Source organism: Caballeronia glebae (assembly GCF_001545035.1).
In the GTDB taxonomy this organism is placed as follows: Bacteria; Pseudomonadota; Gammaproteobacteria; order Burkholderiales; family Burkholderiaceae; genus Caballeronia; species Caballeronia glebae.
In genome coordinates, this window is the sequence record NZ_FCOJ02000015.1 from 1 (window position 1) to 113,392 (window position 113,392).

Annotated in this window: 108 protein-coding genes and 2 pseudogenes (1 of these 110 cut by a window edge); 40 read left to right on the forward strand and 70 right to left on the reverse strand. The window is 62.6% G+C overall.

Annotation, left to right across the window (positions count from 1 at the left end; genetic code table 11):
• Nucleotides 1-569: LysR family transcriptional regulator (locus AWB82_RS12580; protein ID WP_143756709.1), on the reverse strand; the 569-nt coding region annotated here is incomplete at its 3' end.
• Nucleotides 570-651: 82 nt separating this feature from the next.
• Here AWB82_RS12580 and AWB82_RS12585 point away from each other — a divergent pair.
• Complete coding sequence (locus AWB82_RS12585; RefSeq protein ID WP_086967472.1) at nt 652-1,419, forward strand: sulfite exporter TauE/SafE family protein; 768 nt, start codon at nt 652-654, stop codon at nt 1,417-1,419.
• A 228-nt stretch (nt 1,420-1,647) separates the two neighbouring features.
• Here AWB82_RS12585 and AWB82_RS12590 read toward each other — a convergent pair whose 3' ends face one another.
• Together AWB82_RS12590 and AWB82_RS12595 are read right to left on the reverse strand one after the other, a co-directional pair.
• Complete coding sequence (locus tag AWB82_RS12590) at nt 1,648-1,998, reverse strand: hypothetical protein (protein WP_235023269.1); 351 nt, start codon at nt 1,996-1,998, stop codon at nt 1,648-1,650.
• 365 nt (nt 1,999-2,363) lie between these two features.
• Nucleotides 2,364-2,567: a cold-shock protein gene (locus tag AWB82_RS12595; RefSeq protein WP_008347993.1), complete on the reverse strand. Its 204-nt coding sequence runs from the start codon at nt 2,565-2,567 to the stop codon at nt 2,364-2,366.
• Between the two features lie 245 nt (nt 2,568-2,812).
• Here AWB82_RS12595 and AWB82_RS12600 point away from each other — a divergent pair, with 245 nt between their 5' ends.
• Nucleotides 2,813-3,601 carry an aldolase gene (locus tag AWB82_RS12600; protein WP_086967473.1) on the forward strand — a complete coding sequence of 263 codons (789 nt, stop codon included), beginning with the start codon at nt 2,813-2,815 and terminating at the stop codon, nt 3,599-3,601.
• On the opposite strand, the gene AWB82_RS12605 is transcribed toward AWB82_RS12600, so the two are convergent.
• The 5 genes from AWB82_RS12605 to AWB82_RS12625 form a co-directional block, all read right to left on the reverse strand.
• Entirely contained in the window at nt 3,602-4,903 is a 1,302-nt protein-coding gene (locus AWB82_RS12605; RefSeq protein ID WP_086967474.1) for an ABC transporter permease, read from the reverse strand.
• A 23-nt stretch (nt 4,904-4,926) separates the two neighbouring features.
• Entirely contained in the window at nt 4,927-6,444 is a 1,518-nt protein-coding gene (locus AWB82_RS12610; protein ID WP_086967475.1) for a sugar ABC transporter ATP-binding protein, read from the reverse strand.
• Between the two features lie 3 nt (nt 6,445-6,447).
• The gene (locus tag AWB82_RS12615; RefSeq protein ID WP_086967476.1) at nt 6,448-7,422 is read right to left on the reverse strand and encodes a substrate-binding domain-containing protein; all 975 of its coding nucleotides are present in this window, start codon (nt 7,420-7,422) and stop codon (nt 6,448-6,450) included.
• 105 nt (nt 7,423-7,527) lie between these two features.
• A complete protein-coding gene (locus tag AWB82_RS12620; RefSeq protein ID WP_086967477.1) occupies nt 7,528-8,613 on the reverse strand; it encodes a LacI family DNA-binding transcriptional regulator in 1,086 nt (361 codons plus the stop codon).
• A 96-nt stretch (nt 8,614-8,709) separates the two neighbouring features.
• Nucleotides 8,710-9,294, reverse strand: coding sequence for a DUF1349 domain-containing protein (locus AWB82_RS12625; RefSeq protein ID WP_086967478.1), 585 nt, complete (start codon nt 9,292-9,294; stop codon nt 8,710-8,712).
• 170 nt (nt 9,295-9,464) lie between these two features.
• Between AWB82_RS12625 and AWB82_RS12630 the strand changes: the two genes are divergently transcribed.
• Complete coding sequence (locus AWB82_RS12630) at nt 9,465-10,877, forward strand: HdeD family acid-resistance protein (RefSeq protein ID WP_086967479.1); 1,413 nt, start codon at nt 9,465-9,467, stop codon at nt 10,875-10,877.
• 12 nt (nt 10,878-10,889) lie between these two features.
• Here AWB82_RS12630 and AWB82_RS12635 read toward each other — a convergent pair whose 3' ends face one another.
• From AWB82_RS12635 to AWB82_RS38965, 3 genes are read right to left on the reverse strand one after another with little or no spacing between them, the layout of a single operon-like run.
• The gene (locus tag AWB82_RS12635) at nt 10,890-11,147 is read right to left on the reverse strand and encodes a hypothetical protein (protein ID WP_086967481.1); all 258 of its coding nucleotides are present in this window, start codon (nt 11,145-11,147) and stop codon (nt 10,890-10,892) included.
• Nucleotides 11,148-11,186: 39 nt separating this feature from the next.
• On the reverse strand, nt 11,187-11,528 hold the full coding sequence (locus tag AWB82_RS38960) for a Rossmann-fold NAD(P)-binding domain-containing protein (RefSeq protein ID WP_327344660.1): 342 nt from the start codon (nt 11,526-11,528) through the stop codon (nt 11,187-11,189).
• A complete protein-coding gene (locus AWB82_RS38965; RefSeq protein ID WP_327344662.1) occupies nt 11,494-11,958 on the reverse strand; it encodes an SDR family oxidoreductase in 465 nt (154 codons plus the stop codon). The genes AWB82_RS38960 and AWB82_RS38965 overlap by 35 nt, the downstream gene beginning before the upstream one ends.
• A 112-nt stretch (nt 11,959-12,070) precedes the next feature.
• Between AWB82_RS38965 and AWB82_RS12645 the strand changes: the two genes are divergently transcribed.
• On the forward strand, nt 12,071-12,706 hold the full coding sequence (locus AWB82_RS12645) for a TetR family transcriptional regulator (protein WP_086967483.1): 636 nt from the start codon (nt 12,071-12,073) through the stop codon (nt 12,704-12,706).
• Between the two features lie 13 nt (nt 12,707-12,719).
• Here the strand turns inward: AWB82_RS12645 and AWB82_RS12650 are convergent, their stop codons facing one another.
• The 3 genes from AWB82_RS12650 to AWB82_RS12660 form a co-directional block, all read right to left on the reverse strand.
• Nucleotides 12,720-13,802 (reverse strand): glycosyltransferase family 2 protein, encoded by a 1,083-nt coding sequence (locus AWB82_RS12650; RefSeq protein ID WP_086967485.1) that lies wholly within the window; start codon nt 13,800-13,802, stop codon nt 12,720-12,722.
• Between the two features lie 749 nt (nt 13,803-14,551).
• Entirely contained in the window at nt 14,552-14,788 is a 237-nt protein-coding gene (locus AWB82_RS12655) for a hypothetical protein (protein WP_086967487.1), read from the reverse strand.
• Between the two features lie 81 nt (nt 14,789-14,869).
• Nucleotides 14,870-15,922, reverse strand: a complete 1,053-nt coding sequence (locus AWB82_RS12660; protein WP_086967489.1) for a LacI family DNA-binding transcriptional regulator — start codon at nt 15,920-15,922, stop codon at nt 14,870-14,872.
• 146 nt (nt 15,923-16,068) lie between these two features.
• On the opposite strand from AWB82_RS12660, the gene AWB82_RS12665 reads away from it, so the two are divergent.
• From AWB82_RS12665 to AWB82_RS12680, 4 genes are read left to right on the forward strand one after another with little or no spacing between them, the layout of a single operon-like run.
• Nucleotides 16,069-17,148 (forward strand): fatty acid desaturase family protein, encoded by a 1,080-nt coding sequence (locus AWB82_RS12665; protein WP_086967491.1) that lies wholly within the window; start codon nt 16,069-16,071, stop codon nt 17,146-17,148.
• A gap of 18 nt (nt 17,149-17,166) precedes the next feature.
• The gene (locus AWB82_RS12670; RefSeq protein ID WP_086967493.1) at nt 17,167-17,475 is read left to right on the forward strand and encodes a non-heme iron oxygenase ferredoxin subunit; all 309 of its coding nucleotides are present in this window, start codon (nt 17,167-17,169) and stop codon (nt 17,473-17,475) included.
• Between the two features lie 4 nt (nt 17,476-17,479).
• Nucleotides 17,480-18,721, forward strand: coding sequence for an NAD(P)/FAD-dependent oxidoreductase (locus AWB82_RS12675; protein WP_086967495.1), 1,242 nt, complete (start codon nt 17,480-17,482; stop codon nt 18,719-18,721).
• 30 nt (nt 18,722-18,751) lie between these two features.
• Nucleotides 18,752-19,561 (forward strand): SDR family oxidoreductase, encoded by an 810-nt coding sequence (locus AWB82_RS12680; protein ID WP_086967497.1) that lies wholly within the window; start codon nt 18,752-18,754, stop codon nt 19,559-19,561.
• 12 nt (nt 19,562-19,573) lie between these two features.
• On the opposite strand, the gene AWB82_RS12685 is transcribed toward AWB82_RS12680, so the two are convergent.
• Both AWB82_RS12685 and AWB82_RS12690 read right to left on the reverse strand, forming a co-directional pair.
• Nucleotides 19,574-21,529 (reverse strand): methyl-accepting chemotaxis protein, encoded by a 1,956-nt coding sequence (locus AWB82_RS12685; protein ID WP_086967499.1) that lies wholly within the window; start codon nt 21,527-21,529, stop codon nt 19,574-19,576.
• Between the two features lie 83 nt (nt 21,530-21,612).
• Nucleotides 21,613-22,485 (reverse strand): DMT family transporter, encoded by an 873-nt coding sequence (locus AWB82_RS12690; RefSeq protein WP_086967501.1) that lies wholly within the window; start codon nt 22,483-22,485, stop codon nt 21,613-21,615.
• Between the two features lie 439 nt (nt 22,486-22,924).
• Between AWB82_RS12690 and AWB82_RS12695 the strand changes: the two genes are divergently transcribed.
• Entirely contained in the window at nt 22,925-24,214 is a 1,290-nt protein-coding gene (locus AWB82_RS12695) for an MFS transporter (protein WP_086967503.1), read from the forward strand.
• An 87-nt stretch (nt 24,215-24,301) separates the two neighbouring features.
• Here AWB82_RS12695 and AWB82_RS12700 read toward each other — a convergent pair whose 3' ends face one another.
• Nucleotides 24,302-25,291: a LacI family DNA-binding transcriptional regulator gene (locus AWB82_RS12700; RefSeq protein ID WP_086967504.1), complete on the reverse strand. Its 990-nt coding sequence runs from the start codon at nt 25,289-25,291 to the stop codon at nt 24,302-24,304.
• Between the two features lie 200 nt (nt 25,292-25,491).
• Here AWB82_RS12700 and AWB82_RS12705 point away from each other — a divergent pair, with 200 nt between their 5' ends.
• From AWB82_RS12705 to AWB82_RS12715, 3 genes are all read left to right on the forward strand, one after another.
• Complete coding sequence (locus AWB82_RS12705) at nt 25,492-26,322, forward strand: NAD-dependent epimerase/dehydratase family protein (RefSeq protein ID WP_086967506.1); 831 nt, start codon at nt 25,492-25,494, stop codon at nt 26,320-26,322.
• Nucleotides 26,319-27,227, forward strand: coding sequence for an SMP-30/gluconolactonase/LRE family protein (locus AWB82_RS12710; protein ID WP_086967508.1), 909 nt, complete (start codon nt 26,319-26,321; stop codon nt 27,225-27,227). Before AWB82_RS12705 ends, AWB82_RS12710 begins: the two co-directional genes overlap by 4 nt.
• A gap of 231 nt (nt 27,228-27,458) precedes the next feature.
• Nucleotides 27,459-28,805, forward strand: a complete 1,347-nt coding sequence (locus AWB82_RS12715) for an MFS transporter (protein ID WP_086967510.1) — start codon at nt 27,459-27,461, stop codon at nt 28,803-28,805.
• A gap of 58 nt (nt 28,806-28,863) precedes the next feature.
• On the opposite strand, the gene AWB82_RS12720 is transcribed toward AWB82_RS12715, so the two are convergent.
• Nucleotides 28,864-29,640: a FadR/GntR family transcriptional regulator gene (locus AWB82_RS12720; protein ID WP_086967512.1), complete on the reverse strand. Its 777-nt coding sequence runs from the start codon at nt 29,638-29,640 to the stop codon at nt 28,864-28,866.
• Between the two features lie 145 nt (nt 29,641-29,785).
• On the opposite strand from AWB82_RS12720, the gene AWB82_RS12725 reads away from it, so the two are divergent.
• The 7 genes from AWB82_RS12725 (at nt 29,786) to AWB82_RS12755 (ending at nt 36,622) form a co-directional block, all read left to right on the forward strand.
• Nucleotides 29,786-30,628: an NAD-dependent epimerase/dehydratase family protein gene (locus tag AWB82_RS12725; RefSeq protein ID WP_086967514.1), complete on the forward strand. Its 843-nt coding sequence runs from the start codon at nt 29,786-29,788 to the stop codon at nt 30,626-30,628.
• 103 nt (nt 30,629-30,731) lie between these two features.
• Nucleotides 30,732-31,478 carry an amino acid ABC transporter permease gene (locus tag AWB82_RS12730; protein WP_086967516.1) on the forward strand — a complete coding sequence of 249 codons (747 nt, stop codon included), beginning with the start codon at nt 30,732-30,734 and terminating at the stop codon, nt 31,476-31,478.
• Nucleotides 31,475-32,128, forward strand: coding sequence for an amino acid ABC transporter permease (locus tag AWB82_RS12735; RefSeq protein ID WP_086967518.1), 654 nt, complete (start codon nt 31,475-31,477; stop codon nt 32,126-32,128). The genes AWB82_RS12730 and AWB82_RS12735 overlap by 4 nt, the downstream gene beginning before the upstream one ends.
• Nucleotides 32,112-32,840, forward strand: coding sequence for an amino acid ABC transporter ATP-binding protein (locus AWB82_RS12740; RefSeq protein ID WP_086967520.1), 729 nt, complete (start codon nt 32,112-32,114; stop codon nt 32,838-32,840). Before AWB82_RS12735 ends, AWB82_RS12740 begins: the two co-directional genes overlap by 17 nt.
• Before the next feature lie 47 nt (nt 32,841-32,887).
• Nucleotides 32,888-33,685 carry a transporter substrate-binding domain-containing protein gene (locus AWB82_RS12745; RefSeq protein WP_086967522.1) on the forward strand — a complete coding sequence of 266 codons (798 nt, stop codon included), beginning with the start codon at nt 32,888-32,890 and terminating at the stop codon, nt 33,683-33,685.
• A 331-nt stretch (nt 33,686-34,016) separates the two neighbouring features.
• Complete coding sequence (poxB, locus tag AWB82_RS12750) at nt 34,017-35,738, forward strand: ubiquinone-dependent pyruvate dehydrogenase (RefSeq protein ID WP_086967524.1); 1,722 nt, start codon at nt 34,017-34,019, stop codon at nt 35,736-35,738.
• Between the two features lie 32 nt (nt 35,739-35,770).
• Entirely contained in the window at nt 35,771-36,622 is an 852-nt protein-coding gene (locus tag AWB82_RS12755; RefSeq protein WP_086967526.1) for an alpha/beta fold hydrolase, read from the forward strand.
• Nucleotides 36,623-36,665: 43 nt separating this feature from the next.
• On the opposite strand, the gene AWB82_RS12760 is transcribed toward AWB82_RS12755, so the two are convergent.
• Together AWB82_RS12760 and AWB82_RS12765 are read right to left on the reverse strand one after the other, a co-directional pair.
• On the reverse strand, nt 36,666-37,457 hold the full coding sequence (locus AWB82_RS12760; RefSeq protein WP_086967528.1) for a DUF899 domain-containing protein: 792 nt from the start codon (nt 37,455-37,457) through the stop codon (nt 36,666-36,668).
• 143 nt (nt 37,458-37,600) lie between these two features.
• On the reverse strand, nt 37,601-38,110 hold the full coding sequence (locus AWB82_RS12765; RefSeq protein WP_086967674.1) for a DUF6622 family protein: 510 nt from the start codon (nt 38,108-38,110) through the stop codon (nt 37,601-37,603).
• Between the two features lie 364 nt (nt 38,111-38,474).
• Between AWB82_RS12765 and panS the strand changes: the two genes are divergently transcribed.
• On the forward strand, nt 38,475-39,434 hold the full coding sequence (panS, locus tag AWB82_RS12770) for a ketopantoate/pantoate/pantothenate transporter PanS (RefSeq protein WP_086967530.1): 960 nt from the start codon (nt 38,475-38,477) through the stop codon (nt 39,432-39,434).
• Between the two features lie 52 nt (nt 39,435-39,486).
• On the opposite strand, the gene AWB82_RS12775 is transcribed toward panS, so the two are convergent.
• The 8 genes and pseudogenes from AWB82_RS12775 to AWB82_RS12815 form a co-directional block, all read right to left on the reverse strand.
• Entirely contained in the window at nt 39,487-40,743 is a 1,257-nt protein-coding gene (locus AWB82_RS12775; protein ID WP_086967532.1) for an MFS transporter, read from the reverse strand.
• A gap of 83 nt (nt 40,744-40,826) precedes the next feature.
• On the reverse strand, nt 40,827-41,729 hold the full coding sequence (locus AWB82_RS12780) for a LysR substrate-binding domain-containing protein (RefSeq protein WP_086967534.1): 903 nt from the start codon (nt 41,727-41,729) through the stop codon (nt 40,827-40,829).
• 61 nt (nt 41,730-41,790) lie between these two features.
• Nucleotides 41,791-43,086 carry a sugar efflux transporter gene (locus tag AWB82_RS12785; RefSeq protein ID WP_086967536.1) on the reverse strand — a complete coding sequence of 432 codons (1,296 nt, stop codon included), beginning with the start codon at nt 43,084-43,086 and terminating at the stop codon, nt 41,791-41,793.
• Between the two features lie 531 nt (nt 43,087-43,617).
• Nucleotides 43,618-43,887, reverse strand: a complete 270-nt coding sequence (locus AWB82_RS12795) for a hypothetical protein (protein ID WP_086967676.1) — start codon at nt 43,885-43,887, stop codon at nt 43,618-43,620.
• On the reverse strand, nt 43,887-44,807 hold the full coding sequence (locus AWB82_RS12800; RefSeq protein WP_086967538.1) for a hypothetical protein: 921 nt from the start codon (nt 44,805-44,807) through the stop codon (nt 43,887-43,889). Before AWB82_RS12800 ends, AWB82_RS12795 begins: the two co-directional genes overlap by 1 nt.
• A 217-nt stretch (nt 44,808-45,024) precedes the next feature.
• Entirely contained in the window at nt 45,025-46,050 is a 1,026-nt protein-coding gene (locus AWB82_RS12805; RefSeq protein WP_086967540.1) for a histone deacetylase family protein, read from the reverse strand.
• Between the two features lie 10 nt (nt 46,051-46,060).
• Nucleotides 46,061-47,318, reverse strand: a pseudogene (locus AWB82_RS12810) (Zn-dependent hydrolase).
• 23 nt (nt 47,319-47,341) lie between these two features.
• Nucleotides 47,342-48,652 (reverse strand): MFS transporter, encoded by a 1,311-nt coding sequence (locus tag AWB82_RS12815; protein ID WP_086967541.1) that lies wholly within the window; start codon nt 48,650-48,652, stop codon nt 47,342-47,344.
• Nucleotides 48,653-48,778: 126 nt separating this feature from the next.
• Between AWB82_RS12815 and AWB82_RS12820 the strand changes: the two genes are divergently transcribed.
• Nucleotides 48,779-49,735: a LysR family transcriptional regulator gene (locus AWB82_RS12820; RefSeq protein WP_086967543.1), complete on the forward strand. Its 957-nt coding sequence runs from the start codon at nt 48,779-48,781 to the stop codon at nt 49,733-49,735.
• A gap of 9 nt (nt 49,736-49,744) precedes the next feature.
• Here AWB82_RS12820 and AWB82_RS12825 read toward each other — a convergent pair whose 3' ends face one another.
• Nucleotides 49,745-49,969, reverse strand: coding sequence for a DUF6900 domain-containing protein (locus tag AWB82_RS12825; RefSeq protein WP_086967545.1), 225 nt, complete (start codon nt 49,967-49,969; stop codon nt 49,745-49,747).
• A 314-nt stretch (nt 49,970-50,283) separates the two neighbouring features.
• On the opposite strand from AWB82_RS12825, the gene ptsP reads away from it, so the two are divergent.
• A complete protein-coding gene (ptsP, locus tag AWB82_RS12830) occupies nt 50,284-52,815 on the forward strand; it encodes a phosphoenolpyruvate--protein phosphotransferase (RefSeq protein ID WP_086967547.1) in 2,532 nt (843 codons plus the stop codon).
• Between the two features lie 22 nt (nt 52,816-52,837).
• Nucleotides 52,838-54,619 (forward strand): PTS glucose transporter subunit IIBC, encoded by a 1,782-nt coding sequence (gene ptsG / locus AWB82_RS12835; RefSeq protein WP_086967549.1) that lies wholly within the window; start codon nt 52,838-52,840, stop codon nt 54,617-54,619.
• Nucleotides 54,620-54,695: 76 nt separating this feature from the next.
• Here the strand turns inward: ptsG and AWB82_RS12840 are convergent, their stop codons facing one another.
• The gene (locus AWB82_RS12840) at nt 54,696-56,018 is read right to left on the reverse strand and encodes an MFS transporter (RefSeq protein WP_235023270.1); all 1,323 of its coding nucleotides are present in this window, start codon (nt 56,016-56,018) and stop codon (nt 54,696-54,698) included.
• 304 nt (nt 56,019-56,322) lie between these two features.
• Here AWB82_RS12840 and AWB82_RS12845 point away from each other — a divergent pair, with 304 nt between their 5' ends.
• Nucleotides 56,323-56,829 carry a MarR family winged helix-turn-helix transcriptional regulator gene (locus AWB82_RS12845; protein WP_200818096.1) on the forward strand — a complete coding sequence of 169 codons (507 nt, stop codon included), beginning with the start codon at nt 56,323-56,325 and terminating at the stop codon, nt 56,827-56,829.
• Nucleotides 56,830-56,878: 49 nt separating this feature from the next.
• On the opposite strand, the gene AWB82_RS12850 is transcribed toward AWB82_RS12845, so the two are convergent.
• The 12 genes from AWB82_RS12850 to AWB82_RS12905 all read right to left on the reverse strand — a co-directional run bounded on the left by AWB82_RS12850 (nt 56,879) and on the right by AWB82_RS12905 (nt 69,040).
• Entirely contained in the window at nt 56,879-57,502 is a 624-nt protein-coding gene (locus AWB82_RS12850; protein ID WP_086967553.1) for an N-carbamoylsarcosine amidohydrolase, read from the reverse strand.
• Between the two features lie 19 nt (nt 57,503-57,521).
• On the reverse strand, nt 57,522-58,556 hold the full coding sequence (locus AWB82_RS12855; RefSeq protein WP_086967555.1) for a M29 family metallopeptidase: 1,035 nt from the start codon (nt 58,554-58,556) through the stop codon (nt 57,522-57,524).
• The gene (locus tag AWB82_RS12860; protein ID WP_086967557.1) at nt 58,543-59,391 is read right to left on the reverse strand and encodes an alpha/beta fold hydrolase; all 849 of its coding nucleotides are present in this window, start codon (nt 59,389-59,391) and stop codon (nt 58,543-58,545) included. Before AWB82_RS12860 ends, AWB82_RS12855 begins: the two co-directional genes overlap by 14 nt.
• Nucleotides 59,392-59,402: 11 nt before the next feature.
• Nucleotides 59,403-60,155, reverse strand: coding sequence for a maleate cis-trans isomerase family protein (locus AWB82_RS12865; RefSeq protein ID WP_086967559.1), 753 nt, complete (start codon nt 60,153-60,155; stop codon nt 59,403-59,405).
• Nucleotides 60,156-60,189: 34 nt separating this feature from the next.
• Nucleotides 60,190-61,155, reverse strand: a complete 966-nt coding sequence (locus AWB82_RS12870) for an amidohydrolase family protein (protein WP_086967561.1) — start codon at nt 61,153-61,155, stop codon at nt 60,190-60,192.
• A gap of 71 nt (nt 61,156-61,226) precedes the next feature.
• The gene (locus AWB82_RS12875; protein WP_086967562.1) at nt 61,227-62,417 is read right to left on the reverse strand and encodes a xanthine dehydrogenase family Fe-S subunit; all 1,191 of its coding nucleotides are present in this window, start codon (nt 62,415-62,417) and stop codon (nt 61,227-61,229) included.
• A 10-nt stretch (nt 62,418-62,427) separates the two neighbouring features.
• On the reverse strand, nt 62,428-63,264 hold the full coding sequence (locus tag AWB82_RS12880; protein WP_086967564.1) for an FAD binding domain-containing protein: 837 nt from the start codon (nt 63,262-63,264) through the stop codon (nt 62,428-62,430).
• On the reverse strand, nt 63,261-65,666 hold the full coding sequence (locus AWB82_RS12885) for a xanthine dehydrogenase family protein molybdopterin-binding subunit (RefSeq protein ID WP_086967567.1): 2,406 nt from the start codon (nt 65,664-65,666) through the stop codon (nt 63,261-63,263). The genes AWB82_RS12880 and AWB82_RS12885 overlap by 4 nt, the downstream gene beginning before the upstream one ends.
• A gap of 20 nt (nt 65,667-65,686) precedes the next feature.
• Complete coding sequence (locus AWB82_RS12890; RefSeq protein ID WP_086967569.1) at nt 65,687-66,196, reverse strand: aromatic-ring-hydroxylating dioxygenase subunit beta; 510 nt, start codon at nt 66,194-66,196, stop codon at nt 65,687-65,689.
• Nucleotides 66,197-67,489, reverse strand: a complete 1,293-nt coding sequence (locus AWB82_RS12895) for an aromatic ring-hydroxylating dioxygenase subunit alpha (RefSeq protein ID WP_086967571.1) — start codon at nt 67,487-67,489, stop codon at nt 66,197-66,199. It lies immediately after the preceding gene.
• A complete protein-coding gene (locus tag AWB82_RS12900) occupies nt 67,476-68,720 on the reverse strand; it encodes an NAD(P)/FAD-dependent oxidoreductase (RefSeq protein ID WP_086967573.1) in 1,245 nt (414 codons plus the stop codon). Before AWB82_RS12900 ends, AWB82_RS12895 begins: the two co-directional genes overlap by 14 nt.
• A gap of 14 nt (nt 68,721-68,734) precedes the next feature.
• A complete protein-coding gene (locus tag AWB82_RS12905; protein ID WP_086967575.1) occupies nt 68,735-69,040 on the reverse strand; it encodes a non-heme iron oxygenase ferredoxin subunit in 306 nt (101 codons plus the stop codon).
• A 189-nt stretch (nt 69,041-69,229) separates the two neighbouring features.
• On the opposite strand from AWB82_RS12905, the gene AWB82_RS12910 reads away from it, so the two are divergent.
• On the forward strand, nt 69,230-70,132 hold the full coding sequence (locus tag AWB82_RS12910; protein WP_086967679.1) for a DMT family transporter: 903 nt from the start codon (nt 69,230-69,232) through the stop codon (nt 70,130-70,132).
• A 21-nt stretch (nt 70,133-70,153) separates the two neighbouring features.
• Nucleotides 70,154-71,278, forward strand: a complete 1,125-nt coding sequence (locus AWB82_RS12915; protein ID WP_086967577.1) for a DSD1 family PLP-dependent enzyme — start codon at nt 70,154-70,156, stop codon at nt 71,276-71,278.
• 16 nt (nt 71,279-71,294) lie between these two features.
• On the opposite strand, the gene AWB82_RS12920 is transcribed toward AWB82_RS12915, so the two are convergent.
• The 4 genes from AWB82_RS12920 to AWB82_RS12935 form a co-directional block, all read right to left on the reverse strand.
• A complete protein-coding gene (locus AWB82_RS12920) occupies nt 71,295-72,473 on the reverse strand; it encodes an L-dopachrome tautomerase-related protein (protein ID WP_086967579.1) in 1,179 nt (392 codons plus the stop codon).
• Between the two features lie 79 nt (nt 72,474-72,552).
• Nucleotides 72,553-72,834 carry a DUF3325 domain-containing protein gene (locus tag AWB82_RS12925; protein ID WP_086967581.1) on the reverse strand — a complete coding sequence of 94 codons (282 nt, stop codon included), beginning with the start codon at nt 72,832-72,834 and terminating at the stop codon, nt 72,553-72,555.
• Nucleotides 72,835-72,973: 139 nt separating this feature from the next.
• Nucleotides 72,974-73,225, reverse strand: coding sequence for a hypothetical protein (locus AWB82_RS12930; RefSeq protein ID WP_086967583.1), 252 nt, complete (start codon nt 73,223-73,225; stop codon nt 72,974-72,976).
• Between the two features lie 153 nt (nt 73,226-73,378).
• Nucleotides 73,379-74,593 carry a YeeE/YedE family protein gene (locus AWB82_RS12935; protein ID WP_086967585.1) on the reverse strand — a complete coding sequence of 405 codons (1,215 nt, stop codon included), beginning with the start codon at nt 74,591-74,593 and terminating at the stop codon, nt 73,379-73,381.
• A gap of 125 nt (nt 74,594-74,718) precedes the next feature.
• On the opposite strand from AWB82_RS12935, the gene AWB82_RS12940 reads away from it, so the two are divergent.
• Together AWB82_RS12940 and AWB82_RS12945 are read left to right on the forward strand one after the other, a co-directional pair.
• The gene (locus AWB82_RS12940) at nt 74,719-75,399 is read left to right on the forward strand and encodes a dihydrofolate reductase family protein (protein ID WP_086967587.1); all 681 of its coding nucleotides are present in this window, start codon (nt 74,719-74,721) and stop codon (nt 75,397-75,399) included.
• 113 nt (nt 75,400-75,512) lie between these two features.
• A complete protein-coding gene (locus AWB82_RS12945; RefSeq protein ID WP_086967588.1) occupies nt 75,513-76,235 on the forward strand; it encodes a DeoR/GlpR family DNA-binding transcription regulator in 723 nt (240 codons plus the stop codon).
• A gap of 74 nt (nt 76,236-76,309) precedes the next feature.
• On the opposite strand, the gene AWB82_RS12950 is transcribed toward AWB82_RS12945, so the two are convergent.
• The 8 genes from AWB82_RS12950 to deoC form a co-directional block, all read right to left on the reverse strand.
• Nucleotides 76,310-77,365, reverse strand: coding sequence for an ABC transporter permease (locus AWB82_RS12950; RefSeq protein ID WP_407642994.1), 1,056 nt, complete (start codon nt 77,363-77,365; stop codon nt 76,310-76,312).
• Between the two features lie 2 nt (nt 77,366-77,367).
• Nucleotides 77,368-78,897 (reverse strand): sugar ABC transporter ATP-binding protein, encoded by a 1,530-nt coding sequence (locus tag AWB82_RS12955; RefSeq protein ID WP_407642995.1) that lies wholly within the window; start codon nt 78,895-78,897, stop codon nt 77,368-77,370.
• A 54-nt stretch (nt 78,898-78,951) separates the two neighbouring features.
• Nucleotides 78,952-79,956 (reverse strand): substrate-binding domain-containing protein, encoded by a 1,005-nt coding sequence (locus tag AWB82_RS12960; RefSeq protein WP_086967594.1) that lies wholly within the window; start codon nt 79,954-79,956, stop codon nt 78,952-78,954.
• Nucleotides 79,957-80,017: 61 nt separating this feature from the next.
• Entirely contained in the window at nt 80,018-81,061 is a 1,044-nt protein-coding gene (locus AWB82_RS12965) for an ABC transporter permease (RefSeq protein ID WP_086967596.1), read from the reverse strand.
• Entirely contained in the window at nt 81,058-81,990 is a 933-nt protein-coding gene (rbsK, locus tag AWB82_RS12970; RefSeq protein ID WP_086967598.1) for a ribokinase, read from the reverse strand. Before rbsK ends, AWB82_RS12965 begins: the two co-directional genes overlap by 4 nt.
• Complete coding sequence (locus AWB82_RS12975; protein ID WP_086967600.1) at nt 81,987-82,469, reverse strand: RbsD/FucU family protein; 483 nt, start codon at nt 82,467-82,469, stop codon at nt 81,987-81,989. Before AWB82_RS12975 ends, rbsK begins: the two co-directional genes overlap by 4 nt.
• A 61-nt stretch (nt 82,470-82,530) precedes the next feature.
• Nucleotides 82,531-84,921 carry an aldehyde dehydrogenase family protein gene (locus AWB82_RS12980; RefSeq protein WP_086967602.1) on the reverse strand — a complete coding sequence of 797 codons (2,391 nt, stop codon included), beginning with the start codon at nt 84,919-84,921 and terminating at the stop codon, nt 82,531-82,533.
• A 26-nt stretch (nt 84,922-84,947) separates the two neighbouring features.
• Nucleotides 84,948-85,955, reverse strand: coding sequence for a deoxyribose-phosphate aldolase (gene deoC / locus AWB82_RS12985; RefSeq protein ID WP_086967604.1), 1,008 nt, complete (start codon nt 85,953-85,955; stop codon nt 84,948-84,950).
• Between the two features lie 304 nt (nt 85,956-86,259).
• Here deoC and AWB82_RS12990 point away from each other — a divergent pair, with 304 nt between their 5' ends.
• A complete protein-coding gene (locus AWB82_RS12990) occupies nt 86,260-87,093 on the forward strand; it encodes an alpha/beta hydrolase (RefSeq protein WP_235023271.1) in 834 nt (277 codons plus the stop codon).
• Nucleotides 87,094-87,116: 23 nt separating this feature from the next.
• On the opposite strand, the gene AWB82_RS37045 is transcribed toward AWB82_RS12990, so the two are convergent.
• From AWB82_RS37045 to AWB82_RS13005, 3 genes are all read right to left on the reverse strand, one after another.
• Complete coding sequence (locus AWB82_RS37045) at nt 87,117-87,878, reverse strand: hypothetical protein (RefSeq protein ID WP_143756710.1); 762 nt, start codon at nt 87,876-87,878, stop codon at nt 87,117-87,119.
• Between the two features lie 131 nt (nt 87,879-88,009).
• The gene (locus AWB82_RS13000; RefSeq protein WP_159462581.1) at nt 88,010-88,822 is read right to left on the reverse strand and encodes an alpha/beta hydrolase family protein; all 813 of its coding nucleotides are present in this window, start codon (nt 88,820-88,822) and stop codon (nt 88,010-88,012) included.
• Between the two features lie 319 nt (nt 88,823-89,141).
• Complete coding sequence (locus AWB82_RS13005) at nt 89,142-90,116, reverse strand: ferritin-like domain-containing protein (protein WP_086967610.1); 975 nt, start codon at nt 90,114-90,116, stop codon at nt 89,142-89,144.
• 558 nt (nt 90,117-90,674) lie between these two features.
• On the opposite strand from AWB82_RS13005, the gene AWB82_RS13010 reads away from it, so the two are divergent.
• The 6 genes from AWB82_RS13010 to AWB82_RS13035 all read left to right on the forward strand — a co-directional run bounded on the left by AWB82_RS13010 (nt 90,675) and on the right by AWB82_RS13035 (nt 97,457).
• Nucleotides 90,675-91,643 (forward strand): AraC family transcriptional regulator, encoded by a 969-nt coding sequence (locus tag AWB82_RS13010; RefSeq protein ID WP_086967612.1) that lies wholly within the window; start codon nt 90,675-90,677, stop codon nt 91,641-91,643.
• A 135-nt stretch (nt 91,644-91,778) separates the two neighbouring features.
• Nucleotides 91,779-92,837 (forward strand): ABC transporter substrate-binding protein, encoded by a 1,059-nt coding sequence (locus AWB82_RS13015; protein WP_096031430.1) that lies wholly within the window; start codon nt 91,779-91,781, stop codon nt 92,835-92,837.
• A gap of 61 nt (nt 92,838-92,898) precedes the next feature.
• On the forward strand, nt 92,899-93,702 hold the full coding sequence (locus AWB82_RS13020; RefSeq protein WP_086967614.1) for an ATP-binding cassette domain-containing protein: 804 nt from the start codon (nt 92,899-92,901) through the stop codon (nt 93,700-93,702).
• Between the two features lie 26 nt (nt 93,703-93,728).
• Nucleotides 93,729-95,012 carry a sugar ABC transporter permease gene (locus AWB82_RS13025; RefSeq protein WP_086967686.1) on the forward strand — a complete coding sequence of 428 codons (1,284 nt, stop codon included), beginning with the start codon at nt 93,729-93,731 and terminating at the stop codon, nt 95,010-95,012.
• A 24-nt stretch (nt 95,013-95,036) separates the two neighbouring features.
• Nucleotides 95,037-95,765: an SDR family oxidoreductase gene (locus AWB82_RS13030; RefSeq protein ID WP_086967616.1), complete on the forward strand. Its 729-nt coding sequence runs from the start codon at nt 95,037-95,039 to the stop codon at nt 95,763-95,765.
• 63 nt (nt 95,766-95,828) lie between these two features.
• Entirely contained in the window at nt 95,829-97,457 is a 1,629-nt protein-coding gene (locus tag AWB82_RS13035) for an FGGY-family carbohydrate kinase (protein WP_086967618.1), read from the forward strand.
• A 63-nt stretch (nt 97,458-97,520) separates the two neighbouring features.
• On the opposite strand, the gene AWB82_RS13040 is transcribed toward AWB82_RS13035, so the two are convergent.
• Complete coding sequence (locus tag AWB82_RS13040; RefSeq protein ID WP_086967620.1) at nt 97,521-97,799, reverse strand: hypothetical protein; 279 nt, start codon at nt 97,797-97,799, stop codon at nt 97,521-97,523.
• A gap of 205 nt (nt 97,800-98,004) precedes the next feature.
• Here AWB82_RS13040 and AWB82_RS13045 point away from each other — a divergent pair, with 205 nt between their 5' ends.
• The 3 genes from AWB82_RS13045 to AWB82_RS13055 all read left to right on the forward strand — a co-directional run bounded on the left by AWB82_RS13045 (nt 98,005) and on the right by AWB82_RS13055 (nt 101,194).
• On the forward strand, nt 98,005-100,227 hold the full coding sequence (locus AWB82_RS13045) for a hybrid sensor histidine kinase/response regulator (protein WP_086967622.1): 2,223 nt from the start codon (nt 98,005-98,007) through the stop codon (nt 100,225-100,227).
• A gap of 216 nt (nt 100,228-100,443) precedes the next feature.
• On the forward strand, nt 100,444-100,986 hold the full coding sequence (locus AWB82_RS13050) for a hemerythrin domain-containing protein (RefSeq protein ID WP_086967624.1): 543 nt from the start codon (nt 100,444-100,446) through the stop codon (nt 100,984-100,986).
• Between the two features lie 28 nt (nt 100,987-101,014).
• Nucleotides 101,015-101,194 carry a hypothetical protein gene (locus AWB82_RS13055; protein ID WP_086967626.1) on the forward strand — a complete coding sequence of 60 codons (180 nt, stop codon included), beginning with the start codon at nt 101,015-101,017 and terminating at the stop codon, nt 101,192-101,194.
• A 22-nt stretch (nt 101,195-101,216) separates the two neighbouring features.
• Here the strand turns inward: AWB82_RS13055 and AWB82_RS13060 are convergent, their stop codons facing one another.
• The 5 genes from AWB82_RS13060 to AWB82_RS37620 form a co-directional block, all read right to left on the reverse strand.
• On the reverse strand, nt 101,217-101,519 hold the full coding sequence (locus tag AWB82_RS13060) for a hypothetical protein (RefSeq protein ID WP_086967628.1): 303 nt from the start codon (nt 101,517-101,519) through the stop codon (nt 101,217-101,219).
• Nucleotides 101,516-101,890 (reverse strand): phage holin family protein, encoded by a 375-nt coding sequence (locus AWB82_RS13065; RefSeq protein WP_086967630.1) that lies wholly within the window; start codon nt 101,888-101,890, stop codon nt 101,516-101,518. Before AWB82_RS13065 ends, AWB82_RS13060 begins: the two co-directional genes overlap by 4 nt.
• A gap of 128 nt (nt 101,891-102,018) precedes the next feature.
• Nucleotides 102,019-102,564 (reverse strand): low affinity iron permease family protein, encoded by a 546-nt coding sequence (locus AWB82_RS13070; protein WP_086967632.1) that lies wholly within the window; start codon nt 102,562-102,564, stop codon nt 102,019-102,021.
• Between the two features lie 168 nt (nt 102,565-102,732).
• Complete coding sequence (locus tag AWB82_RS13075; RefSeq protein ID WP_086967633.1) at nt 102,733-103,155, reverse strand: DUF3597 domain-containing protein; 423 nt, start codon at nt 103,153-103,155, stop codon at nt 102,733-102,735.
• A 54-nt stretch (nt 103,156-103,209) separates the two neighbouring features.
• Entirely contained in the window at nt 103,210-103,353 is a 144-nt protein-coding gene (locus tag AWB82_RS37620) for a hypothetical protein (RefSeq protein ID WP_159462582.1), read from the reverse strand.
• A 154-nt stretch (nt 103,354-103,507) separates the two neighbouring features.
• Between AWB82_RS37620 and AWB82_RS13080 the strand changes: the two genes are divergently transcribed.
• Complete coding sequence (locus AWB82_RS13080) at nt 103,508-104,092, forward strand: hemerythrin domain-containing protein (RefSeq protein WP_086967635.1); 585 nt, start codon at nt 103,508-103,510, stop codon at nt 104,090-104,092.
• Between the two features lies 1 nt (nt 104,093).
• Here AWB82_RS13080 and AWB82_RS13085 read toward each other — a convergent pair whose 3' ends face one another.
• The 5 genes and pseudogenes from AWB82_RS13085 to AWB82_RS13105 all read right to left on the reverse strand — a co-directional run bounded on the left by AWB82_RS13085 (nt 104,094) and on the right by AWB82_RS13105 (nt 110,937).
• On the reverse strand, nt 104,094-106,412 hold the full coding sequence (locus AWB82_RS13085; protein WP_086967636.1) for an FdhF/YdeP family oxidoreductase: 2,319 nt from the start codon (nt 106,410-106,412) through the stop codon (nt 104,094-104,096).
• Nucleotides 106,413-106,514: 102 nt separating this feature from the next.
• A pseudogene (locus tag AWB82_RS13090) lies at nt 106,515-106,999 on the reverse strand (CinA family protein).
• A 19-nt stretch (nt 107,000-107,018) separates the two neighbouring features.
• The gene (locus tag AWB82_RS13095) at nt 107,019-108,251 is read right to left on the reverse strand and encodes a phosphatidylserine decarboxylase family protein (RefSeq protein WP_086967638.1); all 1,233 of its coding nucleotides are present in this window, start codon (nt 108,249-108,251) and stop codon (nt 107,019-107,021) included.
• 54 nt (nt 108,252-108,305) lie between these two features.
• Nucleotides 108,306-109,622, reverse strand: coding sequence for an MFS transporter (locus AWB82_RS13100; protein WP_086967640.1), 1,317 nt, complete (start codon nt 109,620-109,622; stop codon nt 108,306-108,308).
• 40 nt (nt 109,623-109,662) lie between these two features.
• Nucleotides 109,663-110,937 carry a glucarate dehydratase family protein gene (locus AWB82_RS13105; RefSeq protein WP_086967642.1) on the reverse strand — a complete coding sequence of 425 codons (1,275 nt, stop codon included), beginning with the start codon at nt 110,935-110,937 and terminating at the stop codon, nt 109,663-109,665.
• Between the two features lie 156 nt (nt 110,938-111,093).
• On the opposite strand from AWB82_RS13105, the gene AWB82_RS13110 reads away from it, so the two are divergent.
• Entirely contained in the window at nt 111,094-111,798 is a 705-nt protein-coding gene (locus tag AWB82_RS13110) for a GntR family transcriptional regulator (RefSeq protein ID WP_086967688.1), read from the forward strand.
• 17 nt (nt 111,799-111,815) lie between these two features.
• Here the strand turns inward: AWB82_RS13110 and AWB82_RS13115 are convergent, their stop codons facing one another.
• Together AWB82_RS13115 and AWB82_RS13120 are read right to left on the reverse strand one after the other, a co-directional pair.
• Nucleotides 111,816-113,072, reverse strand: coding sequence for an aromatic ring-hydroxylating oxygenase subunit alpha (locus AWB82_RS13115; RefSeq protein WP_086967644.1), 1,257 nt, complete (start codon nt 113,070-113,072; stop codon nt 111,816-111,818).
• A 118-nt stretch (nt 113,073-113,190) separates the two neighbouring features.
• Nucleotides 113,191-113,392, reverse strand: the 3' portion of a protein-coding gene (locus AWB82_RS13120; RefSeq protein ID WP_086967646.1) for a LysR substrate-binding domain-containing protein. 725 nt of this gene lie beyond the right edge of the window; the window shows 202 of its 927 coding nt (coding positions 726-927); the start codon falls outside the window, past its right edge — the gene reads right to left on this strand; its stop codon occupies nt 113,191-113,193.

Genomic DNA, 113,392 nt, shown 5'->3' on the forward strand with positions numbered 1-113,392 from the left:
CCCACGATCTCCGCGAACGCCACCGCGCTTTCTCCCGCAATTCGATGCGCGCGGTGCGCCACGACCACCAGTTGATCCTGCGCGAGCAGATGCGTCTCCAGCCGTCCAAGGTCGGCCGCGTCCGAAACGACGCCGAGATCCGCGCGGCTTTCCGCGAGCGCCTGCACGATCTCGACGCTCGGGCGTTCGTCGAGATCGATCGAAAGGTCCGGATACGCGGCGAGAAAACGTGAAAGCCTCGGCGGGAGAAAGGCGGCCAGCGCCGCCGTGTTGGACATCATCCGGATGCGGCCTTTCAAGCCGGTTGCGAACGAGCGCAGTTCGCCGCGCATTTGCTCGACCTGGCCGAGAATCGCGCGCGCGTGGCGCACGAAGGCATCGCCCGCGGCGGTCGCCTGCACGCCGCGCCGGTTGCGCTCCAGCAACGGCGCGCCGAGTGCGGCCTCCATTCCCGCGATGCGCTCGCTCGCCGAAGCCAGCGCGAGATGCATCGCCTGCGCGCCCGCCGTGATGCTGCCGCGCTCGGTCACGGTCAGGAAAAGCCGCATGTCGGTCAGATCGAAACGCATCGCGCATCCTTCGGTTTTGCCGAAGCCTCGCATTGGAAATGCCAGATTGTAAGCGGCGTGCGGCGTCGTTAGCATCTGTCGAATGGAACCCTTTATTCTCGTTATCGGCGCCGGTTTTCTTGCGGGCGCGATGAATGCGCTGGCCGGCGGCGGCTCGTTCGTGAGCCTTCCCGCGATGATCGCAGCCGGCTTGCCACCGGTTCAGGCGAACGCTTCGAGCACCGTCGCGCTCTTTCCGGGCGGCGTGGTGAGCGCGTGGGCCTATCGCGACGGGCTGGGTCCGGTCGGCTCGGTGTCGATCCGCAAGATGCTCGTGACGACGCTCATCGGCGGTTTCGTCGGCGCGGCGTTGTTGCTGTCCACTTCGTCCAGAACGTTTTCCTTCGTGCTGCCGTGGCTGCTTTTGTGCGCTAGCTTCACGCTTGCGTTCGGCCGCAAGCTCGGCGAGATGTTGCGGCGGCGCTGGCATATCGGCGTGGCTGCGGTCCTGTCGATCCAGTTCGCGCTCGGCGTGTATGGCGGCTATTTCGGCGGCGCGGTCGGCATCATGATGATGGCCGTCTGGGGATTGCTCGATTCGCGCGACCTGAAAAGCCTGAACGCGCCGCGCACGCTGCTCGTGAGCGCGGCCAACTCGGTCGCGGTGCTGACCTTCGCGGCGGCGCAAGCCGTGCGCTGGCCGGAGACGATTGCGATGCTGCTTGCGGCGATCGCAGGCGGATACGGCGGCGCGCAGATCGGCCGCCGCGCGCCGCCGCAGTGGATTCGCATGGGCACCTTGTTCGTCAGCGCCGGCATCACGATTGCATTCTTCGTGAAGACTTACGGGCCGATGCTCTCGCACCGATGATGGACGTAAGCGCGCCGACCTCCAGGGAGACCATCATGATTCCCGCCTTGCTAGAGACCATTGGCGCGCTTTCGCTGCTCGCGAGTGTCGCGGCGAAGATCGCGTTGCTGTACGCAATGCGCGATGAAGACGTGCCCGGGCCGCCGAAACCCGCATCGATAAAACGCGTCCGAACCGCGTGTTTTCGGTTCAACGGGCGCGGCGAAACACATCGCGCGCGCCTGCCGCTCAGTGCGCGCTGCGTTCGATTGGCGGCAGGCCGAGCGGCTTTCTCGCGGACTCGTAGGCCCGGATGAAGCGCGGATCGTCGTCGAGTTCGCGCGCCATCCACTTCGACAGATCGGCGCCACAGGCGGGATCGGCGATGTCGCGGAAGCACGGCGAATTCGCAGGCATCATGCTCGCGGCCCAGTAAAAGCCGAAGAGCGCCTGCTTTTCCGCTGGCTCCATGACGATGGCCTCTGGGTCGGCGCCCGAAAACCAGCGGTCGAGCCTCGCGGAAAGGGAGGCTTCGGTTTCGCGTCTATCGTAGGAGAAGACATAACCGCCGCCCGCCTGGGCCGTGCGAAAGTCGTTCATCACGATCTCCGCGACAAAACGCGCCGCTTTTTGACTGGCCGCGAACGATTGCGCGTGCGCACCGCAAGTGAGGAACGAGAGGGAGACGAGCAACGATATTGTTTTGCGCCGAACTAAATGGCGGCATTTTTTCCGATTGCTTGCCGAGTTCACATGAATCAGAGGAAAGAATTTCGCGTTGCCGAGAATAAGCACGGCCGTGTAAATGCAGCACGTATTCTACTGATTTATTCGAATATAAAGCGTGCTCGGCCAGTGACGATTGCGCACTGCGTCAATCCGACCATTCGGTAGATGAATTGCCGGAACACCAATGCAAAACGGCCCGTACGGGCCGTTTCGTGCCTGAGGCGATAGCGCAGAACTTACAGCGGCTGGATCGTCGAAGCTTGCTTGCCCTTCGGGCCTTGCTTGACTTCGAAGCTCACCTTTTGATTCTCCTGGAGCGACTTGAAACCCTTGGACTGGATTTCGGAGAAATGCGCAAACAGGTCTTCACCGCCGTCGTCCGGCGTGATGAAACCAAAACCCTTTGCATCGTTGAACCACTTCACGGTACCTGTTGCCATTTTTCCAAACCCTATTCAGACGGATTACGTTAAAGATGCGCTTCGAATGTCGAGCGGCATAGAGTTTTACCATGCCAGAACTCGGAGTTCAAATAAGCGTTTCTGCTAAGAGACACGACATAAACGCGTCATACTTCGCGCCGGAAGCGCCAGTCCCGCTGCATTTCTTTTGTTCGTACATTATTCGTCCAGCCGTTCGATTATCCTCGACTTTCCGGTCGGGCAAACGATAAAGGCACGCTCATATGGCACATACGCTTTCCGGCGGCGCGCAACGCGTCGCGTCCGTTTCAGTCAAGCTCGACGCGCCCGAGATTGCCGAAGCGCGGCGACAGCTTGCCGCCTGTTTTCGGCTCGCGGCGTTGCATGGATTCGAAGAAGGCGTATGCAATCATTTTTCGGCGATCGTTCCGGGGCACGACGATCTGTTCTTCGTGAATCCGTATGGCTATGCGTTCAGCGAGATCACGGCGTCGCGTCTGTTGATCTGCGATTTCAACGGCAACGTGATCGGCGGCGAAGGCGCGCCCGAAGCGACCGCGTTCTACATCCACGCGCGCGTGCACAAACTGATGCCGCGCGTGAAGGCGGCCTTCCATACGCATATGCCGAACGCGACCGCGTTATGCCTGCTCGATGGGCCGCCGCTCTTGTGGCTCGGACAAATGTCGCTTAAGTTCTATGGCCGCACGGCGGTCGACGAGCACTACAACGGCCTGGCACTCGACGATACCGAAGGCGATCGCATCGCTCGCACGATGGGCGATGCCGATATCCTGTTCCTCAAGAATCACGGCGTGATGGTTGCAGGCGCAACTATCGCCGAGGCATGGGACGATCTCTACTATCTGGAGCGCGCGGCCGAAGTGCAATTGCGCGCGATGAGCGCGAACCGGCCGCTCAAGCCGGTGCCGCACGAGATTGCGCAGCGCACGTATGAGCAGATGCGCGCGGGCGACGCCGAGAGCGCACGGGCGCATCTCGCGAGCGGCATGCGGCAGTTGCGCGCGCGCGGTATCGATTTGGAAACTTGATTACTTCTTCGCGCCGAAGCGCCTGAACCATCCGTGCTTGCCCACGTCGGTCTGTTGCAGGAACACGGCGATCACGATAATCAAGCCCTTCAACACGAGTTGCGTATTGCTGTCGATATCGTTGAGCAACAGGATGTTGCTCAGAAAGCCGAAGATCAGCACACCGGCGACCGTGCCCGACACACGTCCGACGCCACCCGAAAGGCTCGTGCCGCCGATCACCACGGCGGCGATCGCGTCGAGTTCCCAGCCCATGCCGGCATCCGCCTTGCCTTGCCGGTACTGCGCCGCGTAAAGCACGCCGACGAGCGCCGACAGCAGCCCCGAAATCGCATAAGCGGCCATCTTGTGACGCGCGACATCGAGTCCCGACACGACCGCGCATTTCTCGTTGCCGCCTATTGCGTACAGATACTTGCCGAACACGGTACGGTTCATCACGAAGCCGACGATCACGGCGATCACGAGAAAGAAGAGCGCGGGCACCGGCACGACGCTGAAGAGCAGCGCGCGCAATGCTTCGATATCGGTCGTCGCGTTGGTGCCGCTATAGATCGAGTAGACCGCCGTGTCCTGGCCCGCGATCAGGCGTGCCGCGCCGAGCACGCCGACCATCGCGGCGAGCGTCACGATGAAGGGCTGCATGCGTCCGCGCGTGATGATCCAGCCGTTCAATGCGCCGAGCGTGAAGCCCGCGAGCGGCACGATCCACATCACGGCGAGCAAGGGCATGCGATGCCCGCCGTGCAGCGCGATATACGCGCACGCCAGCGCCGCGACGATCGCCGCGATGAACACTTGCATGCCGACGGGTGCACGGTCCGCGACGCGCACGGTCTGCGTAGACTGCGTAGTCTGCGTAGTGTGCGTATTGCGGGCGCGCATGATGCCGCGCGCGACGCCGAGCGCGGCGAACACGATCGCGAATACGGCGAGCGCATCCAGCACGAGCGATGCATATGTCGCGCGATTCCAGCCATCTGTCGTGAGCAGCATCGCGGTGAGCACGCTGCCGAGGCCCATGATCGCGCCGACCGACAGATCGATGCCCGCCGTGATGATGACGAGCGTCATGCCGATGGAAATCACGCCGACGTTCGCGACCTGGCGAAACACGTCGGAGATATTCACGCTCGACAGAAAGATGTTCGCGCCATCGGCCGAATGCGGCGACGTGAGCGCGCCCACCACGAGCAGCACGATGAGCCCCAGGTAATACTTCAGATACGTGAGGAACGTGCTCAGGTGTCGCTGGCGGGCATTGGCTCCGTGCTCGGCGAGTTGGTCCTGCGCTTGAAGCATGATGCGAGTCTCCGGTTCTTGCTTCAGGGCGACGCCATCTTGATGAGCACATCACCCGAAAATTGCCCGCGCGTCAGCACGCCGCGCGCGCGTCCTTCGCACATCACGAGAATGCGGTCGGACAACAGCATCAGCTCGTCGATCTCCGAACTCGCCACGATCACCGTCACGCCATCGCGCGCGGCCGCGAGTATTTGCCGATAGATCTCGGCCTTCGCAGCGACATCGACGCCGCGCGTGGGTTCGTCGAGAAGCAGAATGCGCGGCTTCGTCATCAGCCATTTGCCGATGATGAGCTTCTGCTGATTGCCGCCCGACAACGTGCTCGCGTCCGGCGCGAGGTTGCGATGCTTCACGTTCGATGCGCGCGCCTGAGCGCTCGCCCACGCATGCATGCGTGCGCGCCGATAGAACGGAAACCCCGGCGCGCGGGATAGCGACGGCAAGACCAGATTCGCTTCGAGCGATTGATCGAGCACGAGCCCGTCCTTCTTGCGATCCTCGGTCACGAATGCGAGTCCGGCGGCGGCAGCGCGATCGGGCGAATCGATGGTGCGCGCATGGCCCGCCACGCGTATTTCGCCATCGCGCCGATACCGCGACACACCGAAGATCGCCTCCAGTATTTCCGTCTTGCCCGCGCCGAGCAGTCCCGAGATGCCGAACACTTCGCCTTGCTGCACCGCGAACGACACATCGGATACGAGCGCGCGCGCCGCTCCGGACAACGTGAGGCCGCGCACGTCCACCGCGAGCGGGCGCTCTTGCGGCGCTTCGGCCTCGGTGCGCTCGGGCGGCGCGAAGTCCTTTCCGATCATCATCGAAACGAGCGCTTGCGACGATTCCACTTGCCGCATCTGCAAGGTCGCGATGCGTCTTCCATCGCGCAATACAGTCACGCGATCGGCGACCGCGAACACTTCGCCCAGACGATGACTGATGAGCACGATGCCGATGCCGCGCGCGCGCAAGTCCTTCGTGAGCGCGAGCAGGGCATGCGTTTCGGTATCGGACAGCGCGGACGTCGGCTCGTCCATGATGAGCACGCGCGCATCCGCGAGCAACGCCTTCGCGATCTCGACGAGCTGCTTCTCGCCGACACGCAGCGTGCCGACGAGCGTCTCCGGCGGCAAGCGAAAGCCCAGTTGCGCGAGCACGCTGGCGGCCGCGGCACGCATCGCGCGACGGTCGGGAAAGCCCATGCGCGTGCGTATTTCCTTGCCGAGAAAGATGTTGTCGACGGCGGACAGCGTATCGACGAGATTCAGTTCCTGATGAATGATCGCGACGCCCGCGCGCGTCGCGTCGTTCACGCTCGTCATGCGGATCGGCTCGCCGCGCACGCGAATGCTGCCCGCGTCGGGCGAATAGAGGCCGCCCAGAATCTTCATCAGGCTCGACTTGCCCGCGCCGTTCTCGCCGACGAGCGCGTGCACCTCGCCCGCGGCGACATCGAAATCGACGGCCGATAGCGCGGCGCTGCCGTTGAACGAGATCGACAGGCCCGCGGCTTCGATGAGCGGCGCGGTCGCGGATGCCATCGTTCAGTGGCTCGCGATGTATTGCTTCGCGTTGTCCACGAAGATGCCTTGCGTCGGCAGCGTGACCTTCTTCGGCACCTTGTCGCCGTGAAGCACCTTAAGCGACTGGCGAATGCCTTCCGCGCCCGGCGTCGGATACATGAACGTGCCCGCGAGCAGGCCCTGCTCGACCCACGTCGCGCCTTCCTGCGGCAGACCGTCAATGCCCACGAACTTGATGCTCTTCTCGCGGCCCGCGTCCTTCGCGGCGAGATACGCGCCATAGGCCATCGGATCGTTGTGCGCGTAGACCACGTCGATCTTGGGCTGCACGCGCAGCACGGTCTTCATGTAGTCGTAGGCCTTGTCCTGCTTCCAGTCGCAATCGACGCGCTCGCCCACGCGCTTGATGCCCTTTTCCTTGCCGATGGCCTTGTCCGCGCCGTCGTGCCGGTCGTGCGCGGGCTGCGCGCCGAAGCCGCCCCAGATCTCGACGAGATTGCCTTGCGCCTTGCCCGGTCCGCCCGTCAGCTTGACGATGAAGTTGCCCGCTTCCTGTCCGATCTGCACATTGTCCCCGCCGATGAACTGCGTGAACTGATCGCCGTTCACTTCACGATCGAGCACGAACACGGGAATGCCTGCTTTAAAGGCCTTTTCGACGACGCCAGTGAGTCCCGCCGACTCCTTGGGCGAGATGAAGATTGCGTCCATCTTCTGCGCGATGAAGTTCTCCATGTCGGCGTTCTGCTTGTCGGTGCGATCGCCTGCATCGGCAATGATCAGCTCGACCTCGGTATGCTTCGCGGCCTCGGCCTTCATGTCCTTGTTGAACTGCACGCGCCACGGCTCGACGGTCGTGACCTGCGAGAACCCGAAGCGGTATTTCTTCTGCTGCGCGAACGCCGGTTGTGCGATGAGCGCCGATAACGTGCCGAGCGCGCCGGCCAGCGGTGCGGCGATGAGACTCGCGGTGATGATGCGTCGTTTGCTGTCCATTGTCGTCTCTCCTGTTTTGGTTGCCAGCTTCGGGTCTGGTTTTGAGCGGTGCCGTTGCTCTTGCTGGTTCTCACCTTCGAAAAAATAAAACGTTATAGCGCGCCCTCAGCGATCCGCGAGAGCGGCCCGCTTGCGCGTGCGTCCGGCGTTTTGCTGCGCCGCGCCCGTCGCCTTGTGCGGCGGCGCGGTGCTTTCGCGCACGCGCAAATCCGCTTTCATGCGCAGATGCACCGGCTCCGACGATTCGCCTTGCAACTGTTTATGCAGCAGTTGCCAGATCGCGCGTCCCACGGCTTCCACCGGCTGATGAATCGAGCTGATGCGCGGATGCAGCACCGACATCCACGGTGCGCCGTCGAAAGAAAGCAGGGAAACGTCATCGGGCAGGCGCAATTCGGCGTCGCGTATCGCGCGCAGCGCGCCGAGCGTCGCGACGTTCGCGCCCGTGAAAAGCGCGGTAGGGCGCTCGCGTTCCGACAACAGCCCGAGCGTGGCCGCGTGGCTCTCCGTATCCGTCATGCCGCACACCACGACGCGCGCATGACGCGCGAGACCCGCGCGCTTCATCGCGTCGAGATAGCCGTCCGCGCGTTCGCGACTGTTCACGAGATCGAGCGCGTTGACGATGAACGTAATGCGCTCGTGGCCGAGCGCGATCAGATGATCGGTGCCGTCGCTCGCGGCGCGTCGGCTATCGGTGGTGACGGTGTTGGCGGGAAAGCTGTTGTCGACGCGATCGGCCATGACGAGCGGAACATCGCATTCGCGCAATTCTTCTATCGCGTGATCGTAGCCGTGGCAGGGAATGATGATCATGCCCGCCACTTGCCGCGAGAGCACGAAGCGGATGCGTTCGGCCTCGCGCTCGGGATCTTCCTGCGCGTGCGCGAGCAGCAGCCGATAACCGCTCGCGAGCGCTTGATCCTCGACCACGCACAGCAACTCGATGAAGAACGAGTTGGTCAGATCGGGCACGACGAAACCGATGGATGTGGAGCGGCTGCTGCGCAACTCCGCCGCGAGGCTGTTGCGCCGATAGCCGAGCTGGCGCGCCGCGTCCCACACCTGCTGACGCCGCGCGGGGCTCACGCCTTGCGCGCCCGCCATGACCTTCGACGCGGTGCCGAGCGAGACGCCCGCCGCGTTGGCAACGTCCTTCAACGTGCTGGCCGGTTTTTTTCTTGAGTCCAAGGCGCGATGTCGTCGATATTCTGAAACGTTTCAAAATATTAGGAAGCGCGGCCGATGGGAGCAAATGAGTGTTTTTACCGAGTCCGGTACGCGGAGCTACATCGAGATGTCGTGCAGGTCCTTGACGATGGGCGGTCCGATCCTGAAGTCCGAGAAAGAGACCGTAAGACCGCCGCGCTCGGGCGTGCAGCACATCGGGCCGACGAGCCATCGCGCGTTCGCATCGCTCGACGGAAAAGGCGCGAGACGCATGAGGGTCCAGCTGCGTTCATCGGCGCTGCATTGCACTTTCAGGACGCCTTGCGCAATCGTCATGCGAAGCCGGAAGCGGTTGGTGCTGGCACGCGAGCCTGGCGACCAGTCGGAGAGCTCGTTCGTGAGTACGGTGCTGAACGTGAGCGCGCCGTCGTTGTATTCGGCGCCGGCCTTGATCCAGCGTTGCGCGCTTTCGCGCACCATCAGGCCCGCCTGATCGTACAGCGCGGAGAAATCTCCATCGACCGCGACTTCCGCGGTGAAATCGCCATTCACGCTCGCCGCGAAAACGTGGCCGTTGTCGCGCACGAAGCCGTAGTGTGTCTTGCGCCAGAAATCGGTGTTCGTGTCGGTGGTGACGATGAGCGTGTCGTTTTCGACGCGCCATTGCGCGGGCTCGTTGATCCATCGGCATTGCTCGAACATGGCGCTCTCCGTGGCGTGGGATGGCAGCGGCAAGTATGTCACGGCGCGCTCGTCGTTACGCTGGCGTGCGTGATGGGGCGTTACGCGTCGAACGGTCGTGCGAAACGGTTTTCTGCGTCAACTGCACTAACATACGAGCACTTACCGTCACGTATCGAAACGAGAGAACGATGGTCAAGCTCATGATGATCCTGCTGGGCGTGGACTATTTGCGCAATCGCTGGCGCAGCCTGACGGTGACGGGCTGGTTGCTGCTCATCGTAGGCACCGGCGTGTTCATCGACGCGCTCGACGGCGCGCTAGGCTTTCCGATCGCGTTCGTCGGCTGGCTGCTGCTGATCGAGGGCGCGCTCACGCTGTCGGTTGCGTGGGCGGGTGTCGGCGGGCAGCGCCGACTGCGCTATGCGAAGGGCATCGCGTTCGTTCTAACGGCCGCGTTGATCTTCGAAGGCAATCATCATGGCCACTTCGTTCTATCGATACTGATCGGTCTCGCGTTTTTGTTCGACGGCCTGTTGCAGGCGACGTCGGCACTCGTCGTGCGTTACCGGCGTTATCGTGTCGCGCTCGGCTTCGCACTCTTCGAGATCGCGCTCGGCATCTTCATGATTCAGCCGTATCCGACGCACTACAAAGGCACGGTGCCGTATTGCATCGGCGCCTTCTTCATGTTCGCCGGATGGAACCTGATCATGATCGGAACCCGCGTGCGCAAGCTGACCAGCAACCCGGCCGTATGGGGCGATGCAAGCGCGGAAGCGGCGAGCGTTGCGGGCAATGAACACGATAACGCACGGACGGCATCGCAAGTCAGCGAATGGGACGGCCCGCCCGCCGACGACGAACCGGCGCTTACCGTGCACGTGTGGACGCCGGTGGGCTCGTCGAAGACCGAGACGCAATGGCATCCGATCGTCGATCGGTATATCGCCGCGGTGGATCGCAACGGCGTGATCTCGACGGGCCACGCGGCGCTCGAATCGCCGGAAGGCATCTATGTGAGTCTCTATCCCGCAGCGGAGATCGACCGTTCGCCCGACGACTTCGCGCGCCTTTTGCGCGCCACGCGAGAGAACGATGTGCCGGGCGTGTTCCAACCGAGTTATGCGATCGAATCGAAGGCATGGTGTCCGTCGACGGTGCGTGTGCGCATCCGCAATTACGATCCGGCGCGCCTCGATAGTTTCTGGTGCAACTATCGCGAGGATACGACGTATAACCTCACGCATCGCAACTGTTCGAGCAGCGTATCGCGCGCGCTCGACGCGGCGCTCGAAGGCGCGGCGGGGCGCTTATACGGTTCGCGCGCAGGTTGGGGCGCGCTTTGCAGGATGATCGTGACGCCGGAGTTATGGGTCGCGGCGCAGGTGCGCAAGCGCGCGGTGACGATGGCCTGGACGCCCGGCCTCACGCTCGACTATGCACGCGCGCTCAGCATGGTTGCCGATCCGCGTCCTTATGGCTGGCTCAAGGTCGCGCGCATGGCGCTTACGAAGATGCGCGAATCGCGGCGCGCATGGCGCGAGCAAGGCTCGCTTGCGCAAGACGGCGGATCGAATGTCGATCCGCCCGCGCGCGTTTGATGCGCCGTTTTGCTATAGATCGAGGTCTTCGGCTTCCTTGCGTGCGCGGCGCTCTTCGTTCGCACGCCGTGCGCGCAAGCGTTGACGCGATAACTGCGCGATAACTTCTCCGGTCGACGCGCCCGGCGGAATTTCGTTGCGAATGATCTTCGGCACCATCGGCAATCCCATGCGCTGTCTGCGCAGCGCGCGGGAGATCGCGGTGCGGCATTCTTGTCCGTGACAGTCCCATTCGTCACGGATTCGCTCACAGTAGGGACATTTTTCCATGCCTCAAGTCTACCGCGAAATAATGACGGCTTTCGTGCGTCATATATCCCATGCGCCGCTCGCCGCGGCTTGCATTGCATAGTCTTCGAAGGAACGGGCTTCGCGATGCAAGGCGGCGGACACCCCATCGGCGGGCTTTTCATTACGGCCATCGAGCACGGTCGTGAAGAGATAGAGGATCAAGTCGATCTCAGGCTTCGACACGCCCGCTTCGAGCAGGCCAGCGCGAAATACATCGGGCGACACGGGCGCGAGGCGCACTTCACGTCCCGACGCCTTCGCGATGCTTTCGAGCGCTTCGGCAAAAGTTATCGCGCGAGCGCCGGTGAGCTCGTAGAGCCGGTTTTCATGTCCGGGCTGCGTGAGCGCCGCGACGGCCATCGCGGATCGAATCCAGCAAAAAGCTCTCGCTGAAGTTCTGCATGAACCAGCTGCAACGCAGGATGGTCCAGCGCGCGCCCGAGCGTTGAAGCGCCGCTTCCGCAGCTTGCGCTTCCTCCTCGCCACGTCCCGATAGCAATACGATACGTTCGACGCCGCTTGTCAGCGCCGTGTCGAAGAATGCGTTGACGGTATCTAGCGCGCCGGGCATCGCGAGGTCCGGCTGATACGTGACGTAGGCGCGCTTTACGCCTTCGAGCGCCGCGCTCCATGTCATGCGATCGTTCCAGTCGAAACGAGGCTGCGTGGAACGCGCACACGCCCGAACGTCGAGTCCTTGCTTGCGCAGCCGATCCGCCACGCGTCGTCCCGTCTTGCCGTTAGCGCCCAGAACGAGAATGGGCGCCGCGTCGAAGTGCGAATGAGCCATGACGGCCTCCTGAGTTTAAACGTGAGAGTTGCTCACGTTTAAAACATGATAGATACTCACATTCGACTGTCAAGAATTTTCAAGCACGCAATCACGCGGCAAAGGAAACACCATGCAGGAAAAACCGTCGCGGACCAAAGTGAACGAAAGCGTCGCGCGTCGACAGCCTGCGCAGCAGCGCAGTCGCGAGCGCCTCGATCGCATTCTAAAAGTCGCACAGCGATCGATCGCGGAGAAGGGCAGCGAGCACGTGAAGATGAGCGAAATCGCCGAACTGGCGGAGATATCGATCGGCTCGCTGTATCAGTACTTTCCCGGCAAGCGCGCAATCGTGCGCACGCTTGCCGAAGGCTATGCCGCCGAGAGCCGCCGATGCGTGCGCGAAGCGTTCGAGGCCGTGCAAACCCGCGCGCAATTGCTGAGCGCGTTCGCCTCGCTCGTCGATCAGTATTATCAAATGGTGCTGGAAAAGCCCGTGATGCGCGACATTTCGTCGGCGCTGCGATCGGACAAGGAATTGATGAGCATCGAGATTGCGGAGAGCCGCGCGTGCGGCGCATTGCTCGCGGCGGCGATCCGGCGCGTGATGCCGCGCGCGGACCGCAAGCGCGTCAACGCGCTCGCGTTTCTGATCTGGCAGCTAGGCGAAGAAACCATGCGCCTCGCCGTCGCGCATAAGCGGGGCGAGGGCGCATTGCTCGTCGATGCCTATAAGCGAATGAGCTTGCGAGCCATCGAAGAGGCGTGAAAGATAGGCGTCGTTATCCGCTCAACTGATTCGACGTGCTCGGCCGCCGCTCTCGCTGATGATGATCGAGACTGCGACGCAAGACCTTTTTAACTAGCCCTTTGAGGAAATGGATCGAGCGATCCGCGCGCACGTTCAGATCGAAAGGCGCCAGTTCGACGACCTCGCGCCCGCTGCGCTCCGTGAGCTTTTCGCGCATCTTCCGATGATCGACGGCCATGGCAGTGAGCGTCTCGGAGGCCTGCTTGAACGAGGCGCGATCGACGCGCGCGCAAACATGACAGGCGCGGTGAAAGAGCTTGTCGAAGACGGCGAGCCAGAAATCGTCCATCTCGCCGCCGTCGCAACGCGCGAGCGCTTCTTGCCCCGTGACGCGCAGATTCTGCATGTCACGCAGCTTGGCCGTTTGCGTGATGCTGCCAAAGCGCCGGCGATAACCGATCAGCGGCGTGGGGATTCGATAGATGCTGCTCGCGCGAAGATAGGTGGAAGGCACGAGCGCCATGTCTTCGTAGTTTCGTCCTACCGGAAACGGCGCTGCGTCGAAAAGATCGGTGCGATACACACGCGCCCACGCGAAGGTGTGGAACGTGTCGGCGAAATGCTGCAGGGCCGCGCGATCCATGGGATGACCGCCACTCGTCGCATTGTTGACGAGTTCGATTTCATCGAGCTCACGCCCGTCGTCATCGATGATCTTGACGTTGTACTCCACGACATCCCACTTGCGCTCGGCGAGCACGGGAATCATCGCTTCGGTAAAGCCCTTCAGATAGATATCGTCGCCGTCCAGGAAACCGACGTAAGGCGTGCGCACCGCCGCGAGGCCGGTATTGCGCGCGGCGCTCAGGCCGCCATTTTCCTGGTGCAGCAATTCGATGTGCACGCCGCGATCGCGCTCGACGATCGTGCGTGCCGCCGCATAGGTCTCGTCGCGAGAACCGTCATCGACCACGATGATCTTCATCGCATCGATATGAGGTTGGGACAGCAGGGATTCGAGCGCTTCCTCGATGTATCCCTCGATGTTATAAGCCGCCACGACGATGCTGAGCAGCGGACTGGTGTCTCGCAAGGAGTCACTCTCAAACGGCATGGATGACGCTCTCCGTCGATTGATTGGGCTCTGTCTCTCCGCACGCATGATGCGAAGAGCCGTAGTCGATGTCCCGCTGTGCCGCCGCGCGCAATGGCGCAGATCCGCTGAACGGTCGCGGCACGACAGGACATGCAGTTGGTCTGATGGATGCGGCTGCCCCGATCACCGTACGAGACGGGAAAGAACCGTTCGGAATGCCGGCGCGACGCAAGCGTTCAGAGGCGGCCGCTTCGGGCTACGCACGTGAAAGCGCTGTCGACGCATTATTGTTGGAGCATGTCACGTCATATGGCGGGCCCCGGACGTCCCGGCCTGATGTGCATGTCGATAGAACAATCGTTAGTAGATCGGTTTCCGCTGGGCGGGTTCCCCAAGTGTTTGCATGCTAGTCCGTCAAAGCAACGAAGGGATGACACTCACCTCCTCGTAGCAGGCAGGCAAATGAAGTTCTCCGGGACATACTAGTAGAAAAATGGCCACGTGAAGCCGGGTTTCGTCGGATTCGCTTCGTATCGGCGTCGCGCGATGACTCGCAAACGTTATCGTCCTGAGTCGATGCGCGCGGCTCGGTGCGCTTCACCACACGCGGGGACATCTTCAGTGCGGAGGTGTGACGAACGGTTTCATGATGCAAGCAACTGTATCAATGGACTGCACATTTTTCTTATGTCTTCGGTGCAACGATTGCTAAAGAAGAAAAAAATACGCTTTACGGAGTTTCCGCGGCGATTGCGTCTTCCTTGCTGTCAACGATGCTTATAAACGAATTGCCCGAGCGCCTGCGCCGAGGGTTGCGTGGCCCAGCCGCTTTGCGCGGCGCCGTCCATGCTGGCTCCGTAGTCGGCATGGTGATCATTCGACTGTTGCACATTTCGGCTTTGGCCCTCTGCGTTGGCACGCGCGGATGGCGCGGGCGATTGCGCATAGCAAAGCATCGGCATCGTGACCGAAGCGGCGAGCAGGGCGGCTGCGAGTTTCTTCATGATCGTTCTCCTTGAGTGAATCGAACACAGTAAGGAGGCTAGGTCCGAAGAATTAGCCGGCTATGAGGGCTTCGATCGTGCTCAGACGTTCTCCGGCGTATACAGCTGCGCCGGCAGCGGATACTGACTCGCCTGCGCGGCTTCACCCGGCAACGCTTGCAACGCTCGCAGCATGGCCTGAATGGCCGTCTCCGCGATGCGCTGAAGCGGCGTGTCGATCACGAGATCGATGACACCTTCGACTAGCGCCTCATACCGGTCCGGCATCAGGTCGCTGCACACGGTCACGATGCGTCGCCCGGCTGCTTCCTCGCGCAGCGCGCGAATCACGCCGCCCACGCCGCCCCCGGGAATATAGAGCCCGGCGAGATCGGCATGACGCGCGAGCATCGCAAGCGTCGCTTCATAGGCGAGTTGTTTGTCTTCGAGATTGATCTGCGTATCGAGTACACGTAGCCCGGGCGCGTGCTCGCGCAAGTACGAGCGAAAGCTGATCTCGCAGCTTTCCTGCCCGAGATAGCGCGGCGTGCCGACGAATACGCCAACTGTGCCTTCGTCGCGACGCGTGAGGCGGCTCACGGCCCACGCCGCCGTGCGTCCGCTCTTGCGCGGATCGACGCCGATATAGCCCGCGCGCAGGGGCGCACTCAGATCCGATAGCAGCGTGACCGTCGGCTTGCCCTGTCCGTGAAGCGTATCGATTGCGGCCGTCACATGCGGATGGTCCACCGCGACCACGCCGAGCGCATCCGCTTGTTCGCCGAGCGATAGCAGCGTGCGTGCAATGGAAGCCGGATCCAGTTCGTCCATGTATTCGATGACGGCATCGCAACGCTCGGGTTCGTGGCGCGCGGCTGCGTCTGTCAGGATGCGCGCAAAGGTCTGATAGAACGGGTCCGCGCGTTTCTGCAGACAGAACCCGAATGTGTAGCGCTCGTGACGCTCGCCGCGTTGCGCGCGCAGGCGATCGCGCATCAATCCCGCGCCGTGATAGCCGATGCGCTCGGCCGCTTCGATCACGCGCAACGCCGTTCCCTCGCGCACGCTGATGCGCCCGTTGAACACCCGATCGACGGTTGCGGGACTCACGCCCGCGGCCTCGGCCACTGACTGAAGTGTGGGACGCTTGCTCATCTTTGATGTAATTGATGGGTTATCAGCTCGCGCGATGATGTCTAAAGATAGCAAATGCAAGCAAGCATTGCACAAGCTACGCATCCACTTTTATCATCGATTCAACGACTACAAATGATGTGATTCCAATCATAGCTTGAGGTGACATGATGGATTCAGAGCAATCGCAAGGCGCGGCCGAGCGGGAAGGCTATCGCGATTACCAGTTGATCGGCGGCGCGGGGGAGCGCGCGAAAGCGGCCGGTCTCGTCAGTGCGGACTGGTATAAGTGCGCGGTGCCGCGTCCGGTCATGAAGAGCCTGATGCAGCGCGGCGACGCACGCGCGATTCGTGACACGTTGCTCTGGTACGCGTCGATCGTCGCGAGCGGCGTGCTTGCATGGTTCGCGTGGCGCGCGCATTCGCTCTGGGCAATTCCCGCGTTTCTTCTTTACGGCGCGCTCTATTGCGGCCCCGCGGATTCGCGCTGGCACGAGAGTGGTCACGGCACCGCATTCAAGACGTCGTGGATGAACAAGGTTCTCTATCAGGTCGCGTCGTTTCAGGTGTTTCGCCGTCCGACGATCTGGCGCTGGAGTCACGCGCGTCATCACACGGATACGCTGGTCGTCGGGCGGGATCGCGAGATCGCTGTGCCGCTGCCGACGGACTGGATGAGCCTCGCGTTGAACGTGTTCGCGCTAAAGCACGCCGCAGGCGAAGTGCCGAAGATCATTTCGTCGGCGTTCGGCAATATCGGCGAAGAGGAAAAGACCTACGTGCCCGCGTCGGAATGGCCGAAGGTGATTCTGGAAGCGCGTGTGACGCTCGCGATATATGCCGTGGTGATCGGTGCTTGTTTCGTGTTCCATTCGATCTTGCCGCTGCTTTATATCGGCTTGCCGAGTCTCTACGGCGCGTGGCTCTATCTCTTCTTCGGCCTCACGCAGCACGCGGGCATGCCTGAGAATGTGCTCGATCATCGCAAGAACTGCCGCACCGTGATGATGAATCCCGTGTTTCGCTTTCTCTATCTGAACATGAACTATCACGTCGAACATCATATGTTTCCGATGGTGCCCTATCACGCGTTGCCGCGCCTGCACGAAGCAGTGAAACACGATATGCCGCCGCCTTACACAAGCACGGTCGCGGCCTATGCGGAGATCATTCCGGCGCTCGTGCGGCAGGCGCGCGATCCGTCGTATCACGTCGAGCGGCCGATGCCCGCCGCGACGCAGGCATAACCGAAGGAGACCGGTTTCATGACGCAATGGATCGATGCAGCCGCGACGGACGATATCGAAGATGAAGACGTGATGCGTTTCGATCACGATGGGCATACCTTCGCGATCTACCGCGTGAACGATGCCGTGTACGCCAGCGATGGCCTCTGCACGCACGAGCAAGTCCATCTGAGCGACGGGTTCGTGATGGACCATGTCATCGAATGCCCGAAGCACAACGGACGCTTCGACATCCGCGACGGCCGGCCACTGTGCGCGCCGGTCTGCGAAAAGTTGCGGACGTATCCCGCGAAAGTCGAGCGCGGCCGCATCTTCATCGAGGTCTGACGCCATGGTTCACGAAGCGCTCGAACGCGCGATGGTGATCGTCGGCGCGGGTCATGTCGGCGGACGCGCGGCGCTGGCGCTGCGCGAATTCGGCTGGCAAGGGCGCATCGTGATGATCGGCGCGGAAGCGCATCTGCCCTACGAGCGCCCGCCATTGTCCAAGCAATTGCTGACGGGCGAGCGCGAGGCGTTGCACTGTCAGTTGTGCTCGCGCGATGCATGGCAGATGCATCGCATCGAGCATGTGATCGGCCGTGTCGAAGCGATCGCCCCCGACAGGCGCGAAGTGCGCCTGGAGCATGACAGCCGCGTCGCGTATCAAGCGCTGCTTTTGGCCACGGGTGGTCATGCGCGCCGCCTCGCTATTGCTGGCGCGGATGCGGAAGGCGTGTGCACATTGCGCACGCTCGACGACGCAGCGCACGTCGCTTCGCGGCTCGTACCCGGCGCGCGCGTGCTGATCGTGGGTGGCGGCTTCATCGGACTGGAGGCCGCCGCATCCGCGCGCAAACGGGGTTGCCTTGTGTGCGTGATCGAAGGCGCCTCGCGATTGCTCGGGCGGGCGGTGCCGGCGGCTATCGCACACGAGGTGCAACGCCTGCATGAACGTCATGGTGTCGATGTGCGTGTCGGCGTCGCGCCGGTTGCGATCGAACGCATGGCGAACGATGCGATTCGCGTCTCGCTGTCCGATGGCAATTCGATCATCGCTGATTGCATCATCGTGGGTATCGGGATCGAACCGGCGGACGAGCTCGCGCGTGAAGCAGGTCTTGCGGTGAATCGCGGCGTGATCGTCAATGGCGAACTCGAAACGGCCGCGCAGGGTGTTTTCGCGGCGGGCGACATCGCCATTCATCCGAGTCGCTTCACGGGCGCGCCGATCCGGCAGGAAACGTGGCACAACGCCGAGACCCAGGCTCGCGTCGCAGCACGCAACATGCTCGGCGCAAAGGCCGTCTATGAAGATGTGCCCTGGTTCTGGTCGGATCAATACGACCATCAACTGCAAGTGGCCGGCGAGCCGTCGCTCGGTGCGCGCACGGTCAAGCGTCTGCTCGGAGACGCCGGTTCGATCGACTTTCATTTCGATGCAAACGGGCGGCTCGTCGGCGCGAGCGGCTTCGGCGCCACGAGCGCGATCGCGAAGGATATGAAGCTCGCGCGCATGCTGGTCGAGCGCGGGCTCTCGCCCTCGGCCGAATTGCTTAGCGATGCAACTATCAGGCTCAAGAGCTTGCTTTAGCGGCAAGCGACCACGGCACGGAGAAGCACGATGACTCAGTTCGAAGGCAAGGTGGCGGTCATCACCGGCGGCGCGCAAGGACTCGGTGCGGCGGTAGCGGCGCTCTTCGCGGAGCGTGGCGCGCATGGCATCGTGATTTGCGCGCGTTCGAAGGACAAGGGAGAAAACAAGGCGCGCGAACTTGCCGAAGTGAGCGCGGCGCAAGTGCGCTTCGTCGCGGCCGATCTGTCGCGCGTGGAAGATTGCCGCGCGGTCATAGCCGCCGCGGATGAACAGTTCGGACGCGTGGACGTGCTCGTAAACGCTGCGGCAACGACGGATCGCGGCACGATTCTCGACACCGATCCCGAGCTCTTCGACCGCATGTTCGCGACAAACGTGCGCGCGCCGTTCTTTCTGATGCAGGAAACCATCCGCATCATGAAGCGCGAACATATCGAAGGCGCGATCGTCAACATCTGCTCGATGTCGGCGATGGCGGGGCAACCGTTCATCGCCGCGTATTGTGCGTCGAAGGGCGCGCTCGCGACGCTCACGCAAAACACCGCTTATGCGCTGCTACGCAATCGCATTCGCGTGAACGGGCTGAATCTCGGCTGGATGGCGAGCGAAGGCGAAGACCGGATTCAGCGCACGCATCATGGCGCGGACGACGAATGGCTCGATCGCGCCGCGGCCGCGCAGCCTTTCGGGCGATTGATCAACACGAACGAAGCGGCGCGTGCGGTCGCTTATCTCGCGAGCGCGGAATCGGGTCTCATGACCGGATCGATGATCAACTTCGATCAATCGGTGTGGGGCGCTTACGACAGCGCGCCTCATCCGCTCGAACCGCTTTGAACGATCGATGGCTTACACGCGGAACATGCTGACCACGCGCGCGAGGCGCTCGGCCTGATCGCGCAATTCGGCGGTCGAATGCTCCGCTTCACCGACGAGCGACGCGTTCTGCTGCGTCGCTTCGCCGATCAGCATGACCGCGCTGTTCACCTGCTCGATGCCGCTTGCCTGCTCGCGTGACGCAACGCCGATTTCATTGACGATCGCATTCACGCGCGAGACCCGCTCGACGATGCCGCCCATCGTGCTGCTCGCTTCCTCCGCGATCTTGTAGCCCTGCGCGACCTTCACGGCCGATTCGGCGATCAGCACTTCGATCTCTTTTACAGCGCCCGCGCTGCGTTGCGCGAGCGCTCGCACTTCCGACGCGACGACCGCGAAGCCTCTGCCGTGTTCGCCCGCGCGCGCGGCTTCGACAGCGGCGTTCAACGCGAGAATGTTGGTCTGGAACGCGATGCCTTCGATGGTCGCCGTGATATCGGCGATGCGTCGCGCCGATGCGTCGATCTGGCCCATCGTTTCGACCACGCGCCCGACGGCATGGCCGCCCGCGCGCGCCGCATCCGATGCCGACGCGACGAGCGCTCCCGCCTGCGCGGTATTTGCCGCGTTCTGCTGCACGGTGCTCGTGATTTCTTCCATGCTCGCAGCGGTTTCCTCGACGCTCGCCGCTTGGGTGGCGATGCGTGTGGCGATGTCGCTGCTGCCCGATGCGATGCGCGCCGTGCCTTCGTTCATGTCGGCCGATGCGCTGCGCACTTGCGCGACGATGCCCGCCAGCCCGCGCGCGATGCCGTCGATCGCACGCATCAGCCGGCCGATGTCGTCCTCGCGCGCGCTGTCGATGCGCACGGTCAGATCGCCCTCGGCGATGCGCTCGGAAGCGCGCGTCACCTCGTCGATGGGGCGCCCGACGAACCGCGCGACTGCATAGAGCAGCATGCCGACGAGCAGCGCCACGACAACCAGGCCGAGCAGCAGAAAGCGATTGCGGCTCGCGTGCACGTTCGCGAGCAGTTCGTCGCGATAGGCAATGCCGCCGATCATCCATTGCCATTGCGGCACCGTCATATAGACGATTTCCTTCGTGCCGCCATGCACACGCGCATCCGCGCCGGCGATCTCGACGCCGTCGAACGAGAGCTCGCCTTCGTGCGCATCGAGCATCTGCTTGAAGGGCGCCACGCGCTCATCGGCCAGTTCGCCTTTCGAACCGGGATGCACGAGCAGCTTGCCGCGATTCGCGCCGTTCGATGCATCGACGACGAAGTGATAGCCACTCGTGCCGATCACGAGCTTCGCGATGGTGTCCTGCAGCGCGGCGAATTCGGCTGTCACGTCGACGCCCACGAAGAGCGCGCCGATGACACGGCCCGATGCATTGGTGACGGGCTTGTACTCCGTGATGTACTGCTTGCCGAAGAGCGTCGCGATGCCGATATACGGCTTGCCCGCGAGGATCGGCGCATACGCGGGGCCGGCGCGGTCGAGCAGCGTGCCGATCGCGCGCGTGCCGTCCTGCTTCTTGAGCGAAGTCGTCACGCGCACGAAATCGTCGCCGGTGCGGGCGAAGATCGTCGCGATCGCGCCGCTCTCCTCCAGGAAGGCGTCGGGAATCGCGAAGTCGTTGTTCAGCGGCTTGTCGCCCGCGAGGAAGATCGGCGTGGCCTTGCCGCCGATATCGACGGTGCGGGTCTCATCGAGCGTGAATGCAGCAGGCAGGCGGTGCGCGAAGATCGTCATGAAGCGCGTGACTTCGGCGCTTACGGCTTTGTCGTACAGGCCGATCATCGTCGCGATCGAACGATTCTCGCTTTCGACGCGCGCGAGCGCATGTGTGTCGACTTGCTCGCCCGCGCTCTGCGTGACGGCGACGGTGAAGAAGGCAACGACGACTGCCGTGAGCGTGCAGGCGAGCACGGCGAATTTGGTCCCGACTTTCGTGCGGGCCAGAACATTACGAAGCATGGGGGATGTCTGATCGATAAGAGTTGTCATGACACTTATCGGCAGATGTTTAACAAGTCTTTAATTTTGCGCTTCGCCGTGCGCTACTGGCGCTGCCTCATCGCGAGCGCGACGCCCGAGAGCGTGAGCGCCATTGCAATGGCTTCGCGTGTGCCGAGCGGCTCGCCGAGCGTAAGCGCCGCCGCGACGATGCCCATGATCGGCACGAGCAACATGCCGATGGACGCGACATCGGCGGGCAGGCGGCGCAGCGTCGCGAACCACGCGAGATAGCAGACGGCCATCGGCACGAGGCTCATGTAGACGAGCACGGCCCAGCCATCGGGACCGAGAGCGGAGAAGACCGGATGCTCGATAAAGAGGCCGAGCACGATCATCGGCGCGCAGCCTATGCCGACTTGCCATGCGACCAGCGTAATCGGCGCAAGGGGCATGGGCGTGTGCGTGATCACCGTGCCGAGCGCGAACAGCACCGCTGCGGCAAGTGCGAACGCGATGCCGGCGAGCTTGCCGCCGTCGAACGAAAGACCATGTGCCCCTAGCAGCACGACGACGCCCGCGAGACCGAGCGTGAGCGCGCAAAAACCGGCCACGGAAGGCTTGCGTTTCGCGATGGGCCATGCGAGCAACATCGCCCAGATCGGCATGGTGTAGACCAGCAGCGCGCCCTCGCTGACCGACAACCATTTCATCGAAAGCGTGGAAAAGCCCATCCACGCGAAGACGTTGATCGCGGATGCGAGCAGCAGTCGCGGGACGAGCGGGCGCGGCACGCGCATGTTCTCACCGACGAATTTCGCGATGACGCCGAGTAGCAAGGCGGCCGCAATGCCGGCGACACCACGCGAGAAGAGCGGCGGCCACTCGCGCAGCAGGATTTTCATGGCGGGCCAGTTGAGCGCCCAACCGGTGGCGGTGACGAGCAGGCAGAGAAACCCCGTCAGGCGAGCGGGCATGGCAAGCGTCTCTTCGTCGTTGTTTGGGGGTGGATCATACCGGCGACGCGACGCCGGTCGAAGGCCGGCGCCGGCATTTTGTATGCATTAGGCAGCATGCAAAACGCCAACTTGTAGGCAAAACGCCAAACGCAAGCGCGGCGCTATAGCAGGCGCGCTCGATTCGTGGGAAGTTTTGAAAAACGATTAACAAGCCAGGCGCTTGGGATTGCCAGCTGGCGCGGCCATTGTCCCGGTTGAAGGGCGTCGCTCCTAGCGCTGATTAGGGCAAATACCAGGATGGTCAACAAACATCAAACCCACTATTCTTCGAAAAACGTTTTCCAAAACCCGGCCGGCTAGCGCTTTTAAACGGCGCAACGCCATCGCCACGGCGCTCGTCGCCGTTCACGCAACAAGAAACGCGGCACGACGAGCGCCGCCGCGTCCGGAGACTTTCATGAACACTGTCGTTGCCGGCGCCGTGCGTACCGCCAGCCGCTATCGCTGGACCGTGTGCGCGCTGCTCTTCTTCGCCACGGTCATCAACTACATGGACCGGCAGATCCTCGGTCTGCTCGCCCCGATGCTTCAGCACGACATCGGCTGGACGCAGGTGCAGTACGGCCGCATCGTGATCGCGTTCTCGGCTTTCTATGCGGTCGGTCTGCTTTGTTTCGGGCGCATCGTCGACTGGCTCGGCACGCGCATCTCCTACGCGCTCGCGATGTTTATCTGGAGTATCGCGGCGATGCTGCACGCGGCCGTCGGCTCCGTGATGGGCTTCGCGATGGTCCGCGCGCTGCTCGGCATCGGCGAGGGCGGCAACTTCCCGGCCGCCATCAAGACGACCGCCGAATGGTTCCCGCGCCGTGAACGCGCGCTCGCGACCGGTATCTTCAATTCCGGCGCGAACATCGGCGCGGTGTTCGCACCGGCGCTTATTCCGGCGCTCGCGGTGGCCTTCGGCTGGCGCTCGGCGTTCGTGCTAGTCGGGGCGATCGGCCTCGTGTGGCTCGTCGTGTGGTTCGTGATGTATCGCCAGCCGGACGGCCGCGCGCATGACGACGAAATCGCCGACGAAGGCGACGACACCAACGCCGCCGACGCCGTCAACGTCAAGGCACGCGCGCCGGGTTTCAAGGAACTCATGGGCAAGCGCGAGACGTGGGCGTTCATCGTCGGCAAGTTCCTGACGGACCCGGTGTGGTGGTTCTATCTGTTCTGGCTGCCGAAATGGCTCAACGAATCGCGCGGCATGGACATGCAGCACATCGGCCTGCCGCTCGTCGTGATCTACGCGATCACCACCATCGGCAGTATCGGCGGCGGCTGGATTTCTTCCGCGCTGCTGCGTAAGGGCTGGAGCGTGAACGCGGCGCGCAAGACCGCGATGCTGATCTGCGCATGCGCCGTGTTGCCGATCGCGTTCGTTTCGCAGGCGGAGAACTTGTGGGTGGCGGTGGCGATCGTCGGTCTCGCGGCGGCGGCGCATCAGGGCTGGTCGGCGAACCTCTTCACGACGGCATCGGACATGTTCCCGCGTCGTGCGGTGGGCGCGGTAGTCGGCATCGGCGGCATGGCCGGGTCGATCGGCGGCGTGCTGTTCTCGGAAGTGATCGGCCAGGTGCTGCAGCGCACGGGCCACTACTGGGTGCTGTTCGCAATCGGCGCATCGGCGTATCTCATCGCCTTCGCGATCATGCATGTGCTCACGCCGAAGATGACGCCGGCGAAGCTCGCGGCGTAATACGCAACAACGACGTATCAACGGGTAATCGGACTCACCATGCGCCGCGCCGCCAGCACTCGAAACCTGCAGGCGACGCGGCGCGCGTCATGCAACCGCCGCAGTCGATTCGCGCACGATGAGCCGCGGCTCGAACATGGAGTTGCCGGGATCGGGATGACCGGCGAGGGCGTCGATGAGCTTCTGCATCGCGAGTTCGCCCATCTTCTCGCTTTGGATGTCGACGGTCGTGAGGCCTGGCGCGGCGTATGCGCCATACGGCACGTTGTCGATGCCCGTCACCGACACGTCCTGCGGCACGCGAATGCCGAGCGACGCGGCTTCCTTCATGAAACCGAGCGCGATCAGGTCGTTGTAGCAGATCACCGCTTGCGGGCGCTTCGGGCCGAGCATCACGCGCGAGCAAGCTTGTTCGCCGGCCAGCGAAGTCGGCGCGTGTGCTTCGTAGATGTCGAGTTCGAGGCCCGCTTCGGCAAGACATTCGCGCGCGCCGCGAATCCGTTCATCGTTGATGCGCGCGTGCTCGAAGCCGAGATACGCGATACGGCGATGCCCGAGATCGAGCAGATGACGCGCGAGCATGTAGGTAGCGAGGCGGCTGTTGATGCCGACGCTCGGAATAGGCAGTTCGGCGTTGCGCAGCAGCACGACGGGTTTGTCGAGATCGAGCATCCACTGCGCGTTTTCGTCGGGCAGACGCGAGCTGACGAGCAGGCCGTCCACGCGCTGGGCAAGCGCTTCGATGAGCGGCCGCTCGCGCGCCTGATTCTCGTCGATGTCGACGAGCAGCAGCGTGTAGTCGTGCCGCAGCGCGATGCGGTTCGCGCCTTTCACGACATGCGTGAAGTGCGGATTGCTGATGTCGAGGATCGTGATACCGATGGTGCGCGTCTTGCCCGTGATCATCGAACGCGCGAGCGGGTTCGAGCGATAGCCGAGCGAATCGATGGCTTCCTTCAGCCTGGCTTCGACCGGCGCGGAGAAGCGCTGCGCGCCGTTGATGTACTTCGAGACGGTCGCGACGGACACGCCCGCTGCAGCGGCGACGTCGCGAATGGTCGGGGAAATTTTCTTCATTCGGAGGGTAACGTTTTCGTACTGTTAACAGATTGTCGCAGAAAATCAGGAAACGATGAGATCGAATCTTGCATTTTGAATGCGGCCTTTTGCATGCCATGTACCGATTGACGGCACGGCTGCCCAGTCGCTACAGTCCCGAAAACGTTTTCTTCCTTTTTGCTTTCAACGCATTTTTCACGTTTTGAACAGGAGTCTCGATGAATCAGCCAAACGCAGCGGCCAAACCGTTCAAGCGCCTGCTTCTGACCGGCGCGGCCGGGAATCTGGGTCGTCAGTTGCGCGGCGCGCTCGCGCAATGGGCCGACGTCGTGCGGCTCAGCGACATCGCCCCGCTCGACGATGCGGCGAGCCATGAAGAAATCAGCGCCGTCGATCTCGCGGACCGCGACAAGGTGATGCGGCTCGTCGAGGGCGTCGATGCGATCGTGCATCTCGGCGGCATTTCAATCGACGCGCCGTTCGACGATCTGATCGAAGCGAATATTCGCGGCACGTACAACATTTATGAAGCGGCGCGTCGTTACGGCGTGAAGCGCATCGTGTTCGCGAGTTCGAATCATGCAATCGGCTTTCATCCCGTCACTGAAGTGCTCGACGCCGATTCCGCGCATCGCCCGGACAGTCTCTATGGCGTGACGAAGTGCTTCGGCGAATCGCTGTCGCGCTATTACTTCGATCGCTTCGGCATCGAGACGGTGAACCTGCGCATCGGTTCTTCGTTCGAGGAGCCGAAGAATCCGCGCATGCTCGTCACGTATCTGAGCTACCGCGATTTCATCGAGCTCGTGCGCTGCTCGCTGTTCACGAATCGCGTGGGCCATATGGTGGTGTATGGCGTGTCGGACAATCCGGTGAAGTGGTGGGACAACGCGAAGGCCGGTTTCCTCGGCTTCAATCCGCAGGACAGTTCCGCGCAGTTCAACGCGCTCTTTCCGGCGAGCGGACCGACCGCCGATCGCGACGACCCGGCGCAGCGCTTCCAGGGCGGCCCGTTCGTAATGGGCGAACCGATGGAGCGCAAACAATGAGCGCCACGGTGCGCGCGCAACGGCTCGACGCGGCCGGACGCGCGACCGTCGGCGAATGTCCGGTATGGCGTGCGCAAGAGGGCGCGCTGTATTGGGTCGATATTCCGGCGCGCCGTATCGTCCGGCTCGAAATCGAAAGCGCGCGCCGTACGGAATGGGCGTTCGACGAACAGGTCGCATGCTTTGCGTTCGACAAGACCGGGCGCGTCGTCGCGGGCATGGAAAGCGGCATGTTCGGCGTGACGCTTGCCGATGCGAACGAAGCGCGCGCCGTGAAGCTCGCCGCGCCGTCGTTTCCCGCCACGGGCATGCGCTTCAACGATGGCCGCTGCGACAGGCAAGGGCGCTTCTGGGCCGGCACGATGGTGCAGGACATGTCCCTCGCGAGCGCGGTCGGCGCGTTGTATCGCTTCGACGAGAAGGGTGTGTTGTCGACGGCCGTTGTCGATGGTTTGATCACGCAGAACGGCCTCGCGTGGTCGCCGGATGGCAGGACGATGTATCTCTCGGACTCGCATCCGCAGCGCCGTATCGTGTGGGCATTCGACTTCGATACCGAGACCGGCACGCCGGGCGCACAGCGCGTTTTCGCCGATCTGCATCACTACACGGGCCGCCCCGACGGCGCCGCGGTCGATGCCGACGGCTGCTACTGGACCTGCGCGAACGATGCCGGACGCTTGCTGCGCTTCACGCCCCGAGGCGAACTCGATCGCGAGATCGCGTTGCCCGCGAGCAAGCCGTCGATGTGCGCCTTCGGCGGCAGCGATCTGAAGACGCTCTATGTCACGACGATTCGTCCGTCGACGAATGCAACTGACGACGACGGCCACGTCTTCGCCTTGACCCCGGGTGTGCAAGGATTACCGGAACCGGATTACGCCGGACTGTTACCGGTAGCATGATCTTCACGAAACGGGGCGACCATTCGCCCCGTTCGCAATTTTTTCCGCACAGTTTGGGACGCAAACGATTCGGTGCACCGCGCTGGCGCGCATCGATTCGATGCACACGTTACGCTTCGGAACCGATACCAAGAACAAACACCAATGCTTTAAATCCTTCTGAAAGAGTAGGCTCCGCAGATACCCCGAGTACCGGCGATCGACCGATTCTCTAATCCGGAGGAGACATTGATGGACCTTGAAGCTCGCACCATGAAGCGCGTGATGGTTCGCCTCGTGCCGTTCCTGATCTTGTGTTACTTCATCGCTTATCTGGACCGCGTCAACGTCGGCTTTGCTGCATTGCAGATGAACAAGGCGCTCGGTTTCACTGCGAGCATGTTCGGCTTCGGCGCCGGCATTTTCTTTATCGCGTATTTCTTCTTCGAGGTTCCGTCGAATCTGCTGCTCGAACGATTCGGCGCGCGTCGCTGGATCGCACGCATCATGTTCACGTGGGGCATTCTCGCGGCGGCGATGGCTTACATTCCGCAGATCGCTCAGGCGACGGGTCTTTCGAACGCTTACGTGTTCTACGGCCTGCGCATCCTGCTCGGCGTGGCGGAAGCGGGCTTCTTTCCCGGCATCATCTTTCTGCTGACCTTGTGGTTCCCGGCGAAGTATCGGGGCCGTGTCGTCGGCTACTTCATGGCGGCGATTCCGCTTTCCACCGTGATCGGCGGGCCGATCTCCGGCGCGCTCCTGCAGATGGACGGCATCCACGGCATGCAGGGATGGCAATGGCTGTATCTGATCGAAGCGATTCCCGCGTTGCTGCTCGCGTTCGTCGTGTTCTTCTATCTGACCGACCGGCCCTCCGATGCGCACTGGCTCGCGAAGGAGGAGCGTGACTGGCTCGTCGATCGCCAGGCGCACGAGCGCGCGCATCGCGAATCCGTGCATGCGTTCAGCGTGAAGCAAGCCATCTTCAATCCGCGCGTGCTGGCCATTGCGTTGATCTACTTCGGCGCGAATGCAACTAACTATGGCCTGAGCTTCTTCCTGCCGCAGATCGTCAAGTCGTTCGGCCTGACCAACTTGCAGACGGGTTTCGTCACGTCGTTGCCGTATGCCGTGGGCGTCGTCAGCATGGTGCTGTGGGGCCGTCATTCGGATCGCAAACTCGAACGCCGCTGGCATGTGGCGATCGCGCTGATGGTCGCGGCGGGCGGCATCGCGGCATCGGCCGGGCTCGACGACCCGGTGATGAAGATGATCGCGCTGTCGATCGCGGGCTTCGGCATCTTCGGTTGCCTGCCGGTGATCTGGACGCTGCCGGCTTCGTTCCTGTCGGGTGCGGCGGCGGCCGGCGGCATCGCGGCGATCAACTCGCTCGGCAATCTCGCGGGCTTCTTCGGTCCCTATGCGATGGGCTGGATCAAGGACAGCACGGGCGGCTTCGGCGCGGGCCTGTTGTGCCTTGCAGGGGCGGGCATGGTCGGCGTGGCGGCGGTCTTGCTGCTGCATCACGATCAGGCGCTGGAGACGATTCCCGGCGCGCATGACATCGACGATGGCGAGCCGAACATGGCGCGTTGATAGGGCGCGTTGATTCGCATCGATCAGAGGGCCGCGCTGACGCGCGGTCCTCTCGCATTCATTCGGCCGCCGCCTGCGCGCGCCTCAATCTCTCCCGGCTATTGATCAGATGCAGGCGCATCGCAGTGCGCGCCGAATCGGCATCGCCGCGTTCGATCGCATCCGCGATCTGCTCATGCTCGCGATTCACGCGCAGCAGATACTCCGCGTTTTGCTCGCGCGGAATCGGCGTCGCCGTGATGCGCGTGCGCGGAATCATGCGCGTGCCCAGATGCTCCATGATCTCGACGAAATAGCGATTGCCCGTCGCATGCGCGATCTCCATGTGAAAGCGCAGATCGGGCGAAACGGTATCGGTCGCTTCGCTCACGCTCCGTGAGAAATCGGCGAGCGCCGAGCGCATCGTCGCGAGGCGCGCGGCGTCGCAACGCATCGCGGCGAGCCCCGCGCTTTCCGTTTCGAGACTGATGCGCAATTCGAGAATGGCGAGCGCATCGATGGAACCGGCGACATCGGCCGGATCGAGTTGCAGTAGCGGCGAGTGGCCCGCTTCGCACACGAACGTACCGATGCCATGCCGTGTCTCCACGAACCCCGCCGCCTGCAGGCGCGACAGCGCCTCACGCACGACGGTGCGGCTCACTCCGAAGCGCTGGACCATTTCCGCTTCGGTCGCGAGGCGGTTGCCGGCCTTCAGTTCCTGCGAATCGATTTGCGCGCGCAATGCATCGACGAGTTGCGCGGTGAGGCTGCGTCGTGCGCCGGGCAATACAGCGGATGATGCATCGGCCGAGGCGGGCAGCGTGGCGGCATGAAGATCGGGCGATAGCGTCACGGCGTTCTCATTGGAGTGGGTTTTACACACATTGACAAATCGTTCGGCAAATGATGATATGCGTCATGCGGTGATATGACAACGTACAAGAAGATGCGCGCAGGGTAATTCCCTAGCGACGACAGCCTTCAGGAGACACAAATCGATGGAACAACAAACCAATTCTTCGGCCGGCGACGTCGCGCAGTTCGATCGTCTGTTGCTGACGGGCGCCGCGGGCGGAATCGGACGCGCGATCCGGCATCGCGTCGCGGAATTCGCGCGGCACGTGCGTATCTCGGACTTGCCCGGCGTCCTGTCGAGCGAAGCCGCGCTTCACGAGGAAATCGTTCCCTGCGATCTGGCCGACCGCCAGGCCGTCGATGCGCTCGCGAAGGATTGCGATGCGATCGTTCATCTCGGCGGCGTGTCGGTCGAGCGTCCGTTCGAAGAGATTCTCGAAGCCAACATCAAGGGCGTGTTCAACCTTTACGAAGCTGCGCGCCGGCAGGGCGTTAAGCGCATCGTGTTCGCAAGCTCGAATCACGTCACGGGTTTCTATCGGCAGGACGAACGAATCGACGCCGCCGCGCGCAAGCGTCCCGATGGCTACTACGGCTTGTCGAAATCGTTCGGCGAAGACATGGCGCAGATGTATTTCGACCGCTACGGCATCGAAACCGTGAGCATTCGCATCGGCTCGGTATTTCCGGAGCCGAAGGACCGCCGCATGATGGCGAGCTGGATGAGCTACGACGATTTCCACGACCTGTTGCGCCGCAGCCTCTTCACGAAGGACGTCGGCCATACGATCGTCTTCGGCATGTCCGCGAATGCGCATACATGGTGGGACAACCGCTGCGCCGCGCATCTCGGCTTCGTTGCGCATGACTCGTCCGAGCCCTTCCGCGAAAAGATCGAAGCGACGCCGCCGCCCGCGCCCGACGATCCGGTGGCCGTGCTGCAAGGCGGCACGTTCACGACGACTGGCCCGTTCGACCCGGTTTAATGCATGCGAAATGCAGTATCACGGCCTGCGTAGTATGTCGTCATACATCCAGCGTTGGGCGCGCACGGCTTAGCGCCCAGACCTAACAGGGACTTTTGCCGCCATGTTTTCTCTCGATTTTTCACCGCTGCTGCCGTACTGGCCGACGTTCCTGCTAGGCGCATGGCTCACGCTCAAGATGACCTGCGTGGCCGTGTTTTTCGGGCTGATCCTCGGCATGCTGGTCGCATTCGCCAAGCGCGCGAAAGTGCCGGTGCTTACGCGCGTGTGCATCCTCTATATCGAAGCGGTGCGCAATACGCCGTTTCTCGTGCAGATCTTTCTGCTCTACTTCGGTCTCGCGAGCATCGGCTTGCGCATGCCGACCTTCGCGGCCGCCGCGCTCGCGATGACGATCAACATCGGCGCATATGCCGCCGAGATCATTCGCGCCGGGCTGGAATCGGTGCCGCGCGGACAGATCGAAGCGGCCGAGTGTCTCGGGCTTTCGAAGTGGCGCATCGCCTGGCATGTGATGTTGCAGCCGTCGATCGAGAAGGTCTATCCCGCGTTGACGAGCCAGTTCCTCTTGATGATGCAGGCCTCCGCGATCGCCTCGCAGATCTCCGCGGAAGAACTCACGGCGGTCGCCAACACCGTGCAGTCCGACACGTTCCGCTCGCTCGAAACATACATCGTGGTCGCGGCGCTGTACCTCGTGTTGTCGCTCATCATCAAGCTCATCGCGTGGGCCGTGGGCGAGCATCTTTTCAAGCGCCGACGCGCGATCCGTCTTGCGGCGAAACGCGCCGGCAAGACGCCGCCCGATCCCAAGCGCATCGATACGGTTATTCCCGGAGGTGCGGCATGAGCGGCGGATTCACGTCATCGCACCTTGTTTATCTGGTGCAATCGATCGGCTGGACGCTCGTGCTTTCCGCACTCGCATTCGTGCTCGGCGGTATCGGCGGATTTGTCGTGATGCTCGCGCGCATCTCGCCGCGCACATGGCTGTCGCGCACGGCGCTCGTGTATATCGAGGCGATTCAGGGCATTCCGCTCCTGATCCTGCTCTTCATCGTGTACTTCGGTTTGTCGGTGTATGGCTATCAGGTGCCCGCGCTCGTCGCGGCTGGCCTCGCGCTGATGGTCTATTCGAGTGCGTATCTCGGCGATATCTGGCGCGGCTGCATCGAAGCTATGCCGAAGCCGCAATGGGAAGCATCGGAATGCCTGTCGCTCACGCGCTGGCAGACGTTGCGCCTCGTGATCATCCCCCAGGCGATGCGTCTCGCGCTGCCGCCCACCGTCGGCTTTCTCGTGCAGCTCATCAAGATGACGTCGCTCGCTTCGGTGATCGGCTTTATCGAACTGACGCGCGCGGGACAGATCATCAATAACTCGATCTTCCAGCCGTTCCTCATCTTCGGGCTGGTTGGCGCTTTCTATTTCGTCCTGTGCTATCCGCTTTCGCGCTGGAGCCAATCGATGGAGAACAAGCTCAATGTCAGCAATCGTTAAAGTCGGCGATATTCACAAGAGCTTCGGCTCCAATCATGTTTTAAAGGGCGTGTCGTTCGAGGTCAACAAGGGCCAGATGATCGCCGTGATCGGCGCGAGCGGTTCGGGCAAGAGCACGGCGTTGCGTTGCATCGACAGGCTGGAGACGATCGATCAAGGGCAGATCGAAGTGTGCGGCATTCGCGTCGACGATCCTCTGGTCGATCTGCATCTGTTGCGCCGCGAAGTCGGCATCGTGTTTCAAAGCTATAACCTCTTTCCGCATCTGACTGTGGAAGAAAACATCATGCTCGCGCTGCGTCACGTAAAGAAGATGTCGCGCGACGAAGCGCGGCGCATCGCGACGAACGTGCTGGAGCAGGTCGGTCTCGGACAGAAGGCCGATGCGTATCCCGAACAATTGTCGGGCGGACAGCAGCAGCGCGTGGCGATTGCGCGCTCGCTCGCGATGTCGCCGAAGGTCATGCTGTTCGACGAAGTGACATCGGCGCTCGATCCGCAACTGACGGGCGAAGTGCTGCGCGTGATGGAAGACCTCGCGGCCGACGGCATGACGATGCTGCTCGTCACGCACGAGATGGCGTTCGCCAAGCGCGTGGCGGATCGCATCATCTATATGCATCAGGGAAAGGTATGGGAAGTGGGCGACGGCAGCATGCTCGATGCGCCGCGCACGCCCGAATTGCGCGCGTTCCTCGGCAACGGACTTTGATATCCGCAGCATCAATCCAGCAACATTAATAACGACGGAGACGTAACTTGAAAGCGAAATCAATCATTGCACGCGCGGCCCTCGCAACGTTGATGATGGCAGGCGCCGTGCATGGCGCGATGGCCGATCAACTCGACGACATCAAGAAGGCGGGCGTCGTGCGCGTCGCGATAGCAATCGGCACGCCGCTTTTCAGCTATGCGGACCAGAACCTGAAGCCGGCGGGATCGGACGTCGATACCGCAACGGCGCTCGCGAAGGATCTCGGTGTGAAGCTGGAACTCGTGCAGATCACCAACGCCGCGCGCATTCCCACGTTGCAGGCGAAGCGCGCGGACCTCGTGATTTCCTCGCTGTCGGTCACGCCGGAGCGCGCGAAAGTAGTCGATTTCTCGAATCCGTATGCGGTCATCTCGATCATCGTCGGCGGCGTGAAGTCGGCGAGCGTGAAAGGTTATGCGGACCTCGACGGCAAAACCATCGGCCTCACGCGTGCGACGGTGAACGATACGCTGACGACGCAGCAGGCGAAGGGCGCTCAGATCCAGCGCTATGAAGACGATGCGACGCTCATCACCTCGATGGTCACGGGGCAGGTCGACATCTTTTCGAGCACGCCTTCGAACCTGAAGGAAATGCAGGACCGCGCTCCGCAACGCAACATCGAGATGAAGTTCGAGCAGAAGACTTTCGATCTGGGCATCGCGATGAGCAAGGACCAGCCGCGCCTGAAGGAATGGGTGAACAACTGGGTCGGCGCGAACATGAAGAGCGGCAACCTCAATACGATCTACAAAAAGTATCACGGCCGTGATCTGCCGGAGAGCGTGCGCACGGGTGCGTGAGCGTCCGGTTTCATACTAGCCACGCGCGATGGAGCCAGGACGATCGATCCGGCTCCGTCGCGGTTTGCATTCCGCATACCGAATTCCTTCCGAAATAATGCATTTCGATATACCGCGATTGCATTGCTCAAAAATCCGCCGCGTAGTGCGCTGAATCGCCGCGCCACGCGGCCCGCGCACCGTCCCGGACAACCGCCTTGCTACGGCGTACAATCCTTTCGCGTTTTGAATCCAGCATACATTGAGCCAACGGCGGAGGCGCGGTGGCGCGCGTCATTCTGTCGCGACTCCGTCTTTTATTAGACATCCTCTCTTCATCACAGGAAGCATCATGGGAAAGAACACAATAGCGGACTATCTCGCGAAGACACTCGCGGCGGCAGGCGTGGAGCGAATCTGGGGCGTGACGGGCGACAGTCTGAACGGACTCGCATACAGTCTCGACCGCCTGGGCTCCGTCCGCTGGATGCACACGCGTCACGAAGAAGCGGCCGCTTTCGCGGCCGGCGCGGACGGCGCCACGACGGGCAAGCTCGCGGTGTGCGCGGGCAGTTGCGGTCCCGGCAATCTGCATCTCATCAACGGCCTTTACGATTGCCATCGCAATCAACAACCGGTGCTCGCCATCGCGGCGCACATTCCGTCCACGGAGATCGGCCTCGGTTACTTCCAGGAAACGCATCCGCAGGACTTGTTCAAGGAATGTAGCCATTTCGTGGAACTAGTGTCGAATGCTTCGCAGTTTCCGCGCGTGCTCGAACGCGCGATGCGTGCGGCGATCGAGCAGCGCGGCGTCGCGGTGATCGTGTTGCCGGGCGACGTCGCGTTGAGCGAAGGACCGGATCTGGAGCCGCGCTGGACCACGAGCGCACCAAGCGCGATCGTGCCGGCCGAGACGGAGATCGACAAGCTCGCGAGTCTTCTGAACGGCAGCAAAGCGGTGACGATCATGTGCGGCAGCGGCGTCGCGGGCTCGCACGACGAAGTGGTCGCGCTCGCCGATACGCTCGGCGCGCCCGTCGTGCATGCGCTGCGCGGCAAGCAGTTCATCGAGTACGACAATCCGTTCGATGTCGGCATGACGGGGCTCATCGGCTTCAGTTCGGGCTATCACGCGATGATGTCGTGCGACACGCTGCTCCTGCTCGGCTGCGATTTCCCGTATCGCCCGTTCTATCCGCCGAAGGCGAAGATCGTGCAGATCGACTGGCGCGGCTCGCAACTCGGACGCCGCGCGCCGCTGGAAATGGGACTCGTCGGCACGATCAAGGAAACGCTGACGGCGCTCTTGCCGAAGCTTCAGCGCAAAGAGGAGCGGCGTTTCCTGGAGAATGCGCTCAAGCACTACGCCACCGCGCGCAAGGACCTCGACGATCTCGCGACGCCATCCGCGCCGGGACGTCCGATTCATCCGCAATATCTGACGAAGCTCGTCGACGAAATCGCAGCCGACGACGCGATCTTCACCGTGGACGTCGGCACGCCGACAGTCTGGGCCGCGCGCTATCTGAAAATGAACGGCAAGCGCCAGTTGCACGGCTCGTTCAATCACGGATCGATGGCCAACGCGATGCCGCAGGCGCTCGGCGCGCAGGCCGCGCGAGCACAACGGCAAGTGGTGTCGCTATCGGGTGACGGCGGCTTGTCGATGCTGCTCGGCGATCTGCTTTCCGCCGTGCAACTCGACTTGCCGATCAAGGTCGTCGTGTTCAACAACAGCCTGCTCGGTTTCGTGTCGATGGAACTGAAGGCCGCCGGCTATGTCGACACCAACGTCGATCTCAGCAAGACCGATTTCGCGCAGATCGCGAAGGGCGCGGGCATCTGGTCGGTGCGTGTCGAGGAGTCGGAGCAACTCGAAGGCGCGCTGCGGGAAGCCTTTGCGCACAAGGGACCGGCGTTGGTCGATGTCGTCGTGGCGAAGCATGAACTCGCGATGCCGCCAGCCATCGAGCTATCGCAGGCGAAGGGCTTCAGCCTTTATATGTTGCGCGCGGTCCTGAGCGGGCGCGGCGATGAAATCGTAGAACTCGCGCGCACGAATCTGCGTTAAGCAGTCGGGCATCGACCTTCGAGGGATGCGCCATGAGTGAACCGAACGATGCCTTGCCGCTCGATCATGCTTTCGATTTCGAAGGGCAAGCCGTGCGCTATGGCGTGTTCGGCGAAGGCGCGCCGCTCGTGCTGGTGCACGGCACGCCGTTTTCATCGCAGGTGTGGCGACGCATCGCGCCGATTGCGGCACGCTCTCGGCGCGTGCATTACTTCGATCTGCTGGGATACGGCGAATCGGACATGCGCGACGGGCAGGACGTGTCGCTCGGCGTGCAGAATCGCATGCTCGCGGCGCTTCTCGCTCATTGGCGCACCGGCTGGAATGGCGCTTTACCCGACGTGCTGGCGCACGACTTCGGCGGCGCGACATCACTGAGAGCGGCGTTGCTCGATGGCTGCGCGTATCGTTCGTTGATGCTCGTCGATCCGGTCGCCGTCGCGCCGTGGGGATCGCCCTTCGTGCGTCATGTGCGTCAGCACGAAGCGGCGTTCGCGGGCGTGCCGCCGTACATGCATCAGGCGATGCTCGATGCGTATCTGCAAGGCGCCGCACATCGACGCTTGCCGGAAGAGAGCTTGCGCGTTTATACGCGACCGTGGACGGGGAACGTCGGGCAGGCCGCGTTCTATCGGCAGATCGCGCAGATGGATCAGCGATACACCGATGAGGTCCAGTCGCGCTACGGCGAGTTGAAATGCCCCGTGTCGATTCTCTGGGGCGAAGAAGACGAATGGATACCGGTCGAGCGCGGCGTCGAACTCGCGTCGCTGATTCCCGGCGCGCGCTTCACGCGCGTGCGCGGATCGGGACATCTGATGCAGGAAGATGCGCCCGAGGCGATCGTCGGCGAGTGGCTGACGTTCGTGGGCGCAATCGAATGAGCGCGATCAGAGGCGGTACCGGACGCCTACCTCGGCAAGATATTCACGCCTTGTTCTTTGCGCTTTCGGCGCGGAATGCCGCTTCGCCGGCATCGGATATCTCGACCCATTTCTTGTCGGGCGGCGCATCGTCGAGATAACTGTCGTGCCAGTTCCACCACTTGTAAGTCGGCGTCTGCGGATAACCTTCAGGCGAGTCTTCCCACAGTTCCTGACGGCCGAGCGGAGTGATGTCGAGGTAATTCCACGTATTGCCCATCTGCTCGTCGCCGCGATTGTTGAGGAAGTACGTGCGGAATACGCGATCTCCTTCACGGAAAAATACGTTCGTGCCGTGCCATTCGTCGACGCCGAAGTCGGCATCGAAGCGATCCGTCAGCGTGAACCAGGGAATGTTCCAGCCCATGCGTTCTTTGAGCCGCGCGATGTCCGGTTGCGGCGCGCGCGATACGAAAACGAGCGTGGTGTCGCGCGCATTCAGGTGCGCGAGATGCGCGACCTGATCGGCGACGAGCGAGCAGCCACGGCACGCATGCTCCGGCCATCCGAAGACGCCGGGCTCGTAGAACGCGCGATACACGATCAACTGACGCCGACCGTCGAACAGATCGAGAAAGCCGACGCTGCCGTCAGGACCTTCGAACACGTAGTCGGTCTTCGCGGCGGTCCACGGCATGCGGCGGCGTTCGGCGGCGAGCGCGTCGCGGGCGCGCGTATGGGCCTTCTCCTTCACGAGCAACTGCTGACGCGCCGCTTCCCATTCCTCTTGCGACACGACAGGCGGCGTGCGCATCACAGTCTTCGCGCGGCTTCCATTTTCGTCCGATGTAGTCATGGCTTTGCAACCTCCTGAGTTGAACTCTTGCTCGTTGTTTGCCGTGATTCAGTCTGACTCGAAAAGCGGATAACCGAGAGTAACAAGTGTGACGCCATTTGCGCGATCGTGCGTCCCCATGGATCGACGCAAGACAGAAGCGCTCAGGCCCACGAAGCACGCAGCGCATGCATCGTTTTCCAGTACGTGAGGAAGCGTCCGGCGAAGATACCCGCGACGATCCCCGACACGGCCGCATCGATCGCGACATAGGTCGTGAGCGCCGGCAGGTACGACACGGTCGCCATCTCGAACCCCAGCCAGAACTTCGCGATGAACGTTGCGGCGATCAGCACCATGGGCAACATGGACCCGGGCAACATCACGGTTCGCGCGATCGGATCGACGATAAAGCGGCTCTGGCTCGCAAGGAACACGCCGCCGACGATGCCCACACCCAGCGTGACGATCCACACGGCGACGGCGGTCCATCCCGCGAGCGGCGACGCCACCAGATGCGCGATGCCCATGCCCGCGAAAATTAACGGAACGATCGCGAGCTTCCAAAGCGGTGTTGTGCTGGCCTGCATCGCCTTGATGCCGCGATACAGCAGGAACGCGAGAAGCACCCAGACCCACGTCGGCGTGCCTTGAATGATGGCGATTGGCGTCATGATCATCTCCTTGCAAGCGGTTGTTTGATGCGCATGATGGCGCCGCAGAATTAGCGGCGAATGAGTCCGCGCGCCGGACGTTTGCATCGCGAGAATTAAGCGGATTCCGAAAACCGGCCGCGCGCCGGGTAAAATGCGACGCCTGCCCGCCGCCCGGCCGGAATCGCGCGTAACCCGCGCGTAATCCGCGCGTAACCCGCGCGTAACCCGCGCGTAACCCGCGCGTAACCCGCGCACCGGCATCGCGGGCCGCGTCCGCCCCACGAAGGCAAGCTTCCGTCCGTCTGCGCCTGTCCGGTCAACCCGCGCACGCCGCTTTCACTGAACCCCACACGACACGCAACGACATTCGAGGATCGTTTTCATGCTTGCCCGCGTCACCCGCCTTTTCCCGTTCTGGGCCGTGCTGGTTTCCATCGCCGCCTATAGCGTTCCTTCCTCCGTGGCCGGCATCGCGCCGCACGTCACGACGCTTCTGACGATCATCATGCTGTCGATGGGCGTCACGCTTTCCATCGACGATTTCAGGCGCGTGTTTTCGCGGCCCGCGCCGGTTATCGCGGGCATCGTGCTGCATTACCTCGTGATGCCGCTGGCCGCGTGGGCGATCGCCCGGGCGCTGCGCATGCCGCCCGATCTGCTGGCGGGCATGGTGCTCGTCGGCAGCGTCGCGAGCGGCACGGCGTCGAACGTGATGATCTATCTCGCGCGCGGCGACGTGGCGCTGTCCGTCACGATCAGCGCGCTATCGACGCTCGTCGGCGTATTCGCGACGCCGCTGCTCACGCGTCTTTATGTCGATGCATCCATCGCCGTCGACGTACACGGCATGCTGATGAGCATCGTGCAGATCGTCGCGCTGCCGATCGTGGTCGGCCTCGTCGTGAATCATCTGTTCGGCAAGCTCGTGCGCAAGATCGAATGGGCGCTGCCGCTCGTGTCGATGGTGTCGATTCTGCTCATCATCGCCGCGGTGGTCGGCGGCACGCAGAAGAGCATCGCTTCGGTGGGCATGGTCGTCGCGGTGGGCGTGGTGCTGCACAACGGCATCGGGCTTTTGGGCGGCTATTGGGGCGGCCGTCTGCTCGGCTTCGACGAAGCCGTCTGCCGCACGCTCGCAATCGAAGTCGGCATGCAGAACTCGGGCCTCGCGGCCACGCTCGGCAAGCTGTATTTCACGCCGATCGCGGCCTTGCCCGGCGCGCTTTTTTCCGTGTGGCACAACCTCTCGGGATCGATGCTCGCGGGCTATTGGGCGGGACGCCCCGCGAAAGGCTCGACGCGCGATGCGGATGCGCAAGGGGCCGTCGTCCGGCAGGGATGAACGTGAGGAAGAGGGCGCGCGCGCAGTCGGTCGTCGGACCGATGCACGCGCGTCAGGTCGCGGCGAGCGATGCTTGCGCGACCGGCCGGTCGTCGATCGGAAAATGCAGCAGCGCCGCGACGAGCCCGGCGATGGCCGTCGCGCCCCAGATCAGCGAGTACGAACCGGTCGTGTCGAACACATAGCCGCCGAGCCACGCGCCGAGAAACGATCCGAGCTGATGACTGAGAAACACGACGCCGAATAGCGTGCCCAGATGCCGCGTGCCGAACACCTTCGCGATGAGCCCATTGGTGAGCGGCACCGTGCCGAGCCACGTCAGCCCCATCACGGCAGCGAAAATGACGACGGATACGCTCGTCGTCGGCAACAGGACGAAGAGCGCGATCGCGCCGCCGCGAATCAGATAGAGCCACGCGAGCACGTGATGCTGCCGCCAGCGTCCGCCGAGCCAGCCGCATCCCCAACTGCCGATCATGTTGAAGAGCCCGATCAGCGCGAGCGCCGTCGCGCCGAGTCCGACCGGCATGTGGCACAGCATCAGATAGCCCGGCAGATGCGTCGCGATGAACGCGAGTTGAAAACCGCAGGTGAAGAAGCCGAGCGTCAGCAGCCGATATCCGCGATGACGCAACGCATACGCGAGCGTCTCGCGCAGCGGCATAGGGGCGGCTTGCGCGTGTGTTTCATGCGATGCCGACGCCTCGCTCCGGCGGCTCGCGCGATCGAGCACGATGCCGAACGGCGCGGCGAGCAGCAACACGAAGGCGAGGGCATAGAGCGACGCCGACACGCCGGCATGCACGCGCACTTCCTGCGCGAACGGCACCATCAACACTTGCCCGAGCGAGCCGCCCGCGCTGGCGAGACCCATCGCGACACTGCGCGTTTGCGGCGAAGCCACGCGCCCGACCGTCGCGAGCACGACGCCGAAACTCGTGCAACTGATGCCGATTCCGACGAGCAAGCCGAGGCCCAGCACGAGCATCCAGCCGGAGGTCGCGGCGGCGGCGAGCGCGAGTCCCGCGGCGAACGTGGCCGCGCCCATCGCGACGACCGGCGTCGCGCCGTAACGGTCGGCGGCGGCTCCCGCGAACGGCTGCGCGAAGCCCCACACGAGGTTGTGCAGCGCGATCGCGAAGGCGATCAGCGTGACGGGCATGCCGCGATCGAAGGAAAACGGCCCGATGAAGAGCCCGAAAGTCTGACGCACGCCCATCGCGGCGCTCAGGATCAGCGCGGCCGCGCCGATGAGCGCCCACGTCGTCGCGCGGTTCGTGCCCGGGCGTGTGGTCGATAGAGATGACATGGCTCGTTCCTCCTTGCGGCCATCGTCGCAGGCGAACGTCCGTGCTGACAAACGAAAAGTTTTCGCTGACGGATGAGCGCAGTTCAACCGTTATCGACGAAACCGGCCGCCTGTTCGATCAGCCAGTTGCGAAACGCGACGAGATCCGCGCGCGCACTCGCTTGCGGCGTTTCGCAGACCCAGTAGGCGGTTTCGGTCTCGACGCTCGTCGCGGACGCTTCGACGAGCGTGCCCGCCGCCAGTTCGCGATCGACGAGCGGACGCCTGCCGATGACGACGCCGAGCCCGGCCGCGGCCGCATCGAAGCCGAGCTGGACGGTATCGAAGCGCAGGCCGCCGTGGAGATCGAGACCGTCGATGCCCGCGCCGTCCATCCACGCCTGCCAGTCCTGACTGGCGGTATCGACGTGGATGAGCGCGGCGCGCGTGAGATCGGGCACGCCGCCCGCGCCTGTCAGCGTCGCGCGATAGGCCGGACTGCATACCGGCACGAGCCGCTCGCCGAAGAGACGTTGCCACGACGCGCCGTCGACCGGGCCGCGAGAAAGGCGCAGGCCGAAATCGAAGCCGTCGACGGGAAAGCCCGCCTGCCGGCGCGAGGTGTCCACGCTGACGTCGATGCCGGGCCAGCGCGCGCGGAAATCGGCGAGGCGCGGCACGAGCCAGCGAGCCGCGAGCGTCGGCGCGCACGTGATGGAAATCGCGCGGCGCCGGCGCTTGTCGGGCAACGACTGCGTGCCGATGACGATGAGAGAAAACGCTTCGGCGATGTACGGCAGATAGTGTTCGCCCGCGGCCGAGAGCGACAGTCCGCGCGGTTCGCGCACGAAGAGCTCGACGCCGAGCATGTCCTCCAGCGCGCCGACGCCGTGGCTCACGGCGCCCGGCGTCACGTTGAGTTCGGCGGCCGCGAGCTTGAAACTGCGATGGCGCGCGGCGGCTTCGAAGAGACGCAGGGCGTTGAGCGGCGGGAGGCGCTGAGGCATGTTCGCGTGTGAAATCGACGACCGGGTGCGCCTATCTTGCCATTCCTCGCTGAAAACGACGTCACGGTTTCGCCGGCCGCCGATCGTCCCACCAGTCGAGAATGCGCCGCGCGATGAGCGCGAACGGCGGATTGACGAACAGCACGGCCGCTCCTAGCGCAATGCAACCGCAGACGAGAAACGTGCCGCGATAGCCGAGCGCGGCCACGAGCACGCCGGACAACACGCCGGAAAGAATCGACCCGACGCGCGACGCGTTGAAGAACAGCGCCGTCGCCGATCCGGGGCTTTGCGGCATCAGATCCTGCATGTAGGTCATGCCCAGGCACGACGTCACGGAGACGACGAAGGCGTTGAAGGCCTGCATCGGAATCAGGAAGTGGACATTCGGCGACGCCGCCACCGCAACGAAATAAATCAGATGCACGACCGCGCATGACGCGAGCCAACGCTTCTTGTCGAGGCGCGAACCACGCGCGCCGAGCGCGAGCATCATCGGAATTTCGAGGAGCGCGCCGAGGCCGAGCATGATCGAGACGTCGATGCGCGTGCCGTGCATACCGTGCACGACGTAAAGCGGCAGGACGATCATGGTCGCGCTCGCGGCGAGCCCGATGAGCGTCATCGCTACGGTGGCGCGCCAGATCTCCGCGCGCGAGTGCTGCGTGCCGGGGTGCGGCGGCACGAGTTCCTCGGTGTCGGGCGCGGTGACTTCGAGCAGCGAGGACGGGTCGCCGGCGAAGTGAGCGGGTGCGCTGTGCGGGTCGCCCTTGGGCGAATCGTGCATGCGCCATACGATCGCGCCGCACGCGATGAAACAGGCCGCCGCGAACAGAAACAGGCCGTAGAAGCCGACGGCGGCCAGGACCAGCGCGCCGACGGAAGGCCCGAAGACCCACGCCATCGAAAGGACGGTTCGCAAGGTCGCGAGCGCGAGGGATCGCTCGGCTTCGTTATCGACCGGCAGAGCGGCGCGCGCGAAAGAAAACACGAGCGACATTGCGGAGCCGCCGGCGCCGAGAAACACGATGCCGATCGCGACCAGCGCGGAGTAGTTGCGCACCAGACACAGCAGCAAGAAACCGAGCGACGAAGCGACGAGCGCCGCGAGCAGCAATTCGCGATGATGGCCGTGCCTGTCCGACCATTTGCCGGCAAAAGCGCTGGCCACCACGCCGCTCGCGGCAATGACCGTCATGAAGAGACCGAGCTTCAACGGGCTCATGTCCGCCTGCTCGACGCTGAAGAGCGACAGATACGGCGCGGTGAACGACATCGCGACGCCGAGCATCAGGATCGCGCTGGAGAGCGGCAAAAAGAATGGGATCCGGGCGAGACTGAGCAGGCGTGTGTTCATCGGGACGTGGGTCGGCTTGGGCGATCGGGCCGAAAAGGCAGGTCGTGCTGGGCGCGGGATGGGTACCGCGCGCGTGCGGGGGGCGCGGTACTTGGGCAGTTTGCCATCGTTACCTGAATGATGCGTGTGGCAATTAGTTAATTTTGTTTTACATAATGTTAATTAGCGCATTTTTGTTTGTAGGTCCCAAGTTCAAATGTCGCGTCTCTGCCAAGTAGAGATGTCGCATTTTGCCGTAGGTTCGTGGCCAGACAAGCGTTTCTGGAGCGCGGGCCGTGAACACGACTGGGACGATCACGATGTCGATGCGCGAACTGGACCGATTCGGAGTGATTCAAGCGGTCGCCGAGCGTCCACTCAAACCGGGCCGCGCCGCCGAGCGGCTGGACATGAGCGTGCGAAAAGTCGAGCGCTTGGTATGGCGTTACCGCGCCGTGGGCGTGGCAGGTCTGGTGTCCGCAAGCGCAACGCGCGAGCAGTCATCAATTGACTGGCGGTGCGACACAGCGTGCGCTGGCGTCACACGCAAATTCATTCTGACTTGCCAAAGGGCTGCTGCGTCACGCTCATAAATTGCCTAATCTCAGGCTGCCCTAACGCGATCAGGTTGAGCATGGCGACGCCGAGTCGGCGCGCAAATTCATCGTCCAGCTTGTTGTCGAATTCTTCCAGCGCTATAGGCATCTCCAGCTTGCTCGCGAGTAACGGCGCAATCTTGACTGGCTCGACAGCGCGAACCGAAAGTACTTGCGTGTCTTCCAGGTAGGAGACAACGACAGAATAAGGCGAATGCGCAGCCATCAGAATCCTCTGCATTGTTGATAACGGTCAAATGCGTTTTGGCGGCACAGGGTCGTACCACGACTGCCGCCCATTGCTGCGCCAAGTGCCCCACACAAATCGAGGTCGCGCTCATATTGAGCAAAACAGCCCGCCTCGTCAGCTTCGCTTACGCCCGTGGCCCCTAGGTCGAAAACGTCACCAAACGAAGAGTCCTCAGAATACTCGAATGGCGACGCATCGCCGAGCGGTGTGCTTTCGCCGCCGAAGTTCATTGACAACGGCTGATCGTCGTCTGAACTGCTTCCTCCGAGAGCGGCCCCAGCTGCGTCCTCGACCGCGCCGAGCCAGTCGAAACCACTACTGCCGCTAGCGCCGCCGTCCATGCATCCGGGGGAATTGGCCTCGCTCACTCTAGCGCTGACGCCGCCAATGCCCTTGCCTGCCGCCCCACCGCTCGCAACTCCGCCGCGCTGGCTGATCGGAATGTAGTAGGGGTCTCGCTGCGCGTATTGGAAGGCAGCCTGCTTTGTCCAACGCTGCGGCGCGTCAGATGGCACATCGAATCTTGGCGACAGGCGCCATCCCCGATCAACTATCGGGATCAACTCACCATCGCGCACGGCCTTGCGAAAGAATCGCTCGATCTCTTCGTTCGAGGCTGGCTGTTTCCAGTGAACGACATTCAAGAAAATCTGAAGAAAGCGCTGAATGGTGCGCAAGGCTTTACCGCCCGCGACCGTGCGCAAATCGAGGTTCGGGCGGAAGTATCGATCGAAAGCGATGCGATCTTCATCGACCGCCTTACGCGCGTCTGTTTTCAAAAACCGGAACTCTGTGCCGCATTGAAGACGCGGAACGAGCGTGCATTGCCAGCCGATATTCAACGGCACGTCCAACGTGTTGTGGGACGGTTTCCATTTGCCAAAATCGAAGCCCATTCGACTTTGAACCTATCTTGACACATTTATAAGGATTCCAGAGTAATAGCACGCGGCTTTTGGGAGCGTCAAAAATTGTTCGATTCCTGCTCTAACGGCCGCCCATTGAAGCGCCACCAGATACGGTCGTTAGTAAAATAAAGATAACTAATTGATGTTTTGGATATGAAGTCCCTTCAGCGGCAGCCCCTAATCAAGACCGCCGCCACGACCGCATTCACCCACGCCGCTGCGCAAACCCATCAAAAAACGCCCGCGCATTGGCCTCAAGACTTTCCAGGTGATATCCACCTTCCTGGGCGATCACCGAAGGCAGACCCAACGCACCAATCGCCGAGCCTAGCCGCCCGAATCCTTCGGTCGTCACGGCGACTTGCGCTTGCGGATCGTCCTCGTAAATATCGAACCCGAGCGCAAGCACGAGCGCATCCGGCTCGAAGCGCTTAAGCACGCCCAACGCATCGTCGAGCTTCTCGAAGAACACCGCTTCGGACGAGCCATGCGGCATCGGCAGATTGATGTTGAAGCCATCGCCCGCGCCCGCGCCGCGCTCTTCTTCATAACCCGCGACCACAGGATAAAAATTCGTCGGATCGCCGTGGATCGAGACATACAGCACGTCGTCGCGTCCGTAGAAAATCTCCTGCACGCCCTGACCGTGATGCATGTCGGTATCGAGAATCGCGACGCGTTCGAATCGGCCGCGCAGCGCCTGCGCCGCGATCGCCGCGTTGTTCAGATAGCAGAATCCGCCCGCCGCATCGGCGCGCGCATGATGTCCGGGCGGACGGCACAACGCATACGTCTCGCGCGCGCCATCGTTGACCGCCGAGGCCGCCGCGAGCGCGCTTTGCGCCGACCAGTACGCCGAGCGCCACGTATTCGCGCCGACCGGACAACTGCCATCGGCGAGATAGCGCGCGGCTTTTCCGAGAATGCCTCGCAACGGATTCGGGTCGCGCACGTAGATGTTCGACATGATTTCGTCGCCCCAGTCGTCGGGCATCTTCTTCCATTCGCGATGCCCTTCTTCGAGAAAGCGCAGATAGTTCATGTCGTGCACGGCGGCGATCCCGGCCATGCCGCGATCTTCCGGCTCGATCACGTCGAAATCGAGCGACTTCGCCGCGGCGACGAGCCGCGCCGCGCGCTCGGGCACTTCCTGCGGCGCGCGCATCTGTCCGCGCGACATGTAGCTGCGCGGATGATGCAACAGTTGTTCAGGGTGAAAGAACGTTTTCATCTGGACTCCTTTATTTCGCGTTCAAAGTGGCCGCGACGCCCGCGCGCGCAAGCACCGCATTGAGCAGCACGTTTGCGCCGCGCGTCACGTCTTCGGGCAACGCGTCTTCGGCTTCGTTGTGCGAAAGCCCGTCGACGCATGGAATGAACACCATCGCCGTCGGGCAATAGCGCGCGAGATGAATCGCATCGTGACCCGCGCCGCTCACGATGCGCTCGTTCGAGTAACCCAGCGCATCGACGGCCTGCGCGACGAGCGCGACGCAACTTGGCGCGAAAGGCGTCGCGGGACTGCGCCAGTACGTTTCGATGGATACTTCGACGCCGCGCGTCTTCGCGGCACTTGCGAAAGCCGCGCGCAGGTCGCGCTCCATCGCATCGACTTCATTGTCGTCGTGATGACGCAGATCGACGGTGAACGCCACCTTCCCGGCAATCGTGTTGCGCGACGCATTCGCGATGCTCGCTTGCCCGATCGTCACGAGCGCGCGCGGCGCACGACGTTCGGCGATCTTCTCCAGTTCGAGCGCCATCTGCGCCGCTGCGAAATACGCGTCCTTGCGATACGGCATCGGCGTCGTGCCCGCGTGCGCGGCGACGCCGGTTACAGTGACATCGAGCCAGCGGATCGCCTGCCCGCCCGTCACGACGCCGATCGTCGTGCCGTTCGCTTCGAGCACGGGTCCTTGTTCGATGTGCGCCTCGAAGTAAGAATCGACCGCCTGAAATCGCACCGCGCGCGTGCCGCGATATCCGCTTTGCGCGAGCGCATCGGCGAGCGTGATGCCTTGCGCATCCTGCTTAGCGAGCGCTTCTTCCAGCGACGTAACGCCGGTGAACACGGCCGATCCGAGCATCGCCGGCGTGAAGCGTGCGCCTTCCTCGTTCGTCCACGAAACGATTTCGATGGGCTTCCCGGTCGCGATGTCCGCATCGTTCAACGCACGCACGAGTTCGAGCGCGGCGAGCACGCCATACACGCCGTCGAAGCGCCCGCCTTCGGGCTGCGTGTCGAGATGGCTGCCGATCAGAACCGGCGCCGCATCGCGTTGCGTGCCTTCGCGGCGTGCGAACAGGTTGCCGATCTCATCGACCGATACCGTCATGCCCGCTTCGCGGCACCACTGCGCGAAAAAGATCGCGGCCGCGTCTGTCTTCTTCGCTCAGGGCGAGACGGCGCACGCCGCCCTTTTCCGTCGCGCCGATTTGCGCCATGTCCATGAGGCTTCGCCAGAGGCGCGCGCCGTCGATTTGCAGCAGGTCTGTCATGTTCGATTCCATAACGTTCAGATTCACACCGCGCCCACGGATTCCGCGTGCTCCGCATGCGAAGCCCGACGCGCATCGAGCGCAACGATGCACACGAGCGAGATGCCCGCGAGACACGTATAGAACACCGCGAGCGGCCACCATTGCCCCGTATATCGATGCGCGAGCCACGTGCCGACGAGCGGCGTCAATCCGCCCGCGATCGCGCCGCACACCTGGTAGCCGAGCGAGATGCCGGAGTAGCGCACGCGCGTCGGAAACACGCCGCTGACGAAACCCGCGATCACGGAATAGAAGCTCGCCATGCAGACGACAGCGATAGCGATGCCGATGACCATCGGCACGGCCGAGCCGCTTTGCACGAGCATGAACATGGGATACGGCGAGATCATCGCGAGCGCGGCCATGAGCTTGAGGAATCGCGCGCCGCCCATGCGTTCGGCGGTCCACGCGGCGAGCGGCTGCGCGAGCAACTGGATGATCGCGACGGCAAACAGGCAATCGAGAATGAGCGAGCGCGTCACGCCGACGTATTGCGTGGTGTACGCGATCATGAACGTGTTCGTGAAGTACACGCCCGCGATCCCGATCGTATTCGCGCCGATGCACAGCAGCACGAGGCCCCACGCGGAGCTCAACACTTCGGCAATCGGCAGCTTGGCCGTGCGATTCGATTCCTTCACGCGCGCGAATTCCGGCGACTCGTTCACGCCGAGACGAATCACGATGCCGACGATCAGCAGCACCGAACTCGCAAGAAACGGAACGCGCCAGCCCCACGACAGGAAATCGGCCTTGTCCATCGACGTCACCGCGCGAAACGCGATCAGCGAAAGGATCAGCCCGGCCGGACTGCCGAGTTGCGCGAACGATGCGAAAAACGTGCGGCGTCCCTCCGGCGCGTGTTCGCCCGCCATCAGCACCGCTCCGCCCCACTCGCCGCCGACCGCGATGCCCTGGACGACGCGCAGCAGCACGAGCAGCACCGGCGCGAGCATGCCGACCTTCGAATACTCGGGCAGCAAGCCGACGCCGACGGTCGCGACGCCCATCATCATCAGCGTGGTCATGAGCGCTTTTTTGCGGCCGATCTTGTCGCCCAGATGCCCGAAGACGATGCCGCCGAGCGGCCGCGCGAAGAAGCCGACGGCGAAGGTCGCGAACGACGCCATCGTGCTGACGAACCGGTCGCTCGACGGGAAATAAAGTTCGCCGAAAACGAGCGCGGCGGCCGTCGCGTAAATATAGAAGTCGTACCACTCGATCATCGTGCCGATGAACGCCGCGGTTGCGGCGCGTCCCGGCTGACGGGTACTGACGATGGCGTGAGTCATGCTGGCTCCGATGCATGAGATGCGTTGACGGTCGATACGCGTCTTTATCGTCAGCCATAAATTATTAGTCAAATTTCGCGTTATTATTCATCGCATAAATTTGGCTAATAGTTCGACGAAAACATCATGCGCACCGACATCGCCCGCTTCCTCAACGACCGGCTCGACTGGAATCTTCTGCGCACGTTCCTCGTGATCATGCAGGAGCGCAGCCTGAGCCGCGCAGCGGCGCGCCTGTACGTGACGCAGCCGGCCGTGAGCCAGGCGCTGCGGCGGCTTGAAGAGACGCTCGAACGAAAGCTGATCGAACGGCGCGGCCCGTACTTCGCGCCGACGCAGGCGGGCGAAGAGGTGTATCGGATCGCAAGCGATATTTACGGAAATATTTCCCGGCTGGAAACGGAACTGGACGACCGCACCGAGGACATCAACGGTTCGATTCGTCTGTTGACGATCAGCCGCATCGAGTCGCCCGTCTACGACGAATTCCTGGCGGACTTTCATCGGGCGTACCCACGCATCGACTTGCAGATCGAAGTGATGCGCTCATCGGACATCATTTCGTCGCTGCTGCAGAAGACGGCGACGGCGGGTCTCGGCCTGTGCCGCACGCCGCACGAAAAGCTGGAGATGCACTGCTTCCTGCGCCAGCGCTACGCGATTTTCTGCGGCAGGCATCACCGTCTGTTCGGGAAATCGACGCTGGTCATGGACGATCTGCTCGCCGAGAACTTCGTGTCGTTCACGAGCGACCAGATCGGCGACAGTCTCTCGCCGCTCACCGTGTTTCGCGATCAGAAAGGTTTCACCGGGCGCATCGTGGCTTCGTCACCGAGTCTGGACGAAGTGCGCCGGCTGATTTTCGCGGGGTATGGCATCGGCTGCCTGCCCGAGCACATCGTGCGCGACGACATCGCGCAGCAACGTCTGTGGCGCTTGCCGCCGGAAGAAGGTCTCGTCGATGTCGACGTGCATCTGCTGTGGCATCGCGATCGCAAGATGAATGCAGCGGACCATGCGTTCCTCGACGGCATGGAGCGCTGCATGCGGCGCTATTCGCTCACGGAACGGCTGGGCAAATAGCGCGCGCGCTCAGGCGCACTGCCCTTGCCCGCGCTCGGCGCGCGTCACGGCGTTGCCGACCAGAAGACCCAGATCGTAAGCGCGTTCGAGCGCGCGCCCGATCTCCTCGACCCGGCACATGCGTATGTCGGCGCTCGGCTTGCCCATCGGATCGAACGACTGAATGCCCAACTCGTCGTATGCGATTGTCAATAGCGGTTCCCAGTAAGGTTCGGTTTTGTTGCTGCAGTTCATGATTCGCGCTCCTTTTTCTTGCGTTTGCTACTTAACTAGCTTAGTAGCAAGGCGATGCGCGCCGTGCGACGAATCGCCGCGAGTGGAGGCTCATCTCTAGAAATCATCCATGCGCCGCGAAACAATAGCGCCCTTTTTGCCGCCCCTGCCCTAGGAAGCAGAATGCGGCGTTTCAGAATTCGAATCAATGTGCCGCTTCGAAGCGGGTGCTGTTGCGAACGCACATTCATTCGCTCAGCGAATCACGAAGCCGTTGCCTATGATTTATCTCAGGCCGGTTCCAGCTCATCTTCAAAGGACTAGGAGTCGTTCACATGAAAGCTCCTCAACGCTTGGCACGGATCGAACTGATGGCGCCGTTATCCGGCGTGATGGTGCAAATCGAGACTGTGCCCGATCCGGTTTTCGCGCAGAAGATGGTCGGCGACGGCGTGTCGATCGATCCCACTTCCAACGAATTGCTCGCCCCGCTTTCCGGAACAGTCACGCAACTGCATCGCGCGGCGCACGCGGCGACCATCACCGGCGAAGGTGGCCTCCAGGTGCTGATCCACATCGGACTCGACACCGTGATGCTGCGCGGCGAAGGCTTCACGCCGCTCGTCAAGGAAGGCGACACCGTCGCGACGGGCCAGCCGCTGATCCGCTTCGATCCGGTCGTCGTCGGCGCGCGGGCCGTGAGTCTGCTCACGCAGATGGTCATCGCCAACGGTGAGCTCGTCACCCGCTACGCGCCCGCGACGGGTCTCGTCACGGCGGGCAAGGACGTCGCGTTGACGGTCGAATTCGTCGGCGGCGGCGCTGCAGACGCGAGCGGCGGCGTGGCCGGCGCGGTCCGGTCCGACGAAGTCACGCTGCCGAATCCGCAAGGCCTGCACGCGCGGCCCGCCGCCGTGTTCGCCGCCGAAGCGAAAAAATACAAGTCCGAGATCCGCGTTTTGCGCGGCGGCGACAGCGCGAACGCGAAATCCGTCGTCGCGTTGATGGCGCTCGCGACGAGCTTCGGCGACAAGCTGCACGTCGAGGCCGCCGGTCCGGATGCGGGCGAAGCGGCTGCCGCGCTCGCGCGCCTGCTCGCGTCGGGATCGGGCGAAAAACCCGGCGATGCGCCCGCTCCCGTGGCTGCCGCAGCCGAAGCGGTCGCGCCGAAACCCGCCGCGCCCACGGACGCGAACGAACTCACCGGCGTATCGGCGTCGCCGGGACTCGCGGTCGGCAAGATCGTGCAGTTCCGCCGGGAAGTCATCGACGTGGCCGAAGCGGGAGAATCGCCGCAACGCGAACGCGCACGGCTCGACGCCGCGCATCACGAGGCGCGGCAGCAGATCGAGGCGTTGAAGGCGAAGCTCACCGATCCGTCGAAGGCGCAGATTCTCGATGCGCACCTCGAACTGCTCGACGATCCCGATCTCAACGATGCGGCCATCGCCGGCATCAGCGACGGCAAGAGCGCGGGCTTCGCGTGGCGCGCGGCGTTCGAGACGCAGGCGGGCAATCTGGCGCGGCTCGACAACGCGCTCCTGCGCGAGCGCGCGGGCGATATCCGCGATGTCGGCCGACGCGTGCTGGCGCTGCTCGCGGGCGTGCGGCAGGCGCATATCGACGTGCCCGGCGAATCGATCCTCATCGCCGAGGAGCTTTCGCCCTCCGATACGGCCTCGCTCGATCGCAGCAAGGTGCTCGGCTTTTGCACGACGACCGGCGGCGCGACGAGCCACGTCGCGATTCTCGCGCGCTCGCTCGGCATTCCGGCGATCTGCGGTATTGACGAAGATGCGCTGCAATTGCCCGACGGCACGCTCGTCGTGCTCGACGGCTCGCGCGGCAGCCTGCGGCGCAATCCTGGCGCGGACGATCTGGCGAAGGCGCGCGAGCGCATCGAACGTCAGACGAAAAAGCGCGAGGAAGAGAAAGTCGCCGCGAGCAAGCAGGCAGTCACCGCGGATGGACATCGCGTGGAAGTTGTCGCGAACATCCGCAATGCGCAGGAAGCGCGCGATGCGGTCGCGGCGGGCGCTGAAGGCGTCGGGCTGCTGCGCTCCGAGTTTCTGTTCGATAACCGCGACACCGCGCCGTCGGAAGACGAACAGGCCGCCGAGTACTGCGCGGTGGCCGAGGCGCTCGGCCGCGAGCGTCCACTCGTCGTGCGCACGCTCGATGTCGGCGGCGACAAGCCGCTGTCCTACATGCCGCTGCCGAAGGAAGACAACCCGTTCCTCGGCCTGCGCGGCGTGCGCGTAAGCCTCGATCGGCCCGACATGTTCCGCGTGCAATTGCGCGCGATTCTGCGGGCCGCGCCGATCGGCAATCTGCACATCATGTTCCCGATGGTCGCGTCCATCGAGGAAGTGCGCACGGCCAGGCAGATTCTTTCGGAAGAAGCCGGCGATCGCATGGCGAGCGTCAAGGTCGGCGTGATGATCGAAGTGCCGTCCGCCGCGCTGATCGCCGAGCCGCTCGCGCGCGAAGTCGATTTCTTCTCCATCGGCACCAACGATCTGACGCAATACACCCTCGCGATGGATCGCGGGCATCCAAAGCTCGCGAAACAGGCCGATGCGCTGCATCCGGCGGTGCTGCGTCTCATCGGCATGACGGTCGATGGCGCGCACAAGCACGGCAAGTGGGTGGGCGTGTGCGGCGGCATCGCGTCCGATGCGATGGCGGTGCCGGTGCTCGTCGGCCTCGGCATCGATGAACTGTCGGTCAGCGTGCCGGCCGTCGGCTCGATCAAGGCGCAGCTCGCGCGTCTCACGATGGATGAAGCCCGCCAGCTCGCGGCCAAGGTAATCACGCTGGGGACGGCCGCGGAAGTGCGCGCCCTGCTCGCCCCATACGCGGAATAAACGGAATAAGCGGAGACGCAACATGTTCAAAAACGCATTCGGCGTGCTGCAGAAGGTCGGCAAATCGTTGATGCTGCCGGTCGCGGTGCTGCCCGTCGCCGGCCTGCTGCTCGGCCTCGGCGCGACCGATTTTCACGGCTACGTGCCCGCCATCGTCCTCGAATTGATGAAGAACGCGGGCGACGTGATCTTCGGCAATCTGCCATTGATCTTCGCGATCGGCGTCGCGCTCGGCTTCACGGAGAACGACGGCGTATCGGGTATTGCGGCGACCATCGGCTATCTCGTGATGACGGCGACGCTCGGCGTGATCGCGAAGCTCGAAGGCGTCGAGACGGCCATGATCATGGGCATTCCATCGATCCAGACCGGCGTGTTCGGCGGCATTCTCGCGGGCGGCCTCGCGGCGTGGATGTTCAACCGCTACTACAAGATCGCGCTGCCGGCCTATCTCGGCTTCTTCGCCGGCAAGCGCTTCGTGCCGATCGTCACCGCCATCGGTTCGATCGTGCTCGGCGCGGTGTTGTCGGTCGTGTGGCCGCCCATCGGCGGCGCGATCAAGGCGTTTTCGCAATGGGCGGCGGTCTCCGATCCGCGCACGGCGGCCACCGTCTACGGCTTCGTCGAACGTCTGCTGATTCCGTTCGGCCTGCACCACATCTGGAACGTGCCGTTCTTCTTCGAGGCGGGCAGTTTCCTCGATCCGACGACCGGCAAGGTCGTTCATGGCGACATCAATCGCTTCTTCGCCGGCGATCCGACCGCGGGCATTTTGTCGGGCGCGTTCCTGTTCAAGATGTTCGGCCTGCCCGCCGCCGCGATCGCGATCTGGCATTGCGCGAAGCCCGAGAAGAAGGTCGCGGTCGGCGGCATGATGGTGTCGGCGGCGCTGACTTCTTTCCTCACCGGCATCACCGAGCCGATCGAGTTCGCGTTTCTGTTCGTCGCGCCCGTGCTGTACTTCATTCACGCGTGTCTCGCGGCATCGGCGCAGTTCGTCGCCAATACGCTGAACATGCACATGGGCTTCACGTTCTCGCAAGGCGCGATCGACTTCCTGATGTTCAACCTGATCGGCAACAAGGCGACGCACGCGTGGTACGTGTTCATCCTCGGACCGATCTACGCGGCGATCTACTACGTCGTGTTCCGGTTCGTGATCTCGCGCTTCAATCTCAAGACGCCGGGCCGCGAGGACGACACCGCAGCGACGGTTGCGGTGAGCAGCAGCGGCGTGGGCGGCCGCTCGCGCGATCTCGTGCTCGCATTCGGCGGACGCTCGAATATCAAGAGCCTCGATGCGTGTATTACGCGCTTGCGTATCTCGGTGAACGATCCGTCGCTCGTCGACGATGCGAGATTGAAGGCGCTCGGCGCGGCGGGCGTCGTGCGTGTCGGCAATGGCGTGCAGGCGATCTTCGGGCCGCTGTCGGAGAACATGAAGACCGACATGCAGGAGTATCTGAAAACCGCGGGCAGCGACGCCGATTTACCGGCGGCGGGCGCGTCTGCCGCTGTTGCGTCAGACGCGGTGAGCGCGTCGACTGTTGCGCCCGAGCGGGATACGGCGCTGCAAAAAGCGCGCGCGGAGAAGATTCGCGCGGCGCTGGGCGGCGCGGCCAATATCCTGAAGCTCGAACCGCTTGCGGCCACGCGATTGCGCGTCGCGCTCAGCGATGCGTCGCGGCTGGATGGCGCCGCGCTGAAGGCTGCGGGCGTGCCAGCGACACAGGCGCTCGACAACGGTGAAGTGGATCTGCTCGTCGGGCTCGAAGCGGAGAATCTCGCGGGCGCGATGCGTTGATCCATGCCCACCGCCGCGTCGAAGCGTTTCCCGCATCGCATCGACGCGGGAAACACTCCGGATTAAAGGCCGCGCATCAATGCGCCATCGCTTCGGCATGCACGGGCGCACGCCACACGAGGCCGATGATCACGCCAAGCACGCAAAGCGCGCAGATGTACCACGCAGGCGCCATCGTGATGCCCTGCCGCCCTACCAGGAACGAGGCGATTGCGGGCGCCGTGCCGCCGAAGATCGCATAGGCGGTGTTATACGAAAGCGCGAAACCGGTGAAGCGCACTTCCGGCGGAAAGCTCTTCACGATGATGTAAGGCCCGAGCGTAATGGTTCCGATGAGAAAGCCGCCGAGAATATACAGCGCCCACACGGACTGGCTTCCCGCGTTCAGGCTCATGTAGAACGCGCCGCATACGAGCAGCATCGCGGCACTGCCGATCGCATAGGCGCGGCCGCCGCCGATCTTGTCGGCCGACCATCCCGCAAACGTGCTGCCGACGATCAGCCCGAAGATCGACCACGAGTTGTTCGTGAAGACGTCCTTGGACGGGAAGTGAAACTGCGATTGCAGGAACGTCGGCGCGTAGAGGAAGTACAGCACGAAGATGCCGGAGAAGACCCACGTCGCCAGCAGCGAGACGATCAACGCGCCGCGATGCTCCTTCAGCACGACCGCAAGCGGCAGGCGCGAATCCGCCTGACGCTTCGCGCGCAGCGCTTCGAACACCGGCGTTTCCTGCAGATAGAGGCGCAGATAAACCGAGATCAGACCGAACGCACCGCCCGCGATGAACGGCAGACGCCAGCCCCAGCTTTTCAGATCCGCCGGCTCCATGTTGCCGATGAGGAACTTCGCCGACAACGCGCCGAGCAGAATGCCCGTGCAAAGACCCGACATCAAAAGACCGCACGCGAGGCCGATGCGATCGCGCCTCACATGCTCGGAGCAGAAAATCCACGCGCCCGGCACTTCTCCGCCGACGGAAAGACCTTGCAGAACACGGCACAAAAGGAAGAGCAAGGGCGCGACCATGCCGAGCGTCGCATAGCTCGGCAACAAGCCGATGAGCAGCGTCGGCGCGGCCATGAGGAACAGGCTCAACGCGAACATCTTCTTGCGGCCGATGCGATCGCCGAAGTGCGCGAAGAAAATGCCGCCGATCGGACGAACGAGATAACCCGCCGCGAAGATGCAGAACACTTCGAGCTGCGCGAGCCACTCAGGTGTCTGCGGCGGAAAAAAAACGGTGGCCAGCAGCTTCGTGAAAAACACCGCGACGATGAAATCGTAGTACTCCAGCGCACCGCCGAGCGACGCCAGCATCAGCGTCTTGATATCGTTGCGTGACATCGACCGCCCATGAATGGCGACGTCGTCCGTCTGTACAGGGGTAGAACTCATCTTTGGCTCCAGACTCTGGGTGAGGTGACGTTCAACGCATTCGCCATTTAATCAGCATGCTGATTATTCGTGCGCTTCGTTGACGAGCGCACGAGCAGATCCGCTCTGATGCCTGCGCGACGCATCGTGCTATTGACTTCGTGTATTGACTTCGATCATTGACATCCGGCGCTCCAGACATCAGCATTTCGTCAGTACGCTGACGGATAGATTTGTATCCGGAAAAAAATGGGAGCGCAACTGTGATTGCACCTACAATCTTTGCATTCCTGTGTCGCAAAACTACTTCGATAAAGGGTTAAGGATGGGCACCGTTGCCGAGAAAAAAGCTGCTGTTACCGATGGCGGCATCGAGACCGGACACTTGTGGCAGCGCCCGGGGTTTCTGGTCCGGCGGCTCAATCAGATTCATATCGCGCTCTTTTTCGAGTGCTGCAAGGACTTCGCCATTACGCCCGTGCAATACGGCTTGCTGACCACGCTGAGCGAGCGGCCGGGGCTCGACCAGACATCGCTGTGCGCGGAAGTCGGCGTCGATCGCACGACAATGGCCGACGTGCTGCGCCGCCTCGAAGAACGCGGCCTCGTGAAGCGCGAGCCGAGCCCTCACGACGGACGCCTCAAGATCGCGAACATCACCGCGAAAGGACGCCGCGCGATGAAGGACATGTACGGCAGCATGCGCGAAGCCCAGGTCAAATTTCTGGACCCGCTGAGTCCCGAAGATCGCGTTCATTTCGTGCGCATGATGATGAAACTCGTCGAAGGCAATAACCAGTACGGACGCACTTCCCTCAAGCATTTCGATTGACTATCGCGTCGCGGCGCGCTGGCTCAAGGCGCGCCGTACTACGAGACGATCAAAGATCCTTGAGCAGTTCGAGCGCTTCGTCTCGCTTCATCACGGCGGCGTACTTCTGCGCCATGTCGAAGAGATTCGCTTCATGCGGCGCGATGGCGCGATCGCCGACGCAATCCGACAGCACGAACGGACGAAAGCCGTATTGCATCGCATCGACGACGGACGATCGCACGCAACCGCTCGTCACCGCGCCCGCGATCACGAGCGTGCGCACGCCATGCTGCGTGAGCCATGCGGCAAGCGACGTGCCGAAGAACGCCGACGGCGCCGTCTTGCGCACGACGAGTTCGCCTGCGCGCGGTGTCAGTTGCGGCACGATCGCGCTGTCGTGCGAGTCTTCTTTCAGCGCAAGCAGGCCTGGAACTTTCATCGTGAAGATGTTGTGATCGGCGTCATCGTCGGCGAAAACGATGCGGCTATGCGCGACCGGCCAGCGCTTCTCGCGCGCATGCGCAAGCAAGGCAACGGTGTTCTCGATGGCCTGCGGGATATTGCCGCCGCCGAACACCTCGGGATTCGCGAAGCCGTTCACGAGGTCGACGATCAAAAGGCCGACCGGCGCTTTCGGTTCGAGCGTCGAGCCGAAGCTCTGACGCTTGTAGGTTTCGATATCGAGGGACATGTGCGTGTTTTTTCGTGAATCAGCGGTCGAGCACCACGCCATCGCGCACGACGGGCTCGCCGTCGAGGAATACATCGCAATGACGTAGCGGAATGTCGATATGACAAGTCGTCGTGCGCTTGCCGCCGGCTTCGTTATTCGGTCCGAGCGAAAACAGGAAGTTGCCTTCGAACGCGCGCGCATCCATGCCGATGGTCGCCTCGCGATCGTAGAGCCCGAGCGTCGACCAGTGCGCGCGCGGCTGCAAGCCCCAGCCTATATGTGAAATCGCGTAGGCTTCGGGATCGTTGAAAGTCGCCATGTATTGGCTAAGCAGTTGCGCGTCGATGCCGCCTTCAATTCGCTTTGCATAACCGCCTTCGACGGTCAGTTCGATGCGTTCCTGCACATAGCTTTTCTGCGGCAGCAGGATATCGCCGCGATCGATCACGATGCGGCCGTGCGCCTTGTAGTCGTTCGGGAAAGTCAGTGCGAAGCCGCTCGGCCAGTGATCCCAGCGTCCCGGTTCATCGACGAAGCCGTATTCCGCAATCGGCTGGAACTCGCCAAGCGGACAGCGAAAATCCGTCCCGGCAGCAGAGACGATATGCATCTCTTTCGCACGCGCGATGCGCGCCTGCGCCGCGAGCACGCGTTCGCGGTCGGCGAGCGTCGGCACGAGACGCGTGAGCACTTCGGGCGGTTCCACCGCGAGCAGGATCTTCGTGCCGGTCTTGAGTATGTCCAGTTGCTCGGGCGAAAACAGCAACGTCATCAGATCGAGCACGAGATCGCTTTCCTTCAACGCGGCGATCGCGGCGCGATTGCCCGTCAACGGTGTCGTGCCGAGGTACGCGAGCGAATCGCGGCTCAACGCCTTCTCGCCGTTCACCGGAGGCAAGTCGAGGCGATTGACGATTGCGCCCATCGATTGCGTCGCGATGAGCGCGGTCGAAAGCGTTTGCGGATGCGTCGAGGCACTCGTGAGAATAGTGACGGTTTGCCCCGCTTCGAGACGTGAGAGCTTGAGCACCTTCGTCCACGCATCGACCATCTGATAGTCACTGACTGGCATGATTGCCTCCCTCGACGAGCGTCGGAATGGATGCGCCAAGGAAATCGCCGAGTGCGGCATGAAAGCCGGCTTCGTCGTCCCATGGAATCATGTGGCCGGCGTTTTGCACGCGTGTGTGCTGGAGATGCGGCACGAGTGCGCGAATCTCTTCTACATCGTCGTCGCGCACGACGTCGCCTCTGCCGGCCGTTACGAGCAGCGCGGGTATTCGCAAGTGCGCAAGACCGGCGTGAATGTCGTCGGTATGAAAGCCCTCGAAGCTTGTGCGGATCGCGCGTTCGTCGCACGTATGAAGCCATTCGGCGCGCAGCGCGAGTTGTTCATCGGTCCAGGTCGGACAGAAGGCGCGCATTGCGTCGGCGCTCATGCCTTCGCGCGATTGTCGAATCGAATCGATATACCACGGCAATTGCGATGGATATGCGCGGCGCCCCGGCCCCGAAACGGGCGGATCGATCATCGCGAGACGCGCCATGCCCGCCGGCTTTGAACGCGCCGCGCGCATGCCGATGCGCGCGCCCATAGAATGACCGACGACGCTGTATCGCCCGAAACCCAAAGTAGTTGCAAATGCAATCAGATCGGCGGCCTGGGCGTCGAGGCTATAGTCGAGCGAATCCGACGCGGACGATAAACCTCTCCCGCGCACGTCGAGCACGTACACATCGAACACCTTGCCGATATGTTCCGCGACGAATCCCCACGTCACCGCCGGGCTCGTGATGCCCGGCACGACGATCACCGGATCGAGTCCCGTGCGAGCGCCGCCGTAGCGCAGATAATGCTGACGGATGCCGTTCGCCTGAACGTTCGCGCCGTACAAATAGGTCGACATGTCGTCCTCGCTCAATATGCGCCGGACAGCAACGCGCCCGCGCCGGGCACGACGGCGTCAAGTCCGAGTTGCTTGAGCATCGCGTAGGTCGTCGCGACGGCCGCGGTGACGACCGGCTTGCCCGTCATCGCCTCGACTTTCGCGATCGCCGGCAGCGAAGGCATCTGCACGCACGCCGACAGCACGATGGCATCGGCTTCCTGATATCGCATCGACATGACGATCTCCGGAAGCTTGCCCGGATCGTGCCGGCCGACTTCGAGGTTGTCGGGAATTTCTAGCGCGCGATAGTCGATCACGTCGTAATCTTCGTGGCGGATATAGTCGACCACGAGCTCGGTCAACGGCTTCATATAGGGCGTGACGACGACCACGCGTTTCGCGCCGATCACCTTCAATGCATCGACCAGCGCGCCCGCGCTTGTGATGACCGGCGCATCGCCGCCGTTCTCGACGGTGCGCTCGTGCAGGCGCTTTTGCGACACGCGATGATAGCCATGCCCCATCGCCATGATCGCGACGAGACACGCATAGCCGAGCACATCGACGCGCGCATCCGACAGTTCCACGGCGCAACGATCCGACTCCGCATCCATCGCGGCGAGTTCTTCCTTCACGACCTTCTTCATGCGCATGCGGCTCGAATGAAACGTGAAGCGCTCCGGACGAATCGTCTGACGCGCGAGCAACATCGCGGGAATCTCGGTCTCCATCGTCGTATTCGAGCTCGGCACGATCTGGCCGATGCGGTATGGCTTCGTCATTTGCTGCTCCATGTCCTTGAGTTTGTGCGGGATGTCAAAGGCGGAAGAGGCGCTCCGCGTTGCCGTGGCAGACGAGCGCTCGCGTCTCGTCGTCGAGCGGCGCACGTTCGATGAAGTCCGCCGCGATCTCGGTCGATTCATATGGATAGTCCACCGAGAACATCACCGCTTGCGCGCCCATTTCACCGATGGCGCCGATGAGCGCGGGCGCCGAGCACACGCCCGAGGTCGTGATCAGGATGTTCGTGCCGATGTACTCCGAAGGCGCGCGTTCGAGGCTCAGTCCGTGCGAATACACGGCGAAGCGGCTGTCGAAGCGCCAGCGCAAGAACGGCAGACCTTCGCCCATGTGGCCAAGAATGATCTTCAGATTCGGGAAGCGATCGAACACGCCGCTGAACAGCAGGCGCAACGCGTGGCTACCCGTTTCGACGCCCCAGCCCCACGTCGCGCCGTTGAGTTCGGGATGACCGTCGAGCACGCGCGGATTCACGAATGCATCGGTGGGATGCAGATACAAAGGCACGTCGAGTTCCTGCATCGTTGCCCAGAAAGGATCGTAGGCGCGGTCGTCGTAGTAGGTCCCGAGCGTATGACCGTTGACGAGCGCGCCCTTGAAGCCGAGTTCGCGAACGGCGCGCGTCAGTTCGGCGGATGCGGCTTTCGCGGTGTGCATCGGCAACGTTGCGAAGCCGCCGAAGCGCGACGGATGACGCGCGATCTGTTGCGCGAGAAAATCGTTGCACTCCTTCGCGCGGCTGATGGCGAGCGCCGCATCCGGCTCGCCCTGCACGCTCGGACCCGTCTGCGAGAGAATCGTGTAGTCGATGCCCGCGCGGTCCATTTCAACGATGCGTTGTTCGTCGAAATCGGTCAGGCGCGCGGCGAGATCGCGCAGGACTTCAGGCGCGATGTGCTGCGTGAAGCTCTTCGAATAGCTCTGGAAACCCGGCGTGCTGAAGTGCTCCTCCAGCGCGATCTTGCGAATCCGCTTGCTCATTTGAACTCCATTTGATCAGTAGGCTGACGATATGACCGGACATCGAGCCGAGACCGGCCCGATACACGCGTTCAATCGCCCTTTCCGAAAAGCCGTTTGATGCGCCCCCAGACAACGCTCCATACGAGGCTGCCCGCATTGAACTTCGCGGACGATGCCGACAGCGCCGCCTCGGGCGCCGCGCTTCCGCCGAGCTGCGCCGGGATGCGCGCGCCGAAATCCGCGATCATCCGGCGCACGAAATCCTTCACGAGCCCCGAGCGCGAGAATTGCGCGAGCGGTCCCTGCAACATGTATTCGAGCGTGACGGCCACGCGCGTTTTTGCGCCGCCGTCTTCGCTGCTCAATGCGTAGGTCACGTCGCCGTTGGCGCGCGAGCGGCTGATGTTGTCCTGCCCTGCTCCGCGCATGACCGCGCGATGGGCAGCGTCGTCGCGATCGAGACGCGCCGCGCCAGCGAAGTTCGCGGACATCGGTCCGAACTTGATCGCGATCTTGCCTTTCACGCTTTCGCCGTCGTGCTCCACCAGTTCCGCGCCGGGAAGACACGACGTGACCGATGGAAGATCGCCCATGAACGCCCACACCTTTTCGAGCGCGAAAGGCACGACGAAGCTGTCGTCGATCGCGGTCCAGCCTTTGCGTTGCGCCGTTGGCTGATCCGGGGATGCCGCGCTCGTGGCAACGGGCGCTTGTGGTGCAGCGGCCGGCGCGGCCGCGAACGTCTGAAACGCGGGCGCGGATGTAGTTGCATCGCTAACTATCGCGCGGGCGACGGGCGCGTCCGCGATCGGGTTCGTCTTCAGATCGGCAAGCACCGCCTTGATCGCTGTGACGATCCCCATAAAGCCGGTACATCGGCACAGATTGCCCGACAGTTCGAGCCGGATGCGCGCTTCGTCGGCATCGGGAAAGCGGCGCACGATATCGCGCGCGGTGATCAGCATGCCGGGCGTGCAGTATCCGCATTGCAGGCCGTGATGAATCGAGAACGAACGACGCAGACGCTTCATCAGTTCGTCGTCGTCGAAGCCTTCTATGGTGCGTACTTTCTGTTGATCGCATGCGACCGCGAACGTGATGCACGAGCGCACCGGCTCGCCCTCGACGAGCACGGTGCATGCTCCGCACACGCCGTGCTCGCAGCCGAGATGCGTGCCGGTCAGATTGTGCGTGTCGCGAAGAAAGTCGCCGAGATGCACGCGCGATTCGATATCGCCGCGCACGGCACGGTCGTTGATAGTGAGTTCGATGACGGACATGGCAGTCTCTTTAAACTTCATTCGCGTTCGACACGCCGAACGCTTGCGCGAGACAACGTTCGAGCGCTGCCGTATGAATCTGCCGGTCGATGCCGTCCGCGTTGGGCATCGCGCTCGTCACGGCTTGCGCGAGCGCATCGTCGGTGGCGGCAGACAGGCCGCGCTGCGCGATTTGCCGCGCTAGATCGTCGAGTGCGGCCGGCGGGCCATCGAGTGCGCCGAGCACGAGACGTGCGAGCCCGGTGCGCGCGTCGAATGCGGCCGATGCGCTCGCGTGTGCAAATTCGCCGGTCTTGCGGCACAGCTTGTAATAGCCCCAACGAAGCGTCGGGCCGAGCTTCGGTAGCAGCACGGCGGTGATGATCTCGCCGTCTTCGAGCAGCGTCGTGAATGCGCCGAGCATGAATTCGCTCGCGCGTACTTGCCGCGTGCCGGCCGCTTTCGATAGCTCCAGACGCGCATCGAGCGTGGACAATGCAAGCGGCCAGTCGGCGGCGGGATCGGCATGAGCGAGACTGCCGCCGATGGTCCCGCGATTGCGAATCGCACGATACGCGATGCCGCCCGCCACATGCTGCAGGTACGGATGACGCAGCAGCGCGTGCTTGCCGTCCTCGATCTCCGCATGCGTGACCGCCGCGCCGACACGCACGTACTCGTCCGCATCGGAGACGTGGCGCAGGTCCGCGATGCGCGATACATCCACGACCCGGCCCGGCCGGGCAAGACGCAGATTGAGCATCGGTCCCATCGACTGACTGCCGGATATGGGCTTCGCGTTACTCAATTCCCTGAGCGCGTCAGACAGCGACGTCGCCCTCACATACTCGAACGCAGCGGCTTTCATCCCGCCACCTCCTGAGTCAGTTCTTCGTTACTCGTCGCTTTGCGAGCCTTCGCGGTTTCAATCGCGGCAAGCAGACGGCGCGGCGTCAAGGGCGTTTCCGACACTAGCGCGCCGATAGGCGTGAGCGCGTCGTTCACTGCGTTGAAGAGCGCGGCCGGCGGCGCGATGGCCCCGCCTTCGCCCACGCCTTTTGCACCGAACTCCGTATAAGGCGACGGCGTTTCCATATGGATGATCTTCAAAGATGGCAACTCGGTCGGCCCCGGCAAGATGTAGTCGGCGAGCGTCGACGTGAGCGGTTGCGCGTTGTCGTCGTAGAGCGTTTCCTCGTAGAACGCGGTGCCGATGCCCTGCGCCGTGCCACCGATCGTCTGCCCTTCGACGACCATCGGATTGATCATGCGTCCGCAATCCTCGACGATCACGTAGTCGAGAATCTCGACATCGCCCGTCTTCGGATCGACCGCGACTGCCGCCGCGTGCGTCGCATAGCTGAAAGCGCCCGTGTCGACCTTCGGCTTGAAACCCTGCGTCGCTTCGAGGCCGGCGAGATTCACGCCGGCGGGCAAGCGCTCGGGACGCAAATACCATGCGGCCGCGATATCGTGAATCGGCACGCGACCCTTTGCGCCGATCACTTCGCCCTTCTCGAAGCGCACGGCATCGAGTTCTTCGCCGAGCAAATGCGCGCCGATGAAAAGCAGACGCGGCAAGAGCTCGCGGCACGTGGCAGCCACCGCGCCGCCCGCCATCACGATGCTGCGCGACGCATACGTGCCCGTCGAATAGGGCGTGAGCGCCGTATCGCCATGCACGACCTTGATCTTTTGCAGCGGCACGCCAAGCACTTCGTTCGCGATCTGCGCAAGCGTCGTCTCCATGCCCTGTCCGTGCGAATGAATGCCCGCGCGCACTTCGAGCCCGCCATCGGCGGTGATGCGCACGGTCGCGAGATCGTAGCCCGGCACCACGGGCAAGCCCCATGATGCAAACACCCCCGTGCCGTGCGCCGATTGCTCGGTGAAGGTCGCGAAGCCGACGCCAACGAGACGTCCGTCCTTCTCGCCCGCTTTCTGCCGCGCGCGCCACTTCGTCACATCGAGTTGCGCCACCGCGCGTCGCAGGCTTTCCTGAAAGTCGCCGCTGTCGTAGTGCTTCTTCACGACGTTCGTATAAGGCATGTCCGCGCCGCGCACGAGATTGTCATGACGCACTTCCCACGCTTCGCGTCCGACCGCGCGCGCTATCGCATCCATCGTCAGTTCGATCGCGAAGCAAACGCCCGTGCGCGCCACGCCGCGATAAGGCAGAAAGCCCGGCTTGTTGGTCGCGGCGCATTGCGTGCGGCAGCGATAACCGCTGAAATCGTAGGGCCCGGGAAGATTGCCGAGCGCCTGCCCCGTTTCGAGGCCGATCGTGAAAGGCCATGCGGAATACGCGCCGCCGTCGATCAAAAGCTCCGCATCGAGCGCGAGCAGACGGCCGGTTTTATCGGCATAAGCGGTCAGTTGGTAATGATGTTGACGCGAGTTCGCACCCGCGATCAGATGTTCGCGCCTATCCTCGATGAAGCGAAACGGCGTCTTGTACGTCAGCGCGAGCCATGCGATGCATAGCTCTTCCTGCTGCAATACGCACTTGTAGCCGAACGCTCCGCCCACGTCGGGCGAGATCACGCGGACTTGCGCATGATCGACGCCCAGACATTGCGACAGCACAGTGCGAATCATGTGCGGTACTTGCGTCGACGTGATGACGACGAGTTGTGAATGCGTGTGGTCCCAATACGCGAGCACGGCCTTGCCTTCCATCGGCACCATGCATTGACGTGCGAGATCGACCTTCTGCTTCACGACGACGGGCGCGTCCTTCGAGCGCTCGTCGAAGTTGACGTCGGCCTTGAGGTCGAGAAAAAGATTGTCGGTCCAGTGATCGTGTACGCGCACGTCGGTGCGCTCGCGAGCGGTAAAAGCATTCGCGAACGCCGGCAACTCGTCTAGATCGAGTTCGATTTCTTCAGCGATATCTTCAGCTAGTGCGCGCGTTTTCGCGAAGCACATGGCAACCGGCTCGCCGACGAAACGCACCTTGCCCGATGCGAGCGGCGGATGCGACGAAGATTTATAACTGGGCAGGCTCGAATCGGCGACGATATCGGTGGCGCTTTGCATATCGTCGCGCACGACGACCTGTGCCCCATGACTCGCCGGCTTGCCGATGCGCGCGATACGCGCATGCGCGACGGGACTGCGCAAGAACGCCACTTCCTGCAAATCGGGAAACGTATAGTCGGCGACGAACTTGCCCTTGCCGTGCAGATGCCGCTCGTCTTCGCGACGCCGCACGCGCACGCCGACGCCACCGCTTTCGGCTGGCGCTTCCATGTGTTCGATATCACTCATGCGCTCTCTCCCAACGATGTTCAGACAGGGTAAGCAAGATCGTTCGCGATCATCGCGGTGTCGTAGACCGCCTGTCTTTCCTTCAGCAGAAGAACGTTACCATTGCGCGCGAAGCGGTCAAAAAGCCTGCCCGCCTGATGCATCGTCGTCGCGCCTTCCACGAGCGTTTGCAGCAGCATGTAGTTGCTCTGCGCGACGATTTCCTCGTCGGTCGCGTTCAGAATGCGCACATTGGAAACGAAGTGCAGCATCTGGCGCGGCGCGAACATCTGCGTGCGTGCGATAGCCACGGCCCGGTCGCGCAGCATGTCGCGCCCTTCCGCATACACGAGCCCGACCGGAAAGCCGTTCGCGACGTTCTCGTATTCGGTCACGCGATAAAGACAGTTCTCGGTGAAGAATTCCGGCCAGCGCTCGATGTCGCCGCCATCCAGCGCCGCACAATACTCGGCATGAAAGTCCTCGACCGCGGCGCGCGCGATGAGCGCCTTGTCGTGCGCGATGTTATGTTTTTCGAATCCTGGCAACATCTAGAACTCCATCACTTCACGATAATGTTTGTACATGGCGCGAATGGCAGCCTCGGAGATCAGGTTGTCAGCCGTGCCGATCTTGTCGCCGTCCAGCTTGATAATGCTGCGGTCGCTCACCGAGCGGCGCACGCCCTCCTGGACGAACTTCATCGCTTCGTTATCTTCGAGTCCGAGAAAGCCCGATGGTCCCATCAGATTGCCCTGACGCAAACGGTGACGCACCATGTCCTCCGTGTCGTCTTCGTAGCCGAACATGGTCCATAGCATGATCATGCTGTGCGGTCCATTCGGCACGATATGACGAACGCCGAGCGTATTCATCTCGCGCTGCACGATAAGATTGGGCCAGATGGTCTGCATCGTCACCGACCATTCGGAGTCGAACTCCTTGACGAAGTCGAGAAGGCGTTCGTCGCTCAACGTCATGCCGTCGTGGAAGGAACGCATCTCCTTCTTCTTGTCTTCGTCGATGGTGGCATAAAGCGAGTCGCTTTTCGCCGAAGCCATCGTGCCGTGGATGCCGTACTTGCTATCCGCGACCATCGCCGAGCGATTGCCCGCCACAAGCAGGCCGAACACGACGAGGAACGAATGCAGCAGCGTCGCGTGATACGGGTCCTTCAGATTCTCGTGATACATCTTCCAGTTGCACGGCAGTTCGTTCTTGTAGAAGCCCAGCACGCGCAGGCGCTTGCCGTTGAACACGGCGTCGAAGTCCTTGAGAATCTCGGGCGTGAGATAGTCTTCGAGCGATTCCATGTCGTGCGCAAAGGATGCGAACACGACGCCGTTGCGCGTCGCGACCGCGAGCTTGCGCAGGCCGTGTGCTTCGTTGCGGAAGTCCTTCGGCATGCCGCCCAGCTTGTTCACACCACGCCGGAACGGCACGCCTTGTAGATTGCCCTTCAGGTCATACGACCATTGGTGATACGGGCACACGAACTCCTTGTTATTGCCGCGGCTGTGGCGACAAAATTCCGCGCCGCGATGCGCGCAGCGATTCTCGAACACGTTGATCGAGCCATCTTCCGCGCGCGAGACGACGACCGGCGTCGGTCCCACATAAGAGCGCTTGTAATCGCCGGCATTCGGCACTTCCGCTTCGAGCGCGACGAAGTTCCAGGTGCGGCCATGAAAGATGCGTTCGACTTCGCGCGTATAAACGGCTTCGCTCGTGTACACCCAGTCCGGAATGCATTGCAGTCCTTCTTCGGGCCACGCGAGCCCTTCGATAGGCGGGTTTTTCGATAAAGGCGTATGAATGCCGATGATGGTTTCAGTCGAGTACACCTTGAACTCCCGAGTGTGTTGAGCGAACCAGCTTGTCGAGCTGGCGCAGCTTGATCGTGGGGTCGGCGAGCATGGCGGCGTCGACCGGCACGGCTTCTTCGACGAGCCGTCTCAAGGCGCGCAGTTCGCCGCCTTGATTGATCGCGAGCACATGGACGATGACGCCCTCGCGCAGTCCCATGAGCACGGTCTTGCCGTCCACGCCCGCGCGTTCTATCCATTCATCGACCGCGCCATCGGGCATGCCGAGCATCTGGATATTCCAGTCGTATTGATCGGTCCAGAACCACGGCGTCGGCGCATACGCGATCGCATCGCCGACAATGTTGCGCGCCGCGACGATCGCCTGTTCCTGCGCGTTCTGCCACGATTCGAGACGCGTTGCGCGATCGTTGGCGCCATACGGGAAGTTCGCGCAATCGCCCGCCGCAAAGACATCGTGCGCGGATGTGCGGCAATGTCGATCGACGACGATGCCATTGTTCGTCGCGATACCCGCGGCCTTGGCGACTTCGTCGTTCGGTTCCTGTCCGATAGCGATCACGCACAGGTCGAACTGCTCGGCACCGACCTGCACGCCAGTCGCGCGTTCCGTTGCTTGCAGATTCGTCGCGTCGAATACGAAGCGCATGCCATGTGTTTCGTGCTTCGTGCGCAGACGTTCCGCGAATATCGGCGGCAGCGCGCGGCTCAATAAGCGCGATGCCGTTTCGAACACGCTCACGTCGAGGCCGCGCGTTCTTGCGCTCGCCGCGAATTCCAATCCTAGAAAGCCGCCGCCGATCACCGCAACCGATTGCGCCGTTGCGAGCCGCGCACGCAGACGCATCGCATCGTCGAGCGTGCGCAGATAAAACGTATGCGGACCCTCGGGCGCGCCCGGCAACTGGCGCGCGCGGCCGCCGGTCGTCAGGAGACAATGGTCGTAGCGAAGTTCGTCGCCACGTTCGAGCGTCGCGACGTGCGATTGCGTATCGAGCCGCAGCACACGGTCGTTGAGCCATTCGATGCACGCTTCGCCATATAGCTCGATGGAATGCACCCAGCCACGGAAGCAATCGTCGTCTTCCTTGGCTGTGAGCACATCCTTCGACAGCGGCGGCCTTTCATACGGAGCATGGCGTTCATCGCCGACGAGCACGATGCGCCCTTCGTAACCATGCGTGCGCAGCGCTTCTGCCGCGCGCGCGCCAGCCTGTCCCGCGCCGATGATCAATGTTGTCCGAGTCATGATTTGCGCGCGTATCAAAGATCGACGTAGATCTCGCCGCCTTCCACCTGCACGCCGTACACGCGAATCGGTTGCGTGACCGGCGCGCACAGCGCGGCTCCCGTGCGGATATCGAAACGCCCCTGATGCAGCGGACATTCGATGCAGCCATCTTCCATATAGCCGTCGCTCAAGAGCGCGAACTGATGCGTGCAAACGTTGTGCGTGGCATGCACTTCTCCATCGAGCAGATAAAGCGCGATGCGCTCTTCACCGATGATCACGCCGAGCGGTTCGTCTTCCACGAGATCGGCGAGCTTCGCCGCGAGCTTGAGTGCCATCTGTCGCTCCTTCAAAACTGATCAGTATGCTGATGAAGTTATTGACCGTATCCTAGCAGGACTTTTCGGCGAGTCAACCTGATCAAAAATAATGGCTTTCCCCTAGAGAAACGGGGTGAAAGAGGTCCGGGCCTGTGTCGTGGCCGCAGCTATGCGATGATTCGAGGCTCCGTCATGTCATCGAACGTCATGCCTTCCACCGCCCTCACGCGCACGAGCCATCTGCCGCTTGCGAGCATTGGCTTCATCCTTGCTTCGATGTTGTGCTTCGCGATCGTCGATACGCTCGCGAAAGCCGTTGCGCTGCACTATCCCGCCAACGAGCTCACGTTCTTCCGCATGTTATTCGGCCTGGTTCCAGCCGTTGCCGCGTGCGCTGTCGGCCGGCGTTCGCTGATCGATCGCCTGAAGCGTCTCGACTTCAAGGGACAGACCTGGCGCGCGCTCACGCTGCTCGGCGCGTCCGGCTTCTTCTTCGCGGGCTTGCCCTATATGCCGCTCGGCGAAGCGGTGGCGATTGCCTATTCGGAGACGCTGCTCGTCGTCGTGCTCGCGCCGTTCATCCTGAAGGAACGTCTCACCGCGCGCTCGGCCGTGGCCGCACTGATCGGCTTCGCCGGCGTGCTGCTCGTCGTGCGTCCGGGTGGTGGCGAGTCGAACTGGCTCGGGCCGGTGTTGCTGCTGCTCAGCGCGTTGTGCGGCGCACTTTCGATCATCCAGATCAAACGCATCCGCGCAACCGACGACTCGCGCACCACAGTCCTCTTTTTCACGATCGTGGGAACGGTCGTCACTTCGGGCACGCTTGCGTTCAGCTGGAAGACGCCCGCGCTCGATGCGCTCGTCTTGATGGCGCTTCTCGGCGCATTGGCGACTGCCGGGCAAATCCTGATGACGGTCGCGTTTCGACGCGCCGACGCCGGCACGCTCGCGCCCTTCAACTACACGAGCATCGTGTGGGCGGCGTTGTTTGCCTATGTCGCGTGGGGCGAAGTCATTGCGCCGCTTTCGCTCGCGGGCATCGCGTTGATCGTGGGTAGCGCAATCGCCGTTGCGTGGCAACGCAAGCTGCCGGAAGGACCGATCGCCTGATCATCGCTTGATAAGGGAATCATGAATCTCGAACGACTCGACACGCCCGCCGCGATCATCGATATCGCGAAGATGCAGCACAACATCGACAGGATGCAGACGCGCATGAACGCGCTCGGCGTGAAGTTCCGTCCGCATGTGAAGACTTCGAAATGCGCCGATGTCGCGCGGGCGCAGATTGCGGCGGGCGCGCAAGGCATCACCGTATCGACGCTCAAGGAAGCCGAAGCGTTCTTCGCTGCGGGCATCGAGGACATTCTCTACGCGGTGGGCATCGTGCCCGCGAAGTTGCCGCGCGCGATGGCCCTCAAACAGAAGGGCTGCGATCTGAAGATCATCGCGGACAACACGGTGGCGGCATCGGCGATCGTCGAGTATTGCAAGCACGCGAACGATACGTTCGAAGTGTGGCTCGAAATCGATACGGATGGTCATCGCTCAGGCCTCGCGCCCGACGACGACGCGCTCGTCGCGATCGGCCGTGTGCTCCAGGAAGGCGGCGTCGAAGTCGGCGGCGTGATGACGCACGCGGGCTCAAGCTACGAACTGAACGATCCCGAAGCGCTCGCCGCACTCGCGGAACAGGAGCGCGCAGGATGCGTGCGCGCAGCCGAACGTCTTCGCGCGGCGGGCATCGCATGTGCAACGGTGAGCGTCGGTTCGACGCCGACCGCGCTGGCCGCGAAACATCTCGAAGGCGTGACCGAAGTGCGCGCAGGCGTCTACGTGTTCTTCGATCTCGTGATGGCGAACGTCGGTGTCTGCGCTTCGAACGATGTCGCGTTGAGCGTGCTCACGAGCGTCATCGGTCATCAGCCTGACAAGGGTTGGGTCATCGTCGATGCGGGATGGATGGCGATGAGTCGCGACCGTGGCACGTCGAAGCAGACGCACGATTACGGCTATGGGCTCGCATGCGCGCTCGACGGCACGCCTCTCGAAGGCTGCGCGCTCGTCGGCGCGAATCAGGAGCACGGCATTCTCGCCGTCGAAAGCCGCGATGATCTCGCGACGCGCTTTCCCATCGGCATGAAGCTGCGCATCTTGCCGAATCACGCATGCGCAACCGGCGCGCAATATCCCGAGTATCACGCGCTGGCGAGCGACGGCAGCACCGTCGTATGGCCGCGCTTTCACGGATGGTGATGTCGCCCGACGAACGCTATCCCGCGAGGCCGTGCGACGGCTGCTTCGGCAAGCGCGCGCGAAAGATCGCGAACTTGCCCTCGCGCGGATAGCCGTTCGAAAAGTTGGTCTCGTGGAGATGCGAATCCGCGATGTAGAGATAGCCGTTCGATATGGCGAAGCCATCGGCCCATGACAGCGCCCGATGCTTGCCGACGAACGTGCCTTGCCTGAGCGTTGGCTTGTCGTCATGCTCGATAACATTGAACGCGACCACCGTGCGGTTCTCCAGATCGCCGCCATACAGCACGCCGGCCGGACTCATGATGAGGCCGCCCGTCAATGCGCCGTCGCCGAGAAATTGCACGCGCTTCGCGAGTTCTTCGGCCGACAGCGATGCATCGACGAGCGCATCCGTCGGAACGCGCCAGTAATGATGATCGGTCAGCGGCCGATAGTAGAGCCACGCACGATCCGGCGATAAAGCGATGCCATCGGTTTGCAGCACGAGCACGCCGCCATCGAGCTTGCGCGCGATCCGATCGCCGAACATCAGATGCTGCTGCGGATCGGACACGCTGGATCGATCGCCCGCGAGCAACAGGCGCGATTCGCCGCTCTTCAGGTTCGTCGCGACCACGCCGCCCTGATTGGCCGCATTGCTGATGAACGCATAGCCGTGCCTGTGATCCACGCGTATGTCGTTGAGCGAGTCTTTCTGCGTGACGAGCTTGCCGTAGTCGAACTGACGCACGATCTTGCGCGTCGCGAGATCGAACTCGACGAGCTTCGGCGGCTGACGCATCTGATCGACCGATGGCAAGGATGAATCCAGCGCCCACAGATGATCGTGTTCATCGACCCACAGCGCTTGCAACGAGATCCATTGCTTCGCGCCGTCTTCATCGGGCTTGAACACGTTCCAGCTTTCGTCCGGAAATGGCGTGAGCGCGCCCGTCTTCGTATCGACTTCGACCATGCTGTAACGCGAGCGCTTGACAGATGACGGCGCGGTCGCGAACACGCGCCCTTCGCGCGAAACGCCTATGCCGACGAGACGAAAGTCGTCGTCGAACGTGGCGACGGTTTCGAGAAGCGACGCCTCGCCCGATGCGGCATGCACGGCGCTTTCGAAGCCGAGGGTAGCGAGCAATCCCGCGCCGATCGAGGCGAGCACACGACGGCGCATCGTGCTGAGCGAATCTTCATCTTTCATCGAGTGTCTCCTCGAAAGCCGGGAATGATGTATCTATCCGACGAGCATCGCTTGATGCCAGGAATAAATCGCCGGCATGTCAAGGCGCGGAAAACCGTTCGTAAGCTATAAGACAGCCGTACACGAGCACTGCCGCAAGACTCGTGCTGCCGCTAAAGTCGACGAGCCCGAGCGCCCATTCTTCGTCGCCGACGATGAAGCGCAGCGCAAGCGCGAGGCCGCACCACCCCGCGACGCGAAAGCCGCGCGATTGCCCGTCGCGAAGCGCGCGAGCGAACAGGTACATCTGATGGCGCTCCATCGAGGCGGCCATGCAGCCGAATGCGATTACGCAGAAAGCTATGCCCAGGAGATACGTCATACGCTTTCCCGTTCGCGCTCAGGCAACACGGCGCGCGCGGCTGTCGCCGGGATTCGTGATCATCACGCGACCAGCGTTGAAACGCGATGCGCTTTCGGGCGCATCGGCAAAGGAAAAATGTGAAACGAGCGGACGACGTTTATTCTTCGCCCGTCACCCATTTTTTGGTGGCGTGATAGCCGCGCTTCGAAGTATCGGCGATGGCGTGTCCGGCCGATTTCGCGCCGTCGCCGACAGCATGCGCCGCGTCGCGCGCCGCGTGTCCGGTCTGACGTCCGGCCGATTTCACGTCTTCCTTGAACTGATGCGCGCCCGATTCGACGCTCGCCTGCGCGAGCGGGCTGAGCGCGATCAGCAGGGCCGGAACGATGAGCAAAGTAGTCTTTTTCATGCCGACGATTTTCGCACAGCGCGCGGCCCGCGGTCTCTGTTCGCGAGATCGTCACGCAGGAGAGTTTCTGCACACAAACGCAGAGAGCGATCGAAAAAAATGTCTGCGGCTCGCGCTCGATTCCACAAAAAAACGGAACGCGCGATGTAAGTCTTAGCAAGACGCCGGCCGCACACGCTCGACTTCGAGCCCGAAGAACGGACGCAGTCGCGTGCCGACTACATTGCCGAAGAACGCCGCGACGAGCCACAGCCATCCGTGCAGGCTGCCCGACACGATGCCGCTGAAATAAGCGCCGATGTTGCAGCCATACGCGAGCCGCGCACCGTAGCCGAGCATCAGGCCGCCGACGATGGCCGCGATCAGCGAGCGCATCGGCACGCGCCACACAGGCGCATAACGGCCCGCGAGTGCGGCGGCGAGCATCGCACCGAGCACGATGCCGATATCCATCACGGAGGTGACATCTTGAGAAATCGGCGCGGCGAGCGCGGCCGCGTTGGCCTTGCTCATCCAGTACGGCCAGCTCGCCGTATCGACGCCGAGGACCGCCGCCGCTTTCGCGCCCCACAACGCAAACGCGGACGTGATGCCCCACGGACGCCCCGACAGCGCAAGCGTCGCGAAGTTGAGTACGGCGAGCGCGATGCCGCCCGCCACGAGCGGCCACGGCCCATGCAGCCAAGGCGACGTGTGCGCCGGTTGCACGTGCGCGGCGACGAGCTTTCCATGACGCCGTTTTTCGATGACGACCGTCACCGCCGCGATCAGCGCGAACGCGAACCAGTTGACGGCGAGCGCGGGCCCGGCGCCGAGCGTCTTCACGAGCGATACCGGTTGCAGTTGCGGCAGCGCGGTCCAGAACGGCATGTGCGCGGTCGCGATGACGGAACCCGCGATGAACGCGGCGAGCGTCACGATCATGCGCGTGTTGCCGCCGCCGACCGCGAACAGCGTGCCCGACGCGCAGCCGCCGCCCAGTTGCATGCCGATACCAAAGATGAACGCGCCTACCACAACGGACGTTCCTGCCGGCGACACGAGCCCGGTCACGGGCATGCCGAAGAGCGACCCTGCGGCGAGTGCAGGAAAGAACAGCGCGACGCCCACCGCGAGCATCAGCATTTGCGCGCGCAGTCCGGCGCCGCGGCCATCGGCGATGAACACGCGCCACGCCGAAGTAAAACCGAACGCCGCGTGATAAAGCGAGACGCCGAGCAGCGCGCCGACCACGTACAGCGCGGCCTGCCGCGCGCCGACGGCTTGCCCGAGATACACCGCGCCGAGCACGATGAGCAGCGCGGCGATGCCGAGCGGCTTCGGGTTGATGTCCGCGCGGCGCGGAAGAGAAGTTGCGATATCTGACATGGGGATGGGCATTTCGAAAAAAAGCGGAACAGCCCGCTATCTTCTCGCGTTTGGGCGATCTTCGCAGGCGGCACGGCGCTTGCATCGCCCGGTGCATCGAAGCCCCTTCCCGTCCGGAGAAAAATATGCATATCGTCTGTCACATGATGTCGTCGATCGATGGCCGCAGTCTCACTGACAACTGGAATCTCGATTTCGCGTCGCCCACCTACGAAGACACCGCCGCGCGCTTCAAGGCGGACGCTTGGGTGTGCGGCCGCGTCACGATGCAGGAAATCTCGCACGGCAAAGACCGCGACTATCCGCGCGGACTGGCAAAGGGACCCATTGCGCGCACCGATCATTTCGCGAAACGCGACGCGAGCCAGTACGCGATTTCCATCGATCCGAAAGGGCGCGTTGCGTGGAAGAGCAATACGGCGCTGGACTCGCATATCGTCGAAGTGCTGGCCGAGAGCGTCGAGGACGATTACCTCGCGTATCTGCAATCGATCGATGCATCGTATGTGTTCGGCGGCAAGGACGATATCGAACTGAAACGCGTCGTCGATACGCTCGAACGCGAGTTGAAAATCGGAAAGCTGATTGTCGAAGGCGGCGGCCATGTGTCGGGCGCGTTCGTCAACACGCAGCTTGCCGACGAAGTCAGCGTGCTAATCATTCCGCTCGTCGACGGACGCGAAGCGCATACGTCGTCGTTCGAAATTGCAATGGATGCGTGGCGAAAGCCTGCCTATCTCAAGCTCGAATCGGTCGAAAAACTGGAACACGACGTCGTCTGGCTGCGCTACACCCGCAAGTCCTGATCTCTCGGGATTTACCCGCGACACCTTGCGCAAGCCGCTAAAAATGCGGCTTGCATTGTTATAATTCTCTCATCCCGCGAACAAAATCTAACATCACTCCTCGCGCCGCTCCGATGGCCAAGACCGACCGCCTGCGCGCCCTTTCCGGCGCGCTCGTAAAACAGAACGTAATGCGTCTGCGCGATGCGGCCGCGCTGCTCGGCGTATCGGAAATGACGGTGCGCCGCGATATCGCCGCGCATCCCGGCCAGTTCACTTATCTCGGCGGCTATATCGTCAGCGCCGCCGATGTGCCCAACGCGGGCTACACCATTGAGGAAGAGAAAGACCATTTCGCGCAGGCGAAGGCCGTCGCATCGACTCACGCGGCGCGTTTGCTCGCGGACAGCGAAACCATCTTCATCGATTGCGGCACGACCCTGACGACGCTCGCGCGTCAGATTCCCACGGAGATGCATCTCACCGTCGTGTGCTACTCGCTCAATGTCGCGGAGATTTTGCGGCGCAAACCGAACGTGCGGATGATCCTCCTCGGCGGCGTGTATGTGCCGTCGTCCGAATCGTTCGCCAGCGACGAGAGCGTCGAGACCTTGCGGCGCATGGGCATCAACAAGGCGTTCATGTCGGCGGGCGGCGTCGATGAAGCGCGCGGTGTCACGTGCTGGAACTTTCATGAAGTTGCCATCAAGCAGGCGGCCATGGCGAGTTCGGTGGAGCGGCATCTCGTAGTCGATGCGAGCAAGTTCGGCAAGGTCAAGGCCGTGCGGTTCTCGCAGCTTTCCGAGTTCGATTCCGTGATCACCGAGGAAGGACAGGCGCTTCAAAAACGCGTCTGAATCATTCCGATAAAAACCAGAAAGGCTCGTTCAGGATTTGAACGAGCCTTTTTCATTCCGCTTTTTAGAAGGCGTTACTGCCTGCGCCCGAGCGCGAACAGCGTCCCCGCCACGAGAATGAACGCGCCGATGATCACTTTCTGCCAGGTGCTCGGCACGCCGATGAGAATCAGCACGCTATTGATGAGCGTCACCAGCACGACGCCCAACAGCGTGCCCGCCACCGTTCCCGTGCCGCCGGTGATACGCGCGCCGCCGAGAATCACCGCTGCGATCACGTCGAGTTCCGTGCCGACGAGATCGAATGGATTCGCGAGCCGGTTCGTCGACACATGCAGAATGCCCGCGACGCCAGCCAGCAAACCGGTATAGCCGAACACGAACAGATGAATCGCGCGCAGGTTATAGCCGAGACGTTCGGCGATCGCGAGCGAGCCGCCCATCGCAAAGACGCCGCGGCCCATCATCGTGCGATTGAGCAGCCACCACGTAACGACAGCCGCGATCACGAGCGCGAGCACGGACACGGGCAGCACGGCGCGCAAGCCGTCCGACGTGTGATAGAAGAACAGCGGCAGGCGCCCGAACGTATCCATGCTGTGCGGAATGTTCATGAAGAACTGCGTGCCGACGAAAGTCAGCAACAATCCGCGATACAGATATTGCGTGCCGATAGTGACGATCAGCGAAGGAGCCTTCAGCCGATGCACAAGCATCCCGTTGATCACGCCGAAAATCACGCCGCCGATCGCGCCCGCGAGCAGAATCAGCGCGAACGGGCACTCGGGCCACCACGCGAAGACGGCCTTGGTGATCGAATACATCGTCAACGCGGCGATGGCCGTGAACGACACGTCGATGCCGCCCGAGGCCAGCACGACCAGCGTGCCGAGCGCGAAGAGCGAGACTGTCGTCGCGGAATGCAGCAAGTCGAACAGCGTGGCGAACTGGAAGAAGCGCGGATTGATGCCGCCCACGACCAGACACGTCACCACGATCAGCGCGGCCGTGAACCACTCCGGATTGCGCATCAGTCGCGCATAAAAGTTGCCCTTGCGCACGCGCGGCGCGACCTGTGCCGCTTGTTGCGGCATCGTCTCGTTTCCCGTGCGGCGGATGGATTCGCTCATGCTCATGCTGCCTCTGAAAGTAGCGCGTGATAAAGATCGGCCTCGGTCAAGCGGTCCGCGCGATATTCATTCGCGACGCGCCCTTTCTTCATCATCAGAATACGGTCGCAGTTCTGCAGCAACTCGGGCAGGTCGTCGCTGATCAGAATGATGCCGATGCCCTCCTTCGACAGCCGCTGCATGATGCGATAAATGATGTCCTTCGATCCCACATCGACGCCGACCGTCGGACCATGAAGAATGAGCACGCGCGGATCGATCGCGAGCCAGCGGCCGATCAAAACGCGTTGCTGATTGCCGCCTGAAAGCGACTGCACCGGCTTATCGACATCCGGTGTCGCGATCTGCAGGTCCTTCACGGTGCGTTCCGCAAGCTCTTGCGCGCGCTTGCGGTCGATCTGCCCGAAGCGGTCGCGCAGGCTCGCGATCATCGCGGTGACGACGTTGTCGCGAATCGGCTTGTCGAGGAACAGGCCTTCGTTTAGCCGATCTTCCGGCACATAGCCGATACGTTGTGCCTTCGCGTCGGCGGGCGATTGCAGACGCACGCGCATGCCATCGAGCGTCACCGTGCCCATGTCGGCGGGCGCGACGCCCGCGAGCGCACGCGCGAGTTCGTTGCGTCCCGAATCGAGCAGCCCCGTCACGCCGAGAATCTCTCCCTTGTGCAGCTTGAACGACACATCGGCGAACTGACCTTTACGGCCGAGACCTTGCACGTCGAGCACGATCTGCGACGCGGCTTCCTCACCTTCGGCACGATAGCGTTCGGTGGACAGATGCTTGCCCGTCATGAGCTCGCTGATCTGCGCCTTCGTATAGTTCTCGATCGGACCTTGCGCCATCTTCTGGCCGTCGCGCAGCACGATAACTTCGCCGCCGATCGCATAACATTCATCGAGCTTGTGACTCACGAACAGCACGGCGACGCCGTCCGCGCGCAAACGTGCGAGCACGGCGATGAGGTTATCGACTTCTTTTTGCGTGAGCGAGGTCGTCGGCTCGTCCATGATGACGAACTTCGCTTCGCTGGCAATGGCGCGCGCAATCGCGACGAGCTGACGCGTCGCGAGCGGCAATTGTTCGATGAGCGTCTTCTGGAAATCGGCGTCGCCCGGCAAGCCGACAGCTTCGAGCGCGCGCGCCGCCGTTCGCGCGAGCGCACGGCGATCGAACGTGCGCGCGAGTCTGCCCGCGTGTTCCGCAAGCTCCGCCGTCAGCGCGACATTCTCCGCGACGCTCATGTTCGGCAGCAGCGACAAGTCCTGATAAACGGTCTCGATGCCCGCCGAGAGCGATTCGAGCGGCGATAACTTTTTATGGCGCGCGCCCTCGATCACGAGCTCGCCTTCATCGGGCGGTTGCGCGCCGGAGATGATCTTGATGAGCGTGCTCTTGCCGCAACCATTCTCGCCGAGCAAGTGATAAATCTGGCCGCGTTCGAACGCGAGGCTCACGCCGCGCAGCGCATACACGCCGGTAAAGCGCTTATGAATATCGACGACTTCGAGGAGCGGTGTCGTAGTGGTCATGTCAGTCCGGGGCATGCGGCGCGCATCGGGAAGAAGCGCGCCGCGCGCATCACATCAGAAGTTGTATTGCTTGTAGTTCGTCTTGTCGACATCGACCCAGCCGGTGCCGCGCACGATCACGCCCTTGCCCGGGCCCTTCGTCACCGTGACCTTGTTGTATCCAACGATGCCGAGGTCCGCGCCGTTCTGCACTTGCTTGCCGTCGACGAGCATCTGCGCGACCTTGTTCATCGCGAGACCGGCGAGCTTCGGGTCCCAGAACGCGATGCCGTTGATCGCGCCGCTTTCGAGGAACTTGGCCGCTTCCGTCGGCAGGCCCGTGCCGTACACGCAGATCTTGCCGACCTTGCCCGCTTCCTCGACCGCGCGACCGATGCCGATCACATCCAGCGACGACGAGCCCTGGAAGCCCGTGAGATCCGGGTGCTTGCGCAGCACTTCCTTCGCGACCTGATACGCGCGCTCGCCGTCGTTATTCGTTTCGAGCTTCGGTTCGACGAGATCCATCTTCGGATACTTGGCCTTCGCATTGCCGATGCCGCCATCGGCCCATTGAACCTGCGAGCGCGAGCCGAGCGAGCCGACCAGCACTGCCCACTTGCCCTGCTGTCCCATGCACTTCGAGAGACGCTCGTTCAGGCCCGCGCCGTACGCGGTGTTGTCGAAGGCTTCGATGTCGACCATCGTGTTCTTCGCGTTGTCCGCTTCATGCGTGACGACCTTGATGCCGCGATCCATCGCTTTCTTGAGCGCTGGTTCGAGCGTCGGCGGATCGTAGGGCACGACGGCGATCGCCGTGACCTTCTTCGCGATCAGATCTTCGATGATCTTCAGTTGCTGCGCGGCGTCGGCGCGGCCCGGACCCGTCTGATACGCGTTGATGTTCGGGTTCTCCTTGCCGAACTCCTTCACGCCTTCGTCCATGCGATTGAACCAGTTGATGCCAGTCACCTTCACGACCGTCACGATGGTTTCATTCGTCGCGGCCTGCGCCGCTGCAATCGCGCCCGCTGCGAGTGCAATCGCGGTGAGTGCGGTGGCGAGTCTGTTGAGTTTCATTGCGCTGTCTCCTTTATTCCTTTATGTATCGATTGGTCTCTTTAACAAATCACACGCAACACTATCGTCCGGTCGATGCGGGCGGCCGTGGAACATTGCTCTTGGGCGCGGCCCCGCCGATGCCGAAAATCGCCCGAACGCGCTCTCCGCCCGCGAATGCGAGCGATGCGAGCAGCAGAAAGCCCCAAGCGCAATCGCCGAAGAACTGCGATACGCCGAGCAGATTGAAGAGGCTCGACAGGAACTGCAACACCGTCGCGGCGAGAAACACGCAGACGATGCGCCCATAACCGCCCGCCGGATTCACACCGCCCATCACCGCGATCAGGATCGCGATCAGCAGATACGAATTGCCGTAGTCCCACTTCGCGCTGGACGTATGCGTCGCGCTGATGAGACCCGCGAGCGATGCGAGCACGCCGCACATGCCATACGTGAGAATCAGCATGCGCGCGCGCGGAATGCCCGCATAGAACGCGGCTTTCGGGTTCGTGCCCATCAGATAGAGACGCAGGCCGAACGGCGTGCGCTTAAGTATCCAGCCGAGCAGCAGGACCGCGGCGACGAAGATCCAAAGTGAAATGGGCACTTGCAGGAAGGTGCCGTTGCCGATATTCGACAGCGGATCGACGTATTCCACGCGCACCGATGCGCCGTTGCTCAACACGACCGCTATGCCAGTGAACAACAACTGCGTGCCGAGCGTGCAGAGAATCGGCGTGAGCCTCAGCTTCGCGATGACGACGCCGTTCAGCAAGCCGCCTATCGCGCCCATCACCACGACGATGCAAACGAACACTGCCGTATAGAGCGCGGGTGAATCGTCGGCGGATACCATGTGCGGCAGAAGCATCGCGGCGACCATGCCGGAGAGGTTCGCCAGCCCGACGCCCGACAAGTCGATGCCGCCATTGCCCGACACCATCGACAACATGATGCCGAGCGCGAGCAGGCCGAGCTCGGGCAACTGGCCGCCCATCGACTGAAGATTGTCGATGTCGAGAAACTGTCCGTGCGACATCCACGTGGCGACGATCACGACGAGCACGTTCACGCCGATCAAGAAGTTGAACTGGCGATCGGCGAGCCACTTCGACGCTTTCATTGCGTGACGCTCCTTTCCGCTAGCAACGCGTTGATTTCATCGAGCCGCGGCATTGACGGCGCGGTGCCCGGACGCGTCACCGAAATGCTCGCGAGCGCGCAGCCGAAACGCACCGCATCGACCGGGCTTTCGCCGCGTGCGAGCGCGGCCGCGAAGCCGCCGGTGAAGCCATCGCCCGCGCCCGCCGTCTCGACGACGCGGCCGCAATCGAACGCAGGCACGAGCGTCGATTCGTTCGGCGTATGCAGGAGCGCACCCGCCTCGCCCAGCGTGACGATCACGGCGCGCGCGCCCTTTGTCAACAGCACATCCGCGGCGCGGCGCGCATCATCGATATTGGCGATAGCCACGCCCGTCAGCGCGGTCGCTTCCGTTTCGTTCGGCGTGATGTAGTCGCACAGCGGATAGATATCGTCGGTGAGCGGCATTGCGGGCGCCGGATTGAAGACGGTCGTCACGCCATGCTTGCGCGCAAGTTCGAGGCCACGGCGCGCGGCCGGAATCGGTTGTTCGAGTTGCGTGACGAAGACGCCCGCGCGCGCGATGTCTTCTTCGATCGCATCGACGTCTTCGGGTGCGAGCGCGCCCGCCGCGCCCGCCGCCACGATGATCGCGTTGCCGCCCGTGTTCTCGTCGACGTAGATATGCGCCGCGCCCGTTGCGACATCGTTCATCACCGTCGCGCGCGATGTGATGCCTTCGGCGCTCCACGTGGCCAGCGCGATGTCACCGAACGCGTCCGCGCCGATGCGCGTGCAGAAGATCACGTCCGCGCCCGCGCGTGCGGCGGCCACGGCCTGATTCGAGCCCTTGCCGCCCGGCCCCATCTTGAACGCGGAGCCCGCGACCGTTTCGCCGAGCAGCGGCATGCGTTGCGCGCGAAATGCCAGGTCCGTCACGTAGATGCCGAGTATGACGACGCTTTTCATCGCGTGCCTCCGTGCGCAACCTCGGGCGCGTCCGGTGCGAGTTGCACGCCCTTCTTGAAGATGAAGCAACCGTAGCCGCGTGCTTCGCCAGTGGCGATCACGCAATAGGCTTGCTTCGCGCGCTCATAGAACGCGAAACGCTCGACCGGCGCGAACGGCAAGGAACGGCTTTCCGCATCGTCCACTTCGCGTTGAGCCTCGCGCTGCACGGCGGGCAAAGTAGTTGCATCGCCAACTATCTCCATGCGACCCGCGGGATCGTCGACGAACGTATCGAGCGGCAACACCGACAACACTGCGCGCACCGCACGCGGCGCGCTCGCGCCGTCCATGCGCAGGACGCGGCCCAGCACCGTTTTGCGCGCGACGGAATCGGCGGGAAAATGAGCGTCGCAGATCACCACTTCGTCGCCGTGGCCCATCGCGGCCAGCGCGTACAGGATATCGGCGTTCAAGAGCGGATCGATGTTCTTCAGCACAGCGTCTCCTCCATGCGTGAGCGCGTCTCGTATAGAGATCTGCGCTCGATCAAATCTGTAATCAATCCCCGTAAGGCACCCAGATATTCTTCACCTGCACCGCCTGACGAAGGAACGGCAGCCCTTCGCTCGCCGCATCGTGCCAGTCGAACACGCGGCCCTGATCGACGAACGTGCGCTTCAGGTTGCCGACCGACTCGCGCTCGACCATTGCCGAAAGCGACGCGCCGTGGAAGCACCAGAGCGCATCGACGTCGTCGTGTTGCGCGAGCGTCTGCGCCAGCGAGCGCGCATCGCCGGTGACGATGTTGAGCGCACCGCCCGGCACGTCCGATGTCTCGACAACCTGATAGAAGTCCGTCGCCATCAGCGGACACGTCTCGCTCGGCACGACGACCACGCGATTGCCCAGCGCGAGCGCGGGCGCGACGAGCGACACGAAACCGAGCAACGGCGCTTCGTCGGGACACACGATGCCGATCACGCCGAGCGCCTCGTGCATCGCGAGCGCGACGCCATGCAGCGGCGGCGCGTGCACGGCGCCGTCGTACTTGTCGGCCCACGCGGCGTAGGTGAACAAACGTGCGATCGATGCTTCGACTTCGCGCTTCGCATCGCGCTCGCTCGAACCGGCGCGCGCGACGAGTTGCTTCGCGAATTCATCGGCGCGTGCGTTCAGGTTTTCCGCGAGGTAATACAGCACTTGTGCGCGGTTGTGGGCGCTCGCCGACGACCATTTCGTCATGCCGCGCGCGGCCGCCACCGCATTACGAATGTCCTTGCGACTGCCCTCGCCCACTTCACCGACGATCTCACCGGCAGGCGAATGCACGAGCCGCGAGTAACCGCTGTCGGGCCGCGCCTGCTTGCCGCCGATGAAGAGCTTCGCCGTGCGGTCGAGCGCGCTGACGTTGCCCGCATCGACGAGCGAATCGGGCTGCGCCTGAAGACGTTTCGTTTCGCCGCGAACCGGAAGCTTGGCCCATGCGCGCGGCTTCAGGTATTCGTAGATGCCCTCGCGTCCGCCTTCGCGACCGAAGCCCGACTCGCGATATCCGCCGAAGCCGACGGCCGCATCGAAGAGATTGGTCGCGTTGATCCACACGACGCCGCATTGCAGGCGCGGCGCGACGTCGAGCGCGCGGCTGATGTTCTCGCTCCACACGCTCGCGGCGAGGCCGTAGCGCGTGTTGTTGGCGAGCGCGACGGCTTCTTCCGGCGTGCGAAAGCTCATCGTCACGAGCACGGGACCGAAGATTTCTTCCTGCGCGAGCGTCGATGCGGGCGCGACGTTCGTGACGAGCGTCGGCGGAAAGAATGCGCCGCCATCGGGCAACGTGGCGCGCGTCGATTGATAGATCTCGCAGCCTTCGCTTTCGCCCTTGTCGACGAGCGCGCGAATGCGTTCGAGTTGCACATCGTCGACGACCGCGCTCATGTCGATGCCCTTATCGAGCGACGTGCCGACGCGCAGCGTGTCCATGCGGTGCTTCAGCTTCTCGATGAAGCGCGCTTCGATGCCTTCCTGCACGAGCAGACGCGAGCCCGCGCAACACACTTGTCCCTGGTTGAACCAGATCGCATCGACGACGCCTTCGACGGCGCTGTCGAGATCGGCGTCGTCGAACACGATGAACGGCGACTTGCCGCCGAGTTCGAGCGTGAGCGACTTGCCCGAGCCGGCCGTGCTCGCGCGAATCTGACGTCCCACTTCGGTCGATCCCGTGAACGCGATCTTCGCGACACGCTCATGTTCGACGAGCGTCGCGCCCGTGCGTCCGTCACCGGTGACGACGTTGAGCACGCCCTTGGGCAAGCCCGCGCGAGCGCTGAGTTCCGCAAAGAGCAGCGCCGTCAGCGACGTGAATTCGGCGGGCTTCAGAACGACGGTGTTGCCAAGCGCGAGCGCCGGCGCGATCTTCCATGCGAGCATCAGTAGCGGAAAATTCCACGGCACGATCTGGCCGATCACACCGAGCGGCGTCCACTCGGGAAACTCCTTGTCCTGCAACTGCGCCCATCCCGCGTGATGCAGAAAATGCCTTGCCACAAGGGGTATATCGATGTCGCGCGACTCGCGAATCGGCTTGCCGTTATCGAGCGATTCGAGCACGGCGAACAGACGGCTGTGCCGCTGCACCATGCGCGAAAGCGCATAGAGATGGCGCGCGCGCCCCGCTCCGCCGATGGCTTGCCAGCCTTCGAGCGCATCGTGCGCGGCTTGCACGGCGGCATCGACATCGGCATTGCTGCCCTGCGCGATCGACGCGAGCACGCGACCCGTCGCCGGTTCGCGCGAGTCGAAACGCTCGGCGTCGCCGCTGTCGCGCCACGCGCCGTTGATGAAGTGCCCGAAACGCCCGTCATGCTGATCGAGCCATGCGCGCGCGGCGCGATCGTCTTCCGGTGCGGGTCCGTATTCCATCGAGGAGAAGTATTCGGCAACGCTCATGAGGCTGTGTAGTGAAGTCGGTTGAATCAGGCGACGGGATGGCGGTTGAACGCCGAATAGCGTCCGCTCACATGATGTTCGAGCTGGCGTTCGATATCCGAGAGCAGGCTCGATGCGCCGATGCGGAACAGATCCGCTTCGAGCCATTCGCGCCCGAGCTCTTCCTTCATGAGGATCTGATATTCGAGCACCGACTTTGCGGTGGACACGCCGCCCGCGGGCTTGAAGCCCACCATGACGCCCGTGCGCGCGAGATATTCGCGGATCATGCGCACCATCACGAGCGACACGTCGAGCGTCGCGTTGACGCTTTCCTTGCCCGTCGATGTCTTGATGAAATCGGCGCCGGCCATCATGCAGATCATCGATGCCTTCGCGACATTCGACAGCGTGCGGATATCGCCGGTGGCGAGAATCGCCTTCACGTGCGCATCGCCGCATGCCGCGCGGAAATCGCGCATCTCGTCGTAGAGTGCTTGCCAGTTGCCCATCAGCACATGCTCGCGCGTGACGACGATATCGATCTCGGACGCGCCGTCTCGAACCGACGCCTCGATCTCGCGCAACTTGAGTTCGTGCGGATTGAGGCCGGCGGGAAAGCCCGTCGATACCGCCGCGACCGGAATGCCGCTGCCTTCGAGCGCGTTCACGGCCGTTTTGACGTAGCGGTGATAGACGCATACCGCACCCGTCGTGATAGATAGAGGCGTCATGCCGAGCGCGTCGAGCAAATCGTCGCGCAATGGACGACGCGCCTTCGCGCAAAGGCGTTCGACGCGACCGTGGGTATCGTCGCCGCTCAGGGTCGTGAGATCGATGCAGGTGATGGCCTTGAGCAGCCAGGCCGCCTGCGCGTCTTTCTTCACGGCGCGGCGCGTGCCGAGCGTCGACGCGCGGCGCGCCACGGCCGATTGATTCACACGCAGACCGTCGAGCCACGAGAGATCGAACGGTACGCCAGGATTGCGGGCGCTGGCGTGAACCTGAGACTTCCCGGGCCACGCGACGATGGACTTAGATGCAGTTTCCAGCATGAGATCGGTGTGCCGGCGTCTTGTGCGACGCACAACAGTTTTTGATAGATTGATCTCAGTTTATAGCATTCTTGTTAGGATCGTGACATAGGGAAAGTTCGGAGGCGAGAGGTTTGCTGATGGGCACGAAAAATTGATAACGCATTCGTGGAGTGCAGTGCATCCGATAACCCTCGCGCTGCGTAAATGTCTTACAGCTCCGCTCACAGACATCCGAATGCCGGTTTTCAGACTACCTACCCCTCTTTACATTCTTTTGGCAGCGTCCGTCGCGGCGATCTCCGCATGCAGCCCGGTAAGAGTTATGAACGGGTTGACGCCGCACGGCACGTACGATCTTCGCGGCGATATTCCCTACGAGGCAGGCGATCGCCACACGCTCGACGTCTACAGCCCGAAAGCGCAGCAGTCATCCGATGCGCCGAGGCCGCTCGTCGTTTTTTTCTATGGCGGGAGTTGGCAAACCGGAAATCGCCAGGACTATCTATTCGTAGGCGAGGCGTTGGCGTCGCGCGGGTACGTCACCGTCATTCCGGATTACCAGCGCTATCCTGAAACGAAATTTCCCGGCTTCATGGATGATGCCGCCGCCGCTGTCGCCTGGGCGCGAGCGCACGCCGTTGAATTCGGCGCCGACCCTCAGCGCATCTTCTTGATAGGGCATTCCGCCGGCGCTCATATTGCGATGCTACTCGCGACGGACCGCCGCTATCTCGCACGACACAATGTCGAGGCGGGTTCTCTCGCCGGCGTGGTGGGGCTGGCAGGTCCGTACGACTTCCTGCCGTTGCAGGACGCGACGTTGAAAGAGGTGTTTCCGCCAGATGTCAGAAATGACAGTCAACCGATCAACCATATCGACGGTGCCGAGCCGCCGATATTTCTCGGCGTTGGCACGGCCGATCACACGGTTGATCCTGGCAATACGACCCGTTTTGCTGCGCGCCTTCAGGCCGTCGGCGACCGTTACGAGTTAAAGCGCTACGCGGGCGTGAACCACGCAATGATCGTTGGCAGTTTCGGACGGCCTGTTCGCTTGTTGTCCCCCTTCATCACGGTTGCGCCAGTGCTCGATGATGTATCGCGATTCATCGACACGCATCCCGGCGGAAGACGTTCCGATGCTGCAATTCGGTAAGACGTCTGCCAAGCAGACACAAGTTACTTATGCGCCGTACTCGGCGATCCACCCGGCCCATAGGGATCCGGATTGCCGAATCGAGGAAGCGATCCGTTCATGCGCGCCTGTCGAAGTTCGTCTTCAACGTCCTGCCGCGTCTTCTTCGGCGGTGCGGTGCTCGAAGGGCGGGCTTCGGCATGACTTTCCCGGTTATCCGCATCAGGTGGCATAGGCGTAGATGCTGGACTCTTCGCCAAGTCGGGCGAGGACGCAAGCGCGCCCGGAGCACTTTTCGCTTCAATCGGCACGGACGCCATCGGCTGGTCGGATGCGCGTGACGCACGATCATCGCTCTGCGCTTCCGATTTCCCTGCATCGCTTCGTCGTCTGGACTGCTTTTCCGTCGAAGACGCTGAAGCGTCGCCCTGATGCTTCTCGCGTGTCTTGGTCGATGGAAGCGGTTTTCTATCGGCTTGTGAGGGAGACGAACGCCTCTCTCGCGGACTGACGTCCAGTTCGTCACCTGCGTCGGGGCCAATGACGGATATCGTCGTTTGAACGTCGTCGGACTTCTCTTCCTCGAAGTTTTCCTGTTCCGCCAAACTACCGCTCGCCGACCCCACGATCACAGCGGGCTCGGCGCGACGAACGGCCCCCATAACCACAGATGCTCGTTGTCGAGATGACCACGCTTGCTCGACCGTGTGATGCCCGTGTCGTTGAAGCAATGCGAACAGGCCGATGATCGACAAGAGAATGACTGAGAGACCCAGAACGACAATTCGGTCGGAAAATCTAACCATCACAACATTGATCCTTGCTGTCTTGCAGCCTTAAGTTACGGTCGATCGTGCATACACCGAATCGATCGAGGACGCTTCAACAAAATGCGCCATTGGAAAACCAGGCGGCCTCGACCGTATGACGATAGCTTTCAGCCTGGCAGTGTTTGTACGATGCGCAAAAGCTGCGCCCATACGGGTGATGTCGTCGAGATCTCGTCGTAGTGCGTGGCGGCGGGAATCTCGACGACGCGCACCGCATTGCCCGCCTGCCGCGCCTGCGATGCAAAAGCCGCCACGACCGCTGGTGCCGAGACCGTATCGAGCGAACCATTGATCAATACGATCTTGCTCGTATCCAGCGGCAGCATTGCTGCAGGCGATGTATCCCGTAGCGGCTCGGGGCGACCCGGGGCACCTGTGAGGACGGCGGAATCGATACCGCAGACGTCGTGAATGCCTGATCGGTTGCTTAAGTTGGGCAGCGCCCCAAGGCCAATCACTGCGGAAATACGCAAAGGCCGGGCATTGAAAAGAACGCTCGATACGGGAATGTTCTTGCGACCCGCAGCCCATAACATGAGATGCGCGCCTGCGGAATGCCCGACCCCGATAAGCCTGTCGAGATTCAAGTGCCTTGTTTGCGCCTGATCCTGTACCACCGCAAGTGCTGCAGAGATGTCTTCATAGGTGCCCGGAAAACCTCCGCCAGACTCGTCGATTCCTCGGTACTCGATGCTGTAGACGGCGAACCCATGTTCGGCGAATGCCTTCGCCATCCCGGCGACTTGCCGCAATCCTTGAAACTTATGCACCCAGCAGCCGCCATGAACAACGACCACAACGGGATAGGGGCCGCGCCCCGAGGGTCGAAAGAATTCGACGAACTGCGAAGGCGCTTTTCCATACGGGATGCGCTCATCCGCCGCTGGACCACGCATGTGCATGTAGTCTTGCAGCGTCATTGGACACGCGTATGCGACACCCGAAATGATCTCAAGACATGCGAACAGTGCGCTTACCACGAGCGCGCGCAAGCCTCGAATGTTCAAGCTCATTAGCTCATTTACCTGCGTGAAGAAAACGGAACGACTCCAGTAATTGCAGCATGACGCCCGCAACGAGGAACGCAACGCCCAACATCATGCGGACGCGCAAGCGCCACGTGCCCACGGAATCATTGCGCATAGCTTCTCTCTCCGAAATTCGACCCAAAAAGCGAGGTGCGCACGCTCGCGAGGCTTCTCATCCAACCTCGCGAGTGTGCGCGAGCTTCGCTCTCGCCTATGCGAAGGCGCTACTCATATGCAACGTACCATTCACACCGGCCGGGAAAAATCCACCCTGCGCGACGGCGCCTTTGTTCAGATAAACAATGTTGAGTACATCGTCATAACTTCGGCTGAACGCGATGCCGTTGTTATCCAATGGAACGATGTTGGAGATTTGCGAATTGACGCCCGCGATGCCTTGGTCGACATCGCTCGACGCATCGAGAGAATCCCGCGCGTCTGAAATAGCCTGCGTTGCGGTCACGAGGCTGGGTGTCTGAATGCCTTTGCTATAGAGCACTGTCCTGACGAGACCCGCGTGATAAGCCTCGGCCGCGAGAATGCCCGCAGCCGCTTCGAGATACGTCTTGTTGGTGATGAGAGGCGCTGCCCCCTTATAAGCGGTGACACCGACATCTTCGAAGATGAAGGCGCCCAACAGGAAGTTATTGTCATTCAAGTAAGGGTTGAATGGCGTGCCTGCGGGAACGAGACCCGCTGCCTGAGCCGCAAGCGAGAATGCGCCGTTGGGATCGGTGCCGCCTACATCGAGCGACGGCATCGCCACGGCAGCGCTCCCCAGTGCCGAGCGCAGGAAGGCCACGTGTTCGAGTTCGTCCTTGGCGATCTCGCGCGCATAAGCTGCAACCACGGGATCGGTGAAGGTCACCTGTTGCCCCGGAATGACCTTTCCCATGGTGCCGGCACCGCTCATGAGATTTGCGGGCAGTCCGGCGCCCGTGGTGGCGTATGCATAAAACGATGCTTCGAGATACTCCAGATTCAGGGCGAAATTGAGAATCTCGGGATCGGTCGGTCCGGTTGCCGCATTGGCATTGTCGCCCGAGCTGCCTCCGCACGCGCCGAGTATGGTTCCTCCAACCAGGCCCAGACTCAACCCGCCTGCACTGCGAAAAAATTGACGACGCCGCTCGCGTCGTTCGACGCGCCTGTCGAGTACATCCGTCATCGAAGACCTGTCAGCCATGTCCGTCTCCCAAGCATTGAATGTGGAGGCGACGAGCCGTTGGCACGCCGCGTTAATAGAACGGAGAGAGAACATGACGGCCTTTACCTGCGTGCCAGTAAGGTCGCTCTCAATGACGCATACGTGAGTGAGAACTGGGATGGATTCGAATCGTTACAGAATCTTTCAACTCGAAGACGAGGCGTGCCTGTCTTTACCGGGCGGCATGCATGCACGTGCAAACGCGACCGCAAGCACGTTGCTGGCTCGGCTCATCGCAATGCGCCTTCGCGATCGATCAAGAGAGCAGTCCGACGTGGACGGGCCTGCGCGCCGGTCGGGTCGCATTTTTGTGAGCGCCCCACTGCTTCTTTGCGCTTGAATCGTCCGCCCTCTACACGCTGTTGCTTTGCACAAAAGTTGACTTTCGCACCCTAAGGACTAACCCGAATGCAAAAAAATATCAGTCGATGGTGTTAATTTAAGTGGTGTGATGACACCGAAAGGGCTACTTTTCAGTCATGGCAAGACGCGAAGAATCGCGCCGCTCATGAGCACAAAAAGCAGCGGAGACGATGGATGACAGCAAACCGGAAGACGGCGCGCAGCGATGGCGCCCGTCACGCCAAAGCGACCGAGCCCGATCTGGAGCTGGTCGCCGTCTCGCGCGACGAGTCGTTCAAAGTGTGGTCGCATGGCTATCCGTATCGCACCGTGCGTTGGCACTTTCATCCGGAGTACGAGATCCATCTCATCACGGCGACCACGGGCAAATATTTCGTCGGCGATCACATCGGCAATTTCGCGCCGGGCAATCTCGTGATGGTCGGGTCGAACCTGCCGCACAACTGGGTCAGCAACGTTGCGGGCGGCGACCGCGTAGTCGAGCGTTGCCTGGTGCTGCAATTTCATTCCGCATTTGTTACGCGTGCGACCGAGGCCTTTCCGGAATTCAGGCGCATGGAGTCGCTGCTCGATTCGTCGCGCTGGGGCCTGCTCTTCACGCAGGAGACGGGCGCGGCCGCCGAGCCGATCATGCGCGAGATGTTGGGAGCCCAGGGCATGCGGCGTATCGCGCTGCTGGCGGCGTTGTTTGAATTGCTGGCACAGAGCGAGGAACCGGCGAGGCTCGCAAGCGACGCGTATCGCGCCGACCCTGACCGTTACGGCGAGACCCGCATCAATCACGTGCTGTCGTTCATCGGGAAGAATCTTTCGCAGGAGTTGCGCGAGACCGAATTGGCGGAACTCGCGGGACAGAGCGCGAGCGCCTTCTCGCGGTATTTCCGCCGACATACGGGCGTACCGTTCGTCCAGTATGTAAATCGGCTGCGTATCAATCTCGCGTGCCAGTTGCTCATGTCGGACGAGCTGAGCGTCACCGATATCTGCTATCAGGTCGGCTTCAATAACCTTTCGAACTTCAATCGCCAGTTCCTTTCGCTCAAGCAGATGTCGCCGACGCGCTGGCGCGCGTATCAGCGGCTCAATGCCGCGAGCGCGGCCGATTCGATCGAACCGGCCGAAGTGCCTGAGATCGTCGGCTAGCGTGTGGCGGAAATGGTGACGCCAGGCATCCGACAATCCATTACTTGAAAAGGATACCTAATCTATTTAATTGCGCATGCGATGAGCCACCCACGGTAGTACGACACTCGAATCCTAATAAATCGGAGACACGCGATGAAAAAGCTCTCAACCCAGTTGATCAGTGCGGGCGCGCTGAGTCTTGGCCTGTCGTGCAGCCTGCCGGCGCTGGCCGCGCCCAGCGGCACGGTTGCATTCCTGATGCCCGATCAGGCGTCGACGCGCTATGAACAGCACGACTTTCCCGGCTTCAAGGCCGAAATGACGAAGCTTTGTGCGGACTGCAAGGTGCTCTATCAGAACGCTAACGCGTCCGTCGCGACGCAGCAGCAGCAATTCAATTCGGTGATTGCGCAAGGCGCGAAGGTGATCGTCCTCGATCCGGTGGATTCCACGGCCGCGGCTTCGCTCGTGCATATGGCGCAAAGTCAGGGAATCAAGGTCATCGCTTATGACCGGCCCGTGCCGTCGACGCCGGCGGACTATTACGTTTCGTTCGACAACGAAGGCATCGGCAAGGCCATCGCGACGTCGCTCGTCGAGCATCTCAAGGCGACGGGTATCGCGACCGGCAAGGGCGGCGTGCTGGAGGTCAACGGCTCGCCCACGGACGCGGCAGCGGGCCTCATCAAGAAGGGCATCCACGCCGGTCTGCAAAGCGGCGGCTACAAGACACTCGCGGAATACGACACGCCGGAATGGGCGCCGCCCAAGGCTCAGCAATGGGTCAGCGGGCAGATCACGCGCTTCAGCTCGCAGATCGTCGGCGTGGTGGCGGCCAACGACGGCACGGCCGGCGGCACCATCGCCGCCTTCAAGGCAGCGGGCGTCAATCCGGTGCCGCCCGTGACCGGCAACGACGCGACCCTCGCCGGCCTGCAACTCATCATTTCGGGCGACCAGTACAACACCATTCTCAAGCCGAGTGAGATCGTCGCGGCGGCGGCGGCGAAAGCGGCGGTCGGGTTCCTCTCGGGACAGCCGCCAAAGGGCGAAACCTCGCTCTTCAACACGCCGACGCAGTTGTTCAAGCCCGCGGTCATCACGGCGCAGAACATCAAGACCGAAGTGGTGGACAAGGGCTTCGCGAACGCGAAGGAGCTGTGCACGGACCGTTACGCGGACGGTTGCAAGAAGCTCGGCATCACGCACTGAGCGTGACCGATACCGGCGGAGCCCGCTGTCTGCGGGTTCCTTCGCACCGAAGAGGAACATCATGAATGCAAACCCTACCCCGCGCGACGGACCCGGCGAACTGGTGCTGAGCCTGCGCGGCGTCTCGAAGCATTTCGGCGCGGTGTCGGCGCTCACCGACATCGAACTCGACGTGCGTGCCGGCGAAGTCGTCGCGCTCGTCGGCGACAACGGCGCGGGCAAATCGACGCTCGTCAAAATCCTCGCGGGCGTGCATCAGCCGAGCGCGGGAACGATCAGCTTCGGCGGCAAGGAAGTCACGCTGTCCGACCCGGGCACGGCGCTCGACCTGGGTATCGCGACGGTCTTCCAGGACCTCGCTCTGTGCGAGAACCTGGATGTCGTCGCCAACATCTATCTCGGGCGCGAACTCGCCCCCATGCGTCTCGACGAAGTGTCGATGGAAGTGCGCGCCTGGACCCTGCTGAACGAGCTGTCGGCGCGCATTCCGAGCGTGCGGGACGTGGTCGCCTCACTTTCGGGCGGACAGCGTCAGACCGTGGCCATCGCGCGTTCGCTGCTGCTCGATCCGAAGCTCATCATGCTCGACGAGCCGACCGCCGCGCTCGGCGTCGCGCAGACGGCCGAAGTGCTGAACCTGATCGAGCGCGTGCGCGACCGAGGCCACGCGGTCATCATGATCAGTCACAACATGGAGGACGTGCGCGCGGTCGCGGACCGGATCGTCGTGCTGCGGCTCGGCCGCAACAACGGCGTCTTCTATCCCGATTCGTCCAATGCGGAACTGGTGGCCGCGATCACCGGCGCGACGGAGAACGCCGTGTCGCGCCGCGCCGGACGTCGTCAGACTCAGCAGGACGCATGAAACAGGACACCGGAAAAGGATCGATCATGAGCAAGCACACTCCGGGCAGCGCGCCGCCCGACACGCAGAGCGCGCCCCAACCTTCCACCCTGCTCGATCGCAGCGACGTGCGCGTGAAGCACGCGAGCGGCGTCGGCGAAACCATCTCCGCATTCTTCGACCGCGTGCGCTCCGGCGATCTGGGTTCGCTGCCGGTCATCGCGGGTCTCATCATCATCTGGACCGTGTTCACGAGTCTGAATCCGGTCTTTCTGTCCGCCAACAATCTCGTCAACCTGCTGTTCGATTGTTCGACGGTCGGCGTCATCTCGCTTGGCATCGTTTGCGTGCTGCTGGTCGGCGAGATCGACCTGTCGGTGGGCTCGATGAGCGGCTTTGCCTCCGCGCTCGTCGGCACGCTGTGGGTCAATGAAGGCTGGCCGGTGCTGCTCGCCATCGTCGCGGCGATCGTGGTCGGCGGCGTGATCGGTGCGGTGTACGCGCTGCTGCTCAACCGGCTCGGCATGCCGAGCTTCGTCTCGACGCTCGCGGGACTGCTCGCGATTCTCGGGATGCAGCTCTATGTGCTGGGCGCGAGCGGTTCCATCAACCTGCCGTATTCCACGACGATGGTGGATTTCGGACAACTGATGATTATCCCGGCGCTCGTCTCGCATGTGCTGGCGCTGCTGCCCGGCGCGGCGATTCTCGTGCTCGGTCTGCGCACGCGGGCGCGTCGTCAGGCCGCGCGGCTCTCCGCGCCCTCGATGGGCAGTCTGCTCGCGCGCGCCGCCGCCATCACGGTGTTTCTGGAGATCGTCGTCGCCTATCTCAACACGGGGCGAGGCGTGCCGCTGATGTTCGGCGTCTTCCTGGGCCTTACCGTGCTCATGGACTACGCGCTGACGCGCACGCGCTGGGGCCGCTCGATGAACGCCGTCGGCGGCAACCGCGAAGCCGCGCGGCGTGCGGGCATCAAGGTGAGCGCCATCTATACGAGCGCCTTCGTGCTGTGCGCGAGTTTCGCCGCGCTCGGCGGCATTTTCACGGCCGCCCGCCTTGCCTCCGCGAGCCAGCAGGCCGGCACCGGCGACGTCAACCTGAACGCCATCGCGGCGGCCGTGATCGGCGGCACAAGCCTTTTCGGCGGCCGCGGCAGCGCGTATTCGGCAGTGCTCGGGATCATCGTGATCCAGTCGATCGCAAGCGGCCTCACGCTGCTGAATCTGTCTTCTTCGTTGCGCTTCATGATTACCGGCGCGGTGCTGGCCATTGCGGTGATCGTCGATTCGCTCGCCCGGCAATCGCGCGTATCGCACGGCCGCGCCTGAGCGGACCCTACAGGAGAATCGTCAATGTCAGTATCCATCGCGGGAAAAGTGGCCGCCATCACCGGCGCGGCGTCGGGCATCGGCCTGGAGTGTGCGCGCGTGCTCATCGAGGAAGGCGCGAAAGTCGTGCTGATCGATCGCGCGCAGGACCGGCTCGCGGCCTGCTGCGCGGAACTCGGCGCGAACGCGCTGCCCTTGTCCGTGGATTTGCTGAAGCCGTCCGAAGTCTCGGCGATACTGCCGAAGATTCTCGATCTCGCGGGCGGCCTCGACATCTTTCACGCCAACGCGGGCGCTTATATCGGCGGCGAGATCGCGGAGGGCAATCCGGACGAATGGGATCGCATGCTCAACCTGAACATCAACGCTGCGTTCCGTTCGGTGCATGCCGTGCTGCCGCACATGATCGCGCAGAAGTCGGGCGATATCCTGTTCACGAGTTCGATTGCGGGCATCGTGCCGGTCGTGTGGGAGCCGATCTACACGGCATCCAAGTTCGCCGTGCAGGCGTTCGTGCACACGACGCGGCGTCAGGTCGCGAAGCATGGCGTGCGCGTCGGCGCGGTCGCGCCCGGTCCGGTCGTCACGGCCTTGCTCGACGACTGGCCGAAAGCCAAGATGGAGGAAGCGCTCGCTTCCGGCAGCCTGATGCAGCCGCGAGAAGTCGCCGAAGCGGTACTGTTCATGTTGACGCGGCCGCGCAACGTGACCATTCGCGACCTCGTTATCCTGCCCAACAGCGTCGATCTGTGAGCGCGATTCAGGCGGGCGATGCAATCGCGCTGTCACGACCCTACTCTAACCACGGACAGAGAGATGAACGCAAGCAACCCGAGCGCCGGTGAACGCTACGTGATCGGCGTCGATGTGGGCACCGGCAGTGCCCGCGCCGGAATTTTCGATGCCGCCGGCAACATGGCCGCCTCGGCGAAAAAGGACATTACGCTGTTCCACGAAAGCGGCGCTATCGTCGAGCAATCGAGCGGGGAAATCTGGAGCGCCGTCTGCCACAGCGTGAAGGAAGCGCTCGCGCAAGCGGCGATCGCGCCCGAGTCCGTCGCCGGCATCAGCTTCGATGCAACCTGTTCGCTGGTCGTGCTGGGCGATGGCGGCACGCCGCTGCCAGTCGGACCGTCGGAGCAGGCGGCGCGCGACATCGTGGTGTGGATGGATCATCGCGCGCTCGAACAGGCGCGGCGTATCAACGCGACCGGCCACGCGGTGCTGAAGTTCGTCGGCGGCAGAATCTCGCCGGAAATGGAGACGCCGAAGCTGTTGTGGCTCCTGGAAAACCGCCCGCAAGTCTTCGACGCTGCATGGCAGTTCTTCGATCTCACCGACTTCCTGACATGGCGCGCGACCGGCGATCTGTCGAGGTCGGTCTGCACCGTGACCTGCAAGTGGACTTATCTCGCGCACGAACGGCGCTGGGACGACGATTATTTTCGGACCGTCGGACTCGGCGCGCTGGCGGACGAAGGCTTCGCGCGCATCGGCCAGCATGTCGTCGAGCCGGGCACGCGACTGGGTAACGGGCTCACGGCGCTTGCTGCGGCGGAGCTCGGCCTCGTCGCCGGAACGCCGGTCGGCGCGGGCGTGATCGATGCGCATGCGGGCGGCATCGGCACCGTGGGCGCGCAAGGCGAGCCGGAGTCCTGCCTGGCCTATGTGTTCGGCACCTCGTCCTGCACGATGACGACGACCGCCGAGCCGGTGTTCGTGCCCGGCGTCTGGGGGCCCTACTTCTCGGCGATGGTGCCGCAGGCGTGGCTCAACGAAGGCGGCCAGTCGGTCGCCGGCGCGGCGATCGAGCGCCTGCTCGCGATGCATCCCGCCGCCGCCGATGCCGCGGGTCGCGCGAAAGAGCGCGGCGAATCGATGCCGGGCATGCTGGCCGGGCTCGCGGCCGAGGCGTCCGCGAGCCTGTCGGAAGCCGTGAATCTCGCCGATGGCCTGCACATCGTCCCCGAGTTCCTCGGCAACCGCGCGCCCTTCGCCGATCCCAATGCGCGCGCGGTCATCGCCGGTCTTGGTATGGAAACCGGCCTCGACAGTCTGGTCGCGTTGTATGTCGCGGGCGTGTGCAGCATCGGTTACGGTCTGCGTCAGATCATCGAAGCGCAGGCAGAAGCCGGCGCGCCGATCGAGCGGGTGATGATCAGCGGCGGCGCGGGCCGGCTCGATCTCGTCCGGCAACTCCTCGCCGATGCGACCGGCAAACCGGTGCTGGCCACCCACGCCGAGGAACCCGTGCTGCTCGGCGCTGCGATGCTCGGCGCGGTAGCGGGCGGCGTGTTCAACGACGTTCGCTCGGCGATGAGCGGCATGGCGCGCGTCAAGGAAACCTACTCGCCGGCAACCGGCGATCTCGCGCAACTGCACGACGCGCGGTATCGCGCATTCATCCGGATGCAGCGCTGTGCGCGCGAGATTCGAGAAGACTAGCCGGAACGGGCGGCGTTGCGCATCGCTCGCGGATCGAATTGCCCGGCGCCGCCTCGAAGAAGCCTATTGCCCCGTTTTTGCAGGGTCGGCTTGACGTTCCATCGGTGCGGGCGCGCGTCCCGATTTGAGCGATGCATCGTCGCGGCTCAAATCGCCCGGGATGCGATTCCAGGGGCTCGACACGGGTTCACTGTGGTAGGTCATTCCGGACGTCGCCGCGCCGTGCGATCCACCGCCGCCGCTGCCGCCATTGCCATTGCCGCCCGCCCACGCAGCAGACGTCATCATGAAACTCGCAGCGGCAATCGTGAGCGTTAGCGAAGCCTTGGATAAGTTAGTCATCGACATTCTCCAGAAGTAATCAGGTCCGACGTTCGTTTCTACGAGCACTCGTGCGCGTAGATCCTTGTAAGCGTTATACGGCCGCAAATGCGGCAAGGATGCAAAGAGACGCGAGTGCATATCTTCAGAGCATTGAAAGGCGTCTCGTTTGACGCTCCGGGAACATGTGAATAGACTTCGCGTTCGCGCATCGCCAAGAAGTCCCATGACCTTTCATCAGGAAACGCCCGCCTCGGACGGTTCAGCGCTCGACATTCCCGTGCCGCCCCGGGACTTCGGCACGACTCGTCGCATGCTGATCGCGACGCTGATTGCATCAATCGTCACACCTTTGCTTTTTCTCGGGACATATGGCTATTTTGGCTATCAGTCCCGCATCGCCGATTCATCTGAAGGAATAGATCGGCTCGCGCGTGTCGCCGAAGAACACGCGGTAAAAGCGCTGGATATCAGCCAGGAGGTATCGCTGCAGATCCTGGCGATGGTTCGCGACGACGGCGATGCCGCGATTCGCGCACGGCAGAAATCGCTTCACGATTTTCTCGAAGACACGACCCGGCGCTTGCCCTTGGTTGCTTCCATCGAACTATACGGACGCAACAAGAATCTGCTGGTCAGTAGCAACAGCTATCCGGTCGGACTGCAATCGCTCGATCAATCTATCGTGAGTGCGTCCGCAAAACCGGCAGGGGCGTCGAGGGTGATGATCTCGCCACCCGAGCGGACCTCCGACCCCGTCATCGATATATTCAACCTGACCTTGCCTCGCTACGATGCAAACGGTCGTCTCATTGGCGCGCTGGTCATTGCGCTTCGACGCGATTATTTTTTGTCCTTTTATGAGCGGCTGACCGTTCATGACAGAGCATTGACCGTAGGCCTGTTTCGAAGCGACGGCACCACGCTCGTTCGAGTTCCCGCGCCGCAGGCACGGCGACCGTCGACGAGCAACCAGCCTCTTTTCGAGGCCATTCAAGTCAACGCGCATAGTGGCCATCTGAAGATTTTTTCCACGCTGGACAGCGTCGAGAAGCTCCTCGTCTATCGGCAGGTGGGCGCTTACCCGCTTTACGTGACCTGCGGCATCCCCGTTTCGACGGTGACTTCCAGATGGCTGGGACATGACGGGCTGATCGCGGTCGCTACGCTGGTTCCGTGCGTCGGCATCTGGTTGCTGGTTGCATTCAGCCTGGGCCGGCTCAGGCGGGAACGAACCGCATGGGAAAGATGGAAAGCCGAATTCGGCATGCGTGTCTCGGCGCAGGAGACCACTCGCCAGATGAAGCGGATGGGAGCGCTCGGCAACCTCGTGGCCAACGTCGCACACGACTTCAATAACCTGCTCATGGTCGTGAAAGCCAACATGGAACTGGCGCGGCGCAAAGGCTTCAACGGGCTGGAGAAAGAAGTCATCGCGGTCGAGCGCGCCTCGATTTCGGCGGAAGCGCTGGCCAGACGTCTGCTCAGCGTCGCGCGCAAACAACCGCTGCATCAGGAAGTCGTCGACGTCAAAGTATGGCTGGAGCAAGACGCGTCGCTGATTCGAATGTCGCTCGGCGAGCGGGTCAGCCTGCAGATCGAAGCGCCCGAAGCACTCTTACCGATCTACGTCGATCCGACTGAGTTGCAATCCGCGCTGATCAATCTGGCAGTCAACGCCAAAGATGCCATGCCGGAGGGCGGAGAATTCACGATCCGTTGTGAAAACATCGTCATCGACACGGCAAAAGGCAGTCTCAAGGCGGGCGAGTATGTTCTGATTGCCTGCTCGGATACCGGCGTCGGCATGCCGCCCGCGGTCGCGCGGCGCGCTTTCGAGCCGCTCTACACGACCAAGGCCGCGAACGCGGGCACCGGACTGGGTCTGGCCCAGGTCATCGCGATGTGCGAGCAGGCCGGAGGCACGGCCCGCATCGAGAGTGCGCCGGGCGAAGGCACCACGGTGTCGCTCATCCTGCCCCGCTCGGTGAAGGAAACCGGAGATGTTCAGGCGACAGCGCCGCCCTTGCGCGACCTCGGCCACGAGCCCACGAAAGGCTCCATCCTGCTGGTCGAGGATAACGAGGAAGTCGCCGCCGGGCTTTCGGCCGTTCTGGAAGTTTTCGGCTGGCAATCGCTGCACGCGATGACCGGCGATGCCGCTCTCGGCCTGCTGGACGCCGGCGCGACCTTCGACCTCATCCTTTCCGATATACAGATGCCGGGCTTGAACAACGGGATCGATGTCGCCGAGAAAGTACGACGAAAATGGCCCACGCAGGCGATCGCTCTGATGACTGGGTACGCCGACGAACTCGAACGAGCAAGACACGCCGGCGTAACCATTCTTTCCAAGCCATTCAATATCGATGATCTGCAAGCGCTGTTGCAGAGCGTGAACTCCCCTGCGTCCCGCAATGCGTGGAGCGCGGCAGCACGATCGAACTAATTCCGCGTTTCGATTTGCCAGAGAACGCCGCGCTTGGGTCATTTCTACAAAGAGTTGGGAATCGTAGGGCGCCGTGGCTGTTCTCCAGCTCATTCTGTCGTTCGCGAAACGACGCCAAATCGACGCGACTGTTCGCCTCTTTTTCCGCCGACGTCTCGTAGGTCCGCGCTTTGCTCATGACCTCGTGATCACCCCACACAACGAAAGGAGAACACGATGCCGCGCCAACCCTCCACCCAGCCGACGAACCCCGCCGCCTCCCGCGCCGACGGTAGCCAGGACGCCATTCAGCTTTTGACGGACGATCATCGCGCCGTACAAAAACTCTTCGACGCATTCGAGAAGGCGGAGAAAGACGATCTCGATGCGAAAACCACGCTCGTGCGGCGCGCTTGCGAAGAACTGACGGTCCACGCGATGATCGAGGAAGAGTTGCTGTATCCGGCCGCGCAGGAAGCGCTGGACGAAGACGACCGTCCCGACGTTGAAGAGGCTTACGTCGAACACTTTCTCGTGAAGGTGCTGATCGACAAGTTCACCAAGCTGAAAGCCGGCGACAAGGGCTTCGACGCCACGTTCAAGGTCTTGACCGAGATGGTCAGTCATCACATCGAGGAAGAAGAATCGGACCTGTTCCCGAAGCTGCGCAGTTCAGGCGCCGATCTGGACGCGCTCGGCAAAAAGCTCATGAAGCGAAAGGAACAACTCGAAGCGAAAATCCCGAAGGACGCGGGCGATAACACGATGCGCCTGCATTAAACCCGCCGACGCTCACCGGAGCCGAACCATGAAAAACCCATGGGTGAAGAAGAATCCGTTCCTCAGCATGTGGCTTTCCGGTGCGAACGCGGTCATCGGGGCGACGCGTGGCCGCGCTACCGCGCAAGCGAAGCGGCAGGCATCGACCCTTTGGTCAGCGGCGCTCACGCCGCCGCGCAAGCCGAAAAAGCGGCGCGCGCGGCGCTGAGTGCGGGTTTATCGGCGAACGGTCATTCGCGCAGCGCGCCGAACAGATCGCCAAACGCCCGATGCGTCGACGCGCTTAATCCCGCGCCGACCGCCGTCTGCACCGTGCGGCGCAATCCGAGAATGGCGACACCGACGAGCGCAAGCGCGATCAGTTCCGCGTTCGGCGTGCGCAGGAACCACGGCGCGGATCGCGTGTTCGCCGGCAATGCGCGTGGCGCGCGCGCGATGCGCACCGGTGCGTTGGCGACATTCGCGGCAATCAGTTCCGCGCGCGATTGCTCCATGCGCGCGAGCACCGCGTTTTGAGCTTCGGCATGCTTCATTGCATCGCCTCCCTGACGGCCTCGACGTCGCGACGCAATTCCTCGCGCAGCGCTTGAAACGGTTCGGCCGGCTTGCGCGACATCATCACGATGACGGCAATCACCGAGACCGCGAGCCATGCGCCCGCGACGCACCATGCCGTCAACACCAGATGCGGCGTGCCCGCCGCTGTCACGATCACCGCGATCGACACGAACGACAGCGTGAACAGCGCGCCGATCGTGAGCGCGACGAGCGCGACCACTTCGTGCATCACGCGCTTCTTTGTCTCGGCGAGTTCGATGGGAATCAGCTCGCCATAATCGACGAGGCGCGTCGTGCAAAAATGGCCGACCCTGCGCCAATTCGCGATTTTTCTCTGGATTGTCATCGTTGCCTTCCCGGCGAGATTTCAGTCGAAACGGAGTGCTATCCAATGACAGAGAGCAGCGCGCATGCCCGCGCATCCGCGCTTGGGTTTATTGACGCGTTGGACGCGCAACGGTGCCTTCCGAGCCGTCACCGGGCGCGCTTTGCTTCGGTCTTGGCGTGCGCGCGGGCGAGACGACGCGCGATGTCGGCGGCCGCGCAATCGTCGGTTTGCGCCGGGACTTCGCCGCCTTGTCTTTCCGATGCGAGTTGCAGATAAGCCGCGGCGAGCTTGCGCAATTCTTCCTCGCTAGCGTCCTCGATGCCGATCAACTGATTGCTCGCCGTGCGATGCGACGCGAGCAATTCGTTGAGCTTGAGATGCATCGCGACGCTGTCCTTGTTCGCGCTCTGCTGGATCAGAAACACCATCAGAAACGTGATGATGGTCGTGCCCGTATTGATGACGAGTTGCCATCCGTCCGAGAACTTGAATATCGGTCCCGACACAAGCCACACCACAATGGAAATGACCGCGAGTCCGAACGCAACTGGCGATCCGGCCCATCTCGTTACCGCGCTCGCGAAAGCGTCGAATGCGCGCGTGACGGGATGCGTGTTTGCAAAGGCGGGGCTCGACGTGTTCGGCACCGTGTCCAGTGGCGCCGCATCTGATATTTGGTCTCTATCGTTCATTTTTTACTCGCAGCACGCTACAGAAGAAAGGGATCTCGCCACCGTGCCTTTCGATAAACCCGCGTCGTGCCTTCCCGGAACGCGTTTTTCGTATCGTTTTTTTATTTTGGGTTGACGCGCGCAATCGACCTTGCGTCGCGCGCGTCTTCCGTCTGATGAAAAGTGCTGTTACTTGAGTTCGTCCGGCACCTTTCCGCCGTTTTCAGCAAGCTTCTGCATTACCTGCTTATGAAGCCATATGTTCATCGAGGCGGAATCTTCGGTGTTGCCCGTGTAGTGCAGTTCCGAAGCCAGCTCCTTGCGCGCGGACAGGCTGCTGTCCAGGCCGAGAAGCTTCATCAAATCGACGATGGAACTACGCCAGTTGAGTTGTTCGCCGTGACTCGCCTGCATCTGCGTCAGCACCGCTTCTACATCCACTTCCTTCATCGGCGCCGCCGGTTGCGCGGGCGTCGAAGCAGTGGTGGAAGTCGCTGGCGCGGCAGCAGCGCCCGCGGCGGGCGCCGCTGGTTGAGCCGAACTCGCTCCGGCGTTAGCCGGTGCACTGTCGTGGTGGAAGATCTTGTTCAGGATATTCGAAAAGATACTCATGGCCCCTCCTGGTTAAATGAGTTCACGAAATGTGCAAGTCCCGTGCCGCCACCCTCAAGGCGTGGCCGGCGTGCCCTCGCCCGGCTCGTTGGCGAGTCCCGCGCGGGTCACATCGAACGCGAGCCGTTTCGCATTGGCGTCGTAGCGGCGCACCTTCGCGCCCTCTGCTACACCGCCGCCCGACGCAAGCTGCCGCACGAATGCTGAACGGCGTGCAACCGTTGTTCCAGAGCGTTGCCCCACGATGCGGAATAGCGCTTGCTGATGGCATGTCGTGCCAGAACGAGCACGATAACGCGATTTCCCCACAATCACAGCAGCTCTGCAGAGCGGCCAAGGAGTCACCGTGGACATGTCTTCCTGCTCCCCATCGATCACCACGATGATCCGTATGGATCACACGCACGTGATGGCGGTTTTTCATCGCTATCACGCGGAAACGTCGTGGTGGAGAAAGCGCGCCATCGTCGAACTTGCGTGTACTGCGCTCGAAATTCACGCGCAACTGGAAGAAGAGATTTTCTATCCCGCGCTCAGCGAAGTAATGGCCGGAGACGAACGCCTCGCGAAGAGCAAGCCCGAGCACGACAAGATGAGGGAAGACATCGCGAAGCTGCGTTCGATGGGCCCGGAGGACGCCGCTTACGACGCGCGTTTTATGCAACTCATGCGCGAGGTGATGCATCACGTAGCCGATGAGGAAACCGTATTGCTGCCAACCGCCGAGCGCGCGCTTGGCTCGCAGTTGTCGGCGCTCGGCGTGCGCATGACGAAACGCCGCATGCAACTCGTCGCGCGCAATCGTCCCACGGCGATCGCGGCGAATACGGCTGGAACGTTTCCCCTGGCGTCGCTTGCCGCGATCTCGCTCGGCGCGCTTGCAATCGCGCACTGCCTGCGGCCCGCTCCCGCGCGCCGCATCCGCCGATACGAGTGATTCAACTCTCGCGCGGCGCGCCGTTGATTTCGATGATCGTCACCGGAATCGACTTCGCGCCGGGCACCTTGCTCTCCTTCGCGTAATGCCATAGCGGCAGCAACGGATTGCACTCGGGGTAATAACCGGCGATGCATCCTTGCGGTATGTCATAGGGATGAATGCGCAGGCCCGCGACGCGCCGCTCGAAGCCATCGTCGGCGACGGTGCGCAACGTGATGCGGTCGTCCTTGCCAAGACCGTGCCGCGCCATGTCGGCCTCGCACATGAAGATCACCATGCGATCGCCCTTGACGCCGCGAAAGCGGTCGTCGTGGCTATAGATCGTCGTGTTGAACTGACTGTCGCTGCGCAGCGTCATGAGGCGCAGCGTATCGGGCTCGCGCTCGGGCATGTCCGGATCTTCGCCGAGCGTTTCCGGCACGAAGAATTCGGCCTTGCCGCTCTTCGTCTGCCACTTGCGTTCGCGCGCCGGCAGATCGCGCGGGAAACCGCCGGGCGTCCACATCCTTTCGTTGAAGTCGTGGAAGGTCTCTGGATACGTTTTCGCGATCTCGTCGCGCACCAGCGCATAGTCGTTGCGCCAGCGATCCCAGTCGATGGTCGAGCGATCGCCGAGCGTATGCTTCGCCAGTTCCGCGACGATATACGGCTCCGAGCGTGCATCGGCCGATGCGGGCTCGGCCACGCCGCGCGAACCGTGAATGCAGCCGGTGCTATCTTCCATCGACACAGCCTGCGCGCCGCTCGCTTGCGTATCGATCTCGATGCGGCTCAGGCACGGCAGAACGTACGACTTCTCGCCATGCACGAGATGACTGCGATTGAGTTTCGTCGCGACATTCACCGTGAGCTTCAGACTGCGCCACGCCGGCTCGATGCGCATGCGGTCCGGCACCGAGCGCACCAGATTGCCGCCGAGATTGATAACCGCGCCGACCTTGCCGTCGAGCATCGCCTCGAAAGTTTCGACGATGTTCATGCCTTTATCACGCGGCGGCTCGAAGCTGAACTGGCTAGCCAGCTTGTCGAGCGGCGCGAGTTCCGGTTTCTCAGTGATGCCGACGGTGCGCTGTCCCTGCACGTTCGAATGCCCGCGCACCGGCGACGGCCCCGCGCCCGGCTTGCCGATGTTGCCGCGCAGAAAGAGCAGATTGCACAGCATGCGCACGTTCTGCACGCCCTGCCTGTGCTGCGTGATGCCCATGCCGTAGTGCGCCATCACCGCGTTTGCGCGCATGTATTCGTCGGCGGCGGCTTCGAGATCGGCCCGGGGCAGTCCCGCTACACGCTCGATGTCGGCCCAGGAAGCCGCGCGCACATAACTCGCGAACGCCTCGAAGCCCACGGTATGCGTTTCGATGAAGTCGACATCGAGCACGCGCGGTTCGCTCCGTTCTTTCGCGCGATCGTCGGCGTCGATGACAACCTTGCAGATGCCGAGCAGCGCGGCCGTATCGCCGCCCGTCCTCACCTGATGATATTGCGTGCTGATGAGCGTATGCGCGGGCGTCATCATTTCGACCGGCGATTGCGGATTGGCGAACTTCAAAAGGCCCGGCTCGCGCAACGGATTGAACGTGATGATCGGCACGCCGCGCTTTCTCGCGTCCTGCAACTGATGCAGCATGCGCGGGCTATTGGTCCCGACGTTCTGCCCGAAGAAGAACATGAGATCGGTCTTCTCGAAGTCTTCGAGCCTGACCGTGCCGACGCCCGCGCCGATCGCCGCCTTCAATCCGACGCTCGTGCTTTCATGGCACATGTTCGAACTGTCGGGCAGATTGTTGGTGCCGTACATGCGCGCGAAAAGCTGGTACATGTACGAGGTTTCCAGCGACGCTCTGCCCGATGCATAGAACGCGACGCGCTTCGGATCGAGTGCGCGCAACTCGCGGCCGATGTCCTCGAAGGCTTCCTGCCACGAGACGCTCACGTACTTGTCGGTGGCCGCGTCGTAACGCAGCGGCGCGGTGAGACGCCCCGCTTCTTCGAGGTCGTGGTCATGCCACGCGCATAACTCCGTCACCGTATGAAGCTCGAAGAACTGCGGCGTCATGCGTTTCGCGGTCAGATCCCACGCGGTCGCTTTCGCGCCGCTCTCGCAGAATTCGAAGGTGTGCGGATCGGCGGGTTTCGCCCACGAACAACTCACGCATGCGAAGCCTTCGGGCTTGTTCTGCTTGAGCAGAATGGTGCTGACCTTGAGCGGCACCTTCTCGTGAATGAGCGCCCCGGTGACGGCCCTTAGCGATCCCCATCCACCCGATGAATACGGATAGGCGGCGTTCTTGCGAACAGTGTTGTCTGATTCGGTCATGTTCTTGCCTCGCGCGCTTTCTAGTTGATTTGCTGAAGCGCGAGCAATTGCCGTTCCCTTTCGAACGCCTTAAGCCGCACGGCGACTGCGTGCTACAAGCGCTCAGCGCGCGATTCGCCGATCGAAGTAATGCTCCACGCGCGACAACGCGTAGAGCGCCGCGGCCCGTCGCACGTCGTTGCGCTCGCCTTCGAACTTCTTCGTCTCGCTGAACGTGACGATGTTTCCGTCCCGCGATCGATAGGCCCACGCAAAGCATTGCGTGCCGGGCGGCGTGCCGTCGTCCGACGCGCCATCGGCGACGCCCGTGTTCGATACCGCGACATCCGCGCAGCACGCTTCGTGTCGCAACGCGCCTTCGGCCATTTCCCGCGCGACTGCCTCGCTCGTCAAGCCATGACGTTCCATCGTTTCCTCGCGCACGCCGAGAAAGCCCGCCTTGCCTGTCGGCGAATAAGTGACGAAGCCGACGTCGAGACATGCACCGCTGCCCGGCACCGACGAGATCAGCGACGCAATGAACCCCGCCGTACACGACTCAGCCGTCGCGAGCTTAGAAACGAAACCACTTGCCGGGGAATATCCATGCGTTCACCTCGTCATGCTTCAGCGCGCCGTGCAGAGATGCGCATTGACCTGCACGGGCGACGCATCGTCATCGAATGGCGGCTGGCGCTCGAAGCTTTCGATTACGCCGGGCCTGAAGATCAGGCAATACGTGGAACCGCCGTACTGGAAGTAGCCGAGTTCTTCGCCCTTGCGCACGCGTTGGCCGGGCAACGCTTCGATCATGCAGGACGACACTTCCGCCATGCCGACGAACACGCACGCAACCTCGCCGATAGCCGGATCGTCGCAATCCATCACGATGACGGCGCGCGCGGCGACCGCCGTGATATAGCCTTGCGACTCGTTGAGACTGCCGGGATCTTCGCCTTCGGAATCGGCATCGGAGAAATAAGTGCCGTCGACGAGATACGCCTTCACGATCGTGCCGCTCACCGGCGCATGCCAGCGATGATAGAAAAACGCGCTGAGAAAGGCCTGATACACCGTCCCGCCGACGAATTTATTCGCGAGTTCCGCTTCCTTCGCCGTGAATATTTCCAGCAACGAATAAGGCTGCGACTTGATCCAGAACGAATCCTGCAGCCGCGCGTTGTCCTGGACGTTATACGGCGACGCCTCGCACGCACTCACGATGATCTTGTCGTTATCCGGCTGCGCGACGGGCCGCGCATCGGGCTTGAATTCGCGCGTGAAGAAATGATTCCACGACGCGAAGCCCCAGTAAGGCTTATCCGGATCGCACAGAAACTGGCGCAGTCCGATCTTGCGATCCGCTTCCTCGCTGAACCAGCCATCGGGTGCTTCGGTGTTCAGATGCGTGCGCGAATACGGCCCGCCGAGAAACCCGGACCACACGTTCAGCACGCGCTTCAAATGCGCGTTGAATGCGGGATCGCGAAAGAGCGCATAGCCCGACGGCATGACCATCGGCCAGTCGAGCAATGCGTTGATGGGGCAATGAATCAGACTCGATTCGCTGAACGGCGGCGCATAGCTCAGCATCGCGTCGAGCAATACCATGAACTCGTCGATGCTCGAATAACCGAGCTTGAAACCGGCTTCGTGCGCCTGCCGGATCGCCCGCGTGAAGTCCATGCGCACGACCGGATCGTCGTGGATGAAAGCCGCCATCTCTTCGATGACGCTGTTCCGCTTCGCCACGCCCGCGCGCTGCCGGGCGTGCTCCGCGAACGTCTCGCGAAAGTGCACGATCGCCTGTTCTTCGCGCGGAAGCCACTCGCCTAGTCTGCGGCGCTGGTTGGTCGCCATGTCGTCTCCGATCGATGTGCCGATCGAAGACACGCAGCACTTTATATGCCTCCTTTACTTCTGCACACCCGGTTGCAGCGCCGTGACGCCGCGCCCGACGCGAGGCGCGATGCGAGCGAGGAACACGACCCCGGCGGCCAGAGCGGACATCACGGCGAGACCTGTCAAGCCGCCCTGAATCGATCCCGTCTTCTGCTCAAGAAAACCGAACGTGGCCGGCGCGACGAAACCGCCAAGATTGCCGATCGAATTGATCAGCGCGAGCACGGGCGCGGCGATGCGCGCATCGAGATAACCTTGCGGAATCGGCCAGAACAGCGACGATGCCGCCTTGAAGCCGATCGCCGCAAAGCAGATCGCGACGAACGAGAACACCGGACTGCCCAGGCCCGCGGCGTACATGCCGACTGCCGCGATCAGCAAGACGCACGCGACCCATGCCTGCTGAAACTTGAAACGCGCCGCGAGCGCCGCGAACAGATACATCGCGACGATGGATATAAGCCACGGAATCGAGTTGAACAGCCCGACCTGGAAGTCGTTCAGATGCCCCATCTTGCGGATGATGCTCGGCAGCCAGAACGTCGCGCCGTAGATCGTCAGCGAGACCGAAAAATAGATCAGGCAGAAGATCAGGATCTGCGGATCGCGCAACAGACTCCACGACGACGGCGTCTTCACATGCGAGGCATCACGGCGGCGCTGTTCGTCCTCGATCTCGGTGACGATCGCATCCTGCTCGGCGGGCGTGAGCCACTTCGCGTCGCGCGGCTTCGAATCGAGCCAGAACCACACGAAGCCCGCGAGCACGACCGACGCCATGCCTTCGATGATGAACATCCACTGCCAGCCATGCATGCCCGCGCCTTCGATCAGCATGAGGCCGCCCGAGATCGGACCGGAGAACACCGAAGCGAGCGCCGAACCGCTCAGGAATACGGCCATCGCCTTGCCGCGTTGATCGCGCGGCAGCCATTGCGTGAAATAGAACACCACGCCCGGAAAGAAGCCCGCTTCGGCCGCGCCGAGCAAAAGACGCATCGCATAGAACGAGGTTTCGCCCTTCACGAAGGCCATGCCCACGGCCGCCAGTCCCCACGTGATCATGATGCGCGTGAGCCACGCCTTCGCGCCGAAGCGCTGCATCAGCATGTTCGACGGCACTTCGAACACGGCATAGCTCACGAAGAACAGGCCCGCGCCGAGCCCGTAAGCCGCAGCGCCAATACCGAGATCCGCGCTCAGATGCTGGCGCACGAAACCGATATTCACCCGGTCGATGTAATTGACGATGAACATCACGACGAAAAGCGGCAGCACGTGCCACTTGATCTTGCGAACGGCGCTCGACAGCGCGCTGGAAGTGCTCATGAGCTTGTCTCCTTGAATGCCTGTGTTTTTGTTCTATGGCTCAGAAGCGCGGATTCTTGCCGGTGAAATCCGGCTGATATTTGCGCATCTGCGAGAGATCGTCGCGATTGCGCACGCCGCATGTCTTGTACTGCTCGTGCAGTTCGGCGAGCTTCTCGCGATCGAGTTCGACACCGAGGCCAGGCGTGGTCGGCACGCGCACCGAACCGTTGTCGAAGCTCACGCGGCCACCCTTGATGACTTCCTCTTCCTGCCACGGGTAATGCGTGTCGCACGCATACGTGAGGTTCGGCACGCTCGCCGCGACATGGGTCATCGCCATCAGGCTGATGCCGAGGTGCGAGTTCGAATGCATCGACATGCCGAAGCCCCAGAGCTTCGCCATGCGCGCGAGCGTCTGCGTGGCGCGCAGTCCGCCCCAGTAGTGATGATCCGAGAGCAGCACCTTGATCGAGCCCATGTTGCAGCCGCGACGGAAGTCGTCCATCGTCGTGATGACCATGTTGGTCGCGAGCGGCAGCTTCGTGTGCTTCTGCAGTTCGGCCATGCCTTCGAGTCCGGGGCACGGATCTTCGTAGTATTCGAGGATCTCGTCGAGCTGGGGCGCGGCCGCGATGCTGGTTTCGAGCGTCCAGTTCGCGTTCGGATCGAGACGCAGCGGCATGCCGGGAAACGCTTTCGCGAGCGCCTGCATGCACGCGATTTCATGCGCCGGCTCGAACACGCCGCCCTTCAGTTTGATGCTCTGGAAACCGTACATGCCGATCATGCGCCGCGCCTGCGCGACCATTTGCTCCGGGCTGATGCCCTCGCCCCACGCATCGGGCGCGTAAGGCTTGTCGATGTGCTCCGCGTACTTGAAGAACAGATACGCGCTGTACGGCACGGCGTCGCGCACCTTGCCGCCCAGCAGATCGACGACCGGCGCGCCGACGATCTGGCCTTGCAGGTCGAGCATCGCCACTTCGAGCGTGCTGATCACCTTCGGCGCGTTTTTCGCGGCATGCGAGCCGGGCGCGAGTTCGAATTCGACCGCGCCGGGCGTCGCCTTGATCGTCGCGCGCACGCGCTCTTCCATCTGGTTCAGGTCGAACGGCGACAGACCGATCACGAGGTCTTTGGACTGATCGAGCACGCGCAGCATCGGCTCGTCGCCGTATGTCTCCGAGATGCCCACACGTCCGTCGCTCGTCTCCAGTTCGACGATGGCGCGCAATGCCCACGGCTCGTGGATACCCGCGGCGTTGAGCAACGGGCCGTCGCGAAAAGCGATCGGGGTGATTCGAACCTGGGTGATGGCGATATCGCGGGTCATGTCGGACGTCCGGAAAGAGACAAGAATAGCCGCATGGTAAAGCACTAATATATTAGTGCGTCAGTCGGGTTAACGCTGATTCGCGCAAGCCTTACCGGTTGGGCCTTGGCGCGGCTATAGTACTAATGTTTCATTCGTCTATTGTCCGGGTCCAACATGAATAACCCCGCTTCTTCCGCTTCCGTTCATCGCCTCGACCGTTCGCGTCACGCCGCGCCGCAAGTGTTCGAGCGGCTGCGCGAAATGATTTTGTCGCTCGAACTGGCGCCGGGCACGGTGCTGTCGCGCACCGAACTCGCGACGCGTTACGGCCTGAGTCAGACGCCCGTGCGCGACGCGCTCATGAAGCTCGGCGAGGAAGGACTGGTCGATATTTTTCCGCAGCACGCGACGGTCGTGAGCCAGATCAGCGTGGCGTCGGCGATGCAGGCGCACTTTCTGCGCCGCTCGATCGAGCTGGAAATCGTGCGCACGCTCGCGCGGGATCACAAGGCGTCGCTGGTCGCGCGGCTGCGCGCGACGATTGCGGAGCAGATGGAATGGCTCGAACCGGAGAGTATCGAGCAGTTTTCCGCGCTCGATCAGGCGTTTCACCGGCAGATGTACGAGGCTGCCGGCGTGCCGCAGTTGTGGGATCTGGTGCGCAGACTGAGCGGCCACATCGACCGGTTGCGCCGGCTGCATCTGCCGGTCGAGGGCAAGACGATGGCCGTGGTGCGCGATCACACCGAGATCGTCGATGCCATCGAAAAAGGCGATCCCGACGCCGCCGATGCCGCGTTGCGCAAGCATCTGTCGGGCACGCTCAGTCAGGTGGACGAGATTCGCACGCGCCACCCGAGCTTCGTGACCGATCACTGAGCGGCGCGCGCCGCCGCTCAGACGCCGTGCGCGCTCAGGCGGGCCGAATACCAGCGCGAAAATTGCTCCACATAGCTTTCGGTGAACGGCGAGAACACGGCCGGCCGATACGCCGGGTCCTGCGTGCCCTCGTGCGTGATTTCGACGAGATGCTTGTCCTGCGCATTCGTCGCGACCCACACTTCGGTCAGATCCTGGATCTGATAATCGACGCCTTCGACCGCATCCGCGTGCACGAGCCATTTCGAGCGCACGAGCGTTTTATCCGGCGCAAGCGGAATGATGTACGAGATCACCGCATGGTCGCTCATCACGTGCGTCCATGAGTTGTGCGTCCAGAGATGCGTGTCGCCGAGATCGCGCCGCTGCAGATTGCCGAGCAGCTTTTCGCTCGCGACCTTCGTGCTGATGGTCTGCGATTCGCCGTGCCCCGCGATCACGAGTTGCTGCGTCCTGAACTGCGTCACGGCATCTTCGTCCAGCCATTCGACGGTCGCGCTCGTGAAGCCGTCTCTTTCCCAGCTCGCCTGACACGCCGCGTTGCGTTCCCTGTAAGCCTCGATTTCGCGCAGCGATTCCTCGCTGAGATTCTCCGGACAGAAGCCGAAATCCTCGGGCAGAAAAGACGCGGTCAATTCCGGATGCGTCGCGGCGCAGTGATAACACTCGCGATTGTTCTCGATCACGAGCTTCCAGTTGCCGTTCTCGATGATTTCCGACTCGAACGCGATCTTCGTATTCGTCAGGTCGTAGGGTGCGAAACGCGGCGCCATCGCGTCTTCGAGCCGGGAGATGTCTGTCGGCGGGGCGTCGGCGAGACACACGAAAATATGCGTCCCAACGATGCGCGTATGCACCGGCAGCAGGCTTCTGCACTTCGCGTCGAAATCCCGGCCCATGTGGGCGGCGTGGCGCAGGCTGCCGTCGAGATCGTAGGTCCATTGATGATATGGGCACACCAGCATGCCGACCGTCGATTTCCCCGCTTCCTTCAGACGCGCGCCGCGATGCCGGCAGACGTTGCGGTAAGTGCGAATGTTCTCGTCGTCGTCGCGAACGATGATGATCGAAGCCCGGCCGATATCGACGGTCGAGACATCGCCCGGCTCGGGCACGTCCGCCGTCACGCCGACGAGAATCCAGTGCTTTTCGAAAAAGACCTCGACGTCCTTCTCGAACACGTCCCGCCGTCCGAACAGCTCACCGGGCAAGCCATGCCCGGGCTCGCGGCTGCGGATCAGTTCGCCATGCGTCTTCATCTGCACTTCGGACATCGTCGTTCTCCAACGTTCAGGGGTATCGGGAATTTGAATGGTCCCGCGATATTCCGAGTATTGGATCGCTGAAAAATAGCGTCAATGCGCTTTATTTTCGATGTCGAATAACTTTGATTTATGCGAGCGCGCCGTCGCGCAACCACTCGATCAGACCGCCGATCGCGGGCGTGAAGGCGCGGCCGTGCGGCACCACGGCGAAGTACGAATCGGTCGGCTTGAACGACGCCACTTGCAGCCTGACGAGTTCGCCCGTTTCGATGAAATCGTGCACGAGCCGGCCCCAGCCGAGCGCGATGCCTTGACCGTAGCGCGCGGCC

Bases quoted from the DNA above. Each gene is read 5' to 3' on its own strand.
- AWB82_RS13110 (WP_086967688.1), top strand. From the start codon at position 111,094: ATGAATAACCCCGCTTCTTCCGCTTCCGTTCATCGCCTCGACCGTTCG.
- AWB82_RS12630 (WP_086967479.1), top strand. From the start codon at position 9,465: ATGGTCAAGCTCATGATGATCCTGCTGGGCGTGGACTATTTGCGCAAT.
- AWB82_RS12735 (WP_086967518.1), top strand. From the start codon at position 31,475: ATGAGCGGCGGATTCACGTCATCGCACCTTGTTTATCTGGTGCAATCG.
- AWB82_RS12675 (WP_086967495.1), top strand. From the start codon at position 17,480: ATGGTTCACGAAGCGCTCGAACGCGCGATGGTGATCGTCGGCGCGGGT.
- AWB82_RS13070 (WP_086967632.1), bottom strand. From the start codon at position 102,564: ATGAACGATAGAGACCAAATATCAGATGCGGCGCCACTGGACACGGTG.
- AWB82_RS12920 (WP_086967579.1), bottom strand. From the start codon at position 72,473: ATGAAAGATGAAGATTCGCTCAGCACGATGCGCCGTCGTGTGCTCGCC.
- AWB82_RS12775 (WP_086967532.1), bottom strand. From the start codon at position 40,743: ATGTCATCTCTATCGACCACACGCCCGGGCACGAACCGCGCGACGACG.
- AWB82_RS12585 (WP_086967472.1), top strand. From the start codon at position 652: ATGGAACCCTTTATTCTCGTTATCGGCGCCGGTTTTCTTGCGGGCGCG.
- AWB82_RS12600 (WP_086967473.1), top strand. From the start codon at position 2,813: ATGGCACATACGCTTTCCGGCGGCGCGCAACGCGTCGCGTCCGTTTCA.
- AWB82_RS12625 (WP_086967478.1), bottom strand. From the start codon at position 9,294: ATGTTCGAGCAATGCCGATGGATCAACGAGCCCGCGCAATGGCGCGTC.
- AWB82_RS12890 (WP_086967569.1), bottom strand. From the start codon at position 66,196: ATGTTGCCAGGATTCGAAAAACATAACATCGCGCACGACAAGGCGCTC.
- AWB82_RS13095 (WP_086967638.1), bottom strand. From the start codon at position 108,251: ATGGCGACCAACCAGCGCCGCAGACTAGGCGAGTGGCTTCCGCGCGAA.
- AWB82_RS13005 (WP_086967610.1), bottom strand. From the start codon at position 90,116: ATGGCTGACAGGTCTTCGATGACGGATGTACTCGACAGGCGCGTCGAA.
- AWB82_RS13030 (WP_086967616.1), top strand. From the start codon at position 95,037: ATGTCAGTATCCATCGCGGGAAAAGTGGCCGCCATCACCGGCGCGGCG.
- AWB82_RS12845 (WP_200818096.1), top strand. From the start codon at position 56,323: ATGGGCACCGTTGCCGAGAAAAAAGCTGCTGTTACCGATGGCGGCATC.
- AWB82_RS12695 (WP_086967503.1), top strand. From the start codon at position 22,925: ATGAACACTGTCGTTGCCGGCGCCGTGCGTACCGCCAGCCGCTATCGC.
- AWB82_RS38965 (WP_327344662.1), bottom strand. From the start codon at position 11,958: ATGGCTCATTCGCACTTCGACGCGGCGCCCATTCTCGTTCTGGGCGCT.
- poxB (WP_086967524.1), top strand. From the start codon at position 34,017: ATGGGAAAGAACACAATAGCGGACTATCTCGCGAAGACACTCGCGGCG.
- AWB82_RS12665 (WP_086967491.1), top strand. From the start codon at position 16,069: ATGATGGATTCAGAGCAATCGCAAGGCGCGGCCGAGCGGGAAGGCTAT.
- AWB82_RS12950 (WP_407642994.1), bottom strand. From the start codon at position 77,365: ATGAGCGAATCCATCCGCCGCACGGGAAACGAGACGATGCCGCAACAA.
- AWB82_RS12945 (WP_086967588.1), top strand. From the start codon at position 75,513: ATGGCCAAGACCGACCGCCTGCGCGCCCTTTCCGGCGCGCTCGTAAAA.
- AWB82_RS12885 (WP_086967567.1), bottom strand. From the start codon at position 65,666: ATGAGTGATATCGAACACATGGAAGCGCCAGCCGAAAGCGGTGGCGTC.
- AWB82_RS12730 (WP_086967516.1), top strand. From the start codon at position 30,732: ATGTTTTCTCTCGATTTTTCACCGCTGCTGCCGTACTGGCCGACGTTC.
- AWB82_RS12870 (WP_086967561.1), bottom strand. From the start codon at position 61,155: ATGAGCAAGCGGATTCGCAAGATCGCGCTGGAGGAGCACTTCAGCACG.
- AWB82_RS12910 (WP_086967679.1), top strand. From the start codon at position 69,230: ATGCCTTCCACCGCCCTCACGCGCACGAGCCATCTGCCGCTTGCGAGC.
- AWB82_RS12940 (WP_086967587.1), top strand. From the start codon at position 74,719: ATGCATATCGTCTGTCACATGATGTCGTCGATCGATGGCCGCAGTCTC.
- AWB82_RS12670 (WP_086967493.1), top strand. From the start codon at position 17,167: ATGACGCAATGGATCGATGCAGCCGCGACGGACGATATCGAAGATGAA.
- AWB82_RS13010 (WP_086967612.1), top strand. From the start codon at position 90,675: ATGACAGCAAACCGGAAGACGGCGCGCAGCGATGGCGCCCGTCACGCC.
- AWB82_RS13045 (WP_086967622.1), top strand. From the start codon at position 98,005: ATGACCTTTCATCAGGAAACGCCCGCCTCGGACGGTTCAGCGCTCGAC.
- AWB82_RS37045 (WP_143756710.1), bottom strand. From the start codon at position 87,878: ATGGTTAGATTTTCCGACCGAATTGTCGTTCTGGGTCTCTCAGTCATT.
- AWB82_RS12990 (WP_235023271.1), top strand. From the start codon at position 86,260: ATGAACGGGTTGACGCCGCACGGCACGTACGATCTTCGCGGCGATATT.
- AWB82_RS12965 (WP_086967596.1), bottom strand. From the start codon at position 81,061: ATGAAAGCGTCGAAGTGGCTCGCCGATCGCCAGTTCAACTTCTTGATC.
- AWB82_RS13035 (WP_086967618.1), top strand. From the start codon at position 95,829: ATGAACGCAAGCAACCCGAGCGCCGGTGAACGCTACGTGATCGGCGTC.
- AWB82_RS12645 (WP_086967483.1), top strand. From the start codon at position 12,071: ATGCAGGAAAAACCGTCGCGGACCAAAGTGAACGAAAGCGTCGCGCGT.
- AWB82_RS12725 (WP_086967514.1), top strand. From the start codon at position 29,786: ATGGAACAACAAACCAATTCTTCGGCCGGCGACGTCGCGCAGTTCGAT.
- AWB82_RS13105 (WP_086967642.1), bottom strand. From the start codon at position 110,937: ATGACCCGCGATATCGCCATCACCCAGGTTCGAATCACCCCGATCGCT.
- AWB82_RS12705 (WP_086967506.1), top strand. From the start codon at position 25,492: ATGAATCAGCCAAACGCAGCGGCCAAACCGTTCAAGCGCCTGCTTCTG.
- AWB82_RS12935 (WP_086967585.1), bottom strand. From the start codon at position 74,593: ATGTCAGATATCGCAACTTCTCTTCCGCGCCGCGCGGACATCAACCCG.
- AWB82_RS12925 (WP_086967581.1), bottom strand. From the start codon at position 72,834: ATGACGTATCTCCTGGGCATAGCTTTCTGCGTAATCGCATTCGGCTGC.
- AWB82_RS12655 (WP_086967487.1), bottom strand. From the start codon at position 14,788: ATGAAGAAACTCGCAGCCGCCCTGCTCGCCGCTTCGGTCACGATGCCG.
- AWB82_RS12820 (WP_086967543.1), top strand. From the start codon at position 48,779: ATGCGCACCGACATCGCCCGCTTCCTCAACGACCGGCTCGACTGGAAT.
- AWB82_RS12715 (WP_086967510.1), top strand. From the start codon at position 27,459: ATGGACCTTGAAGCTCGCACCATGAAGCGCGTGATGGTTCGCCTCGTG.
- AWB82_RS13050 (WP_086967624.1), top strand. From the start codon at position 100,444: ATGCCGCGCCAACCCTCCACCCAGCCGACGAACCCCGCCGCCTCCCGC.
- AWB82_RS12865 (WP_086967559.1), bottom strand. From the start codon at position 60,155: ATGACGAAGCCATACCGCATCGGCCAGATCGTGCCGAGCTCGAATACG.
- AWB82_RS12615 (WP_086967476.1), bottom strand. From the start codon at position 7,422: ATGGACAGCAAACGACGCATCATCACCGCGAGTCTCATCGCCGCACCG.
- AWB82_RS12650 (WP_086967485.1), bottom strand. From the start codon at position 13,802: ATGCCGTTTGAGAGTGACTCCTTGCGAGACACCAGTCCGCTGCTCAGC.
- AWB82_RS12980 (WP_086967602.1), bottom strand. From the start codon at position 84,921: ATGAGCGTTGCCGAATACTTCTCCTCGATGGAATACGGACCCGCACCG.
- AWB82_RS12595 (WP_008347993.1), bottom strand. From the start codon at position 2,567: ATGGCAACAGGTACCGTGAAGTGGTTCAACGATGCAAAGGGTTTTGGT.
- AWB82_RS12785 (WP_086967536.1), bottom strand. From the start codon at position 43,086: ATGAACACACGCCTGCTCAGTCTCGCCCGGATCCCATTCTTTTTGCCG.
- AWB82_RS13015 (WP_096031430.1), top strand. From the start codon at position 91,779: ATGAAAAAGCTCTCAACCCAGTTGATCAGTGCGGGCGCGCTGAGTCTT.
- AWB82_RS12815 (WP_086967541.1), bottom strand. From the start codon at position 48,652: ATGACTCACGCCATCGTCAGTACCCGTCAGCCGGGACGCGCCGCAACC.
- AWB82_RS13080 (WP_086967635.1), top strand. From the start codon at position 103,508: ATGTCTTCCTGCTCCCCATCGATCACCACGATGATCCGTATGGATCAC.
- AWB82_RS12900 (WP_086967573.1), bottom strand. From the start codon at position 68,720: ATGACTCGGACAACATTGATCATCGGCGCGGGACAGGCTGGCGCGCGC.
- AWB82_RS12660 (WP_086967489.1), bottom strand. From the start codon at position 15,922: ATGAGCAAGCGTCCCACACTTCAGTCAGTGGCCGAGGCCGCGGGCGTG.
- AWB82_RS12905 (WP_086967575.1), bottom strand. From the start codon at position 69,040: ATGGCACTCAAGCTCGCGGCGAAGCTCGCCGATCTCGTGGAAGACGAA.
- AWB82_RS12875 (WP_086967562.1), bottom strand. From the start codon at position 62,417: ATGTCCGTCATCGAACTCACTATCAACGACCGTGCCGTGCGCGGCGAT.
- AWB82_RS12760 (WP_086967528.1), bottom strand. From the start codon at position 37,457: ATGACTACATCGGACGAAAATGGAAGCCGCGCGAAGACTGTGATGCGC.
- AWB82_RS12635 (WP_086967481.1), bottom strand. From the start codon at position 11,147: ATGGAAAAATGTCCCTACTGTGAGCGAATCCGTGACGAATGGGACTGT.
- AWB82_RS13065 (WP_086967630.1), bottom strand. From the start codon at position 101,890: ATGACAATCCAGAGAAAAATCGCGAATTGGCGCAGGGTCGGCCATTTT.
- AWB82_RS12700 (WP_086967504.1), bottom strand. From the start codon at position 25,291: ATGAAGAAAATTTCCCCGACCATTCGCGACGTCGCCGCTGCAGCGGGC.
- AWB82_RS12765 (WP_086967674.1), bottom strand. From the start codon at position 38,110: ATGACGCCAATCGCCATCATTCAAGGCACGCCGACGTGGGTCTGGGTG.
- AWB82_RS12860 (WP_086967557.1), bottom strand. From the start codon at position 59,391: ATGTCGACCTATTTGTACGGCGCGAACGTTCAGGCGAACGGCATCCGT.
- AWB82_RS12795 (WP_086967676.1), bottom strand. From the start codon at position 43,887: ATGGCTGCGCATTCGCCTTATTCTGTCGTTGTCTCCTACCTGGAAGAC.
- AWB82_RS12930 (WP_086967583.1), bottom strand. From the start codon at position 73,225: ATGAAAAAGACTACTTTGCTCATCGTTCCGGCCCTGCTGATCGCGCTC.
- AWB82_RS12805 (WP_086967540.1), bottom strand. From the start codon at position 46,050: ATGAAAACGTTCTTTCACCCTGAACAACTGTTGCATCATCCGCGCAGC.
- AWB82_RS12590 (WP_235023269.1), bottom strand. From the start codon at position 1,998: ATGAACGACTTTCGCACGGCCCAGGCGGGCGGCGGTTATGTCTTCTCC.
- AWB82_RS12780 (WP_086967534.1), bottom strand. From the start codon at position 41,729: ATGCCTCAGCGCCTCCCGCCGCTCAACGCCCTGCGTCTCTTCGAAGCC.
- AWB82_RS12710 (WP_086967508.1), top strand. From the start codon at position 26,319: ATGAGCGCCACGGTGCGCGCGCAACGGCTCGACGCGGCCGGACGCGCG.
- ptsG (WP_086967549.1), top strand. From the start codon at position 52,838: ATGTTCAAAAACGCATTCGGCGTGCTGCAGAAGGTCGGCAAATCGTTG.
- AWB82_RS13040 (WP_086967620.1), bottom strand. From the start codon at position 97,799: ATGACTAACTTATCCAAGGCTTCGCTAACGCTCACGATTGCCGCTGCG.
- AWB82_RS12955 (WP_407642995.1), bottom strand. From the start codon at position 78,897: ATGACCACTACGACACCGCTCCTCGAAGTCGTCGATATTCATAAGCGC.
- AWB82_RS13000 (WP_159462581.1), bottom strand. From the start codon at position 88,822: ATGACGCTGCAAGACTACATGCACATGCGTGGTCCAGCGGCGGATGAG.
- AWB82_RS13100 (WP_086967640.1), bottom strand. From the start codon at position 109,622: ATGAGCACTTCCAGCGCGCTGTCGAGCGCCGTTCGCAAGATCAAGTGG.
- AWB82_RS12880 (WP_086967564.1), bottom strand. From the start codon at position 63,264: ATGAAAGCCGCTGCGTTCGAGTATGTGAGGGCGACGTCGCTGTCTGAC.
- AWB82_RS12840 (WP_235023270.1), bottom strand. From the start codon at position 56,018: ATGAGTTCTACCCCTGTACAGACGGACGACGTCGCCATTCATGGGCGG.
- AWB82_RS12855 (WP_086967555.1), bottom strand. From the start codon at position 58,556: ATGCCAGTCAGTGACTATCAGATGGTCGATGCGTGGACGAAGGTGCTC.
- AWB82_RS38960 (WP_327344660.1), bottom strand. From the start codon at position 11,528: ATGGCCGTCGCGGCGCTCACGCAGCCCGGACATGAAAACCGGCTCTAC.
- AWB82_RS12685 (WP_086967499.1), bottom strand. From the start codon at position 21,529: ATGCTTCGTAATGTTCTGGCCCGCACGAAAGTCGGGACCAAATTCGCC.
- AWB82_RS13025 (WP_086967686.1), top strand. From the start codon at position 93,729: ATGAGCAAGCACACTCCGGGCAGCGCGCCGCCCGACACGCAGAGCGCG.
- AWB82_RS12960 (WP_086967594.1), bottom strand. From the start codon at position 79,956: ATGAAACTCAACAGACTCGCCACCGCACTCACCGCGATTGCACTCGCA.
- AWB82_RS13115 (WP_086967644.1), bottom strand. From the start codon at position 113,072: ATGTCCGAAGTGCAGATGAAGACGCATGGCGAACTGATCCGCAGCCGC.
- AWB82_RS12850 (WP_086967553.1), bottom strand. From the start codon at position 57,502: ATGTCCCTCGATATCGAAACCTACAAGCGTCAGAGCTTCGGCTCGACG.
- AWB82_RS12680 (WP_086967497.1), top strand. From the start codon at position 18,752: ATGACTCAGTTCGAAGGCAAGGTGGCGGTCATCACCGGCGGCGCGCAA.
- rbsK (WP_086967598.1), bottom strand. From the start codon at position 81,990: ATGAAAAGCGTCGTCATACTCGGCATCTACGTGACGGACCTGGCATTT.
- AWB82_RS12800 (WP_086967538.1), bottom strand. From the start codon at position 44,807: ATGGGCTTCGATTTTGGCAAATGGAAACCGTCCCACAACACGTTGGAC.
- AWB82_RS12915 (WP_086967577.1), top strand. From the start codon at position 70,154: ATGAATCTCGAACGACTCGACACGCCCGCCGCGATCATCGATATCGCG.
- AWB82_RS13060 (WP_086967628.1), bottom strand. From the start codon at position 101,519: ATGAAGCATGCCGAAGCTCAAAACGCGGTGCTCGCGCGCATGGAGCAA.
- AWB82_RS12605 (WP_086967474.1), bottom strand. From the start codon at position 4,903: ATGCTTCAAGCGCAGGACCAACTCGCCGAGCACGGAGCCAATGCCCGC.
- deoC (WP_086967604.1), bottom strand. From the start codon at position 85,955: ATGCTGGAAACTGCATCTAAGTCCATCGTCGCGTGGCCCGGGAAGTCT.
- AWB82_RS12690 (WP_086967501.1), bottom strand. From the start codon at position 22,485: ATGCCCGCTCGCCTGACGGGGTTTCTCTGCCTGCTCGTCACCGCCACC.
- panS (WP_086967530.1), top strand. From the start codon at position 38,475: ATGCTTGCCCGCGTCACCCGCCTTTTCCCGTTCTGGGCCGTGCTGGTT.
- AWB82_RS12755 (WP_086967526.1), top strand. From the start codon at position 35,771: ATGAGTGAACCGAACGATGCCTTGCCGCTCGATCATGCTTTCGATTTC.
- AWB82_RS12825 (WP_086967545.1), bottom strand. From the start codon at position 49,969: ATGAACTGCAGCAACAAAACCGAACCTTACTGGGAACCGCTATTGACA.
- AWB82_RS13055 (WP_086967626.1), top strand. From the start codon at position 101,015: ATGAAAAACCCATGGGTGAAGAAGAATCCGTTCCTCAGCATGTGGCTT.
- AWB82_RS13020 (WP_086967614.1), top strand. From the start codon at position 92,899: ATGAATGCAAACCCTACCCCGCGCGACGGACCCGGCGAACTGGTGCTG.
- ptsP (WP_086967547.1), top strand. From the start codon at position 50,284: ATGAAAGCTCCTCAACGCTTGGCACGGATCGAACTGATGGCGCCGTTA.
- AWB82_RS12740 (WP_086967520.1), top strand. From the start codon at position 32,112: ATGTCAGCAATCGTTAAAGTCGGCGATATTCACAAGAGCTTCGGCTCC.
- AWB82_RS13075 (WP_086967633.1), bottom strand. From the start codon at position 103,155: ATGAGTATCTTTTCGAATATCCTGAACAAGATCTTCCACCACGACAGT.
- AWB82_RS12610 (WP_086967475.1), bottom strand. From the start codon at position 6,444: ATGGCATCCGCGACCGCGCCGCTCATCGAAGCCGCGGGCCTGTCGATC.
- AWB82_RS13085 (WP_086967636.1), bottom strand. From the start codon at position 106,412: ATGACCGAATCAGACAACACTGTTCGCAAGAACGCCGCCTATCCGTAT.